The organism is Asticcacaulis sp. P2_C5, from assembly GCF_056404555.1.
In genome coordinates, this window is the sequence record NZ_JBFUDU010000001.1 from 519,044 (window position 1) to 632,087 (window position 113,044).

Below are 113,044 nucleotides of genomic sequence, written 5' to 3' on the forward strand. Positions count from 1 at the left end.
ATGCTGAGGAATATTTCTTCGAGGGTCAGGCGCTCGACGGCTGTCACCGTCAGGCCGGCCTGGGTAAAGCGGGCGGGCAGGGAGTCGTCGTAATGGCTGACGGTTACCGTCCACAATTGACCGCTTGTTTGGACGTCTTTGATATTGGGCAGGTTGGGCAGGGGGACGTTGTGCGTATTGGTCAGGCGCAGGCGCCGCCAGCCGTCGAGAAAGTCTTCCTTGTTCAGGGAGTCCACCACACGGCCGCCATAGACGAAGGTGATGTAGTCGGAGATCTGTTCGACATCGAGCGTGTTGTGCGACGAAAACAGGATGGATCGCGTTTCGTCCTGCAGCGAATTCATCATTTCATCGAGCACTTCGCGGCGTACTGCCGGGTCCAGCCCCGTCGTCGGCTCGTCGAACACCAGCAGGGCAGGACGGCGTGCCAGGGCCAGCAGCAGGGTCGCCTTGACCCTCTGGCCGTGCGACAGGCCCTTGACCTTCTGGTCCTTGTTGAGGTCGAAGCTGCGTAGCAGAACCCTGGCGTAGTCGTCGTCCCACGAGTCGAAGATCGCCTTGATAAAGTCCATGTGGAAAGCAATGGTTTCGCTCTCGTACAGCCGCATATCTTCGGCGACGAAGCCGATATGGCGCTTGGCGGCGATCTGGTCGTGCGGCATGACGTGCCCCAGGACCTTGACCGAGCCGCTGTCGGGGCCGATCAGGCCCATCACCATGCGCATGATGGTCGATTTCCCGGCGCCGTTGGGCCCGACCAGGCCCATGACGGTGCCCTGTTCGAACGACAGGTCGACGTTCTGCAAGGCGAAATGCTTGTAGCGCTTGCTGATGCCTTCGCACTCGATTGCCAGAGGCAGGTCCATCTTGTTGTTCCCCTATTCCCTGTGCTGCCTGATCAGGCGCACGATTTCTTCGTCCGGCACGGCAAGCGCGTCGGCCAGCTTTCCGGCCTGCTCCAGGTGATGGAGCAGTTCCTTTCTTTGGATCGTCTTCAGGTCGAGCGTGCCGTTGACCCGGCTGCCCTTGCCCTGTTGCGTGACGATGATGCCGTCGCGCTCCAGTTCGAGATAGGCGCGCTTGACGGTGATGAGGCTGATCTTGATCTCGGTCGCCAACTCCCGGATCGACGGCAAAGGGGTATTGGCCGGCCAATCTCCCACCGCGATCCGCTGCTTAATCTGCTCCATGATCTGTTGATACATGGGGCTCTTGTCGGTTTGCGAGAATACAAAACCACTCTTCATATACACAGTATATACAGTTGAGATTCGTAAGCAAGCCTCCGGCGGAGAAAATCCTGTCGGAGATATGTTCGATTTCGGTCTATTTGAGATTGGTGTCGCTACGGGAATATGCCGATATGTCGTCGAGCCGGAACAAACAACGGGCGGCGACAGATGCCGCCACCCGTTGTCTATTGGACCGATGCCGCTCTCACCCGGTATCAAGACCGAGTGTAAAGCGCGCAGCGCATGGCCGCCAGTTTCGGAAACTACTCACCCGTCGCGTGGACCAATTTGGCCTTCCCGCCGCCCCTGATGATGGCGTCGACATGCTTTTGGCCGGCGGCTTCTGCCGACGCCTCGTCGGGATAGCTTCCGGTATAGACGTCGTCTCTCATGACGACCCACAGCTTCAGCCGCTTCTTGACCTCATATTGGATGGCCTGCCGGACGTTGGGCGACGATACGTCTGGGTTTTCGGGTTCGGGCGGGACGAGGTTCATATTGAGAGCTTTCTAGAGCAAACCGATAAAGTGGACGCCACTTTTCGGTTAAATTGCGCGACATATTGAAACACTTCGCTGTGCGAGCCGTTTTGCCTGCGAAGTTGTGGCGAAGTTGCTGGTCCTGGACACGTCGCGTGGAAATATGCCTAATCCGTCGATAACGGGTTTGGCGAGGGCGACGAAAACGATCTGCTTTATCGCTTCTAGCACGGAATGCCGCATAACCCTCGCAGGCATGCGTATTTATATTTTATGTTCGTGGCAGCACCAACGCGTTCACGCGCCGTCTGGGGCTTGATATTTATAGAATGAATTGATTTAATTGAAAAAACCTTGGTGGTTGGAGGCGGGATCGAACCGCCGACCTGTGGGTTATGAATCCACCGCTCTAACCATCTGAGCTACCCAACCGAACCAGGTCGTGCCGACCGCGGAAATGCTCACGCCGTCAGAGGGAAGGGCCTATAGCCAATAAGGCCCACCGGTTCAAGTCTCTTGTGACGGATTTTACACGTGAACGCCGGATCGCCGGTTTTACAAGGCTTTCACCTTGGCAACATCAAGGCGTGGCAGGTCGAGCGCGGCTTCGAAGCGGCCGACGGCGCTGTCCCAGACAAATTCCGACCAGAAACGCGCGTGGGCGGCAAGGCCCATGCCCCGCCGCAGGGCATCGTCGCCGAGCAGGCGGTCGAGCGCCGCGGTCACGCCAGCCAGGTCTTCGCCATCGACCACCAGACCCGTCCGGCCATCCAGCACGGCGTCGCCGGTGCCGCCATCGTGCCCGGCCAGGGACGGTACGCCAAAGGCCGCGGCTTCGAGAAAGACCAGGCCGAAGCCTTCGACGGAATCGCCTTCGCGGCGGTTGGGCAGAACGAACAGGGCGGCGTGGCGCAGCAGGTCGGCCTTGGCCGCGTCGCTGATATAGCCATGAAAGCGGACGCGATCGGCGACGCCCAGCTTGCTGGTCAGCCCGACCAACCGTCCCTTGTCGGCACCCTTGCCCACGATGTCGAGCGACAGGTGGGGGTGGGCGGACTTCAGTTGCGCCAGCGCGCGGATGACCTGGTCAACGCCCTTGCGTGGTTCCAGGCGGGCGATACACAGCAGCGGAGCATTGTTAGCTGAGGGCAGGGGGGGGGCGGCGGATGCGGCGCCGGCCGGGGCTGCAATGCCCGGCAGCAGCAGCTGGACCGCGCCGTCGCGGGCAAAAGGTCGCGCCAGGTCGGCGGTGAAGTTGGAATTGGCGGCGACGACGTCGGCCTTGGCCAGGCTACGCCGGATGCGCTCCGCCTTGGCGCGATTGCCGGACAGATATTCGTTGCCGTGGGCCAGGCACATGACGCGCACGCCGCGCAGGCCTTCCGCCGGCAGGATTTCCAGGCTTTTCCAGGTGTCGGCGATGACCGCCGTGACGCCGCCCTGTTCGATACGGCGCAACAGGGCCGACGCGCCCTGCCATTGCCGCCACAGGCGCAGGCCGCCGAAGCGGTTGATCGCATAGGTGCGCGTGGCGTCGAAAGTCCTGGCGGCGTTGCGGCTGGTCTGGCGGCAATAGACTTCGACCGCGTGGCCGTGGGCGGCGAGGCTGTCGGCCAGGTCGGTGACGTAACGCTGTGTACCGCCGACATCCGGCAGGAAATTCTGGGTGATGAACAAAATCATCTCCCTAAGCACACCCTATGTGGCATCATATTCCCCGGAAGGCGGTCCTGTCGCTTTGTCAGGCGTCGGCATAATTTAGGAGCCTTTCGGCCAAATTGAAACACGCTGCCGGAAAAATTCAGTTCGCGGTAGAAGTTTGCAGAAAATGCGGGCTATAGTGCGTTCCAGTGCCGGATTGTAGCGTTGCAGGGGTAAATTTTGTCTGATCTGATCGATGAACTGGATGCCCGCATCCTTGACCTGATCCAGGAGGACGCGTCTTTGTCGGTCGCCGACTTGGCCGAGCGCGTTGGGCTGTCGCCGTCACCGTGCTGGCGGCGGATCAAGCGCCTCGAAGACCTGGGTGTCATCCGCAAACGCGTCACCGTTCTGGATCCCGACAAGCTGGGCCTTGGGTTCGAGGTCTATGTTTCGGTCAAGCTGAGCCTGCCGTCGCGCGCCAATCTCGAGGCCTTCGAGGCCCGGCTGGAAGACTGGCCTGAGGTCGTGGCCTGCGCCACCGTGACGGGCCACGAAGACTATATGCTGCGCGTCATGACCAGCGACATGCACGCCTATGACGATTTTCTGCGTGACAAGCTGCTGGCTTCGGATCTTGTATCGGGCGTCGAAAGCCGGATTATCATGCGTACCGTGCGCCAGACCACGGCCGTGCCGATCCGGCTGGCCCTGAAAGACAAGGACGACGCCAAGGGCGAAGCGCCCCGGTTGGTTGGCAAGGCTTAGGACGAGGGATGACGATGAGAGGGATGCGAATTGCCAACCTGGTAGGGGCGGGCCTCATATGGCTGGGCGCGACCAGCGCCCTGGCACAGGAGGTCGATCCCAATTCCGAACTGGGACAGTTTCGCACCCTGCGGTCGGCCGGGATGAGTGCGCTGGATGCCAATGACTTGCCGGGCGCGGCCGCCAACCTGGCCAAGGCGGGCGCCATACTGCCCGACTCGCCGTCGATCCTGTTGTTGCGGGTTCAGGTCGCCACGCAGCAGAAGCGCAAGGCCGAAGCGCGCACGGTGATGGCCGACTACCTGGCGCGCGGCTATGTCGTCGACCTGGCGCGCAATCCCGATTTCAATGCCATCTGGGACGGTGATCTTGAAAACGCATTGCAGGAAAACGAAAGTCCGGTCGGCGACATGCATGTGGCGGCGACCCTTCCGGGCTTCACCCTCACCGACGCCATCACCTTTGCCCCGGGCAGCGAGCAACTGTTCCTGAGCAGTATCCGCAACGGCAAGATCACCGCCCTGTCGGCCACGGGGCCGCGCGATGTCATCACCTTCCGGCCCGGCGTTGCCGCCTACGGCCTGGGACTGCACGACGGTAAGCTATGGGCGACGACCGCGGCGACGCGGCAGACCAAGGGCTATGACCCGAAGCTGAACATCACCTCGAAGATTACGCAAATCGATCCGGCCAACGGCCAGATTGTAGGGACCTTTACCGACCGGCCCGACCGCAGTTTCGGCCACCTGATGGCCGGGCGCGACGACCTGTATGTCGTCGATACGGCGCATGGCGAAATCCTGCGGCTCAATGGCTATCAGGGCACGCTGCAGGTGCTGATACCCGAAGGCTACATGGATTCGCCGACCGCCCTGGTCGAGAACGAAGACGCCACTGTGCTGATTGTCGCCGACTTTATTTCCGGCCTGTACCGTGTCGATCTGACGGCTGGCGCCATGCAGCGCCTGTTGCCGCCGGCGGGAGGCTCGACGCTCGGCTATTCGACCGTGGCGCGCCATGGCCATGACCTGATCGCCATCCAGAACGGCTTCCAGCCCAACCGTATCGTGCGGCTGCACATGTCAGACGACTGGAGCGAGATCCTGTCGGTCGAGACCATTCTGCGTTCGGGGAAACTGCTGTCGCAGCCGACCCAGGGCCTGGTCAGCGAAGATCACTTCATCTTCGTCGCCAACAGCCAGTGGGCCAATATGGACGACCATGGCAATCCCATCAAGCCGGAGCCAGATTCGGCGATCGTGGGGGCGCTAAAGCTGCAGCCGTAATACGCTTTCACACAGACGTTACGCCGTTGAGGCTTGCTTTTCATAGTTTGCGATTTATTCTCATTTGCAAATTGTGGAGTGATCTCATGTTGCTGTTGAGTCTTGGATCCGGGGTGTTGGTCACCCTGCTGCAAAGCGGTCACCGCGATATGTCGGGGCCAGATCTGTCTTGGTTGCTGTTCGGGCCGGATATGCCTGAGCCAGAGCCGCAGGAGCCGATAAAAAGCTCAACATCTCAATGAGCTAATTGGTTAACAAAATCTTATTGTCGCCTTGCCGCGATTATGGCAAAGCTGGCACCGGCCTTGCGTGGGAAGCGCGCAGGCGCACCGTTAATGTTTCGTTTACGGACATTCGGGCGCGAAAGGCAAAAAAAGGTGACGGTTTTGGTGGGTTTCGGACGGATTTTGGTGGGCGTTGGCGCCGTTGTGGCGTGGCTTGGCGGCAGTCTTGCGACGGCCTCGACCCTGACGCCCGATCTCAATCCGTCCCATTCCGGTAACGCAGTCCAACTGCGCGATGGCGACTTTGATGGTGACGGGCGTATCGACGCCTTGCAACTGATTACCGAGGACGATACCGGCCGCGTCGCCGTGCATGTCCGCCTCAATACGACAGCCGGTCCACGCGATATCCGCGTTACCAGCCTGGACGTGGCGGCCAATGCGCCGCTGAACCTTCAGGTGGTCAAGGCCGGCGACTATCGCAGCGACTGCGGCGACTATGCGACCTCGTGCGAAGACCATGTCACGGCGGCGCATGACAGCCTTGTCTTCGCCCTCGACGGGGGCGTCAGTATCCTGGTCCACTGGCAGGCAGATCATTTTGAACAGGACTTCGTCCGCAGCGATGAAGCCATGATGACCCAGGCCCTGGCCAAGTCCCTGGCCGGGCTTTTGGCGGCCAATCCGTAATTTAGCTATAGCCAAAACGCGCAGGCTGAATATGATAGGCGCAGGCAACGGAAATATCCGTGCCTGGCGTTAAAGTCATTTGCCATCAAGGCGAAGACAAAAAAATCAAAAACTTAAGTATATGAGTACCAACTGACATGGGGCGTTCCGCAGACTATACAAGGCAAACCTGCGCCATAGCGGCGACTCTCGACATTGTCGGCGAGCCTTGGACTATGCTTATTATCCGCGATGCACTACGTGGTATCGCGCGATTCGAACAATGGCAGGAATCGTTGGGCATGGCGCGCAATGTGCTGGCCGCACGGCTGAAACACCTCGTTGCGACGGGCATTTTCGAGGCCCGGGTCTATTGCGAACGGCCGCGGCGCTGCGAATATGTCCTGACCGAAAAAGGCTATGAATTGCGGCCGCTGATCCTGCATATGATGGATTGGGGTACGCGCCATGTTTACAGCGCGAACGAGCCCAACACGACCCTGATCCATAGCTGCGGTCACGAACTGAAGCCGGTCGTCCATTGCGCGCACTGCGCCGCCGAGATGCAGCGCGGTGACACAACGATGCGACTGAACCCGCAGGCGCCGTCGATTGGCGAGTTGAATGAAGCCCTGGAAGCGGCGGATTAAACAGCCGCCTGCGCTCAAGAAGCGATAGCGTTAGCGCAATGAAAAAAGCGCGGCGGGCCTATACCGCCGCGCGGGTGGACGCTATAAAGCCGCCGCCGAGCACGCGGCCGGAATCGTCAGCGTCATAGAGCACGCAGGCCTGGCCCGGGGCCACGCCTTCTTCGGCATCATCGAACTCGACTTCAATCGCATTGCCGCGGGTGACCAGGCGCGCTGCGACCGGCGGCCGCGTCGAACGGACGCGCGCCAGGACGGGCTTGCTGCAGCGGGCGGCGTCGGCGACGTCGGGCTCCGAACCCAGCCAGTTGGTTTCCTTCAGCGTCAGGGCACGTGTCAGCAGAGCCTCACGCGGGCCGACCAGGACTTCCTTGGCCTCCGGATCGATCTTGACCACGAAAAGAGGCTCGCCCACCGCGACATTGAGGCCGCGGCGCTGGCCGATCGTATAGCCGGTGATGCCATCATGAGTGCCCAGGGCGCGGCCGTCGATATGGCGGATAACGCCCTTTTCGCGGCCCTGCGGGCGCAGGCGATCGATCAGGTTGGTATATTTGCCCTCAGGAACGAAACAGATGTCCTGGCTGTCCGGCTTGTGGGCGATCTTCAGGCCCAATTGGACGGCGATGTCGCGTACCTGGGGCTTGGGAATGCCGGCTAGCGGAAAGCGCAGGTAGTCGAGCTGGTCGCGCGTCGTGGCGAACAGGAAATAGCTCTGGTCGCGCGAGGCATCCGCTGCGCGACGCAGGGAGACAACACCGCCGTCATCCGAGCGCTCGACATAGTGGCCCGTCGCCATAGCCTCGGCGCCGAGGTCGCGGGCGACCTGCAACAGGTCGTGGAACTTGACGCTTTGGTTGCAGCGGATGCACGGCACCGGCGTTTCGCCGCGCAGGTACGAATCGGCGAATTCTTCAATGACCTGGTCGCGGAAGCGGCTTTCGTAATCGAGGACGTAATGGTTGATGCCGATCTTTTCGGCCGCCATGCGGGCGTCGTGAATGTCCTGCCCGGCGCAGCAGGCGCCGGCCTTCTTCAGGGCCGCGCCGTGATCGTAAAGCTGCAACGTGACGCCTATGACCTCATAGCCGGCGGCGTGGAGCAGGGCAGCGACCACGGTCGAATCCACACCACCCGACATGGCGGCGACGATGCGCGCACCGGCGGCCAAGCCGACGCTGGCCCGCGTCGCGGCAATGGCGGCGGCCAGGTCGGCGGATTCGATCAGAGGGATGGGGCAGGCGTCCATGCGCGGTAGATAAGGGAAAAGCCGAGAAATTGCTAGGGAGTACCGAGGAGATAGCCGCTCAGGTCGCCGGCTGGCATTTCACGTCATTGAGGCACTGGACCATGATCTGGATTGAGAGATCGGGAGTCTAAGCACAAGGGCGCATTCGGTGGAAAGGAATTATGCGCCGTGGGCCATCACCTAACGACGTTGCGGCGATTTTGCCGATTGTCTTCTTTAGGCGGGAAACGTAGAAATAGCGTGTAGGCGGCATTTGCCGGAGTTTTTAAGACTGAATTTGGGGGGTATCATGACGACCATATTAGAGACCGGCGTTACGTCGGTTGTGTCCACGGGCTACACGGCCCCGATGCAGAACACCATCACGATCCTGAAGGACGGCAGCTATATAACCGCCTGGTGGGATGGATGGACCTTGTATGGCCGTTTGTTTGACGCCGCCGGCAATCCCGTCGCCGACACCTTCACCCTGGAAGCGACCTATCCGAATCCGCCGATCGCGCCGGCCCTGGCCGCCATGACCGATGGTGGATTTGTCCTGACCTGGACCTCCTACAATCGCGACAGCGACAACCTGCCCAGCATCTACAGCCAGCGCTTCGACGCCCATGGGGTCAAGGTGGGTGGAGAGACCGAGGTCAACAGCTTTCTGCCGGCGGAACAGTCCAATCCCAGCATCTGCGCCCTGGCCGACGGCCGTTATGTCATCACCTGGATGACCTATCTGGAAGAAGGCCCGGGCAATTTTGTCGGCGTTTACAGCCAGATGTTCGACGCGTCAGGCGCGACCATCGGCGGCGAAGTCCATGTCAATACCTACACCAAGGACGACCAGTTTTACCCCAAGATCGCAGCACTTGCGTCGGGCGGCTATGTCATCGCCTGGTCCAGCTACATGCAGGACGGGTCCTATATGGGCGTCTACGGTCAGCGTTATGACGCGTCCGGACACCCCGCCGGAAGCGAGTTCCATATCGGCACTTTGACCCAGTGGGACCAGTATGTCAGCAATGTCACCGGGCTAAAGGACGGCGGCTACGTCATCTCGTGGGCCAGCGACGACGGCGTGTATAGCGCTGGCAACGACGACAACTTCCTGCAGCGCTATGACGCCAACGGCGTTCCGGTTGGCGACGAGATTCTGGTCAAGGCCGGCAAGGTTACGTATGGCACGACCGTTCGCGGCCTGAATGACGGTGGCTTCGTGGCGGTGTGGGGCGAATATCATCCCGGTATGCTGTATAATGCCGATGACGACTATGTCGATGTCTTCGCCCAGCGCTTTGATTCGACAGGCGCGCGGATCGGCGGCGAATTGCTGGTGGGAACGGCCCTCAAGACCAGTTCGGCCTGGCGCGACGTGGCAGCGCGTGACGACGGCGGCTTTGTCGTGTCGTGGACAGCGGGCGGAGAGATATTCCAGGCGGTCTATGCGGCCTCGGACGGCAGCGACGGCCAAAATCACCTTATCTATGGCACAGGCGATAGTGACGTCATGACCGGGGTATCCGGTATCGATGCCATCTATGGCGGGGCCGGAAACGACCAGATATCGGCCAATGGCACTGTGACGGTCGACGACCATGTGACCGGCGACAGCCTGTACGGTGAAGGTGGCAACGACACCCTGTCGGGAGATATTGGCGACAATGTGGAAAACGGCGGAGCGGGTGATGACCTGCTGTACGGACGCACCGGCGACGGCAGCAGCTACTGGACGACCGGGGCCGGCGCGGACACGCTGAGCGGCGGGGACGGCAATGACGGTATTCTGGGCGGCGGCACGGCCGACGACCTGGCGAGCCTGAACGGCGACAATGGCGACGACATTATCAGCACCGGTGCCTATAGCGACGCCGATGGTGGCGCAGGCGACGACCTGCTACAGATCGATTTTTACGACTACGCCCAGGACAATGGACACGGCATTACGCTGGATGTCTCCGCGGTGCTGGACGGGACCACAGTTTACGTCATGCCCGGCGGCGGCTCGGTCCAGGGCTTCGAAAGGTTCGACATCACCGGCACGAACTTTGACGATCAACTGACCGACGGTAATGGTGACGGTAAATTGTACGGCAAGGACGGCGGCGATCTTTTGAACGGCCTGGGCGGCAATGACTATCTCGATGGCGGGGCAGGCATCGACACCATGACCGGCGACCTGGGCGACGATACCTACATCGTCGACAATGCCGCCGATGTCGTCACGGAAGGTCCGGGTGGCGGCAGCGACACTGTGCTGGCCAGCGTCTCCTATGTGCTGGGAAAGACCTATATCGAGGTCCTGACCCTGACCGGCACCGCCGATCTTAATGCCAAGGGCAATTCCATCGACAATGCCCTGAATGGCAATGACGGCAATAACCGGCTGGATGGCAATCTGGGCGCCGATACCCTGACCGGCGGGCTGGGCAATGACACCTTTGTCGTCGATAATGCCGGCGATGTGGTTGTCGAAGCCGTCGGCGAGGGGACCGACACGGTCCAGACCAGTCTTGCCCTGACCCTGGCCGCCAATGTCGAAAACCTGCTGCTGAGCGGCACCGCGGCGCTGAGCGGCACAGGCAATGGGGCTGCCAATGGCTTGACCGGCAATAGCGGCAACAACTGGCTTTCCGGCCTGGGCGGAGACGATGTACTGACCGGAGGGTTGGGCCTCGATACCCTGGTAGGTGGACTGGGCAATGACACCTACGTTGTCGACAATGCCGGCGATGTGGTGACGGAACTGAATGGCCAGGGAACGGATACGGTCTTGTCGTCAGTATCGTGGACGCTCGGCAATGCGTCGTCGATCGAGGTCCTGACCCTGACCGGGCCTCAGCATATCAACGCCACGGGCAACGCATTTGCCAACGTGCTTAATGGGAACAGCGGAAACAACAGGCTGAACGGCGGTTCGGGCGCCGATACCCTGTCGGGCGGTGGCGGACATGATCTCTATATCGTCGAAAACATCGGCGATGTCGTGATCGAAGGCCTGAACGCCGGCACCGATACGGTGCAGTCCGGGGTCTCGTTCGTGTTGGGTGACAATGTCGAGAACCTGACCCTGGCCGGAAACGGCGCCATCAATGGTACAGGTAACGCCCTGGCCAACACCATCTACGGCAATGCAGGCAATAATCTCCTGGCCGGTGGCGGCGGGGCGGACAAGATTTACGGTCGTGGCGGCAACGACACCTATATCGTCGATAATACCGCCATGGGGATTTCGGAACTGCTTGGCAGCGTCGATGCCGGCGGCGTCGACGAGGTTCGGGCGTCGGTTTCTCATTCGCTGAAGGATTATTTCGAAAACCTGGTTCTGACCGGCAGCGCCAATATCAACGGCGTCGGTAATGGGCTCGCCAACAGCATTGCTGGCAACTCCGGCAACAACCTGCTGACCGGCGGTGGCGGCAACGACACCCTGCTGGGCGGATTGGGCGCGGATCAGTTCGTTTTCGGCGCCGGATCGGGCGTTGATATCGTCAGCGATTTTTCGGCGGCGCAGAACGACCGGATCAATGTCCATGGCCTGGCCCACGGCGTGATCAATGGCGCCGGCATCACCCTCAGTCAGATGGGCGGCGACACGGTGATCGACCTGGGCGGCGGCAATATGGTGACGGTCGTCGGCGCACTGAAGGCCGACGTGCAAAGCCATATGGTCTGGTAGGCGACCGGCCTTACTTCAGCAGGTTCAGCAGGCTGGAGGATTGCAGGTTGGCCAGGACCTGGGCCGAGGCCTGGACCGCCACCTGCGCCTGCTGCAGTTCGGTATAGGCCTTGGCCATGTCGGCGTCCGTCCGGTCGTCGACCAGTCCCTGCAACGATTCCGACTGTTTCTGGAGCGCCGCCTGGCTGTTGTCGACGCGCTTCTGCAACGTGCCATTCAGCGAGGTCTGCTCCACCAACTTGTCGTAGGCCTTGCCGAATTCCTGCGACTTGGTGGTCAGGAAGGTCTTTTGCGCCTCGGTCAATTCGTCGCCGAACGGCCCCGTCAGAGGGTCGTCATTATAGGCCTTGATGTCCTTGAAGGTCTGCATCAGTTGCTTGCCCAGGTCGCTGGCCAGCATGCCGGTCTGCAGGTTGGTGCTGGGGTCGATGCGCGACGACTTTTTGACCGTACCGTTGACGAAGACGTCGTCGACCGTGGTTGCTGCGGCCAGTTCGGTCAGGGTGTTGGCGGTCATCGGCGCCGTGCCGTCATTGCCGCCGCCGAACAGGTACTGGCCGTTATGCTCGAAGTTCAGGCCCTGAAGCGCTGCCGAAAAATTGCCCTGTAACGACTCCATAAGAGCGTTACCCGTATTGTTGGCCAGCGAATTCATGATCGAATCCTTGGCGTCCGTCGCCGCCTGGCTGACCGTCGTCAGGGCCAGGTCCTGGCTGTTCAGTCGTTCGGTCACCGACTTGTTGACGTCGATGTAGCTGTTGGTGCGCGCCAGGGCCGATTGATACGACGCAATGATCTCGGACGAACGGCCGTAGCCCATCAGATCGGTGGCGATCTTCTGGGTCGAGACCTGATTATTGGCCTTCAGTTGACGCTCCTGGGCCGTGCTGAGATTGTGCAAGGCGTTGGACCAGGTGGAAGCGGTGGAGATGCGCATGATCGTGTCTCCGTTAAATCATGTTGAGAAGGACGTCGTACATGTCCTTGGCGGCCGAGATCAGGCGGCCGGCCGCGCTGTATCCCTGTTGATAGGTGGTGAGATTGACCAGTTCCTCGTCGAGATTGACGCCTTCGTAGGAACTGCGCCGCGTCTGGGCTTCGGCCAGCAGGGACGAGGAGCTCTCCATATTGGTCTTGGCATTGGCCGCGATATTGCCGACCTGGCCGGCGAGATCCGAGCCGTAGCGTTCCAGGGTCGAGGTGCCGCCGGTATTGTAGCCGGCCTTGGCGAAGACCGTCGCTTTAGAGCCTATATCGGCCATGGCCAGGCCGTTGGAACCGTCCGCCGCGACCAGGGCGCCCTTGCCGCCGGTCGTGTTCAGATTGACCCGGGCCAGGGCCATGGTGTTGGGCGCCTGATAGATGCTGTCGCGGATCTTGAGACCGCCGGCGATATTGGACGCGGCGCCGGCTATGCCGAAGAACTGGCTCATCGAAGCGCCGGTGCCCAGGCGGGCCGTGCTGTCGGACTTGACGGCCAGGGTGTTGGCCGGGGTGCCGAAGCCCTGGAAGCTGAGCTGGCCGTTAGTGTCGAGCGAGAAGGTGCCGTAGCGGCCGACACCGGTCGTGGTGTTGTTCAGCGAATTGACCAGGTCGGTCATGGTCTGGCCGGCGGCGGGTGTGAAGTCGACACTGGCCACAGCGGCGCCATTGGGTGATTTCAGCGCGAAGCTGATCGTGCCGCTGGCATAGCCGCTGTCGGACGACGGGCCCAGACCAGTCTTGTAGGTCGTGGGCACGGCGGAATCGACGATGTCGTTGAGGCCGAAATAGTGCGAGAAGCCCTGGCCCTGCTTGGTCGCGCCGCCGGTCGCGGGATCGACCACGGCCACGCCGTTATTGCCGCCGCTGCCGCTGGCCGTCAGGCTGAGCTTGCCATTGGTAAAGTCGACCGTGGCGGAACCGCCGAAGGCCGAGGTCAGGTCGCTGGCGAAGGTGTTGGCCGAAAAGCTGCCGGTCGATGCGCCGCCATCCAGCGACCAGGTGCCGGCGGTAAAGTCGACCAGCATCTTGTGCGTGATATTGCCCGAAGCGTCGAGCGTGACCAGGTTGGTCTGGCCGGTAAAGCCGGTGGCGGCTTCGCCCTCGGTCAGGCTGAGCGTCTTGCCGGTCAGGGACGCCGGCGCAGGGACGGCCGTACCCTGGTTGTGGGCGGCGTTCAGCTGTTCGGCATATTGCGTCATATACTGGTTGAGCTGGTCGTTGACCGCGACCGAGGACTTGTCGCGAACATCGAGCAGGCCCTTGATCTCGCCCGAGGCAATATTGTCTGCCAGGTCACGCTTTTCGCCGTTGATGCCGGTGACGATGATGGCGCCGAAATTGGTCGTCGAGGTGACGCCGGCGGTCGGCTGGTAGTCGAGCGTGGCATACTTGTCGCCGGCCAGGTACAGGCCGGTGCCGGTGCGTACCGTGACGCCGCCGTGCTCGTTCTGGGTGACATTGACGTCCATCAGCTTGGCCAGGTCGTCGATATATTTCGCCTGGGTCGTCTGGGCGCCGGTGGCGTCGTCGCCGGCCACCGTGGCGGCCGAAATGCTGGCGTTCAGGTCGCTGATGTTCTTGAGCAGGTCGTTGACCGACTTGATGTCCGAACTGATGCGCGAATCGGCGTCACCGCGGATGGTCTGGATGCGGGCGGAGATGCGCGCGCCTTCCGAGAGGAAGCTCGACAGGTTGCTCAGGGTCTGCTGGCGGGCGGCGCCGGAACTGGGGTCTTCCGCGGCTGTGGCCATGGTCGACAGGGTGGTGGCCGCCTGGTTGAACAGGTTATTGGTGTCGGTAATGTCGCCGAACTGCGACTGGATCTGGTCGAGCAGGTCGAAGGTCGTGCTGGCGCTGGACGCGCTGGCCTGGGCCTTCAAGGCTGCGGCCTGGAGATATCTGTCCGCCGCCAGGGTAACCTGGCCGGTGGTCACGCCCATGCCCTTGCCGCCGATGGTCAGGGACGTCTGGTGCGAGACCTTGCGAATATAGCCTGGCGTGTTGACATTGGAGATGTTGTCGGACGTGACGCGCAGTTGCTCCTGCGCCGTCATCAGGCCCGACACGCCGATGTTCATGATCGAGTTCAGAGACATGCGATAATCTCCGTGAGGCCGCGAGCGGACGGCATTTTGCTCGTCCGCTTAGGCAAGGGCTGCATGGTACCCGGCGAAATTTGCCGGGTAGCCGCACTGGCCGAATTTAAATTACCTATAGTTTTCATAGGGATGAACTTTTCCTTGGGCGGGGAGGCCCGTTGCTGACAGATTAGGTCGCAAGTCGCGTGCCAAGGTGTTAACGCGGGTCGAAACAGAGCGGAGAGAGCGGTATGCCAGACTTCAAAAACAAGCCGGAGATTGCAGAAAAGCGCCGGGCGTTTCGGGCGCTGCATGAGCGCGGCTGTTTCCTGCTGCCCAATCCGTGGGATGCCGGCAGCGCCGTGCGGCTGGAAAGGATGGGCTTCAAGGCCCTGGCCAGCACCAGTGCCGGCTTTGCTGCGACCCTGGGGCGCACGGACTATCAGGTGACGCGCGATGAGGTGCTGGACCATCTGCGCGTCCTGGTCGATGCGACCGGACTGCCGGTCAATGCCGATTTCGAGAACGGATTTGCTGATGCGCCGGAGGATGTGGCGGCGAATGTACGGCTGGCCATCGATACCGGCATCGCCGGTTTGTCGATCGAGGATCGTGGCCGGGCCGGGCTGTATGATGAGGCGCTGGCGGTTGAGCGGATCGTGGCGGCGCGGGCGGCTATCAAAGAGTCGGGCGAGGACGTGATTCTGGTCGCGCGGGCAGAGGCCTGGCTGGTCGGGACGGCGGAGCCTGGGGCCGTCGTCGACCGTCTGGTGAAATTTGCCCAGGCCGGGGCGGATTGCGTCTATGCGCCCGGCGTGACCGAGATGGCCACGATCTCCGCCATGGTGAAGGCGGTGGCGCCGGTGCCGGTCAATATACTGCTGTTCGGGCCGCAGATGAACGCGCCGGCCCTGGCCGAGGTGGGGGTGCGGCGGGTCAGTGTCGGCAGTTCCCTGGCGGGGGCAGCGTGGCGTGGATTCGAGGTGGCGGCGCAGCAGTTTCTCGACACGGGCGCCCTGCCATAAGGCAATTTCGCCGGTCCGCGCTAGGCAAAAATGTCCGTGACCGGCAAATCCCGCCATGGTTAATGCTTATTTAAAATCCATAAAATCAATAACTTAAATCTGGCCTCCGGCTTGCAAAGGAGAGGGCGACCTTACTCCAGCGCAAAATGCGTGACCTTCAAGCTGATCGCCCGTCATGGGCCGGCTTCACCCATTTTTTGCCCGAGTTCCATGTCCGACGCTCTGTCCCTGTTGACCCAATTGTTCGGTCCGCCCGCCAAGGCTGGTAACGGGACGATTGCGGCCTCTGCGAAGGCGGACGATGTGGCGTCGCTGTTTGCCAACCTGGTCGCCAAGTTGACGACGACACCGGCTGCCGTCGCGCCGGGGGTGGCTGCCGAGATCAAGACTGCGCCTGTCAAGGCCACGCCGGCTGGGGAAAACGCCGCTACGGTGTCGTTTGTCAATATGACGGCGACTGCGCCGGAAGCGGCTGTCGTTCCTACGGCCGAAACCAAGGTTTTGGTTGGTCCCGAAATGGTTGCGCCTGTGAAGGTCGCTCCGACGCCTGAAACCAAGGTCGTTGTCGGTCCCGAGATGGTTGCGCCCGCGCCGGTCGATCAGAAACCTGAGGCCAAGGTTGTCGTTGGCCCTGAGATCGTTGCGCCTGTGACGGTCGTTCAGTCGCCTGAGCTTAAGGTTGTTGTTGGTCCTGGGATCGTAGCACCTGTGGAGGTCGCTCCGACGCCTGAAACCAAGGTCGTTGTTGGTCCTGAGATCGTTGCGCCTGCGCCAGGCGTTCAGAAACCTGAGGCCAAGGTCGTTGTAGGTCCCGAGATGGTCGCGCCTGTGAAGGTCGCTCCGACGCCTGAAGCCAAGGTTGTCGTTGGTCCTGAGATCGTTGCGCCTGCGCCAGTCGTTCAGAAACCTGAGGCCAAGGTCGTTGTCGGTCCCGAGATTGTCGCGCCTGTGACTGTGGTTCAGACCCCTGAAGCCAAGGTTGTTGTAGGTCCCGAGATGGTCGCGCCAATGACTGTCGCGCCAACGCCTGAAGCCAAGGACGTTGTTGGTCCTAAAATCGTTGCGCCTGTGTCGGTCGCTCCAGCACCTGAGACCAAGATCGTTGTCGGTCCCGAGATGGTTGCGCCTGTGACTGTGGTTCCAACGCCTGAAGCCAAGGTCGTCGTTGGTCCGGAGATTGTTGCGCCTGTGACTGTGGTTCCAACGCCTGAAGCCAAGGTCGTCGTTGGTCCGGAGATTGTTGCGCCTGCGCCGGCAGTTCAGAAACCTGAGGCCAAGGTCGTTGTCGGCCCCGAGATGGTCGCGCCTGTGTCGGTCGCTTCGACGCCTGAAGCCAAGATCGTTGTTGGCCCTGAGATTGTCGCGCCGGTGGCTGTGGCTCCGACGCCTGAAGCCAAGGACGTTGTTGGTCCTGAGATTGTCGCGCCTGTGACTGTGGTTCCGACGCCTGAAGCCAAGGACGTTGTTGGTCCTGAGATTGTCGCGCCTGTGACTGTGGTTCCGACGCCTGAAGCCAAGGACGTTGTTGGTCCTGAAATCGTTGCGCCTGTGTCGGTCGCTCCAGCACCTGAGACCAAGATCGTTGTCGGTCCCGAGATGGTTGCGCCTGTGACTGTGGTTCCAACGCCTGAAGCCAAGGTCGTCGTTGGTCCGGAGATTGTTGCGCCTGCGCCGGCAGTTCAGAAACCTGAGGCCAAGGTCGTTGTCGGTCCTGAGATGGTCGCGCCCGCGCCGGTCGTTCAGACGCCAGAAGCCAAGGTCGTTGTTGGACCCGAGATCGTCGCGCCTGTGTCGGTTGTGCCGACGCCTGAGACCAAGGTCGTTGTTGGTCCTGAGATCGTTGCACCTGTGAAGGTCGCTCCGACGACTGAGACCAAGGTCGTTGTTGGCCCTGAGATTGTGGCACCTGCGCCGGTCGTCCCGACACCTGAAGCCAAGGTTGTTGTTGGCCCTGAGATCGTGGCGCCCACGCCGGTCGTTCAGACACCTGCGGTCAAGGTTGTTGTTGGCCCCGAGATGGTCGCGCCTGTGAAGGTCGCTCCGACGCCTGAAATCAAGGTTGTTGTTGGTCCTGAGATCGTCGCGCCGGTGTCGATCGCTCCAGCGCCTGAAGCCAAGGTCGTCGTTGGTCCGGAGATCGTTGCGCCAGTGGCCGTGGCTCCGACGCCTGAAGTCAAGGTTGTTGTTGGTCCCGAGATTGTGGCACCGGCGCCGGTCGTTCAGTCGCCTGAGCCTAAGGTCGTTGTCGGTCCCGAGATGGTCGCACCTGTGACTGTTGCGCCAACGCCTGAAGCCAAGGTTGTCGTCGGTCCTGAAATTGTCGCATCTGTGGCTGTGACGTCTGAGCCCAGCGCCGACATGCCTGTGATTGATGCCGACCGCGTAAGCCCCTCAGGCTCGCCGCCGGGCACCGACCTTCGGCCACCTTCTCCCCTCATGAGGGGAGAAGCGAATGATCCGCTACCCGTGGAGACTGTCGCCGAGGAAGTGTCAGCACCGGTTCTGCCCGAGTTTGAGACGACTGCGGTTGTCACTAAAACTGCAGGTAAGGCAGAGCCTTCCAAGCCTGTGACTAAGGCCGCTGGGTCCGAAAAGACCGAAGCCGAGCCCAATCACGTTGAAGCGGTGGCTGCCGATAATAACGCCTTGCCGGCTTTGGCAGTCGCCGCCGCCATCGCGCCGCGCAGCGACACATCCGTCAACACGCCGGCTGCGGCGGAGGCACCAGCCCCGCCAGCAACACCAACACCAGCGCTGGCGCCGGTCGTTCGTGAGGCCATGGCGCCTGTAGTGGCATCCGAAACGCCGAAAACACCGGACGCGCCGGCACGGGCAAAATCTGCCGCTGTCAAGACGCCGGCTGTTTCAGGCTTTTCGTTCAAGCCAAACTTTAATGTCACCCCGGCAACAACAACCGCGCCCACACCTGCCGAGGCGCCAGTTGCAAAAGTCGAAGCCGCGGCACCTGCCATCAACCCGGCGGCTGAAGCGCCCGTCGCCGCCGTGCCAGCAACGGCGGCGGTTGTCGCGGAGGCTCCGGCCCCGGTCACCACCCAGCCACCGATCGTGACGGCTGAGGCGGCACCGGCGGCAACCCCGGTTATTCCGGCTTCGACCCTGTCGCAGAGCGCCGTCGACACCATGACGACGCTTAGCGTGCAGATCCAGAAGCGTCTCGGTGACGGCAGCACAAAGTTCCAGATCGAACTTAAGCCCGCCGATCTCGGCCGGGTCGATGTCGCCCTGACCATCACCGCCGAAGGCAAGGTCAGCGCCCATCTCGACTTCGATACACCGATCACGGCGACCAATTTCGCGGCCCACGAAAGCGAACTGCGCCAGCACCTCGCCGCGGCGGGTCTGAAGATCGACGGCGATGGCCTGACCTTCTCATCGCGCCAAACCGAGAACAACGGCACCGGCAACCAGGGCGCCAGCGATTCCCCGTTCGGCCAGCAGGCGGATCAACAGCCTGGACAACAGCCACGCGCTACGCCCAACCACGCTGCCCGCGCACTCAGAGCTGCCGAGGCCGCCGCGACCCAGGCCGAACTCGAGGCCGCTCTCAATACTTTCAACCAACGTCCGGCCGGCTCGCGCCTGGCCCTCGATCTCACCGTTTAGGAATTCAGCCATGGTTACCGGCGTTACCGACACGACCACGATACAGACGACCGCGCAGAAAGACGCCAAGTCCCTGACGTCGAACTACACGACCTTTCTCAGCCTGCTGACGGCGCAGATCAAGAACCAGGACCCGCTGTCGCCCATGGATACGACGCAGTGGACCAACCAACTGGTCCAGTATTCATCGGTCGAGCAGCAGCTCAAGGCCAACGGTTTTCTCGAAAAGCTGGCCAATGCGGCTGATGCCGGCGGCGGCATGGATGCGGCGGTCAGCTATATCGGCAAGACCGTCAGCGCGGCGACCACCACGGCCACCTTCGCCAATGGCGAGGCGGCCTGGGACTACACCCTGGGCGGCGACGCCAGTGACGTTACCGTCAGCGTCCTCGATTCCAAGGGCAATACGGTGTGGAGCGGCCCCGGTCCCGACAAGACCAAGGGCACCCACACGGTCATCTGGGACGGCGAGACCAGTACGGGCTCCAAGGTCACCAGCGGCGACTACACCATGAAGATTACCGCCAGCAATGCCGGCGGCGACGTTGCCAGCCGCGTTCAGCTGACCGGCGTCGCCAATGCTGCCGAGATGCGCGACGGCTCCGTCGTGCTGAAGGTCGGCGGCACCTACGTCCCCTTAAGTTCGATCACCAAGATTTCCGCCTGATACCCAAACCTCTCACCTTCTCATCCTTCGCTTTCTGACTTTCACGGAGTTCTCTCATGTCTATCAATCGCGCTATGCAATCCGGTGTTACCGCCCTGTCCGCCAATGCGGCGGCCCTGGCCAACATCTCCAACAACATCGCCAACTCGAACACCACGGGCTTCAAGCGCGTGATGACCAACTTCACCAACCTGGTCACCGGTAATACGACGGTTTCGACCTATGCCTCCAACGGCGTCACGGCTTCGGTGCAGCAAAGCCTGACCAACCGCGGCGAGCTGAATTCGTCGAACGCCGGCTATAGCCTGGGCCTCGATGGCCAGGGTTTCTTTGTCACCTCGCCGTCGTCCGATACGGTCACCGCCGGCAGCGACATGCTGTTTACGCGTGACGGATCGTTCAGCACCGATACCAAGGGCTATCTGAAGAACGCCGCCGGCCTTTACCTGATGGGCTGGCCCGCCGATTCCAGCGGCAATATCGACACCAATGCGACCGACATCACCAAGCTGGCGCCGATCAATGTGTCGAATATCACGAACAAGGCGGAAGCGACGACCGCGGCAAATTTCACCGCCAATATCGACTCGAATACGCCCATATCGACAGCCGCCGCTGATTCCCTGCTGACCCCGCCAGGCCCGAGCGCCTATTCGCCGACGACCCAGGCCGGCGCCATGTCGGCCTACGACGCCACGACCAATATGGGCACCAAGCCGGACTCGACCATCTCGATGACCGTGTCGGATTCTCTCGGCCAGCAGCATACCGTGACGGTATCGTTGCTGAAGATTGGCGTTGACACCACGGCCGGGTCGCCAACCCTTGGCAAGACAAAGTGGTCCTATGAAATCTCGTCCCCCGATGTCGATACCGGCGCATCCCCCGATTTGCATCAACTGCAGACAGGCAACCTGTTCTTTGACTCGAACGGTAACCTCGACATGGTGAATTCGACCCCAAACACTACGGGCACGTTCGATCCTACCTTCACCGTAGGCGCGTCGAGCGGCACCCCGGCTGTTGGTGCAGCGACCTGGAACAGCTCGTTTGGTGCCGCTGCTCAGGATATTGATCTTGGCTTCGGCAGCACCGGCACCAGCACTCTGACTCAGCTTGCAGGCGATTCGACCACCACCGCCATGAGCGTCAATGGTACCGAGTTCGGCGCCCTGACCAAGGTTTCCATCGACAAGGACGGCATGGTCAACGCCATCTACAACAATGGCGATGTCCGCAAGCTGGGCCAGGTCGCCGTGGCGACCTTTATCAATGCCAATGGCCTGACGCCAGTCACCGGCAACGCTTTCGCCGTCTCAAGCGCTTCGGGCGGCTTCTCCCTGAAGCAGCCGGGTGAGGGCGGGGCTGGCTCGCTGTCGCCTGATTCGCTGGAAGCTTCGACCGTCGACCTGGGCGAGGAATTCACCAGCCTGATCACCACCCAGCGCGCCTATTCGGCGGCGTCGAAGATCATCACGACAGCCGACGACATGCTGCAGGAACTGCTGCAAATCAAGCGGTAAACCTTAAGTAAATAAACAGACTTAACGGGCGTTAACTCTTGAAGCTGGCATATTGCCAACCTTAATAAAGTATTATCTCCGGATATCTGCGTTCTTTAGTACAAAATTTACTAAGGCGATTAAGCGGATATTATGACAGGCCGGGTATAGTCACTTTTAATGGTGATGGTAACAAAGGCAAAATGCCATGCTTCAAGAACAACGCCGCGACAGCAAGGGCGAAAAATACGTGATTGGTCCAACCGGGGCAAAGCTGACCCTCAATGATCTGCCGCCACCCGGCACAGAGCGATGGGTCATACGCCGCAAGGCCGAAGTGGTGGCTGCCGTACGCGGCGGGCTACTAACCTTCGATGATGCCTGCGTGCGCTATAACATTACCTCGGAAGAGTTTCTGGGGTGGCAAAAGGCCATCGAAAATCATGGCATGGCCGGCCTGCGCACAACGCGTATCCAGCAATACCGTTAAGATTTGCGTCTTCCTCGGTCTGCCGTGTTGGCGGACCGGAAGGCTGCGAAACGCTGTAACGGCAGCAAGATTGCCCCGTGGCATGGCTTCGTGCCGGGGGCTTGATATATTAACGGCCTGGTCCGTTGACGTCCTGTTTCGGCGGGCCCGGTATGACCGGGTCCGTCGCAGGCGTTTAAGCGCTGTTGAAAAAACGCCGATATTCTCGGCACTTACTTTCCGCGTTGAATTCAAAAAATCACTTCACGGACGTGTGAAATTAAGCCGGCATTAACTCACCACTGGGAAATTACTGCCTAGTGAGCCGGGCACGCCGTAAAAGTGCCCTGCGCGATGGTGACAGGGTGGTTACGACGTGGAGTCCTTCTTTAACGGCTTGCAAAAATTCGGCATCAGCCGTTTGGTGGCGATCCTGGGTGCTGCGGCCGGTGTGGCGGCGGTGATTCTGGCCATCGTGCTGAACATCAGCGCCCAGCCGCAAGCCCTGCTCTATTCCAATCTCGATCTGAAGGAAGCGGCCTCGGTCACCCAGGCGCTGGATCAGGCCAGTATCAAGTATGAAGCCAAGGGCGACGGCTCGACCATCATGGTCAATCGTGACGAGGTCGCCAAGGCACGGATGATGATCGCCTCCAAGGGGCTGGTGACCAGTGGTTCGGTGGGCTACGAAATCTTCGACAATGCGCCGGCCCTGGGCCAGACTGAAGCCGTACAGAATATCAACAACCAGCGTGCCCTCGAAGGCGAACTGGCCCGGACCATGCGCACCCTGCGCGGCATCAGTTCGGCGCGCGTCCACCTGGTCATGCCGCGCCGTGAACTGTTCGAGGACGCGGCCAACCATCCGACCGCATCGGTGGTCGTCGGCCTGTCGGCCGGGCCGCTGGACGGTGACTCGGTCGCCGCCATCCGCAATCTGGTGGCCAGCGCCGTGCCCAATCTGAAGACCGACGACGTCACCGTGATCGACGATCGCAACCATCTTCTGGCCGCCGGCGGCCAGGAAGACAGTGCTCTGAACGGCGCCGGTGCGGCGCGCAAGTCCGAGGTCGAGGAAAATCTGAAGAAGCGCGTCATGGACATCGTCGAAGGCGTGGTCGGGCCGGGTGCTGCCCGCGTCATGGTCACGGCTGATATCGATCAGACGTCGACGACCAAGGAACAGGTCGAATATAATCCCGACGGCCAGGTCGTGCGTTCGACCAGCACCAATTCGGGCACGGAAAACACCACCGATCCGAACTCCGCCGGCCAGACCACGGCCAGCGCCAATATCCCCGGCACCCAACAGGCGCCGACCCTGTCGACCACCGGCAATACCAGCCAGCAGGATTCGGAAGTCACCAACTACGAAATTTCGACGACCAAGACGACCTCGGTCACCGGTCCCGGCGAAATCAAAAAACTGGCTGTGGCCGTTGTGGTCGACGGCGTCGAAACGCCATCCAAGGACGGCAAGGCGCCCCCGGCCTATGCGCCGCGTTCCGCCGACGACATGCAGCGCATACAGGAACTGATCCAGGCGGCCGTCGGTTATGACGCCACGCGCGGTGACCAGATCAAGGTGACCAATATCCGCTTCAGCCATGGCGATTTCGCCGGCGGCACCGACGCCAAGGCGCCGATGTTCGATTTCGACAAGAACGACATCATGCGCGCCGCCGAAGTCGCCGTGCTGTTTGTCGTGGCCCTGCTGACCATATTCCTGGTGGCGCGTCCGCTGCTCAAATTCATCAACGGCGGCGCCACCAGCTATCTGGCAGGTGCCAATGGCGGCATGGCTGGTCAGCCTGCCATGGCGGGGCTGCCCGGCCAGGCGATGCCGTCGATCAACCATCAGATCGCCGACAACATCGCCGCCACCGGCCTGGTTCCCTCGGTCGAGCAGGAACAGCGCATCGACATGGCGCGCATCGAAGGCCAGGTAAAGGCGTCTTCCGTCAAGAAGGTATCGGATTTCGTCGACCGCCACCCCGAGGAGTCGGTCTCGATCCTGCGCTCCTGGCTGCATGATAGTTAGTGGCCATGGCAAGAAAAAATCTGATTGATGATGCAAAGCGGTTGAGCGGGGTCGAAAAGGCCGCCGTCGTGCTTTTGGCGTTGGGCGAGGATCACGTCTCGCTGTGGCAGTCGCTGGACGAAGAAGAAATCAAGGAAATATCCCAGGCAATGTCGAGCCTGGGCACGGTGTCGGCCAATGTGGTCGAGGAACTTCTGGTCGAATTTGTCGCCGGCCTGTCGTCGTCGGGCACCATCATGGGCAGTTTCGAACAGACCCAGCGCCTGCTGGGTTCGTTCCTGCCGCCCGAAAAAGTCGAAGCCCTGATGGAAGAAATCCGTGGTCCGGCCGGCCGGACCATGTGGGACAAGCTGGGCAACGTCAACGAAGCCGTCCTGGCCAACTACCTGAAGAACGAATATCCGCAGACGGTCGCCGTCGTGCTGTCGAAGATCAAGGCGGATCACGCGGCACGCGTGCTGTCGTCCCTGCCTGAGGATTTTGCCCTGGAGTGCGTCCAGCGCATGCTGCGCATGGAGCCGGTGCAGCGTGAAATCCTAGATAAGATCGAGCAGACCCTGCGCGTCGAGTTCATGTCCAACCTGGCGCGGACCAGCAAGCGTGACAGCCACGAACTGATGGCCGAAATCTTCAACAATTTCGACCGCCAGACCGAAAGCCGGTTTGTTGCCGCCCTGGAAGAACGCAACCGCGAGTCGGCCGAGCGCATCCGGGCCCTGATGTTCGTCTTCGAGGATCTGTCGAAGCTGGATCCGGGCGGGGTGCAGACCCTGTTGCGCGCGGTCGAAAAGGATCAGCTTGCCCTGGCGCTCAAGGGCTCGTCGGACAGCCTGCGCGATATGTTTATGTCCAACATGTCCGAACGCGCCGCCAAGATCATGCGCGACGATATGGAGTCGATGGGACCTGTGCGGTTGAAGGACGTCGATGCGGCGCAGATGGCCATGGTCCAGGTCGCCAAGGACCTCGCTGCCAAGGGCGAAATCATGCTTGCCGGACAGGGAGGCGATGATGAACTTATATACTAAGGGCGTTCAGCTCGCCTTCGCTCGCTTGGCGCCACGCGGGCTGCGCGCCTCAACGGCGCTAGTCGCTTCGCTCCTGGGTTTGTATTTTTCAGGGGGGCGTTATGTCCGCTGAGCATCCGGTTCACAAGAAGTTCGAGTTCGGCACCGTGTTTGGTGACGGCGGACGCGTGCTGGCGCAACAGGCGCCGCGCGAAAAGAAGTTCTTCACCCCCGAAGAGGTCGAGGCCGTGCGCGCCAAGGCCTATGCCGACGGCGAGGCCTCGGCTCTGGCGCGTGCCCAGATGGCTCAGGGCGCGGCGGTCCAGGGTCTGGCCGACGCCGCCCGCCAGGGGCTGGGCCACATTACCGAGTCCATTCAGTCCTATCGCGGCGCCGTCGTGCAACTGGCCCTGATCTGTGCCCAGAAGATCGCCGCCGAGGCGTTGGAACGCTTTCCGCAAGCACCGGTCACGGCTGCCCTGGAGGCGCTAGGCCAGGAGATCGAAACGGCGACGCGCCTGGTCCTGTACGCCAAGGACCCGTCCGAGGAACTGAAGGCGGCCGCCATGGAAGCCGCCACCTATGCCGGCTATGGCGGGCAGATTCAGTTCCGCGATCGGCCCAGTTCGCCCAAGGGCGCCTTCGAGATCGTGTGGAACGAGGGGCGCGCTGAATTCAATCCGCAACAGGTCTTCGATGCGCTCGAAGCGGCGCTTAACGAAACGCTCGAGGCCGAAGTATTTCATCAGTCGAGGGCCGAACATGGCCATTAGTAACATCAAGGAGGCCACACAATGGCCGATCTAGGTCTGGAAGATTTCACCGATACGGGTCCCGGCGGCGGGCCAGAGGACGAAGGCGAAAAGGCGGCGGCCGATCTAGCGCCCGTTTTCGATGTGCCGGTCAATATCTCGGCGGTACTGGGCAAGTCCTACATGTCGGTGTCGCAATTGCTGAAACTGGGGCAGGGCAGTGTGCTGGAACTGGACCGCAAGGTCGGCGAGGCCATCGATATCTATGTCAACAACCGCCTGGTCGCACGCGGTGAAGTGGTCGTTGTCGACGATCGCCTGGGCGTGACCATGACGGAAATCATCAAATCCGAAGATAATACCGGGAACTGAAGCCATGAGACTTTTAGTCGTTGGAAAACTGAGCGGCCAGCTCTCCGTCGCGGTGAAGATGGCCATGGATACGGGCGCCAAGGTCGCCCATGTCGACACCCCGACCCAGGCCACGGACGCACTGCGGCGCGGCCAGGGCGCCGACCTGTTGATGGTCGATTACGAACTCGACATCAGGTCGCTGATCGAGGCGAACGAGCGCGAGCATATCTTCGTCACGGTCATAGCCTGCGGCGTCAATCCTGATCCGCGCAAGGCGGCGTTTGCCATATCGGCCGGCGCCAAGGAATTCATTCCCCTGCCGCCGGATGCCGAATTGATCGCCGCCGTCCTGGCCGCCGTGTCGGACGATTCACGGCCTCTGGTCACCAAGGATCCGGCCATGCAGGCGGTGATCAAGCTGGCCGACCAGGTGGCCAATTCGGACGCCTCGATCCTGATCACCGGCGAAAGCGGCGTCGGCAAAGAAGTCATGGCGCGCTACGTCCATGAAAAATCGCGCCGCGCATCGAGGCCGTTCATCTCGGTCAACTGCGCGGCCATTCCGGACAACCTGCTCGAATCGGAACTGTTCGGCCATGAGAAGGGCGCCTTTACCGGCGCCATGGCGCGGCGCATCGGCAAGTTCGAAGAGGCTGACGGCGGCACGTTGCTGCTGGACGAAATCTCGGAAATGGATGCCCGTCTGCAGGCCAAGCTGCTGCGCGCCCTGCAAGAGCGGGTGATCGATCGCGTCGGCGGCGCCAAGCCGGTGCCGGTCAATATCCGCGTGCTGGCGACCTCCAACCGCAACTTGACCGCCGCGGTGAAGGACGGCAGCTTCCGCGAGGACCTGCTGTACCGCCTGAACGTTATCAACCTGGCCCTGCCGCCGCTGCGTGAGCGCCCGGCCGATATCGTCGCCCTGTCGGACTTCTTCGCCAAGAAATACAGCGAGGCCAATGCCATTCCGCTGAAGCCGATTGCGCTGGAAGCGCGTCGCCGTCTGCAGGCCCATCCTTGGCCGGGCAATGTGCGCGAACTGGAAAACGCCATGCATCGCGCCGTGCTGTTGTCGGGCGGCCCGGAGATCGATGCCGAAGCCATCCGCCTGCCGGACGGCCAGCCGCTCAATCCGGTGGCGCCCATCGGTGCGGACTATATCGGTCGGGTGTCCCTGGCTGCCGAACACGCGGCGCGGACCTTTGTCGGTTCGACAGTCGCCGAGGTCGAGCAAAAGCTGATCCTCGACACGCTGAGCCACTGCTTCGGCAACCGGACCCATGCCGCCAACATCCTCGGCATCTCGATCCGTACGCTACGCAACAAGCTGAACGAATATTCGGCCGCAGGGATTGCCGTTCCGGCGCCACAGTCCGGCGCGAGCGCCGCGTAGGTTATTCGTCGCTCACCAGCACGTCCATCGGCGTGCCCAGCGCCTTGGCCAGACGTTTCAACGTCGCGGCGGTGCCGACGCGCGTCTTGCCTTCGATGGCCGAGATTTCGGGTTGCGCGACGCCTGACGCCTCGGCCAACGCCGTCTGGGTCAAGCCACGGTATTCGCGAATGACGCGGACAGGAGATTCGCCGCTGCGGATACGTCGCCACTGGTCCATCGGCATAGCGATGTGTTCGCCGCGTTCCTTGGCCGCTATGTGCTCATCATAGGCGCGAGCTGCCCAAGCTTCTTCGGCAGCCTCTTCGGCAGCTTCGGCATATTGGCTGAGAAATGCGTACTCATTGATCGGAACGAGAACAAAGGTTTCGTCCTTGACTGTAATTTGCTGGTGCAAGATTTCCATAGTCACTACCTCCTACTCATAAATTTCGCGGCGATGACCGATATTGATGATATCGATAACGACGAAATCCTCTGTGAAAACCACGCGGTAATCACCTATTCGAAGACGAAGCCAGGGCTGGCCTTTAAGAGCCTTTATGTCGCCGTGGCCGGTTAAGGCATAGCGCTCGATACCGCTTTCGATACGCTCCTGAATCTGGTTAGGTAGAGCTTCGAAAGCGCGCTCGGCAATTTTCGAATAAACGATCGTCTTCATAACCGTGATATAACAAATTGCTATAGTCATAGCAATACGCAATGGCGATTTGCGATTAATACTTCCACCAACATGCAGGCCGGTTGAAAACTTAACACCCTGTTTACCCTCAATAGGGTAAATTTTGCCTAGCTTAATGCACCCGTGCGCGGTGCCATGTTCAGTGTACGGGAGGCCAGGTTTGGCTAGCGCTGCCGCCATGCCGGCGTTCAAGTTTGCTGAAATTGGTGGCTGGCTGAAGCGCGGCGAGGTCATCATGGCCATCGGCGTGATCTCGATCATCGTGATCCTGATCGTGCCTATGCCGCCGTTCGTGCTCGACATCCTGCTGTCGCTGTCGATCACCTCGGCCATTCTGATCCTTATGACCGGCCTGTTTATCAAGAAGCCGCTGGAATTCAGCTCGTTTCCGACCGTGCTGCTGGTCACCACACTGTTCCGTCTGGCGCTCAACATCACCTCGATGCGTATCATCCTGACCCACGGCCAGGAGGGCGAGGAGGCCGCCGGGGCGGTGATCAAGGCCTTCGGCATGATGATGACCCAGGGCAATTTCATCATCGGCGGCATTCTTTTCGCCATCCTGGTCCTGGTCAATTTCGTCGTCATCACCAAGGGTTCCGGCCGGATCGCCGAAGTGGCGGCGCGCTTCACCCTCGATTCCATGCCGGGCAAGCAGATGGCGATCGACGCCGACCTGTCGTCGGGCATGATCGATTCCGACGAGGCCAAGCGCCGGCGCAAGGAGGTCGAACTCGAATCCGGTTTCTTCGGCGCCATGGACGGTGCGTCGAAGTTCGTGCGCGGCGATGCCGTGGCCGGTATTGTCATCACCCTGGTCAATATCGTCGGCGGCATCCTGATCGGTATCTTCAGCCACGGCATGGATCCGGGCGAAGCCACCCAGACCTATGTATTGCTGACCATCGGTGACGGCCTGGTCACCCAGATTCCGGCCCTGATCATCTCGATCGCCGCCGGTTTCCTGGTCTCGAAGGCGGGCGTCGACGGCTCGGCCGACAAGGCCCTGGTCGTGCAGTTGGCACGTAATCCCGTCGCCTTGGGTATGGTGTCGGCGGCGTCGGGCGTCCTTGGCCTGGTGCCCGGCATGCCGATCTTCTTCTTCGGCGCTATCGCCCTGGCAACCGGCGCTCTGGCCTGGAAGGTGGGGCGGACACCGCCGCCACCAACCCAGACCGACATCGACGACCAGATGATGCGTAACCTGCCGCCCGAGGATGAACCGATTTCAGCCTCCCTGGCCATTGATGACGTCAAGATCGAACTGGGTTTGGGGCTATTGGGGCTGATCAACGATCTCGACGGACGCAAGCTGACTGACCAGATCAAGGCCCTGCGCCGCACCCTGGCCCAGGAGTTCGGCTTCATCATGCCAAGCGTGCGCATCCTCGACAATATGCGCCTGAACAACCAGGGCTATTGCGTGCGCATCAAGGAGATGGAAGCCGGCGCCGGCGAGGTGCGTATCGGCGCCTTGATGGCCATGGACCCGAGCGGGCGACAGGTCGAACTGCCGGGCGAGCATATGAAGGAACCGGCCTTCGGTCTGCCGGCGACGTGGATCGACAACGCCCTGCGTGAGGAAGCAACCTTCCTGGGTTACACCATTGTCGATCCGGCGACGGTGATCACGACCCACCTGACCGAGATCCTCAAGGACAATATGGCCGACCTGCTGTCCTATTCCGAGTTGGGCAAGCTGCTGCGCGACATCCCGGGCGACGACAAGAAGCTGGTCGACGATCTGATTCCGACCGTGGTATCGGCGGCGACCGTCCAACGCGTGCTGCAGGCCCTGCTCAAGGAGCGCGTCAGTATCCGCGATCTGCCGGCCATTCTGGAGGCCCTGGGCGAGGCCGCCGCGCATACCAAGTCGATCACCCAGATGGTCGAGCATGTCCGTTCGCGCCTGGCGCGGCAGTTGTGCTGGCAGAACCGTTCGGACGACGGCTCGTTACCGATTGTCACCCTGTCGCACGACTGGGAAAATGCCTTTTCGAGTTCCCTGGTCGGCCAGGGCGAGGATCGTCAACTGACCATGGCGCCGTCGCATCTGCAGGAATTTATCCGCAGTGTGCGCGACGTCTTCGAGCGCGTGTCGATGAACGGGGAAGTGGCGGTATTGCTGACCTCGCCGCTGATCCGGCCGTTCGTCCGCTCGATCATCGAACGCTTCCGCGCCAATACGGTGGTGATGAGCCAGAATGAAATCCATCCCAAGGTGCGGCTGAAGACAGTCGGTCAGGTGTAGGCCGCGCCATGACCAACCTCACCGCCGCTGCTTTTATCGCCGCCCTGCAGCCCCTGCGCGATGCGGAAGAGGCCCGCAAATATCTGCGCTATTTCAAGACGGGGCCCGGTGATTACGCAGAGGGTGACCGCTTTATGGGCGTGCGCATGGGCCAGGTCTTCGATCTGGCCAAGCGTTTCATCGACATGCCGGCGGACGAGATCGAAAACCTGCTGGATGGCGACTTTCACGAGATCAAGGCCGGCGGCATGTCGATCATGGACAAGCAGGCGCGGCGCAACAAGACGGCGGAAGCCCAGCGCAAGATACTGTATGACCTTTACCTGCGCCGGCACGACGCCATCAATAACTGGGACCTTGTCGATGTCGCGGCGCCGTTCGTTATCGGCCGCTACCTGGCGGACAAGCCGCGCGACATCCTGTATCATCTGGCCGGTTCGGACAGCCTGTGGGAACGCCGCACCGCCATTGTCGCCACCCAGTACTTCCTGCGTCAGAAACAGGTGGATGACGCCTTCGCCCTGGCGGAACGTCTGCTGCACGATCCGCACGACCTGATCCATAAGGCGGTCGGCGGCGTGCTGCGCTGGGCCGGCCAGTTCGATGGTCCCCGCCTTGAACAGTTCCTCGAAATCCATGCCGCCGTCATGCCGCGCACTGTGCTGCGCTATGCTATCGAACATTTTCCGCCGCAGATGCGATCGCGGTACATGGCGATGAAGAGCGCGTGACCCAACAGATTCAACCTTTTCGCCCGGCCTATTCGACATCTTAAATTGCCAATTAATAGATATTATGTTATCCCTTGATGACAAAATATCTCTTTAATAGATAATATATTGGCCCTTAATCTCTATTCCTCCCAGGACGTGCTGCGTGCCACACGCGAGGGTTTCCGACGCCTTCGCCTGAGACAGGGTTGGACGCAGGAAGCCTTGTCCGAACGCGCAGGCGTCAGCCTGGGCTCGCTCAAGCGTTTCGAAAGAACGGGTATGGTTGCCTATGATGGACTTCTTCGCCTGGCCTTGGCCCTGGGCTGTCTCGACCGGTTTTATGACCTGGCAGCCGGCTTGGCGGACACCGCCGCGCCTCGCTCGCTCGATGATTTGCTGACAGCGCAACCCGAACGGAAACGTGGGCGGCGTAAATGACGTTCACACCAACCTCCCTCCTTAAGGTATTTCTGGACGATGCCATCGGTCGCCGTCCCGTCGGCCGATTGGCCCTGCGCGACCGTCGCGTGTGGTTTGAATACGATCCGGATTTTCTCGCCTCGGATGTCGAATTGTCACCCTTCCGGCTGGCCAGGACTCCGGGCGTGCAGGCGGCTGATTTCACACCCTTTGAAGGCCTCTTCGGCCTGTTCAATGACAGCCTGCCCGATGGCTGGGGGCGCCTGTTACTCGATCGAAGAATGCGGACTCTGGGCGTCAACCATCTCGCCTTGACGCCGCTTGATCGATTGGCCTGCGTCGGTAGGGGCGGCATGGGTGCCTTGTCCTATGAGCCCGATCTGAACGAAGCCGGCGATGTACCGACCGTCGTCGAACTGGACAGGCTGGCGCATGAAGCCGATCAGGTCATGGCCGGCGAGGCTGAAACCGTCATCGATTCGCTCTTGGCGCTGAACGGCGCCTCCCAGGGTGCCCGGCCCAAGATTGTTGCGGCCGTCAGCGCCGACCACGCGCGCATATCGAGTCACATGTTCGAAGGCGCCGCCCCGTGGTTGATCAAGTTCACAGCTCGGGGCGATCCCGAGGACGCAGGCGCCGTTGAATATGCCTATAGCCTGATGGCGCGCGTCGCCGGCCTCGACATGCCGCCGACCCATCTGTTTCGCACCGCCGGTGGTGCCTATTTCGGCACGCAGCGCTTCGATCGCAACGGCGACCAACGAATCCACATGCATTCTCTCTGTGGTCTGATCCATGCCGATCACCGTGTGCCGAGCCTGGACTATGATATGATTTTGCGCGTCACAGGGGCGCTCACCCGCAACCGAACCGAGATCGAGCGGGCCTTCACCCTGGCCTGCTTCAACGTCCTGGCCCACAATCGCGATGACCACAGCAAGAACTTCGCCTTCCTGATGAACGCGGATGGGCAGTGGCGCCTGTCTCCGGTCTATGACCTGACCTTTTCAGCCGGGCCGGCCGGGGAACAGAGCACAACGGTCATGGGAGAGGGCCGAAATCCCGGGCTCGCCAGTCTCCGGCTTTTGGCGGCAGAACATGGCCTGAAATCGGCGACCGATATCATCGATCGCGTCGTAAGCGCAACGCGTCAATGGCCGCGCCTGGCTGACGAGGCTGGCGTCACCAACAGTAGCAAGACATTGATCGCGCAACATCTGACACTGTAGAACCCTTAGAACCGCTTGACATTTCCATGACATAGCGCCTTTTAGGTTATAACAAAGAGTCGATTTTCGCGCGTCAGGCTAGCCATATGAAAAGCATTATCAGACAGGTGTTCGGCACCACCCGGCCTCGGGATATCTGGATGGATTTGCTAACCTTCGACCGGCTGGTGTCCAAGCCGATTGTCCATATCGTCTACTGGTGTGGACTGGGTCTTCTGATCATTGCCGCCTGCGCCACCCTGGGCGTGGCCGTCGGTTCCGGTCTCAAGGACGGCACCGTGATGGGCTGGGTCCTATCCCTGCCGTTGCTGATCATCGGCTGGTTGTCGATCCTGATCACCATCCTGCTATGGCGAGCGTGCTGCGAATTCTTTATGGCGGTGATGAGCATCGCCGAGGACCTGCGTGTCCTGCGCCAATATCAGGAAAAACTTGATGCGCCCGCCGCCGGTTCAGGACCCTCTGTCATCAAGCCGGTCACGCCGCCCCAGGCCAATGCTGAATTCGACGTGCCGACGCCTGACACGATCGAGGACGTGCGTCCCGCAGCCGAAAAACAGCCCGGTGAGCGCGACATACTGGAAGACCCTTTCTTCCGTCCGCGCTTCGAACGGCGCGATATTTAACGAACTATATCCGTAAATGTCCGCGCCAGGGGTTTCGGCCGACCCATGGTGTCGAACAGTGCCGGCTCGTCAGGCAACAGGCCCTTGCGTTCCTTCGGCGAATTCAGCCAGGAATCCGGATCGCGCAGCGCCCATAGGGTCAGGCCGTAGCGCTGGGCTGCCGGGATGTCATTATAGGCGCGGATAAGAGCTTCGAAGACGCGCATCTGGTCGAGTCGTGGCTGGACCAGATTGGTCGGGCGGTCTTCGCGCAAGGAAATATCGAGCTCGGAAATATGCACCTTCAGGCCCAACGAGGCGATGTCGCGAATGGCCGCGGTCAGGGCCTGGGGGGGCAGGTCGGCGGAGATATGGGTCTGGGTGCCGATGCCGTGCAGCGGGGCGCCGGATTTCAGCAGGCTTTCGCACAGCTTGAGAAACCGGATGCGTTTGGCCGGTGTCAGTTCGAGATTGTAGTCGTTGAGGAAAAGCGTCGCCTGCGGATCGGCCTGTTGGGCAGCTGTCAGGGCCAGGCCGATATAGTCGTCGCCCAGCACGGTTTGCCACAGGCAGGGGCGCAGGCCGCGTCCGTCGTTCCAGATCGGCTCGTTGACCACGTCCCAGCCGCCGATCACGCCCTTATAGCGGCCCATCACGCTCTGGATATAGCCGACATAGGCGTTAAGGAAAGCGTCGGGCTTTGCCGCCAATTTCCGGAAATAGGCGCCGTCCTGAGCGTACCAGATCAGGGTGTGGCCGTGGACCGCCATGCCGTTGCGGCGCGCGAAATCGACCATGCGATCGGCGCGATCAAACTGCAGGGTCCCGTTTTCCTGCAGCACATATTCCATCTTCATTTCCCATTCGGGCGTCAGACGGGAAAATTGCGCAGCGGCGAGCTGGGTCCAGGCGGGATCGCTGAGTTGCGATGCCTTGACGGCGACTCCGAGGGGATAGGGCGAAACGGATTTGAGCGGCGAAATATCACCAAAAGCGGCAGACTTTTGCGCAGCACGGGCCATTCCCGCGAAGCCAAGGGCAGCGGCGCCCGCAAGGAGGGCGCGCCGGCGCATCAGGCGGGGCGCTTCATCCGCAGGGCGGCTTCGTCCATGGCGGCGTTTTCGGCGCGCTTGAAGTCGGCAGCTTTGCGCAGCTTGGTCACTTCGGCGACGTGTTCGAACTTCTTGAGGTCTTCGAACGCCATGCCGAGCTGGTCGCGCACACCGTCTTCTTCGCGGACAATCAGGTCCAGGTCGGTGGCGAGCGTATCACGGCGCATTTTGAAACCGCGCTTATAGGCGCCGAAATGGTGCGACATGGTGGCGTCGGCGGACGACCTGACGGCTTCGAGTTCGTATTCGGCATCCAGCGTCGCGATCTTCATTTCGAGATGGGTGCGGCGGGTGACGACCTCAGCCAGGCGTTTTTGCAGAGTTTCCACTTCGAAGGTCGACAGGCGGATAAGGGATTTGGCCCACTTCGGCATAGGGATATCTCCTGCGATCTTTTATGCGGGGAACCGCTGGGCTTGTTCGCAAAAATTATCAAGCCCGGGACAAAATTTCCGCCAAAAGAGTAAAGGACTCGTCAAGAGGCGTGTATTCCTCCTTGCCCTGACGAAGAAATTCTTCGACCGCCGGATTAAGCTCGATCGCGCGGTCGACATCGGGATCGGCGCCGGTGCGATAGGCGCCGATGCGGATCAATTCCTCCATGTTGGTGTAGGACGACAGGACCTTGCGCGCCTGGCGCACAACTTCGCGTTCCGGGATGGTCTGGCAGTCGGGCATGGTCCGGCTGATCGATTTCAGCACGTCGATCGCCGGGAAACGGCCACGCTCGGCGATATTGCGGCTCATCACGATATGGCCATCGAGAATCCCGCGTACTGCGTCGGCTATCGGTTCGTTATGATCGTCGCCGTCGACCAGGACGGTGAACAGGGCGGTGATCGGCCCGCCCTGGGTGCCGTCGGGCAGGACGGGACCTGGACCGGCGCGTTCCAGCAGCTTGGGCAGTTCGGCAAAGCAGGTCGGCGTATAGCCCTTGGTCGTCGGCGGTTCACCGGTAGCCAGGCCGATCTCGCGCTGGGCCATGGCGAAACGAGTAACCGAGTCCATCAGGCACAGAACTTCAAGCCCCTGGTCGCGGAGAAATTCCGACAGGGCCATCGTCATATAGGCGGCCTGGCGTCGTTTCAGGGCGGGTTCGTCCGAGGTGGCGACGACGACGATGGCGCGCTTCAGGCCTTCGGGTCCGAGCGTTTCTTCGATGAATTCGCGCACTTCCCGACCGCGTTCGCCGATCAGGCCGACAACGACAGCGTCGCAGGTGGCTTCGCGCGCCAGCATGGACAGCAGGACCGACTTGCCGACACCGGAGCCGGCAAAGACGCCCAGGCGCTGGCCGCGGCAGCAGGTGGTGAAGACGTCCATGGCGCGAACGCCCAGGTTCAGCCGCTCGCCGACGCGGGCGCGGGTATGGGCGGAGGGCGGCGCGGCCTTGAGCAGATAGCCTTCCGGACCCTGGGGCAGGGGGCCGTGGCCGTCGATGGCATTGCCGAAACTGTCGACGATCCGTCCCAGCCAGGCCGTGGTCGGATGCACCTTGGCGCCTTCGGACGAGATGCGGATCTCGGCGCCTGGCGTGACGCCTTCGACCGGACCGAAGGGCATCATCAGGGCGCGGTCTTCACGGAAACCGACGACCTCGACGGGCAAGGGGTCTTCGTGGCGCCGGATGATTTCACAGCGCGCGCCGACCTGCATGTAGCTGAGGCCGCCCTTGGCCTCGATCAGCAGACCATTGACGACGGCGACACGACCGTAGACGCGCATGGGTTCAATGGTGTTGGCGGTCTGGATAAGGCTTTGCATGGTTCATCCTTGCCAGAAACATGGTTAATAGGGGTTAACGGGCGCGCTTGTGGCCCGCAAAATCTCGCTCTCGACGTCAGGTCCCGGTCATGCCAGACTAAGGCAAACGGCATGGGAGGCGGCGGCCACATATCATGACACACAGCAAACCCGATATCCTGACCCTGGCCGGCATGGCCGCCCTGGTCTTTGTCTTCACCACCCTGATGCATGAGGGACTGGGCCATGGCGGCGCCTGTGTCGCCATTGGTGCGCAACCCGTCGCCTGGGGCGCCTACTATTTCGATTGCGATACCCAGGCCGGACCGGCGTGGAAGTGGCAGGCGGTGGCAGCCGCCGGCAGTACGGTCAATCTGATCCTGTGTGTCCTGTCCTACGCCGCATTAAAGGCCGCCCTGGCCAAGGGTGCGCGGAACACGTTCACTCTGTTCCTGTGGCTGATGTTCGTGCTGGATGGCTTTACCTGGGCGGGATATTTCCTCTTTTCCGGGATTGGTGGAATCGGCGACTGGGGTACGGGAACTCACGCCGTCCTGGACGGCGTGCCCAATGCCATGGTGTGGCGCGGCGTCATGGCGGTCGCCGGCGGGTTACTGTATTTCCTGATTGGACGGGCCGGCGGGCGACTGCTGGGCCAAATCACCGGTGGCGATAAGCCGGCCGGACGGCGCATCGCCACGACCTTTTACCTGGCTGGCGGCACGGTGTCGGTGCTGGTTGGGCTGCTTAATCCGATCGGCCTGTTTATCGTGCTGGCGTCTGCCGCGGCGTCGAGTTTCGGTGGCGCATCCGGCCTTATGTGGCTGCCGGGCTTTATCAAGGCCGAAGCGAGCGCTGCCTATAGCGTAAAGCGCAACTGGCTTTGGATCATCGCCGGTGTGGCGGCGACCGTGGCCTACGCCTTGATCCTGGGACCGACGGTTACATTGTGATTCCTTCGGGATTTACGAAGCAATCTCACCGGCCTAACCTCCCGGCATGCAAGACGATTTTGCCCGCGAATTCGAAGACCTGTTCCGCGCCACCTACAGCCGGGCGGTGCGGCGAATTCGTGACAAACGTGACCGGCTGACCCCCGAGACGGTGGCGCTGCTCGACCATATGGCGGCGGGCGGTCCGATGACGGCAGGCGAACTGGCCCGGCACATCGACCGCGCGCCGTCGACTCTCAGCGAGATGCTGGCGCCGATCGAAGCGAAGGGCCTGATTGCACGCGACAAGGACCCTGCCGATGCACGCCGCAGCCTCATCTGGCTGACCGATGCCGGTCAGGTGGGGCTGGCCGAGGCACGCAACGTATTGGACGCCGATATTCTGAGCGCGGCGGCAGGGCGAATGTCGCCGCAGGACCGCGCGGATCTGTTGCGGCTGTTCGCCCAACTGGTTTCGCACCTGAGAGGAGGTAGAGATGAGCCATAATTGTGAAAGCTGTGGCATGCCAATCGAGAGTGGTCGCTATTGCCAGTACTGCGTCGACGAAACCGGTCAGCTTCAGGATTTTGCAACGCGGTTCGAGCGCATGGTGCAATGGCAGGAGCGGCGCGGCTCGCCGCGCGCCCAGGCAGAGACGGAAACTATTGCCTACATGGCAAGCATGCCGGCCTGGCGTGATCATCCCCAGCTTCTGGCTGAGGTCCTGGCGCGGCGGTAGTTTGTCACCTATAACCCTCGGGTAGCTCGCCGGAGGGGATGGATGCGCGCCTATTATTCTGCCGATCGTGCCAGGTTCTTCAGCGATTCGATCGATGAAATTCTGGGGCAACTGACGCGCTGGCACCATTTCGACCTCGGCATCGACCAGAAGGGCGCGTGGCTGCAACAAATCCGGATACTTCGAAACGCGCTCGAAGATCTCCCCGACTTTACCGTCTGGTTCGAATTCGCCATTCCGCGCATGGGCAAGCGCGCCGATGTCGTGCTGGCCGTGGGCGATTGCATCTTCGTCATCGAATTCAAGGTCGGTAGCGACCAATTTGATCGCCATGCCATCGAACAGGTCGAGGACTATGCTCTGGACCTGAAGAATTTTCACGAAGGCAGTCATCACCTGTCGATCGTGCCGGTCCTGCTGCCGACCCTGGCGACGGAGTCGCGGGACGTGCAACTGGAACTGGCCTTTGGTCAGGTTGAACAACCGCTGCTGCTTGCGGTCAAGGATCTGGGAAGCGTGGTCCGGATGGTCAGCGCGGCCCATAAGACCGGCATGGACGCGCAAGCCTGGGCGGCCAGCCGCTATCGTCCCACACCGACGATTATTCAGGCCGCCTGTACCTTGTTTGCGCGCCATACGGTCGATGACATTATCCGGAACGATGCCGGTGACCTGAATATGGGGCGTACCCAGACCGCTGTGACGGAGGTGATCAGCCGTTCCAGGACACGCGGTGAAAAATCGGTCTGTTTCATTACCGGCGTGCCGGGCGCCGGCAAGACCCTGGCCGGACTTCATGTCGCAACTTCACGAAGTGATATGGCGACGACCGATCACGCGACATTTCTGTCGGGCAATGGTCCGCTTGTTGATGTCCTGAGAGAGGCGCTGGCCCGCGATCAGCATGACCCGCGCAAGGGCACCAAGGCCAATGTCCAGCGCAAGGTGAATGCCTTTATTCAGAACATCCATGCCTTTCGCGATAACTATGCGACGAACGACGATACGCCCTCCGACCACATCGTCATTTTTGATGAGGCCCAACGCGCCTGGACCCGGGCCCAGGCCTCGAGCTTTATGCAGCGCAAACGCAATGTGCCGGGCTTCGACATGTCGGAACCCGAGTTTCTGCTGAACGTCATGGACCGGCATCAAGACTGGTGCACGGTCATCTGCCTGGTCGGCGGCGGCCAGGAGATCAATACCGGAGAGGCCGGGCTGTCGGAATGGATGGTCGCCATACAGGACCGTTTTCCACATTGGCGGGTCTATGCCTCGGACCAGATCGTGCAAGCGGACTATAATCTGAACCGCAATGCACAGGCCTTTATCACCCGGGAGCAGGTGAGCCTGAGGCCCGAACTGCATCTGGGCGTGTCGATGCGCTCGTTTCGCGCCGAGACCCTGTCGGACTTTATCGCGCATCTGCTGAATGGCGCCGCCATGGCGGCGCGGCGGGCGGTGGTGCAACTGGAACAGTACCCGTTAAGACTAACGCGCGACCTTGACGTAGCGCGAGCCTGGCTCAGGGCGACCGCGCGGGGCACGGAGCGGTACGGACTGGTGGCGTCCTCGGGCGCCATGCGGCTGCGCCCGGAAGGTCTGCACATAAAGGCAGGAATAGATCCGCCCAACTGGTTCCTGAACGATCGCAGCGATGTCCGGTCGTCCTTCTATCTCGAAGACGTAGCCAGCGAGTTCGATGTCCAGGGGCTGGAACTCGACTATACGGGCGTGTGCTGGGACGCCGACTGGCGCTTCGACGGTGAAGACTGGCAGGCGTGGAATTTCAAGGGGACAAAATGGCAGTCGGTGAGGGACAGCCTGCGCAAGCTGTATCTGAAGAACGCCTATCGGGTGATCCTGACCCGGGCGCGTCAGGGGCTGGTGGTCTTCGTGCCGAAGGGCGACGCAGGGGATGCGACGCGGCCACCGGAGTTTTACGACGGGACGTATGCCTATTTGCTGGCGTGCGGGTTTGCGCCTTTGGATAAAATGTGATGCGAGGAGAGGTTAGATGAGCAACGATCATATTGAGAGCGGTCAAGACCGCCGTGTGCAGGAGGACCGTCTCGACACCGTGTTGCGCGAGGCCGAAAACAGCGGGGTCAGCGATCGCACGCTTCTGGATATAATGGCCGATGTCAAACGCAGGTTAAGGGCTGATGGGCGTGTATAGACTGTCGAAGTCGGCCGAACATATTTAAGGCAGTAAGAAACCCCACCACCACATCTCGTCAAAGCTCCGCTACGCTACGCATTTCCTCGTGCGGTCCCCCTCCCCACGCTTCGCGCAGGGAGATATAAGAGAGTTCGCGCTTTTTTTATATCTCCCTGCGCGAAGCCCTTGCGTAGCGTGGGGAGGGGGACCGCACGAGCGCGAAATTGGCGATAGCCAATGAGACGTGAGATGTGGTGGTGGGGTTTCTTGCTGCCTTAATGAGCCCTATACACCAGCTTGCCTTTATAGAAGGTCATCAGGCAGGTCATGTCCTTCAGGTCGGCGGTGGCGACCGTGTAGGGGTTGCGGTCCCAGATGGCGATGTCGGCCCATTTGCCCACTTCCAGCGAGCCGGTTTCCTGCTCCAGGAACAACTGGCGGGCGTTCCAGATCGTGTAGCTTCTCAGCGCCGTGTGGATATCGACCGCTTCGGCCGTGCCGAAGGGCTGCTTGCCGTAGATTCCATTGAGCGGCTGGCGCGCCACCGACGCCCACAGGCCGTAGCGCGCGGCCAGCGGCGTAACCGGATAGTCCGAACCGCCACCAAAGACGATATCATCGCGGCGATAGGTGGCCAAAGGCATCACGTGCTGCGAGCGCGCCGCGCCGAAGGCCGCGGGCAGGGCATCGCCCAGCCACCACAGGAACGGCGCCTGGATTTCGGGATAGCCGGAATCGAAGCGCTTTTCGAGCTCAGCCATGACTGCCAGGGCATGGTCGCTGGGGTGATGGGCGTGGATCAGGCTGAGGCGAAGGCCGTGCCGCGGCGTGGCCTCCAGAGCTTCTGCATAGGCATCGGCCGCCAGGTCTATAGCCTGGTCACCGATGACGTGCGTGCCGATGGAAATGTCCTCGGCGACGAACAGGCGGACCATATTGCGGAAGGTGCCGGGCTCGACCGTCGGATAGCCATGGCCGGTCGGGGCAGGATGGGCGGCATCGGCCGGATAGTCGTCGTTCATCCACGCGGTGCGCGCCATGGCGCTGCCGTCGAGCAGGATCTTGACGCCGCATACCCTGAGGTCGTGGCCGGCGATGGCGGCAGCATCCAGGCGGGCGTGCTTGACCGTGGCGACGACATTCTGTGCGCTGACCATGTCGGCGCCGGCGTAGAAGAGGACGCAGGCATGAAGGCTCAATCCGCCGTCGCGCGCCAGGCCGGCATAGGCATCCCAGTCGGCGGGCAGCAGCCACGGATCCTTGACGCCGGTCATGCCCTCGGCGTGCATCTCGTCCATGACATGCAGCAGGGCGGCACGCCTGTGCGCCGGGCTTTCCGGCGGCAGCCTGCTGACGACCAGCTGCATGGCGGCTTCCTTGAGAATGCCGGTAGGTTTGCCCGATGCGTCGCGATCGATGGTGCCGGCTATGGGGTCGGGTGTGGCCGCGTCGATCCCGGCCAGGGCAAGCGCCGCGCTGTTGGCAATACTGTAATGGTGCGTCGTGTTCATCAGCCACAGCGGATGACCGGCCGATGCGGCGTCCAGCTCGGTCAGGAAGGGCGCGCGATGTTCGGCCAGGGCGCCTTCGTTCCAGCCGGCCCCCTGCAGCCATTCGCCGGGCGCCAGCCGGGCGGCCTGGCCGCGGACGCCTGCCAGCAGGTCAGAGATGCTGGCCGTGTGGCTGAGCTCGAGATAGAAAAGTTCCTTCAGTCCGCCTTCGAGAATGTGAGCGTGGCTGTCGATCAGGCCCGGCGTCGCCGTATGGCCGGCCAGGTCAACGACCTGGGTGTTGTGGCCGATATACGGGCGGATGGTCGCGTCGCTGCCGACCGCAACGATCCGGCCGTCGCGGATGGCCACGGCCTGGGCCTGGCTGTCCTGATCGTCGACAGTGAGGATAATGCCGTGCATCAGGACCAGATCGGCCGCCGGCTGACGCGCCTGGACGGGCGAGGCCAGCAACAAAACCAGTCCGAAACCTATCAGAATGCGCCGCATCGCCAATCCCCTGGCCCGATCGCGGGCGCAGCGGAAGCTATGTCAGGCGATGACGCGCTGCAACAGCGATTCCGTCGCCTGGATCAGTTGTTCGGCGGAGAAGGGCTTGGGGAGTTGGACATCGGCGCCGACGACGCGGGCGGCGAGCAGCGACTTGTCAATCGTCATCCGATCGTCAAGGCCGCCCGACATGGCGATGATCTTGACGTGCGGCCAGGTGGCGCGGATGTGTTTGATACCGGCGATACCGCCCATGCCTGGCATGAAGATTTCGGTCAGGACGATGTCGACTTCACCCATCCGGACATTTTTCAACGCATCCTCGACCATCTTGGCCTCGCTGACGCGGTAGCCCTTGTCGCTGAGGGCGTCGATGGCCAGATGGCGGACAGCGCGGCAATCGTCGATGACCGCAATATGGACGCGGCGCGCGACGACGGGCTTGAAGACCTGCGCTAAGCCCAGCAGCTTGCGGAACTGGGCGTCGTCGAGCGTGTCGTTCACGGTGAAATTGGCGCCGGCCTGAAGGGCTGCCAACAGGGCTGAGTCGCCGTCGTGGAAGCGGTCGCCGGTGATCATGGCGGCAATAGGCATGGCCGGCGCCAGCTTGCGCAAGGTGGGCAGGTGGGCGAGGGCGGATTCGCCGCGCAGGGTGAGATCGATCAGCATCAGCTGAAACGGTTCGACATTCAGCAGTTTGCAGGCCGATAGGATGTCATGACAGATAACCACGCGCCAATGGGCGTCGGTGATCAATTGCCCAATCCGGTCAGCTTCCAGCTTGTCGTCTTCGACGATCAGAGCCGTGCCCTGCATAGGCCTGCACTCCTCTGCGACTTGTCCCATTAACTTGAAAAAGTAACGCGAAAGTCCAGACTAACAGACAGGCCTTTACCGGATATGAATTGCGTAACCGCGTTCGGGCTTTCCCAAAAAGTTGAACGGCGTCAAGGCGAAAGCGGTGGTATTATGGTTCGGCTGGGCCAAGGTGACTTGGAATGGGGCTGCGGACGCAACCGGAGACTATCCATGTCCATGACACGAGATGCAGGCCATCAGGCGCTCGACTTCAATATCGGCCGTATCCTGCAAATGTACCTGACCGGCGACCTGAGCGCCGAGGTCACCCACAACAACCTGACGCGGTTTTTCAACGGTGCCCCGGAATGGCGCGGTGATATCGATACATGGTTGATGCGCCGTCTCGAGGATATGCGCGACGGTCATGATGCCAATGTCGTGCGTCGCGATATAGTACGCGTCGCCGCGGCGGCGGAGCGCCATGACGCACATTTGCTCGACATGCTGCAGCCCGGCCATGAAAAAGCGCATTAGGTTGCGCGTCTGATTCAAACCTGCCCAGTTCCTCCCGAAAGTGAGTCAGATTTCACACAACAGTGTGATTCAAAAGACTCTATGGTCAGAAAGATCGACAATTTCCTGTGAATAAAGAGTCTCGTTGACTCGGGACTCTTGCCCCCGATTCGCAAATCACCGTACGCGAATGTGTCATCTTTCGGACGGAATTATTAAGCTTAACCAATCTTAAGGGATTTGCTGATTAGCATACGTCCTACGGGCGGATGCATGGGCTTCCGCAATCCTGTCTAGCCACCAAGCCGGGAGGGGCTTAAATGCGCGTACTACTAATTGAAGACGATAGCGCCACGGCGCAAAGCATCGAGTTGATGCTTAAGTCGGAAGGTTTTAACGTCTATACGACCGATCTGGGCGAAGAAGGCGTTGATCTGGGTAAGATCTACGACTACGACCTGATCCTTCTTGACCTCTCCCTGCCCGACATGTCCGGCCTGGAAGTCCTGCGTCAGCTCCGCGTCGGCAAGGTCAACACACCGGTCATGATTTTGTCGGGTACCGCCGAAATCGAAACCAAGGTCAAGACGCTCGGCGGCGGCGCCGACGACTATATGACCAAGCCCTTCCATAAGGACGAACTGATCGCGCGTATCCACGCTGTTGTCCGTCGCTCCAAGGGCCACGCCCAATCCGTTATCCGTACCGGTGACATCGTCGTCAACCTCGACGCCAAGACTGTCGAAGTTTCCGGCAACCGCGTTCACCTGACCGGCAAGGAATACGAAATGCTGGAGCTGCTGTCGCTCCGCAAGGGCACGACCCTGACCAAGGAAATGTTCCTCAACCACCTGTATGGCGGTATGGACGAGCCTGAACTGAAGATCATCGACGTGTTTATCTGCAAGCTGCGCAAGAAGCTGGCCGTGGCCGCCGATGGCAACCACTATATCGAAACCGTCTGGGGCCGCGGCTATGTCCTTCGCGACCCGCACGATCAATCGGGTACGGTTGCCGCCTAACGCGTCCGACGCCTGAATATCAAGAAGCCCGCCATCCTCTCGTGGCGGGCTTTTTGTTGTCTGCCTGTTTCATCTTATGCGGTTGGCGAGCGACGTCAATCGGACAGTCCTCCACCGTAGCCCGCAGGGCGTTACGGGGGAGGTGGCGCGGCTTGTCCGCGACGGAGGGGCTTCATGCTCACTTTCGAGTAAATACGATCCGGACAAATGACATGGAATTTGGCTTGATCTGGTGAAGTGCCCCCTCCGTCGCCGAAAAGCGGCGACACCTCCCCCGTACGTTCCGCTTCGCTGCACTACAGGGGAGGACTGAAAGTAGCCGATGTTCCTTAGTGCCTGTACGTTCTACATTTTTGACATTTAAGTCGAAATTAACCGGATTTCTCAATCGGACACTAAATTCTTGCTGATAACCTTGTTCTGGTAAGACGAAGCAATACGCTTCGCCGTGGTTAGGGGCAGTAAGAGTATGACGACGCCGGCTTTTCGGACGTTCAACGTCCTGTTTTTGTGTACGCATAATTCCGCCCGGTCGATCCTGGCCGAGGCCCTGCTGAACCGGCTGGGTGCCGGACGCTTCGAAGCCTGGTCCGCTGGCTATGATCCGGTCCCGGCAATCAGCCCCTACGCCCTGGCGCTGCTTCACAAGATCAATTACAACCCAGGCCGCCTGGCGACCAAGCCGGTCACCGCCGTGATGGGCAAGCACGATCCGGCATTCGATTTTATCATTCGCCTTTCGCCCGATCGCCGCGGCAGTCCGCGCAACCCGCAATTCAAGGGAGATCCGGTCATTGTCGACTGGCACCTGCCCGATCCATGCGACGTAATCGGGTCATCGGCCACCATCGCGGCCGCCTATGCCGATGTATTCAGCGTCCTGGCCGGGCGGATCGATGTCCTGGCAAACCTGCCCGTCGCCCATCTGGAAAGCGCGACCATCGGTGTTCGCCTGGAGCGGATGGGGGAGGAGCATTTGCGGCTGGCGTCATAAAACCGCTCAGTCGCCGCGAGGCTCCTCGCACGAACTCGGGCGCGCACTTGCGCTTGCCAGGTCGGAGGTGACCTGGAGGAGACGTCTCCCCCACAAACGTTTGCAAAACCAGAGCGTGTCCGGCAAGCCGCCGGGCGCGCTGTTTTGTTACCGCCTGCGGCAATATAATGGGGATATTCGCGCGATATTTGGCTGCTGCGCCTTTAAGTTTCCATAGTTTTGTAATAGTAGAAAATGACAATTATGAGTTAGTTCCGGTAAGGTCGAATTATGACGAGCGATGACGCGGTGGTGAATCTGTTTGCTCTGGCCCATCCGGGGCGCCTCAACGTATTTCGCACCATCGTCAAGGCCGGCCCGGACGGCATGGCCGCCGGCAAAATCGCTGAAAGCAACGGCATTCCCGCCAATACGGCCTCGACCCATCTCAGCATCCTGACCGGTGCCGGCCTGCTGAACGCCTACCGCGATGGCCGGTCGATAATATATCGCGCCAATTTTACGCATTTTTCCGAATTGATCGGATTCATGCTGGAAGACTGCACCGAAAACCACCCGGATGCGTCAACCTCCCTGCGCGATTATTTCAAAAGTCACCCGGCAACTGAGGCGCCGGCCCGCGCTGCTAAAGCCAAGTAGAAACAATTTGGCCTATACAGCCTGCGGTGTAGCGACCAAGCGGTCTCTGACAGTGGGCAGTTCACTATCATCGATCGCCTGATAAACCGGAAAATTGCCGTCTCAGGGCCGCAATTCTGCTGTAATCGGGCTAATATTTATGAGTCTCTGATATATTTCGCGACCAATACGCGGTCTTTGTTTGCCGTAAAAGCTGTGCGCTGTCACATTTATACCCATACGTAATGACATTCTCTTCAACCTGCTTGGGGCTGATCAAACAGCCACCTATAAGCATACAAAGGAGACTGTTATGAAAGCGACTTCTGCTTACAAGATTACGGGTATTCTTGCGGCCCTCACACTTGCCACAGCGTTCGGCGCGAACGCACAGGATGCCCAGACAACCGAACCGGCTGCACCGCCTGTTGTCGCTCCGGTGACACCGGCGACTCCGACAACCCCCGATACATCGACGACTCCGCCGGAGACCGTTCCCAATACGGCGACAACGCCTGATACGGGTGCCACGCCGCAGCCTGAAGCGCCGGCCGTCGCCGACGCCACGCCGGAAACGACCATCCTGGCACCCAAGGATTTCATGCAGCAGGCCTTCCTGGCCAACGAGTTTGGTATCGCTGCCGGCCAGCTCGCTCTGCAACAGGCTGAAAGCGCCGACACCAAGGACGCTGCGCAGCAGGTGCTCAATGACGGCCTGAAGGTCCGCACCGACATGGTCGCGGCGATCCAGGGCTCGAGCGCGGATATGCACTTCGACCAGGCCTGGACAGACGAGTACAAGCAAAAGCTGGCCGATCTGCAAGCCAAGAAAGGCGCTGAGTTCGACAGCCAGTATCTGGCGACCCAGGGCGAGATCACCAACCACTCGACCGACCTGTACAGCCAGTTCGCCAGCACAGCTCCGGACGACTCGGTGAAGACCTTTGCCGCCAATACCCTGCCGACCCTGCAGGCCGAGGGCGACAAGCTGGAATCCGTCTCGATGGGCGGCCAGTAAATCTGAATCTATTCCAAGCTGCGAATGACGTGACTTATCGCAGCTTGGCAAGGGCGACCGCCCGCCGCGCACGTTTGCGCGAGCCATGCGGCGTTTGAGCTAAAAAATGCAATGGCCCCCGGTTCGACGCCGGGGGTTTTTTTGTTACCTGTTGACCATGGCCAGGCTGACCGCATTGTAGCGCGGCCCGGCGAAACCGGTTTCGCGAATGACGTCTTCGACATCGGCCAGGTCGCCGGCCGACAGATTGACGTTTGCCGCACCCATATTTTCTTTCAGACGATCGAGATGGCGCGTGCCGGGAATGGGCACGATCCACGGCTTTTGCGCCAGCAGCCAGGCGAGGGCCAGTTGTGCCGGCGTAATGCCCTTCGATGCCGCGATCTCTTTCAGGGAATCGACGGCGCGTGCGTTCGTCACCTTGTTGTCACCGGTAAAGCGCGGCTGACTGGCGCGGAAGTCGCTATCGGGCAGGTCGCCGAGTGCGCCGGTAAGAAAGCCGCGGCCGAGCGGCGAGTAGGGCACGAACCCGATGCCTAGCTCTTCGAGGATCGGCAGGATTTCTGCCTCCGGGTCGCGCGTCCACAGCGAATATTCGCTTTGCAGCGCAGTGACCGGATATTCGGCGTGGGCCCGGCGGATCGTGTCGGCGCCGGCTTCGCTGAGGCCGAGGTGGCGCACCTTGCCTTCACGGATCAGATCGCCGACCGTGCCGGCAACGTCTTCGATGGGCACGTCGGGATCGACACGGTGCTGATACAGAAGGTCGATGACATCGGTCTTCAGCCGTTTCAGCGAGGCGTCGACGACCTCGCGGATGTGGACGGGGCGGCTGTCGGTACCGGTCAGTGAACCGGCCGGCGCGCCGATTTTAAAGCCGAACTTGGTCGCAATCACCACCTTTTTGCGGACGGGCTTCAGCGCCTCGCCGAGCAGTTCCTCGTTGGTAAAGGGGCCGTACACTTCAGCGGTGTCGAAAAAGGTCAAGCCAAGGTCGACTGCGTCGCGCAGTAGCGCAAGGCATTGGGCGCGATCAGACGGACCATAGGCCCAACTCATACCCATACAGCCAAGACCGAGGGCGGACACTTCAAGTCCGCTATTACCGAGTTTGCGCTTTATCATGAGGCGTCCTCCCACAGGCGAAAACGCCTATGTGGGTGCACACGACCAACTGCGAAAGAGCATATATCGAATTTCCAACGCCAAAATGACCATTCTCATTTGGAGTTGGCAAGGGCGCCAAAATACGTCACTTGGCCGCCGCGCACGTTTGAGCGAGCCCAGCGGCGCTTGAGCTCAAGAAAAAGCCTAAGCGAATTTGCTACGCAAATTGGCTTAGGCAGCGCCGGCCCGAAGCGGGCGGGACTGCGTCATCGACTGGTTCTTGATATAGAGGCCACGCAGACCGGGCATCGGCTTGAAGACGTCGGTAATGCCCAACACCGTTTCGGCGGCGCCGAGCAACAGGTAACCGTCGTCGGGAAGCAGGGTGGCGATCTGTTCCAGGACCTTCTTCTTGGTCTCGAGGTCGAAATAGATCAGCACATTACGGCAATAGATGACGTCCTGGCGGCCGATCAGGCGCAGGTCTTCGAGCAGGTTAAGCTTCTTGAAGCGCACCGACTGACGGATCTTGGGCGAGATGCGCCACATTTCGTCGATCTTTTCGAAATGCTTGACCATCATCTGGATCGGCAGGCCGCGCTGGACCTCGAACTGGGTATAGAGACCGGCCTGGGCCTTTTCCAGGCAACGGTCGGAAATGTCGGTGGCCAGGATGTCGAGATTGACGCGCGGATACATCATCCGCATGTCTTCCATCAGCATGGCCAGCGAATAGGGCTCCTGGCCCGTCGAGCAGGCGGCGCACCAGATCTTGACGTCGCCATTGATGCGCCCGCGCGCCAGGGCCGGCAGGATGTCGCTGCGGAATTGGTCGAACGGCAGCTTGTCGCGGAAGAAGAAGGTTTCGTTCGTCGTCATCGCGTCGGTGACGGTCGTCATCAGCTTCTCGTCGCGCTTGGTGCGCAGGGCGGTCAGCAGGGCCGAGACATTGCCGAAGCCTTCCCGACGGGCGACGGGCGCCAGGCGGGATTCGATCAGATAGGTCTTGTCGGAGCCGAGGATCAGACCCGAGCGCGCTTTGAGCGTGGCGGCCAGGTGATCGATATCGTCGGGTGTCATGGTCTTTCCCCTCGGGCGAAGGCTCTGCAAGCCTGGGCGAGGCCGTCTATCGGCCGGATGATTTCTGCAAGGCCGGCTTCGGCAATGGCGCCAGGCATACCCCAGACAACGCTGGAGGCTTCGTCCTGGACCATAACCGTGGCATTGACGTTGGTGAGTGAAGCGGCGCCGTCGCGGCCGTCGTGGCCCATGCCGGTCAGCACGACGGCGAGCGCATGGTTGCCATAGACTTCGGCGGCGGATTTGAACAAGGGATCGACGGCGGGACGGCACCAGTTGACCTGGGGCGTCTGGTCGAGGCGCAGGGTGGGTAACCCTAACGGGCCCCGCACCGTCATGTGAAAATCGCCGGGCGCAATATAGATGTGGCGCGATTCGATGTTCATGCCGTCGGTCGCTTCCACAACCTTCTGCGGCAGGGCCTTGTCGAGGTGTTCGGCCAGGATCGTGGTGAAGGTCGCCGGCATGTGCTGGACGATCAGGATCGGCTGCTTCCAGTCAGGGCCCAGGGCCAGCAGGAAGTTGCGCAGGGCCGGCGGACCGCCGGTCGAGGCGCCGATGAACAGGGCGTCGATGCGCTTGGGACCGGGGCGGGGGCGCAACTGGACAACGGGCGCCGCCGGTCGGACAATCGGTTGCATCGGCGCGGAGGGCGATGCGGCGGGTGTAGACGGGACGTAGGATGTTGAAGGCGCCGGCGTTCCGGTATTGGATGGCGCATAGGGAGCCGGTGCCGGTGCGGCGCTGCCGCTATGCATTTGCGCCGCAGATGGTGGAATCGGCCATTGCCGGGTCCGTCCGCACAGGGCGCGAATCTTGGTCAGTAGTTCGGTGCGGAAGCCGTCGGCGCCGCCGATACGGCTGGAATCGGGCTTGGGGATATAGTCGGCAGCACCCAGTTCCAGGGCGCGCAGGGTGACATTGGCGCCGCGTGTCGTCAGGGTCGACGCCATCAGGACCTTCAGGCCCGGCTTGGCGGCGATCAGTTTCGGCAGGGCCTCGAGCCCGCCCATATTGGGCATTTCGATGTCGAGGATCAGGACATCCGGCTGGATTTCCTTGACCTTTTCAATACCCTTGGCGCCATCTATGGCCAAACCGGCCAGCACCATGTCCGGCTCTTGCTCAAGCCAACGCGAGATCAGCCCCCGCACGACCGCCGAGTCGTCGACGATCATGATTTTCAGGGGCCGCAGACTAGCGGCTGGATTCGGATTTAAGGCCATTTACAAACTGGACGCAAAGGGATGAAAAAAAGCGTTTAGATCAGGCCGACTTCGGAGAACTTGGCCTCGAGAATTTCGCCGTCGAACGGCTTCATGATATATTCGGATGCGCCTTCGGTCAGGGCTTCCGTGATGTGCGCCAGATCGTTTTCAGTGGTACAGAAGACCACGACCGGATCCTTGCCGCCGGCTTCCTTGCGCAACTGACGCAGGAAGGTGATGCCGTCCATGACGGGCATGTTCCAGTCAAGCAGGATCGCCGCCGGCATCTTGTCCTTGCAGGCATTCAGCGCTTCGAGACCGTCATTGGCCTCGACGACTTCGAACTGCAGGTTTTCGAGAATGCGACGGGCCACCTTGCGAATAACGCGGCTGTCATCGACGACGAGGCAGGTTTTCATCCGGAAGACTTCCTATGGGTAAGCGTTACGCAGCCTTCAGGTGGGCGGCGTCTAATAGCGTGTGTGGATCCAACACTATCAGAAGTTCCTTTTCCAATTGATAAACGCCGACGATTATTTCGGCCCAGCGTGGCGGAAGATTACCAGGTGCTGCGTGGAACTTTTCGTCGTCGAGTTTCAGGACTTCATCGACCGAATCGATGACCAGACCGTACGAGTCGCCATGAACCTCCAGGCCGATGGCCAGGGGCTCGGGACTGCCTTCCGGGCGCGGCGGCAGACCTAGGCGGCGACGGGCGCAAACGGCGGTGACGATGCGGCCGCGCAGGTTCAGCACGCCGGCGATTTCCGACCGCGACAGCGGTACCGGCGTCAGGCCGCGGGGATGGAAGACATCGTGGACGCGGGCGGCATCGACGCCGAACAGCTGACCGCCGACGCGGAGGGTGACGTAATCGCGCAGGCTCATGCCACGGCCCTTTCACTGGAAACAGTACCCGCAGGCTGGCGCTGATGTTCGGCCAGGCCGCGCAGATGATAGTAGTCGACATCGAGGATTTCGCAGGCCTTGCCTGCCACGACCGCGGTGCCGCGGACGCCCGGCCGGTCGGCCGACAGTTCGATCTGCAGACGGTCCTCGACGACATCGACGATTTCGTCGACCGCCAGGCCCATGGCGTAGCCCTCGCCGGTGAAGACCAGCAGGGGCTGGATGCCTTCCTGCTTGATATCGAATCCGCCGCCGACATTCAGTATGGGCATCAGCTTGCCGCGATATTGCAAGGCAGCCCGGCCTTCCATGCGTTCGATCTGCGACGCCTCGACGTGTTCGAGACGCGTGATATGGGCGAGTTCGACCGCCTTGGGCGCGCCGCCGCCGGCCTTGAATAGCAGCATGGCGCAGCGCTGGCTGGTGCCGCTATCGGCGCTGTCTTCGGTTTCTTCGCTCTGCTTGTCTTCCAGCATGTTGCCGGCGCGTTCCGACAGGGCGTTGGGGTCGAGAATCAGGACAACCGAGCCGTCGCCCAGGATGGTGGCGCCCGAGAAGACATCGACCGCGCGCAGGATGGTGGCCAGCGGCTTGACGACGATTTCCTCGGTGTCCAGGACGTCATTGACCACCAGGCCGTAGCGGCGTTCGCCGACCTGGATGACCATGACGAAGGTCGGGTCTTCGTTCTTGGCTTCTTCGAGTTGCAGCGTCGGGCCCAGCTGGACCAGCGGCAGCAGCTTGTCGCGCAGGCGCAGGACCAGGGCCTGTTCGATACGCTCGATCTTGTGTTCGGCGGTGGCGCCGGTCCGGACCAGCTCCATGACCGAGGTCTGCGGCACGGCGAATTTCTGCTTGCCGGCGCCGACGATCAGGGCCGAGACAATGGCCAGGGTCAGCGGGATCTTGATGGTGAAGGTCGTGCCCTGGCCCGGAACCGAGGTCAGGTCGATCTGGCCGCCGATCTGCTCGATATTGGTGCGGACAACGTCCATGCCGACGCCGCGGCCGGACAGGTTGGTGACCTTGGCCGCTGTCGAGAAACCGGGGGCGAAGATATAGCGGTGGACCTGCTGGTCGCTGAGGCTTTCGACCTCGGTGCGGGTGACCAGGCCTTTTTCGATAAGCTTTTCGCGGATGCGCCCCGTGTTCAGGCCGCGGCCGTTGTCGGCGATGCGAATGACGATGTAGCCGCCTTCATGGAAGGCTGCCAGCTTGATCGTGCCGGTGGCGGGCTTGCCGAGATCGATCCGTTCCTGGGTCGGTTCCAGGCCGTGGTCGGCCGAGTTGCGCACCATGTGGGTCAGCGGGTCGCGAATCAGTTCCAGGACCTGACGGTCCAGTTCGGTGCCTTCACCGTCCATGACCAGGTCGATCTTCTTGCCCAGTTCGTAGGACAGGTCGCGAACGAGGCGGGGCAGCTTCTTCCACGCCGCGCCGATCGGCTGCATGCGGGTCTTCATGACGCTGTCCTGCAATTCGCCGGTCAGGGTCGACAGGCGTTGCAGCGGCGTGGCGAAGGCGGAATCTTCACGCGTGCGGCTGATCTGCAGGAGCTGGTTGCGCGTCAGCACCATTTCCGAGACCAGGGTCATCAGGCCTTCGAGCACATCGACGGAAACCCGGATCGACTGCGTGGTGGCGATACCCATGGCGTCTTCACCGCCCAGGCCGGCCAGGGGCTCAGGTGCGGCGGCGGCCTTCGCCGGCTCGGGCGCTTTGGCGGCGACGGGCTCGGGCGCCTTGACCGGCTCGGGCGCGGCCACGACAGCCGGTTCCGGCTCGTTCATCCAGTCGGGGGCTTCGGCGGCCAGGAAGGCGGCTTCCAGTTCGGCTTCGGAGACTTCGCCGGGACGCAGGTTACGTTCCGGTTCTTTTGAAATGACCTGCGGCAGTTCGACAGCCTCGACCTCGGCGCCAAACGCGCGGACGGGCACTTCGACGGCCTGGACGGCGGAGAGGTCGACCTGCTGGCCCTCGGCCATGGCTTCGAGCTGTTCGATCAGGTCGTGATCGTCGCCGTCGGGTTCGTTGCCGGTCGCTTCCAGGCCGGCCAGAATCACCTTGATGCGGTCGATGGAGTGCAGGACCAGGGTGACGGCAATCGGCGTGACGTCGAGCTTGCCGTCACGAAAACGGCCCAGCAGGGTTTCTCCGGCATGGGCGACAGCTTCGAGGCGTGACAGCCCCAGGAAGCCGCAGGTACCCTTGACGGTGTGGACCAGGCGGAAAATATTATCGAGTGTCTTACGCTCGTTCGGGTTGGCTTCGAACCGCACAAGTTCGGAATCGACGACCTCAAGGCTTTCAGCTGTCTCGGTCAAAAACTCGGCAATTAAATCGTCCACGGCGTTCCCCGTTTGCAAAACCGAGCCGCCGGCGATACGCGCAGGCGGACTCATTCTCGGGGCATTGTGGGGATGTTTGGTTAAGGGATGGTTCGCAAAATCTTTATAAAGTCTGAATTCTACAATTTTTGCGGAAGTGTCGGCGTAAGCCGCCGAATGGTCAGGCGATGACCTATATGAGTCCATCGCCGAAGACTGCGGTCCAGGCGTTTAGCAGGGCCGCGCTGTCTTCTTCGGTTGTGATTGTGGTGCGCCGAGCGCCAGCGCTGCCCCCTCAAGCGCCAGGGCTGCGTCGCTCCACGGTTTCACGAGGTAAACGTCGTCTTCGTTGTCACTAGCATAGGCGTCGTCGCCGTCGCACGCTCTGGCAATGCGGAAAACCAGATCATGGATAACCTCTAGTCCGCCATAGACCGGCGAGCCTTCCTCTATGCCCAGTAGGAACAAAACGCCGTCCGGGCTGTCATCGTCACTGTTGAATATCTTGCCTCGAGTCGCTGCCCAACGGCGAAATTCGCGGTCATAGGCCGCGGAAGCGTCGTCATGACGGCTAGTCAGTCGCTTCATCTAAAGTCGAGGGGGCTGCATTGCCCGAACTGAAAAGTGACCCCTCCGGCCCTCCGGGCCACCTCCCCATCTTCGATAGGGAGGAGGGAGGCAAGGCATGCCGAAATCCAACTTGACACCCTCCTCCCTGTTGCGACGCAATGGGGAGGTGGCCCGGAGGGCCGGAGGGGTCATTTGCGACAGAATGGGTCAAGTTCTTTCTTCGCAGTTCCATCACGATGGTTGAGAAGGCAGTGAAGTAGGTCACATTTTAGAAGAAGCATCAGACTAGCCGTCAACCGTTCGGCTTCTGAACGCGACGAGGTCGACTCCCGTTCCAGCGACGATCACGCTTGCTTCTGTTGTGTTGACAACGATGTATGGAGGCCCGCCGTTTTGGACACGGACAATCTGGCCTGGCCGCGCGTGGCGCATAGAGGTGTCGTCGCAGTCAGCGACATAGACAAGCCCGGTGCGGCCATCCGTGGGACGAAGGAAAGACAAGAGGCGTCCGAGCGCGGGTAGGGGCATGTGTTTATGGATTTCCGGCCGGTTCGCTGAGGAGCGTCGTCAATGCGAGAATGGGGCCGTACTTTGGATGATCGACCTCGGTAAATCCGCGACTGCGAAGGAATCTCTGAAGTCGAGTATTGGGACGAGCGCAGGTCAGGGCATGCACATTCCAATGTATCGCGGTATAGCCCCGGTCGGCGGCGTAGTGTTCCACGGCTTTCCACAGTACGAGCAGCACGCCTTCCCCGCCGCCGTCGACATGGACCAGGTTTACGGCCAATTCACGGCCGTAACGATTGAACTCGGCTAGGACATGGGCGGTGCCGATGTGGAAGGCGAGCGGACGTCCAAAACGCAGCAGCGCATCCTGCTCGTCATTGCTGAGCGACTTCAGGTCTTTCAGGGATAGGCCTTCGATGTCCATGAGCGCATGAATAAAGGCTTGGACGCGCGGTGTCCATGAGGCCATCGCCGTCGACTGTCAGGTGATATTGCCGCGGATCGCCGCCAAGGCAGGGACCAACAGGCTTTGCCAGACGCGATAACCCGCGTTGTTCAGGTGGACGCCGTCCGGAAACAGGTCCGGACGGGCGCGATTGTCACCGTTGACGAAGGCTGGATAGAGGTCGAGCCAGCTGTAGCCGGCGCTCAGAGACTTAACGGTATCGCACAGAGCCCGGTTAACCGGCTGGACCACGGCGCTATTGATATTGGCGTCCCCCGTCGGCAGGACCGAATTTACCAGGATATGGGCATTGGGCCGCAGGGCGTGCAGCCGGGAGATAACCGCCAACTGACCCTGGCCGATCGAAGCGACGGCGGTCGAGCGTGGGTCCCACAGGTGATTGGTACCGATCATCAGGCTGATGATATCGGGCTGGACCGCCGGATCGTCGAGCTGGCCATAACCTCCGCGGCTGCGGTCCAACAGGCGGAACAGGACGTCTTCCGTGCGATCGCCGGCAATGCCGAGGTTCAGGGCATAGGTGTCGCTGCCCGGCCGACCGAACAGGTCGTCATACTCAGCTTCGTTCTGCCACCATTGGGTAATCGAATCCCCGACCAGGACAAGTCTGATCCTGTCGGGTTCCACGCCGTTCATCAGGCCGGCAGGTAAATATCGAAGAACAGGGCGTCGATCTCGCTGCGGAAATCGAGGGTACCCTTGGCTTCCTTGACCGTGGCATACAGCCAGTGCGGCTGGATCCACTGGCCGTTCAGTCCATCACCCAGCGCCAGGCCCTTCAGGCCTTCGATGGCTTCCGGCTTCAGGCGGGCGCGGGGGCCGCGCGATTCGGAGGTCAGGCGAATGCCGTCTTCGCTGAATTGCGCTTCGATACGCGCCGTGCCGCCGGTGGGCAGCGCATTGCCGGCGATCAGGCCGAGATTGAGCAGGGCGCGTGCAGCGGCCTTGGGGAAGATCTGCTTGTCATCGACGGCAAAATCCAGCTGCGCGCGCATGGTCGAAAAGACGTCGCCCAGAATCTTCTTCAACTGCCATCCGGCAAAGGCTTCGGCCGAGTTGGACGCACCGAACGCCACGCGGGCGAAATGGACCAGGGTGACCATCTTCTTGGCGGAGGCGGCGATCAGGTTCAGCGCTTCCTGGCGCATGTCCTGGGCGGATGGATCGTCGAGCAGGTCGAGGCCCGACATGATCGCGCCGGCCGGACTGATAAAGTCGTGACACAGCTTGGCGACCATCTGGGTGGCGAGGTCGTGCGGGTTGGTAGCGGGGAGTTTCGGCTCGACGGCCTCGGGTTCACTGACTTCGGATACTACCGCGGATTCAGGCGCGCTGTCGCCGATGGCGGTCGTGACATCGGCGCCGATCATCGTATCAGGTTTCGGCCCGTCGGTCGCCGCCGAGGCTGATACTGTGCCGAGCGAGGTCGTGTAATCGTCCATGGAGCCAGATCCGTCTGCTTTGGAGTTTAGATTTACTCACAACAAATGTGAGGTGATTTGCCTTAACTGCAAAGCCAAGACGCTATAAGATGTTTAAATAAGTTCTTAACGAGGCATTAAAAATCGCACAGGCGTTGCCTCGCTGGTTCAAGCGTCACCCCAACATTCCCTGAAATTTCCGGAGACCCGACATGGCTGCCGACAATCCTCAAACCAACGCGACCGCCGCGCGCTTCTCCCGTGCCGGCCGTGGCAAGATCTTCGATTCGATCCTCGACACCATGGGCGACACACCGCTGATTCGCCTGCCGCGCCTTTCGGCCGCCTATGGCGCCAAGGCGACCGTCCTGGCCAAGCTCGAATTCTTCAACCCGATGGCCTCGGTCAAGGACCGCATCGGTATTTCCATGGTCGAATACCTGGAAGGCAAGGGCCTGCTGCAGGCAGGCGGCACCATTATCGAGCCGACCTCTGGCAATACCGGCATCGCCCTGGCCTTTGTCGCCGCCGCCAAGGGCTACAAGCTGATCCTGGTCATGCCGGAATCGATGTCGATCGAACGCCGCAAGATGCTGGTCCTGCTGGGCGCCAAGCTGGAACTGACACCGGCTGAAAAGGGCATGCGCGGCGCCGTCAACCGCGCCCAGGAACTGCTCGCCGAAACGCCGGGCGCCGTCATGCCGCAGCAGTTCGAGAACGAAGCCAATCCCTTCATTCACCGCATTACCACGGGTCCGGAAATCTGGAACGATACCAACGGCGCCGTCGATATCGTCGTGTCCGGAGTCGGCACCGGTGGCTCGATCACCGGCATCGGCCAGGTGCTGAAGGAAAAGAAGGCGTCGGTGAAGATGATCGCCATCGAACCCGAAGCCTCGCCCATCCTGTCGGGTGGCGAGCCCGGTCCGCACAAGATCCAGGGCATCGGCGCCGGCTTCGTGCCGGGTATCCTCGATCGCAGCATCATCGACGGCGTCGAGACGGTGTCGAATGACGCGGCCTTTGCCATGGCGCGTAAATCGGCTCAGATTGAAGGGCTGCCGGTCGGCATCTCCTCAGGGGCGGCGCTGGAAGTCGCGTTCCGCCTGGCGGCGCGCGATGAAAACGCCGGCAAGACCATCGTGGCCATCATCCCGAGCTTCGCGGAAAGGTACCTCTCAACTGCCCTCTTCGACGGGCTTTAACATCCGTGTCCATGGTCGATTAGTGCGTCGGCATCGCTGGCAGGTACTTAGGTGTACCTGCTGGCGCTCGCCTCCTGCTACTCGACTCATGGCCCCGGCGTTAAAGCGCATCTGTTGTTAAAGAGCAGGCGGCGCTTGCCGGCTATTATTCGACTCAAAACTCTTGCTTGCAACGCGACGGCACAAAGAGACGTAAGAGAAGAAAGCGTCGCCGTGATCCGTTTTTAGTCTCCCTGCGTATATCTGCGCAAAACAACTCAGGGAGACTGACATGACCAATATAGAAACCGCGCAAGCCATGTACGAAGCGTTCGGTCGGGGCGATGTGCCGGGCATCATGGCCCACATGGCCGACGATATCGCCTTCGATGACTGGACCGGTAACAGCGCCGTCGACAATGGCAATCTCGACTATATGACGCCGCGCACCGGCAAGACGGGCGCTGCAGCCTTTTTCGAAGCCCTGCAGGGTGTCGAATTTCTCGACTTTCGCGTCATCAACCTGATGGCCGGCGGAAATCAGGTGGCCGCGACCGTTGCCCTGGAAACGCGTGTAAAGAAGACAGGCAAGGGGGTTCGCGACGACATGATTCACCTGTGGACCTTTGATGCGCAGGGCCGGGCGACCCGTTTCCTGCATTATCTCGATACCGCCAAGCACATCGCGGCGAACACCTGAATTTTCAGATGCTTAGGGCTTACACAAAAGATTAACGGATGATGGTCATCATGGCCGCATGTCGAGTTCTGCCCTGCCGTCACGCCCTGAGGCCGACCCCTATGTTCCGGGCGGCACATCGTCCGTCTCCGATCCATCCGGTTCGGACGGTATCGGCGTTGACGGCATGGGTGGTGACGCCCAGCCAAAGTTCCAGGCCCGCCATGTCCTGATGCGCCGCCTGGCCGATGTGGTCTGCCTGCCGGAAAGCCGAATCAATGCCTTCGAACGCGCCGTCACCGCCGACCTTCTGGTCGAGATGCTGCGCGAATCCGATATCGAAGACCGGGTACGGGTCGCCAAACGGCTGAGTATACTCGCCGAGGTGCCCAATTCACTGGTCCGCCTGCTGATCATCGACGACATCGAAGTCGCCAAGCCGCTGATCGAGACCTGCGATGCACTCAATGACGGCGACCTGTTCTTCTGCGCGCGCCACGGCAAGACGGCACATCGCCTGTTGCTGGCGGCGCGCAAGAATCTGTCAGGTATTGTCTCCGAAGCCCTGATCAATACCGAAAGCATGACGGTCATAGAAACCGTCCTGCGCAATCTGCGTGCCCCCCTGTCGCAGACGGCGATCGAATCGGTCGTGGCCATGAGCCAGAACGAAACCTCACTGATCCCTCTGATCATGAAGCGGCCCGAACTGCGGCCCTCCTCGGCCTATATCCTGTTCTGGTGGGCGGAATCGGATATCCGCCGTCAGATCCTCAGCCGCTTCGGTGTCAATCGCGAAGTCATGCAGGACATGGCGGCCGACGTTTTCGCCATGGCCGCCGCCGAAAAGTGGCAGGACGCCATGTCGCGCAAGGCCCTGCAGTTCATCGAGCGCCGCCAGCGTAACCGCGAAGCTCTGAAAAAGAGCCCCTACAAGTCCCTGGAAGCCGCCATAGCCGAGGCGGCTCAGCAAGGCATGACACGCAAGATGGCCGAGGAAATCGCCTATCTGTCGGGTATCAAACCCTCGACCGGCGCCAAGCTGCTGCGCGATCGTGGCGGTGAGGGGCTGGCTGTGCTGTGCAAGGCGACCGGTCTGACGAAACGCGCCTTGCGAGCCCTGTGGAAAGCCCTGCGACGGCCGATGCGCGGACCGGACGGCCTGACGCACCCCCATCTCGCCGAAGTCCTGATCACCTACGACCTGCTGGCCGTCGATCGCGCCCAGACCGTATTGCGCTACTGGAACTGGTCGCTTTCGTCCGCCCTGACCCATGTCATGCTGCGTGCCCTGTCGAGCGGGGAAGAAATGACCCTGGAAGGCTTGAGTGTCCCGCAGCGTGCAGCGATGCTGGCTTTCGCACAAGATTTAAAGTCCTGATTGCGCACAATTCGCCTTTGGCAAGTAATTCAGCAACGTCTCATTGACGGTACTGCGTTTTTTTTAACTTTTGGACTTGAATAATTGTTGTGCCTGAATTAGGTAAAGCGCATTGTTTTTATGGGATAGTGTAATGGAAAACAAAACCGATACCTTGGACATGACGGCGGATATCGTTTCCGCCTTTGTCGGTAATAATTCAGTTCCGGCCAGTGAACTGCCGTCGCTGATTCAAAGCGTATTTGCGGCATTGAACTCTATATCGAACGGTGAGGAAACCAAGGTCGAAGCACCTAAGGAGCCGGCTGTTTCGGTCAAGAAGTCTATTTCCAGCGACTTTATTGTCTGCCTGGAAGACGGCCGCAAGTTCAAGTCGTTGAAGCGCCACCTGCGCACCAAGTACGGCATGAGCCCGGAAGACTATCGCGCCAAGTGGAACCTGCCGAAGGACTATCCGATGGTCGCGCCGAACTACGCCAAGGCCCGCTCGGACCTGGCGAAGCAGATGGGCCTGGGCCAGGGTGGCCGTCAGGTTCCGCGCAAGACCCGCGGCAAGGCATAAGCCTTTCTGTACTGCGATATTTGAAGGCCCCGCGTGTTTATCGCGGGGCCTTTTTCGTGCCTTACGCGGGTTTCTTGCCTTGCGCGGGGTGCGGAATCCGGAGCGCAATCCGATAAACGGGGCCGCCCATGCGGTGGTTGCCACCGCATGGGCGGCCCCGTTTTCGGTTAAATTGCGCGACAAAACAAAAAGCTAGAGCGAAATGACGATTCTGCTTACGTCGTTTCGCTCTAGCAGAAAAATGGTGATACATTTCGCAAAACGCGGGAGGAATAAGGCCGCGTTAACCCTTTTTCGCTTGCCAAGGATTCACCAGTTAAGAGAAGGTGAATTCGGGTGATTCGCGCGTGCGCCAGCCTGTTTTATTGTCATAATGCAAGTGTTCACGCGTTGTTCTCATTTTGCGGACACGTCCGTATCGAGTTTTTAGTTAACAGGGGCGCATGTTCTTTTACTGATGGCTGGTTTAGCTTCCGAAATGTTGGCGGGTCTGCGCTCCCATGAGGATATCTTTCGCTACTGGAAGAGTCTGCGTAAACGCGGCAAGTTGCCATCGCGCGCCGACCTCGACCCGGCCGCCATCAAACGCCGTCTGCCGACAATTAGCCTGATCGATGTTCTGGATGGCCAGCCGCATAATCTTGCCTCGGCCTTCCGTCAGCGCCTGGCCGGGACCGAACTGTTTGCCGCCTATGGCGAGGAAATCACCGGCCGGACTCTGGATCACATCTATACCGAACCCGAGGCCCTGTACTGGGCGGAAAACCTGACCTTCGTGGTCGAGCAGAAAAAGCCCAATGTCGGCCTGCATTCCATGGCCTGGCGCGGCGCCCGGGGGCTGAGCCTGTTCTGGTTGCGCCTGCCCCTGGCCAGCGACGGCGTCAATGTCGACATGATCCTGGGGCACGACGCGCTGATCGGCAAGCTCGATATGTCGCATGCGTCCGGGATTAAAGCGGCCTCCTGAAGAACGGGCCGAAGTCTCTAAGGTTTTTTACACAGATGTCACCGATGTCACAGATGATTTCAGGTTATCCTGACCAGATTTGACATGATTGGCGCTTCGCGCCGATTATAGAAGTTTGGAATACTCTGGCAGTCGAATACCCGGAAATCATCTGTGACATCGGTGACATCTGTGTAAAATAAGACGGCCGGTACCACAAAAGCCATCGTTGCCGAAAAATCCTAAACTACTGCTTTTTTCAAACGTTCGACCATCGATATCAGGCCGTTGGTTCGCTGTGATGACAGGGCTTCGTCAAGGCCCAACTGATGCAGGGTGTCGCGGATGGAAAAATTCTGGATCTCGCCATAGGGCAGGCCGTCGAGCAGGCGCACCAGGATGGCGATCAGGCCCTTGACGATGAAGGCGTCCGACTCGCCGCGAAACCGCAGGATGCCGGCAGGCGCCGGATCCACGACCAGCCAGACCTGCGAGGCGCAGCCCAGGACACGCGTCGCGTCGCTGCGCTCCTCGGCCTTCAGCGGCGGCATATCCTTGCCCAGGTCGATGATGTAGCGGTAACGCTCTTCCCAGTCGTCGAACAGTTCGAACTCTTCGAGCAGGGTATTCAGACGGTTTTGAAAATCAGCGGACATGGCGGGCTTATAGGCCGAACCCATCATCAAGCTCAAGCCGGTTTCAGATCAGGCGGGCCCGGGTACTTGAGACCGACTGCCCCATGATCGACGTGCAAGCCTGCAGAATTCTGTCGCCGGCATTTTCATTGAAGTCGTCCAGATAGTGAGAACTGTCCTTCAGGGCCTTCTCAACACCAAATTCCTTGATCAGAAGCGTTGGATCAAAGAACTGAACACCGGTCATTTCAAACGCGACCTCGTTGAGCGCTTCTCGTATGAGGGCACGCTGACGGATAGCGCCGGTAGCAAAAGGTTCGATTTCAACGAAATGGCCAACAAGCAGAGTCGGCTTGCCAATTTCCAGGATAATCTGGGAAACAGCGTCCTTAAATTCTTCCTTGGTATAGTTCAGAAACTGGCCCTTTTCGATGATATCGGAAAGTATTGGGTCCAGGTTTCTTATTTTTTCCAGAAGGGCAGGCTCGGGAATTTTGTTTTTGAACGCCGCAAGGTGAGGATCTTCGGTAATACCGATACTCTTTAACCTGCCGCTCAACCTGTTTATTTGCAGATACCAGTCGGAATACCGGATGTATCGCATCGCGGAAAGTTCCAGCACCAGAACGTCAATATCGGAAAACCGGCTGTCGACCAGGTCCTCGTCACCCGCCAGCTCATCCGGCTCTTCCAGGCTTAACAGCTCAGGGAAATCAACGGGATAATCAACTTTGCGGCGAAGAATTGAGAGAGATTGCAAAATTTCATGGGGCGTATGCATAAAGCCAAACGCCTTGTCTGCCTTTCGATCCAGCCGGCCTGCACGCTCAGCGACCTGAATGGGCTTATGCACTCTGCACGTACCGATGACGCCGATCTTAGGCTTAGGCAAATTTCTACTCATTTTCCAATTCCGAATACCATCGGAGCATAGTCCACGTATCCGCCGTCAGCAAGAATGAACTGCCGCGTCAGATTTTACGCGCCCGCTACCTCCGTCGCGCGACCTCGCTTTTTCGTCTTGCCCTTGGAAGGTGGCGGTACATCGTTTACCGCGCCCAACAGCTCCGTCAAACGCCGCAAGCGCGTCTCCTCTCCCGCGTTCGCAGGCTCCAGTCCTTTCAGCAGGTCCCGTGCCTCCTGCGGACGCCGTTGCAGGACATACAGATCAGCCAGTTCGAGTAGCGCAAGATTGGTCGGCCCGCGGTCCATTGAGATGAGGAAATAGCGAATCGCCGTCTCGGGATCGCCCCTGTCGCGGAAGAAGCGCGCACCCAGCAGATAGGCCTGTGACTTACGAACCGGCACATGTGTGGTGATGCTGCTGAGGATCGACACCACGATTTCCGGGTTGCCGGTACTCAAGGCCGCCCTGTAGATCGCATCCCACAGACCTACCGCCTTGACCCGCTTGCCACCGAGCAGTTCGACCTTCTTCAGCGCTTCGGAAACGCGGTCCAGGGCGAGCAGGGCTTCGCACTCCAGCGCGATGATCGCAATATCGCCCGACTCCTGGTGGAGGCATGTGACGTCCAGCGCGGCTGCCGCATTTCCGGAATCGAGCAGAAAACGCGCGTGTTCGACGGCAAAAGCCACCGAGCTTTCCGACCAGACGCCATGTTCGCTGAAGAAACCGGCCGCGCTATTTCCACCGCGCGCGCGCGCCGACTGCGCCTTGACGATGGCGACAGCTTCGCCGCCGGCGGCGATCGACTCCCTGTCATCGTCCGGCGCCGAGCCGACAAACGCGTCGACCATCCGCCCGACATTGATCCGGACGATGGCGTCCGAGACATGGATCAAATCATCCAGCCAGGCCTTCTTCCGGTCACTCATCGTGACGGATTCGTAGCTCGGATAATAGCAAACGAAAGGAAACCGGGCGACGACCGCTTCGGCGGCCGTGCGCAGGGCAGATTTGGAATAGCAGTTTGCCACCATCACGTCCTCAGGCCGCTGCGTTACCTGCAACGGCACCGGTGACACGGTGAGAATGACCTGCAGATCCTCCCGGCCCCTCTCTTTCAGCAACACAAGCGTGTCCGCCAGGAACTTGTATATCTCTTCATACGACAGGACGTGCAGTTCGTAGCGATCCGGAAAGGCCTTCAGCGTCGAAGGGCGCGGGCTGACGTTCAGATGGTAGCCGCTGACCTTGTCGAACCACACTTCGGCAAGACCGAGGGTCATGATAACGACCCGGCATTTCAGCGCCGACGCATAGGACGCGGTAATGGCTGCACGTCGCGACAGAACGACATCCCTGGGTTCAGGCCTCAGGCTGGGCGACACATGCTGGTCGGCAAACTTGCCGGGCATGACCTCGATAATATGATGGTCCGGTTCAAACTCTTGTGCGCCGAAGGCCCAGGCAAATTCGTTGTAGATCGATGGCGTGCCGTAGTTGTTGATGATGCCCACTTCACGGTTGGCGAATTCCGGTTGGGAGAATACGCCACGTGCCGGCATTTCGAAACCGCGCCGCGCCAGTTCCGTTTCGACATTGCGCGCGAAACACGAACCCACGGTGAAGATCGCTTCGCCCGGCTGCAGCGTAAAGGGCACCTTGAAGCTCGGCAAGGCAATGGGTTCAACCCTGTTAGGGCTGCCGCGATCGCCCCATTCGCCGTTCGGATTATTCTTTCTGTTTTCGACGGCCTGCGCGGCTGGAATGCGTATGAGTGGCATATCAAAAACCTCTTCCTAGAGCGCAATCCGATAAACGGGGCCGCCCGTGCGGTGGATGCCACCGCACGGGCGGCCCCGTTTTCGTTTAAATTGCGCGACAAAACAAAAAGTAGCGCAGCCAGGATATTACGCCAGGCCGTGAACATCCAACAGTAGCGCAACCGCGGCCTTCTTGCCAAAACGATTGATCACAAATTCCGGAGCAAGCGCGACAGCGGTTTCCCGCCACTGTTTATCGCTGACAGCGCGAAGGACATGTTCGGCGTAAACGGAGGCCGGCGCGTCTGCCGGTACCAGCAGGCTCGTAACGCCTTCCTGCATCGTATCCCGCGCGCCGCCGACATCCGACGAGACCGTTGGCACAGCGAAATGCTGCGCCTCGATAAGAACGTTCGGCAAGCCTTCGCGTTCCGACGTCAGCAGCAACACATCCATGATGCGGTACCAATTGGCGACATCCGCTACCGCGCCAGGCATATGAAGCCGGTCGCTGAAGCCGTGCGTCTCGGCGTATTGCCGGACTCTGGCGCCATATTCGGCATGGTCGCCGGCCATGATGAAATGCGCGTCCGGCCGTTGCTCAAGCACGAGACGCGCGATCTCGACCCACAGCATAGGTCGCTTGACCCCGACGATTCTGAACACGCCGCCGATGACCGGGGCGTCGTGCGGAATCTTCAGGTTGTCGCGCAGGTCCAGGTCCGACTGGATATTGGCGTCCAGGCTGTCGAAATCCATCGCATTGTGGACGATGCGGAAGCGCGCACGATCCTCCCATTGCGTCCATTCGATATCGGATTCCATACCGGCGCCGGAATTATTGACCATGGTCACGTTCGAATGCGCGAACAGCCGGCGATAGGTGTGACGCATCGGACGATTGGCGTTTTCTTCCTGTAGCCGGTTCAGGCCCCAGGTCCCGCGCGCCAGTGAACCTCTGTGCAGCAGGAACCGCGGAACGCCGGCCAGCAAACACGCGATCCCGGCGATAAACAGATCCTGGCGCAGCTGCACGGCCGCCGGCTTATATTTGAGGAGCAGCGCCGTAACCCTGACGAGCTCTTCCCGCATCGACGGCGACAGCAGTTCAATAGCGTCCCGTAGCCGCGTCCGACCGTGGAGTTGCGGCAGGGCCTTGTCGATATCCATACGTTCCGACCAGGCTTCGCCGTAAACGCACAGTTCGACCGGCAGAGCCTTGACGTCCGGCAGGAAAAAGCCGTTGCGGCCCGTTACCGAGCGCACGGCCATGGTTTGCTTCTTGATGCGGCTGTCTTCGGACATGGCCTGAAGAATGTTGACAGCCTGGCGCTCACTGCCCCCCTGGGCAAGCGTGCTGGAAACCGTCAGCACGTGGCCGGGCTCCGGCTCGTAGCCGAGCGGCTTCGCGGTGGCTTCATCAACGATGATATCCAGCAGGCATTCCGGAAAATGTTCAGCCTCGCAGAAGGCTTCCACGCGTTCCAGCGTTGCCATCCGACGGCCGTAGTGCGCGTCGAAGTCCTTGGCGGTACGCTTTCCAAGCGCGCGCCTGGCGTCGCCAAACTGCTGGAATCTCAAATGCAGCAGGGCGCGTTCGGCGGCGAGATCCAGTTGCAGCGCCGACAGGTCCGTCGGACAGGCCTCGGCAAGCGCCAGCCGGCGATGCGCCTCGATATCATCGATGGCGCACGACAGGAGCATCGCATCGCACCAATGTGCCAGCGCATTGCCGGGTTCCGCGGCTCCGAATATCGCGTGCTCCGACGTGAAATGGCTATAGGTCTTAGCCTCTAGCTGGCTGGAGACAATGAGGCGGGCGGCCTTGATGAAGGCGTGCTGGCCATCGATGTCCAAAGCTCCCAGCGGGGCGAACGCCTTCAGCGTCTCATAGCCGGTCACGGCAAGTTGTTGCACCCGCCCGAGCGCGTAAAGCGTCGTCAGCGTGCCGAACTGTGCCGCGCGGGGGTCGGCAACTTCCGACCAGATGTCCAGGGCGTCTTCCTCGAAGCCGTGTTCGAGTAGCAGCGTGCTCGCGCTGCGTGCCGCGGACAGGCCTCCGGCCTGTGCCGCGCTGATGCAGAATTCCTTGACGGCATCCAAAGCGCCGGCTTTCTGCGCCACCTTGGCAGCCTCAAGCCAGTGCGATGCTGACAACTGGTCGCTTGCCAGCGACCAGTAGATGTCGATCGCCAGGTCACTGCGGAACAGCGACACGTAATGCTGGGCAAGCGAATGCGCCAGATGCGGGGCCTGCTGGATGATGGAGGTGAGCTCTTCGGGCACGGCATTACCCGGAAGCTTGTGCAGTTCGGCGGACAGAAAATCGGCAAACGCAGCTTCAATCTGTGCCCGGACGCCGTAATCGCCGTTGTAGCGCAGCAATTGCAGAATGCCGTCGAGCTTTTCATGCGGCGAACGGGCACGCCTCAGCGCGTCGAGTGCACCGGCGATTTCCTTCCAGTCGGAGGAAGCCTTGTCCGTTGCAGCCTGCCCGCCTGTTCCCGGACCCGCTTGTTCATACTTCGCCGTTCCGTCACGGCGAAGCGCGGCGGCGCGCCGGATTATTGGCGCCTCGGTCACAGTATGGGGGGATTGCGCTTCATCGGCGCCGTTGCCGGTGTGGGTCGCCATAGCGTTGCCGCGCATACCGCGGCGAGGCCTGGTCGGGGTCCCCACCGTCTCAGGGGCCACGTCTGAAAGCGAAATGCTCTCTCCGTCAGCGCCATGCCCATAGGCCGTTCCCCTGCCGGGCCGCACGCCGCGCCGGCGACTGCCCTCGGTCCCTTGCGCCTCGGCGGCCATTTCCGATAGCGGATTGTAGTCACCGATGGCGCCTTGCCCGTACGCCATCGCCCGGTCTATGCGCACGGCACGGCGGCGGCGGCTTGTGGTCGAATCCTGCGAAGGCAGTTCGCCTGTTTCGACCGATGGATCCCAGGCTTCGGCGGTTTGCCCGATCTCGGTCGCGGCATCGCGTTGCAAACCCCGACGACGCCGGATCGCCTGTATCTCGGGAGACATATCGCCCACCGTGACACCAGAGAGGCCGACGGAGGCCATGGGAGCTGCGACGGTTCGCGCTTCCGACCAGTGCGAAATCGTGTCTCTGACCCTTAACAATAAAGGTGTTGCGCCCACCGCCGCCTCGATCCGCGCAAGACTGTCCGCTTCCCGTGAGCCCGATTCCGCATCCAGTGTCTGGGCGATCCGATTGAGTTCCGCGTTGGCGGCGTCATCGAGCAGACCCGAGACATCCGCATTGGCGTCAAGACTGCGGGCCAACATGCCCAGGCGTAACGCCTCGTCCGCCCGCCCGACCTTGAGCCAGCTTCCGCCCAATCTGAGACAGGTGTCGACTGATTCAGGCGCCCATGCCTCGACCTGGCGCAGCATGGGCGCAGCCACTTCGCCTTCGTCGTGTTCGATGCTGTTTTCCGCCAGGGTCATAAGCACGCGTGTCGACGATGCAACGCCCGCAGGGTGCAGGCTGGCCCATTGGAACAGGTCCGCCAATGCGTCGCACGCCCACAGTGCGGTAGCGACCTTCGACCAGTTCTCCTTGGTCGGCGTCCGGCCCATGAGCACGCGCAAATACCTGCCAAGATAGGCGTCGCGTTCCATCGCCCTCAGGTTACGGAAAAGGCGACGGTTTTCGTTGATCTTCAGGTCTGTCAGTTTGCGCACGCGGCGCAGAACAGAGATGGCCTGTGACCGTTCGCCCACGATTTGCAACGGAATTTCCAGGCGGCGCAGGGCCGCAATAGCATCGGCTTTCGTTGGCGCGGCCGCAAGGGCCTTCCTGAAGGCGTCTATGGCGACGCGCCAGTCGCGCTGGTCGGCCGCAGTACTGCCCAGCTCCATGAAACGCGTGAAGTCGGATGTCTGCCGCTCTTCGGCCGCAATCCTGGCGGCTTCCAGGGCGGCGCTTAAATCCTTCACCCTTTGCAGAGTCTCGGGCTCTGTGATGTCGATCTCGAAAATGCGCCGCAGGATAATCCCGGCAGCCTCAAGTTCGCCGCGCTCGAGCGAATTTGAGGCGTAATCCAGCAGCGCACGACTGGATTTAGCGGCGCCCTGCGGGTTAAGGGGCGCCCAGGCGAAAAGATCGTCCCATTGTTCCGCCGCCCAAAAAAAGATTGCGACCTTCGCCCAATTCTGCTTGGTCGACTCGATGCGGCGAAGATAACCCACGTAACGCTCGATAAGGCGCGCCTTGCCGATCTGCTGGGTGTGCACGACGAGGCGACGATATTCAGCCGGCTTCAGGCCCTCGCGTTTACGCAGGACACGCAACGCCAACACCATGCCGTCCTTGTCACGGCGCTGGGAAAATGTCGCAATGGCCTCGCGCAGGACGCGGGCAGCCTCGGCCGGCGAAGCTGCCCCGTCCAGTGCGGCGCCACAAAGGCGGCGCAAGTCCCGCATGGGGGACGGCGTTGCAGTTTGGTCCAGATTTACGATTAACTCGTTCACGTCTCAAGCTTTGCGACGGCAGCCCTTATCTTTGGAATGCCCTCATCGTTGGGATCGCGTTTCTCGGCTTCTTTCAAGGCATCGCGCGCCCTGTCCGGCTGCTTCAAGCCGACGTAGCAACGGGCCAGACCCAGCCAGGGCGTGATATCTTCCGCTTCGGCGGCTAGCCGCGTCCAAACGGGGATGCAGTCCGCGTACCGTTTCAACTTCATGGCCGATTTGGCATAAAGCGTGGCGGCGTTGATGTTGTCAGGCAGAATGGGGAGGGCGATGTCGCCGTCACGGACAACCTCTTCATACTGCTGGTTCTTGTAGGCGTTACGCATGGAAACAAAGAGGTATTTTCCAGCCTGTGCCAACCGCCGCTGGGCGTCCGCATACTGTTCTGCATCCTCCGGTATCAAGCGGAGAAGCTGCACAGCCTCGATATTGCGTTGTTCCAGGACGAGATCGCGAGCGGCATGCACTAAACGCGACAGCAGCTTATGATAGGTGCGCGCCGGGTATTTGGACTCAGGGAACCGCGTCAAGGCTTCTTTGGCGGCGTTCACAGCCCTGCCAGGGTCATTCGCCAACTCGGCAATCCGCGAAAGCGTCAGCAGCGACTCCACATCGGCTTCGACCGACACCACTTCCTGCCACAGGTGCATCGCCTCGGCATACTTGCCCTCTTTCTCGGCAATGGTCGCGAGCAGCCGGGTCGTACGTCCGGGCAAGACCTTCATCGCGAACAGGGCCCCGGCGATCTGCCGTGCCGGCCTGAACTCACCGGACGTCGCTTTTGCGGTTGCCATGTCATAGGCACGCTGCAGACTACGACTCATGCCCGAAGAGATGACCACGTCGTCAGGAACGAGAAGACTGGCAGCAGCATAACATCTGTACGCCTCCAGGGGCTGGCCACTCCGCTCGTGGTGAACACCATCGCGGACGAGTGCATCGGAAAGCGCGTGGCCATCCTCGGAAAGCGGCTCATCGGGGGCGTGAAGCGCCGACATGAGAGACGCTGCATGCGCCAGGGCGCCAAGTTTCAGAAAATTGGCAAGTTCCTGCTCGAGGAACTCACGGCTTTCCGGGACCAGCTCCAGGTACAGATCACGACCTTCGGCGATAACGCCGACCGTCGATGAAAGTCGGGCTGCCAGCAGAAGAGCCTCTGACTCCTCCTGTCCCAACTGCCGCAGTCGCTGCTCAAGGGTGACCAGGGCAACATAGTCTTCGACAGCGGACAGGGCAGTCACCAGTTCGCCCATGACATCGAGGGCGTTCGGCTGCAGATTCAGGACGGCCTGCCAGGCGCTTGCCGCTTCCGGCCACTCGCCACGCCGTGTATGCGCCGCCGCCAGGGCTCGCAAGGCTTCATTATGCTGCGGTGTGCTTGCCAGCACCCGGCGGGCGCCGGTCACGACATCCTGCCAGCGCTCAAGCCGAACCGCCAGCCGGGTCTGCCACAGCGCGACATCGCTCGACATCGGGTCCATACCGGCGGCGTCGCTCAGCAACTGATCGCACGTCTTGTAATCGCGAGCGCTGTACGCCCGGCTCGCCAGCCGCAGAGCTTCGTCTACTGTGCCAGCCTCATTGAGGGTGTCTGCCATTTCGGCTACGCCTTGCACACGTTGGGCGCATCGCCAAACCCAGCGCGCGCGACGGCATTACGGGTATCCACGACAAGACCGACATTCTTGACGATCAGGCCGTAATCCACGCCGTCATGGTCGGTGCCGATAAGAGCGGCGTCGAAACCATTCAATACGCTGGGCACAAGCTCGATCGAGCGACGTCCGGCCAAGGCCGCATGCTCGCGCGTCATAGGCACGACGGGCACAAACGGGTCGTAGAATTCGACGGTTGCGCCGCGGGCTTCAAGAAGCTCGATCAGACGGAAGCCTGGGCTTTCGCGGATGTCATCGACATTCTTTTTATAGGCCAGGCCGACCAGCAAAATCTTGGCGCCGTTCACACTCTTGGAGAAACGATCACTCAACTGATCGACGAGCCGCGCCACGACGACGGCCGGCATTGAGGTGTTGATTTCGCCGGCAAGTTCAATGAAGCGCGTCGGAATGTCGTGCTCACGCGCTTTCCAGGTCAGGTAGAAGGGGTCGATCGGGATGCAGTGGCCGCCCAGGCCGGGACCCGGGTAAAACGCCATATAGCCGAAGGGCTTGCTCTTGGCCGCCTCGATGACTTCCCAGATATCGATACCCAGGGCCGTGTAGATTTGCTTGAGTTCGTTCACCAGGGCGATGTTCACAGACCTGAAGATGTTTTCTGTGATTTTGACCGCTTCGGCGGTATCCAGCGAAGATACGGGAACGACCTGGGTGACGAATTGCTCGTACAGCGCCGTCGCAATCGCCAGCGCGCCGGCATCGTCTGCGCCCACAACCTTGGGTATGGAGGTTGTTCCAAACAGCGGATTGCCGGGATCTTCACGTTCGGGGCTGAACGCCACGAAGAAGTCGGTACCGCACTTCAGACCGCTTTTTTCCAGGATCGGAATCATCAGTTCGCGAGACGTCCCGGGATAGGTTGTCGACTCGAGAATAACTAGCTGCCCGACCCGAAGGAACGGTGCAATACTTTCCGCCGTCTGAACAACACAGGAAAGATCGGGCTCGCGATTCTTGGTGAGGGGCGTCGGAACGCAGATCAATAAGGCATCGACTTCGCCAACACGGCTAAAGTCCGTCGTTGCGTCAAACGTGCCCTGTACCATGCGGTCGGAAAAAATTTCTGCGGGCAGGTGCTTGATATAGGTCTGGCCCTGCCGCAGCATTTCGGGCTTGGCGGAGTCTACATCGAACCCGACAACCTTGAAACCGGCGTCGTTCAGGGCGCGCGCGAGCGGAAGCCCCACATAGCCCAATCCAATGACGCCAACAGAAGCTTCGCGGGAGAGAATACGTGCCACCTGGGCAGCCGCAAGCTCGGGCTTAGCCCTGATTTTTTCTTCTAACATTGAATTCCTCGCCTAAAATTTTGTGTAGAATTAATGCATTCCTAGCTTGGCGCAGGAAAATTGACAAGGCCCTTTCACTTTTTTGTCGCGGCCGTCGCAGGAAAATGCGATGGAGCTTCGCGACCATAAAAGAGGCAGGGAATGACATATATTATCACTGGAGCGGCGGGTTTTATCGGATTCAACACCGCGACGCGCCTGCTGGATCGCGGCGAAACCGTGATCGGACTCGATAATCTCAACAGCTATTACGACCGGAATCTGAAGCTGAGCCGCCTTGCTCTGCTGACGGAAAGACCCGGCTTCACCTTCCATGAGATCGAGCTCGCCAACCTCGACGAAATCCGCACCGCGCTGGCCGGGACCAAGCCGCGCAAAGTCATCCACCTGGCCGCACAGGCAGGCGTACGGTATTCGCTTGAAAATCCGCATGCCTACATACAATCGAATGTCGTTGCACAGGTAAATATCCTCGAATACTTCAGGTATTGCGATTCCTTCGAGGGCATGAGCTACGCCTCGTCGAGTTCCGTCTATGGAGGGAATACGGAGTTACCGTTTTCCGAGAAACAGACGGTGGACACGCCCATTTCGCTCTATGCCGCCACCAAGAAGTCCGATGAGCTGATCGGTCACGTCTACTCTCACCTGTTCCAGATGAAGCTGACCGGTCTGCGGTTTTTCACGGTCTACGGTCCGTGGGGCCGCCCCGACATGGCCATGTGGTTGTTTACCAAGGCCATCCTGGCCGGCGAACCGATCAATGTCTTCAACTATGGCAAGATGCGGCGTGATTTCACCTATATCGACGATATCGTCAGCGGCGTTGTCGCGGTGACGGACAGCCCGGCGGAATCGATCGACGGCAAGGCGCCGCACCGCGTCTACAACATCGGCAACAACAACCCGGAAGACCTGCTGTACATGATCGGCCTCATCGAGAAGGAACTGGGCCGGACCGCGGAGAAAGTCCTGCTGCCGATGCAGCCGGGTGACGTGCCTGCAACCTATGCTGACATTTCGGCGATCCAGAACGACCACGGTTTTGCGCCCACCACCCAGATTGAAGTCGGTATTCCCCGCTTTATCGAGTGGTATCGGCGTTATCACAAGCTTTAGTCATGTCCGAAGCGGATCCTGACTGGCTGGATGTCGGTGGTGCCGGCCAGGGACTGGACAAGCTGGCTGCGCGTCTTGCACTGACGCAAAAAAAGGTTCTGGACCTGCCGGCGGCACCTACGGCCGCCGCACTTCCCGTCGAAGACCTGGTAAGGTCGGCCGTCGGCGCAAACAGCGGAGCGATCCGTGCCGTCACGGTGGTTCACCAACTGCACAAGGTGGCGCCCGCTACGGCAGCCGACATAACGCGGGTGGCTGTGGAGATGGCGCGCGACGTGGTGGTGGTGTTGCAGCCGAACTACGACGCGAACAGCTACCTTTTTGGCCATGGCCTGAAGTGGTTCACCGCGGAATGGTCTAAAAACACCAACCTGATGACGTCCTTCGACCTGTGGCGCATGTTCAAGGCGTCGGTTACAGGCCGGGCGACCCTGGCCGTGCTCGGCCGCAAAAAGGTGGCCAATTCTTCGCACCCGTCGATTGTCTCGCTCAGCGCGCCGAAAAACATCAGCAGCCAGGAGCTCCATCTGCATACGGACAAGCCGTCCGTGCAATTCGACGGCAAGGTCTATGAAGAGCTCCTGGGCATTGTCATCAAGCACCGCCCGACAACGCGCAATACCCTGTCCTGGCGTGAGGTCGCGGATATGCTGGGCCAATGGGAGGTCATAAGGGTTGAAGAGACCGAACCGGCAGCGCAATACGCGCCGGCCCTGCCTGCCCGAACGGGTGAAGCGGCGGACAAGCGCAAGTACCTATTTGTGTGCGGTGTGCCGCGCTCGGGAACGACGGCGTTGACGCGGCTTCTGAACGGCCACCCCCTTGTCGGACTAGGCATCGAACGGTTCCGGCTGCAGTGGCTTGCCGGCAAGATGTCACCCGAACTGTTCGAACGTCAGCGCTTTTTCGCCTACCAGCCCGATGACGGCGCTCCGGATGTCTTCGCGAAATACGCGAAGGACTACGATGAGCTGGACAGGAAATGGGACGATCTGACCGTTTTTGGTGACAAGGTGCCGCGATATTACGCCAGTCCGCCCTGGTCCGCCTTTCCGTCAGCGCAACTCGTCTTCATTGCGCGCGGTCCGGGGGCCGTGGCAGCGTCCTGGGCGCGCCGCGCCAGGGACAAGAGCGACGTCAGCTGGGCGGAAACGAACGACTTCAATCCCGCCATCCAGGAATGGAACACCGGCATGCGCACGGCGCGCCGTCTGGCCTATAGCCATCCCGGCCGGTTCATCATTGTTTCCTATGATGATATTTTCTCGGATGATATGGCCGCGTTCAGCGGCCTGCTGCGTCAGATCGGCTTGCTGCCATCCAAGGCCCTGATCGCGTTTCACAGCGAACTGGTAAAAGACCGGCCCCGATTTAACCCTGCCCACACGCCCGAAGAGCTTGAGATGCTTAAACAGGCCGACATGTCGACCTATGAGGAACTGCTCGAAATCGCCCGCGACCAGGCAATGGCAAGGTGAAGAATTCGTCTGGAGGGCGGCTTCGGCTAACGCGAGTTATTCCAAACCGCGATGACGATGGCTCATCGCGGTTGGCAAGGGCGCCAGAAAACGCTCTTTGGCCGCCCGAGCTTATGCGAGGAGCCATCGGGGCCGCCCGTGCGGCGGCGTTTGAGCTGAAAGAAACTAATACCAACCTGAACCTTATGCGTCGGTATCGCTGTAGGTTGGTATTAGGCCGGCTTCAGGCGCAGGACGGCCTTGAGGCCCTCGCCTGGACGGGTAATGACGCGGAAGGCGCCGCCCATGGCCTGGCAGTTCAGCTTGACGATGGCCCAGCCGAGGCCGGCGCCCTCGCGGGTGCGGTTGTGCAAGGTCGTGCCCTGCTCGAAGGGTAGCATCAGTCGCTCGATATCGGCAGGGTCGGGTGCGTTGCCGCGGTTGAACACGCTGACATCGACGACTCCGCCGTTGCTGCGGGCGTCGAGTTCGACCACGCCGCCATTCTCCGTGAAATCGATGGCGTTGTGCAGCAACTGGTCGAGGCAGGACGCCATGCCGCGCGGATCGAACATGGCGTACAGATCTTCGTCACGCAGCCTCACGTCAATACCTATGCCGCGCGCCTGGGCAACAGGACGCATCTTGCCGGCTGCCTCCTCGAGAAAGGGCAGGATGGGCTCGGCAGCCGGTTTCAGATCGCCGCCGCTTTCCAGGCGGACGATCTCGATAAAACCGTTGAACAGGTTGAGCAGCTTCGAGCCGCTGTCATTGATGATATTGGCGTATTCGACATATTGCGGCGAACCGAGCGGCCCGTACAACTCCTGGCGCAGGATTTCCGAAAAGCCGATAATGCTGTTGAGCGGCGTACGCAGTTCATGGCTGACCATACGCAGGAACGACTTCTTGGCCACGTCCTTATCAGGACTGCGGCGCGGGTCCAGGTTCCAGTTGGGATACTCGGTCTGTCCCGCTGCCGGCTCGTGCGTCACCGGACCCGTGGGCGCCTGGGCCAGTGCCTGGGAGTTAGGCAGGGAAAGGGACATGATACGCAACCCGGGCTAAAAGGATCGAGGCTTTGCGCCAAATCCCATTATTACACAGGGATATTAACCTCGCGTTACGGTGCTGGATGTCATGCTGTCCAAGTCCCTATCTTCGCTTGCGGCGCGATAAGCTTCGTATTTTCCCCGCGCCGGTTTAAGATCGTCCGGTTTTGGGCCCGGTCGCGGGTCGTTGAGAGAACACGCGTGTCGTTCAAGGCCTATTTTCAGGATGCGTCCTCCCCGGCTGCCGGTGCGGAGACAGGCTTGCGGCTCAGTGTCATTGTCTGGCACCTCGGCTGGTCGGCCGTCATGTTGCTGGGCCTCGTCGGCCTGATGCTGTTCGTCCCGGCGTCGCCTTTTGTCGCCGGCGCCTTTGTCGCCATGACGGTGCCTGGCGCCTGCGCGGCCATCCTGCTCAGCCGCGACACCTCCGCCTGGCGCCAGGGCCTGATCTGGATATGGAGCCTGTGCGCCGTCGTGGCCACCAGCCTGACCGGCGGTATAGCGGGCCCGGTCGCCATCTGGACCCTGACTCCGGTTGTCGCCGCGGTGGTGCTGAACCAGAGGCGGCTGATCTCGCTGGGCGCCACCCACGCCATTGTGGTCGGACTGATCGGCTCCATGATCAGCCTGTGGCAGGGCGTGCGCCTGCCCCAGGGCCAGGAAAGTTTCTGGCTGTCGCTGATTTCGGTGTTTTCGGTGGTCGGCGGATTGAGCGTCGGCTTGCTGCCGGCCCTGCGCGCGCGGGTCGAACGCGCCCACGATGCCGAGGATGCCCGCGCTCGCCTTCTGAAGATGCTGACCGAACAGCCGCATCTGGTGCTGTGCCTGGACACCGCCGGAAAGGTGGTGTCCGCCTATGGCGAGGCGCCGCCGGGCCTGGATCTGAATTCACTGATGAGCCTCGGCCTCAGCGCCTCGGCGCATGCCCCCGACCGTCCGCAGGTCAGGGCCGCGCTGGAAGCCGCCATTGCCAGCGGACGCGCCGAGATCGGCTTTACGCCCCACGGCGCCATGGATCACTTCGTTCGCCTCAGCCTGCGCAAGAGTCCGGACGACCGTCTCTATGGCGTGCTGAGCGATGCGTCTCTGCCCCATGCCCGCGAGGCGGCTTTGGAAGCGGCGCGCGCCGAGGCCGAAGCGCTGAACGCCGGCAAGACCAAGTTCCTGGCCAGTATGAGCCACGAACTGCGCACGCCGCTCAATGCGGTGATCGGCTTCTCGGACATCATGCGCCAAAAGCTGTTCGGCGACCTGTCGCCGAAATATACCGAATATGCCCAGCTGATCTGGGAGTCGGGCCAGCACGTGCTCGACATGATCAATGACGTGCTCGATATGTCGAAGATCGAGGCGCAGAAATACGAACTGAGCCTGGAAAGCTTCGACCTGCGCGAGCCGGTGTCGGCGGCGCTGCGGCTGATCCGGGCGGCGGCGCACGACAAGGCGATCGAAATTGCCAGCCACATGCCGGCGGGTCCGCTCAATGTCACGGCCGACAAGCGCGCCATCAAGCAGATATGTCTCAACCTGTTGTCCAATGCGGTCAAGTTCACGCCGCGCGGGGGCGAGGTCTCGCTGACCCTGCAACAGGCGGGCGATGAGGTCGAAATCATCATCCGTGACACCGGCATCGGAATTGCGCCCGACGATCTCAGCCGGATCGGCCAGCCTTACGAGCAATCGGGCACGGCCGAGCAGAAGGCCATGGGCACGGGGCTGGGCCTGTCCCTGGTCAAGGCCATGGCGCACCTGCACGGCGGCCAGATGATTCTGACCAGCCAATTGGGCGAGGGGACGACGGTGACGGTCCGCCTGCCGTCCGGCCAGGCCGCGGCCGGCGAAGCGACGGTCTCCGCGGCGGACGCTTCTCACACAGCAACAAAGACTCAGGTCAATCCACTGGAAGACTATACCTACACACCGGAAACCCTGACCGGGTTCAGCGATTTCGTCATTCGCCCGCCGAAGAGTTAGGCTTTACCCCTCCGGCTCGCGGGCTCGCCACCTCCCCATCTTCGCTTCGCTTGATAGGGAGGAGGGAGGTTTAACCTGTAACCCCTCCTCCCTGTTGCGAAGCTCTTGCGTAGCAATGGGGAGGTGGCTCGCGAAGCGAGACGGAGGGGCAATTCTGCCTTAAATCTTACCGCCATACGGCGACGGCAGGCCGATATAGGTCAGGCCGGTGATGAAGTCGCCGACCTCGAAGCGCAGGTAGCGCGGGCCGTCCTCGCTTTCGAACACCACAATAACGTCTTCGCGCGGATCGAGGCGGGCCATGGCGGAAAAGGCGCGCGTCGGAAAGTCGAAGCGCAGGGCGTCGACCGGCCCTTGCTCGCCGACATAGTCGCCGGTCAGGCTGTAGCCGGCGCTGTTCGTCGTCACCTGCGGGCTGAGCAGGGCATTGGCGTCGCCGGTGTCCTGGGCCGTGAAGCTGACAAATCCGGTTTCCGACACGCCCTGCGGCATGGTCTGGCTGAGGGCGTAGGGCGCCGGATTGATCAGTCCGATCACATTGACGGATGGATCGCGGACCAGCAGACGGGCACTGTAGGGATGGGCGCCGTCGGCAAAGGCAGCCATGACCGAAAAGCTGTTGTGCGCCAGGGTTCCGTAAAGGCCCAGCGCCGCATCCGTGCCGGCGACGTTCTGATACTGCACCAGGCGCCATTCGGTCTTGTCACCGAAGGCACGGCTGGCGCGCCAGGCTGTGCGCTGCGACGGCAGGTACAGGCTTGTCTGGGCCAGGAAACCGCGGAAGCCGCTGCGTGCCAGTTGCGCTTCGCTGGCGATTTCGGGCGCCTGGCAGCTGGCATTGGCCGCCGCTGTGCGCGCACGGGCCAGCCAGGGGCTGATCTGCGCCATGGTGTAACCGTTGCGCAGGGCGCTGTTGCGTGCCTGGATATAGCCGGCCTTCAGCGCACTGGCGGTTGCGGCGTCAAGCAGGTGGCAGCGCGCATCGGCCTGGGCCAGGAAGTAACGTTTGACGGCGATGGCGCCGATATCCTCGGCCGCCATGGCGACGGGGGCCGCGGCAATCGTCACAGCGGCGGCCAGGGTCAGCCAGCGAAAGGGGCTCATCATTGCGCTTTTCGGTTTGAGAACGGTATATGTCCATCCCACATTCGCACATTACGGTTTAAGAGCCGTCGAGGAACAGGGTTAAGCGCATGTTACTGTCGGCAGATTTCTGGGTGAGCGCGCTGGTCCGTCGCGTCGAACAGGCCGGCAGCTTCGCCTATATCGCGCGCAAGGGCGATGCGCGTTACGGTTCGGTGCTGGTCAAGGTGGTCAATCTGCGCACACGCGACACCTATGTGCTGCGTGAAGCGCAAAAGGGCGACGCAACCGTGTGGATGAAACCGACGGCCAGCTTGACCGAGAGCGATCTCGACGCCTATATCGCGCGCCAGGTCGGCTATGATCCCGACATCTGGGTGGTCGAGATCGAGGATGTCGAGGGACGGCATTTTCTTACTGAACCCGTTGATTTATAGTAAATTTCAACGTTAACCTTTTTCCTAAACCGGATGGCAAAGCCTTTGCGTTAGTGTGGCGTTCATAACCACCTAGTAGCGAGGCGTAAGTTTGTATTTCCTGTTGAACGATCTGGTCCTGGATATCGAACCCACGCGCATGATGCATCCGCTCGATGCCGAACGCTTCGAGTCGCTGAGTCTCGACTACATCGCGCAACTGGGTAAGGAAATGTTCGCGGAAGACGCCATGGCGCACCGCAAGAACTCGGAGCGCGCGCGCCGCCTGGCCTATCTGATCCATCTCAAAATGCCGCGCATCAATGCCGCCCAGTTCTTCGTCATGTCCGCCAATGGCCAGCCGGAGAGTGTCGACGCTGCCTTCAAATCGCTCAACGAAATGGCGATGGGAATGATGTACGAACAGCAGATGCGCGGCCAGCTCGACTCCAACAAGGTCGATCACGCTGTCTGGCACCGCATGGCGGCCTGATCGTATAAAGTTCGACCGACAGCGGTCACGCAACTGTGCGGATCGAAATGGCTGATCCCGGCCATCCGTGCGTTATTAAGGCCGGAAGATGTGGTGCGACGTGCTATAATAAGCCACTATTCGTGACTTGACCTTGACGTAAACGTCATATTTAGTGCGACCATGACCCTGTTTCCGCAACACTACCCGACTCCGTGGGCCCGCCACGCCGATATGATCGTTCATATCGTTGGCTTAGCCCTGGCGCTTTTTGGCGGCGGTGTCGCCCTGGGCCTGGCCGTCAGCCACGGCCTGTTGGGCAAGGTTGCTGCGGTCACCGTCTATGCCCTGGGCTTCATCGCCATGCTGGCCTTTTCCATGGCCTATAATTTCGCCAAGCCGAGTTGGCAGCCGTTTCTGCGCCGGCTCGATCACGCCGGCATCTTCCTGATGATCGCTGCCAGCTATACGCCCTTTACAACCCAGGCCCTGACGGGTGGCTGGGCCCTGTGGATGAGCGTGACGGTGTGGACCCTGGCCGGCCTCGGTATCCTGGGCAAGCTGTTCCTGCCCGGCCTGGGCAAGGTCTTCTGGGTCATTCTCTATCTGGTCCTGGGCTGGCTGGTCGTCATCGCCATCCGGCCGATGGTCCGCGAAGTGCCACTGCCTGCCATGATTCTGCTGGCCGCCGGCGGTATCGTCTACAGCGTCGGCGCCGTCTTCTACATGATGAAGCGCTTGAAGTTCCGTCGCGCCATCTGGCACGGCCATGTCCTGACCGGCGCCACCTTGCACTATGTCGCCGTTCTGGTCGGTGTTGTGCTGGTCGGTAGTCACTGATCTAAAATCGGCAACAACCAGTCGCGGAATGCAGACACTGCCGGATGGCCGTCCAGTTCGCTGCGATAGGCCAGGCTGTAGGTCTGTCCGCCCGGCGCCTCCGTTTGCTGTATTTCGACCAGCCGTCCGTCGGCGACATCCTGCGCCATCAGCCGGCGTCGCGTCCATACCACGCCCAGACCGTCACGCGCCGCCGCCAGGGCCAGGGCCGCGTCGTTGAATTCGATTCCTTCCGCAACGGGTAGCCGTCCACGCCCAATGCGCTGAGGCCACGGCGTGCCGCTGTGGCGCAGACGCTCGCTTGTTGGCCAGGCCTGCGGGTCCGTACCGTATCGCGCCAGCCAGTCGGGGGTGGCCGCGGCGACATGGTTTTCCTCCGGAGAGCGGTGACAGGTCAGACCGGCCGGATCGAACAGGCCGTAGCGCACGGCGACGACCGGCAAGACCGGCGGCAGACTCATGATCTGGTACTGGGTCAGCAGCGACAGACGGATATGCGGATAGCGCGCCCGGAAATCACCGAGATTGGGTAATAGCAGGCTGACGGCGATCGAGGGTAGGGTGAAGACGTGCAGGCTTTGTGCGACGGCCGTTCCGCCAGGCAGGGTGAGGGCATCGTGCAGCGCCTGAAGCGGCTCTGCCAGACTGGTCCGCAACGCCTTGCCGGCCTCGGTCAGGACGATATGCGGCCCGTTGCGCACGAACAAGGCCTCACCGCACCAATGTTCCAGGGTCTGGATATGGCGGCTGATGGCGCCCGGCGTGACATGGCGCTCGGTCGCGGCGCGGCTGAAGGCGCCCAGACGCGCGGCAGCTTCGAAAGCTTGCAGTACGGGCAAGGGCGGCAGGGTTTTCATATTGCATAAAACTCACGATTATACTGTCATATTATCGATTTAAATTGCACATAGCGCAATATAGATTGGCGGCCATGACCAACGAAATCGACATCATGCAACGCGCCGACACGGCCGCCACGACCTATATAGCCGGCGTCGAAAGCCGGCGCGTAACGCCTTCGCCGCATAGCCTGGCCCTGCTGGCGGATTTCGACGAGCCCCTGCCGCAATCCGGCTGCGACGCGACTGAGGTTATCGACCTGCTGCATCGCGCCGGATCGCCCAATACGGTGGTGTCGAACGGCCCCAACTATTACGGCTTTGTCCTGGGCGCCGCCCTGCCAGTGGCGGCTGCCGCCGATCGCCTGGCGCTCGCCTGGGATCAGTGTGCCTCATCACCGGATTCGTCGCCGATCGCCGATGTGCTGGAAAAGACGGCGGCGCGCTGGTTGCTCGATATCCTCGACCTGCCGCGCGACAGCGCGGTTGGCTTCGGTACAAGTGCCACAGCCTGCGCCATGACCTGCCTGACGGCGGCCCGACGCGAACTGCTGCGCCGCAAGGGCTGGGACTTCGATGCAGACGGACTGGACGGCGCGCCGAGCGTTCGTATCGTCATGCCGCAGATGGCGCATATCACCATGAAAAAGGCGGCCCGCGTCTTGGGCTTTGGCATGAATCGCGTCGTCTTCGCGCCATGCGACGACCATGGCCGCGTCGACCCGGCGCAACTGCCGCCACTCGACGACATGACGATCCTCTGTCTGCAGGCCGGCGAGGTCAATACCGGCGAGTTCGACCGTTTCGCGGATATTGTGCCCTTGGCCAATAAAGCCGGGGCCTGGGTGCATGTCGATGGCGCCTTCGGCCTGTGGGCGCGGGCGGGCTCCGATCGCCAACTGACCGACGGGATAGAGGACGCGGACAGTTGGACGACCGACGGCCACAAGTGGCTCAATACGCCCTATGACGGCGCCATGGCCATCTGCCGCCACCCGCACGCCCTGGCCGAGGCGATGAATTCCGACGCCGCCTATTCGCACGCCGCCTGGGACGCGCAGAAAAACCTGACGCTGGAGTTTTCCCGCCGGGCGCGCGGCATCGCCATCTGGGCGGCGCTGAAAGGGCTTGGCCGCGACGGCGTGCGCGAAATGGTCGACCGCCACTGCCGGCTGGCGCGCCGGGTCGCCGACGGCCTGCGTGAGACCGGTTTGGAGGTGCTGAATCGCGTCGTACTCAACCAGGTCCTGGCACGGGCAGGCAGCGATGAAGCAACGGCTACTCTCATGTACGCCGTTCAGGAGTCGGGCGAAGCGTGGTTCGGTCCGGCCGTATGGGAGGGGCGCCCGGCCTTCCGCATCAGCCTGTCGTCGTGGCGGACGCAGGACCATCACGTCGAGGCGCTGATTGCCTTGATTAGGCGGGTTAAACTTTGACTTTTGCGGCGTGAGGCCTTATCGCCACGGCCATGAGCCATACCCCCGAAACCGAAGCCAGGCGCCGCCGCACCTTCGCCATCATCTCCCACCCCGATGCCGGTAAGACGACCCTGACCGAGCACCTGCTGCTTGCAGGCGGGTCGATCCGTGCCGCCGGCCAGGTCCGGGCGCGCGGTGAAAACCGCCGCACGCGCTCGGACTGGATGAAGATCGAACGCGAACGCGGCATTTCGGTCTCGTCCTCGGTCATGACCTTCGAGCACGACGGACGGATGTTCAACCTGCTCGATACGCCGGGCCACGAGGACTTTTCGGAAGACACCTACCGCACCCTGACCGCCGCCGACGCCGCCGTCATGGTGCTTGACGCCGCCAAGGGCATCGAGCCCCAGACCTTGAAACTGTTCGAGGTCTGTCGCCTGCGCGATATCCCGATCATCACCTTCATCAACAAGATGGATCGCGAGGCCGAGGATCCCCTGGCCCTGCTCGACGAGGTGGCGTCTAAGCTGCAGCTCGACCCGTCGCCGCTTTACTGGCCGGCCGGCTCCGGCGGACGCTTCAAGGGCATGGTCGACCTGACCAGCGGCGCGTTCCTCGCCTATGTCAAGAAGCAGCCGGGCGCCGAGGTCGACGAAGGCCATCCCGACGCCATGACGATCGATGCGGCCCTGGCCGGTGGTTATCTCGACGCGGCCGAACGCGCCGAACTGGACGACACGGCCGAACTGGTCGCCGGCGGCTTCAAGCCGTTCGACGTCGCAGCCTTCCTGGAAGGCCATATGACGCCCGTCCTGTTCGGCTCGGCCCTGCGCCATTTCGGCGTCGATCAGTTGCTGAAGGCCCTGGCCGAGTTCGCTCCGGCACCGAAGTTCGTCAAGGCCGAGAAGGCCGGCGCCGATACCCAGGTCGATCCCGGCGATCGCGAAGTCACCGGCTTCGTCTTCAAGGTCCAGGCCAATATGGACCCCAATCACCGCGACCGCATCGCCATGCTGAAACTGTGCTCGGGCAGGTTCGAGCGCGGCATGAAGCTGAAGGTTCAGAACACCGGCAAGCAATTGTCGGTCAATGCGCCGATCATGTTCTTTGCCTCGGATCGCGAACTGGCCGAGGAAGCCTTCGGCGGTGATGTCATCGGCATCCCCAATCACGGTGTCCTGCGGGTGGGTGACAGCCTGTCGGAAAGCGGCGTCATTCGTTTCCAGGGCCTGCCCAACTTCGCGCCGGAAATCCTGCAGCGCGTTCGCGTCAAGGACCCGCTGAAGGCCAAGCACCTGAAGAAGGCATTGGAATCTCTTGCCGAGGAGGGCGTGACCCAGTTGTTCCGTCCGGCCATCGGTTCGGACTTTATCGTCGGCGCCGTCGGCCAGCTTCAGTTGGAAGTCATGGCCGACCGCCTGGCCAATGAATATGGACTGGAGTGCGTGTTCGAACCGTCGCCGTTCCAGGAAGCGCGTTGGTTGGGCGGTGACGCGGCCAAGATCGAGGATTTCGCCGGCAAGTATCGCTCGGCCATGGGCACGGACCTGGACGAGGCGCCGGTCTTTCTGGGCAAATCCGCCTGGGAGATCAACTATGTCGCCGAGCGCTTCCCGGATGTGGCGTTCCAGCGGACGAAGGAACGGGGATAGCAAGTAAGGGAGAGAACCACAGATTGCGCAGATTACGCAGATTTTTATCGGTGTTATTTATTATGTGAGATTGGCGATTATCCGCGTGTCTGTGAGATAGGGCTATCGAACATGGTTCGGGGTGGCTCCCAAAACCGCCTCTTCCCGTTTACGGGGAGAGGCCGGCGCGAAGCGCCGGGTGAGGGGCATTCCACTATAAACGCCGCGATTCGGACAGTTGTCGATTAATGCCGCATAAATACTACAGAACTATTCTTCGCATCTTTCTATCTGCTATAACTTACATTGCTAAGGTGACGCGGAACAGCTTGCTTGTGGCGAGCAGGGTGAGGGGTGTTCTGAAGACTGTTTTACTGTAGAATTCGACCATTTTGCTCCTCACCCGGCGCTTCGCGCCGGCCTCTCCCCGTAAAGTGACGGGAAGAGGCGGTTTCATGCAAGATTTTTGGGGAACGGAGTTGGAGACAACAGCACAAAAAAGGCTCAGCGGTGACGAACCGCTGAGCCAGTTTGCAGAGACGGCTGCACCTAAGGGAAGGATCAGCCGTAAAGTCGTACCAGGCCCCGCACGATCATTATACCCAGGACCAGCCACGACAGTACGAACACACTGAAACGCACGATAACGATATTGACGGTCGCCTGGATCAGCGAATGGATATAGCGCAGGGCGACATAGGCCCAGGCCAGGATAGTAGACAGCGTATCCGCCTGGCCCAGCAGCACCAGGGCGATGACCACCGCATAGAAGACGGTCGGCGCTTCGGCGAGGTGGTTGTAGTTGTCGGCGACATTGCGCGCCCAGGCCGGCAGGGACTCCCGCGCACCGGGTTTGGCCATGGCTCTCGCGCTGATCTTCATACGGATCATGGCCGGGATGCGCGTCGCATACAGCGCATTGATCATAATCAGATGCAGCAGGCCAAGCGCCAGGACGGCGCCCAGCATGGAGGACGCGGGCGCCACCGCCTAAGCCTTGGCGCGGACGTTACAGCGCGCCAGATCGTCGGCCGACAACGCCTTGCCGCGATAGGTAAAGCTCGATACCGCGCCGATTTCCGAAACCACGCGCTGGCACGAGCGCACGACCGGCATGTCATCGACCCAGGCGGCGTGACAGCTTGTGTCGCTGCACGCCCATTCCGACCCGTCGATAATATATCGGGCGCTTGCCGCCGGCGCCTTGAGGACGAGGTCGGCGGATTCGACGTCGGGTTGACGTGCGGCGCCGAAAGAAGGAACCATCATTACGGCCAGAGCCGCGGTTATGATAAAGGATTTGCGAAACGTCATGTCAGCCTCCCGGAATAGTACTGGATATTTGTACCGTTTCGCATAATATAAAAACGAGTCAAGGATTTTATGCGTAATGGTACAAAAAGAAGAATTGAAAGCGGGTCCAGGCACGAAGACGCGGGGTCGGCCGCGCGCTTTCGATCCGCAAACCGCCCTGCATGCCATGCGCGAGGTCTTTTGGCACAAGGGCTATGCCGCGACGTCGCTGGATGATCTGTGCGCGGCGGCGGGTATGAACCGGCCCAGCCTGTACAATGCCTTCGGTGAAAAGGCCCAGGTATTCAAGGCCGTGCTCGACGACTATGTCGCCGAGGTCAAACCGATGTACGAGCAGGCGTTTCGCGCCCCGGTGCCCTATCGTGAGGCGCTGTTGAAGGTCTATGAGACGGCCTTCACCATCTATTTGGTCCATACGCGCGGCCTCGGTTGCTTCATGATCGGCGCTGCCCTGACAGACAGCATGCGCGACGACGAGGTTGCCGCGATGATTCTGGCAAGGTTGCGCGAGATGGACCGCGGTTTCCTTAAGCTGAGCCATATTGCCCAGGGCCGTGGCCAACTGCGCGACGGTGTGACACCCGAGGCCGCCGCCATCCTGTGCGCCTCGATCCACAACGCCATCTCGGTGCGCATGCGGGCCGGTGAAACCGTCGACGACCTGCGTTGCTACGTCCAGCAGGCGATCACCATCATCTGTGCTTAATCATCCGGTTTGGCCTTGGACCAAACCGGATCACAAAGAAAAGCAAATCCGGAGGGCTGGGCCGCCCCAACTGACGGATTTTCTTTATTGGCCTCCGTGAAAAGTACACTGAGGCCTGAGGCCGAACGGAAGTGTGGCTAACAGATTGCAAATGTCCTGTCGAATGTGAGCGAAGCGTATCGTCCTGATACGTTTTTCGCCTCACACGGTGGACAGGCGATGTTTGAATTCGGGCGCGAACTGCGACGTATCTTCCGCAACCAGGGGCGGGTCGAGACCGACCCGAGCCTGTATGAACTGCTGAATCTCAAACTGCTCATCACCCAGGGCCGCAATCTCGATATCGAGGGCGGGCGAATCTCGACCAAGAACCGCTTCGCCCCCTATATCGAATCCGCCCAGATCTGGCGCGAATACGCCCGCCGTACCGGTGATCCCATCGCCATGCGCCGCGCCGCCGCCGCTGCCGAAAGCGCCGGCAAGGAAGCCAAGACCGCCAACGAAGCCGCCATGGCCGTTCTGGAACAGGCCCAAACCTGCATCCTGGGCACCGACCTGTTCGAAACCCGCGAATTGCTGTCGTCCGCCGAAGACCTGCTGGCCGGCGGCCGGGCAGCGATCCAGGACGATGACGCCCTGCGCGCCCGTTTCAACCGCGTGGAAGCCCAGTTGGCCGCCCGGCTGGCGGTCAAACAAGGTATCGGTGGCGACCTGGAACTGGCCCTTCTGGCCATGTCTCACATCGACCGCGCGGTGGAACGCGCCGACCAGCGCGTGCGCCAGACCGGGACCGCCGCCGACAAGATTGAAGCCGCCCATGCGCGCTTCGAGCGCGGCGACCTGCTGATGGTGGTCGGTCTCGACCGTTGCGACTCGTCTCTGTTGACGGCTGTGATCAAGGATTTCGAAGCCCTGCTGGCGCGTCTCGATCCGGCCTATGAGCCGGTGACCTATGCCCGTGTGCTGCTGCGTCTGGCCCTGGCCCATATCTGGAAGGGCGAGATCGAAGGTAAGCCCGAGATCATCAGTGAAGGCATCTCGCTATTGAGCGCCGACGACGAACCGGTCGATTACGAGCATTCGCCGCTCGACTGGGTCGAACACAAGCAGGCCCTGGCGCTGGGGCTGCAGACCCTGGCCGAACTGACGCTGAACGACGATATCTATGCCAAGGCGATGCAGGTTTACGACCTGGCGCTGAAGCGGCCGCTGCAAAAGGGCCTGGCCCTGCGCGCCGAGCTGGTCAATAACCGCGCCGCCTGCCTGGCCCGCCATGCCGAGGTCCAGGGCGATCTGAAGACGCTGGAAGCCGCGGAGACGGCGTTCAAGTCGGAGGTACGCGGCGTCAAGCCGCAGGAAGATCCGGTTACCTGGGCGATCTTGCAGACCAACCTGGCTCGGCTTTATGTTGCGCGCGGCGATATCACCGGCTTCATGCTGGAACGCGCCGAAGCCGCCTATGCCCTTGAAGCCGCGCTGGAAATTTTCGCCGAACATGGTTTGAAGACGCTGTCGGCGACGGCGCAGAGCCAGCTCGACCGGGTTCGCGAGGCGCAGTAGATTGACCCCTCCGTCGGCTTCGCCGCCACCTCCCCATGCTTCGCACAGGGAGGAGGGGGGACCATTTGTCTTGCCAATGACGCCACCCTCCTCCCTGTGCGAAGCATGGGGAGGTGGCGGCGAAGCCGACGGAGGGGTAGGCGATCGAAACAAATACGTTACCGGTCTTGCCTTTTGGTAGCGCTAACCTAAGCTCTCTTCCAACGATAAAATGGGAGAGGATGCCATGCGTCACCAATGGAACCGCCGCCACGTGCTGGGCGGAATGACGGCCGCTGCCGGACTGGCGTTTTCGGCCAGAGCGGAGTCCCTCGGTAAATCGACTATCCCTTCCGCGCCGTTTATCGAGGTCGAGACGGCTTCGGGCAAGGTCCGCGGCGGCCACGCACGCGGCGCCCTGGCCTTCAAGGGCATCCCCTATGGCGGCTCGGTCAGCGGGACAGGGCGGTTCAAGGCCGCGCCGCCGGTTACGCCGTGGACGGGCGTGTTTGACGCCACGCATCTGGGGCCGCCGACTTTGCAGACGCCGGGCTCGACCTATGGCGAACAGGAACCGGCCTATAGCGAAGACTGCCTGGTGCTCAATGTCTGGACGCCCGCCGCGGACAGTAACAAGCGGCCGGTGATGCTCTATATCCACGGCGGCGGTTATTCGACGGGATCGGGCGGCTCGACCTCCCAGGACGGCGGTAAGCTGGCGGCGACCTACGACGTCGTCGTGGTGTCGTGTAACCATCGTCTGGGGTTGTTGGGGTTCCTGTATCTTGGCGACAAACTGGGTGAAGACTACAGCGGCAATCAGGGCATGCAGGATATCGCCATGTCGCTGGCCTGGATACGCGACAATATCGAACGTTTCGGCGGCGATCCTGGCAATGTCATGGTGTTCGGTGAATCGGGCGGTGGCGGCAAGGTCGGTACCCTGCTGGGCATGCCGTCGGCCAAGGGCCTTTATCACAAGGCCGGGATCTCCAGCGGCGCAGCCATGCACCGGATGTCGAAAGCCGTGGCCGCGGAGACGACCGAGCGCCTGTTGCGGGCATTGGATATCAGCGACGCACGCAAGCTGTTCGACATTCCCGCCCAGACCCTGCTTGAGCTGCAATGGGCCGGCGACAAGGGGCAGGGCGCCTTGAGCCTGGCAACCCGGGGCTGGGCCGACGCGCCTGACAATGGTCGCCGCAAGCCGGGCTTTGCCGAGGCCCTGATGGCCGGTCATTTCGGCCCGGTGGTCGATGGACACGTCCTGCCGGCCGATCCGTTCGCCGACGGCGCGGTCACGCCCCTGGCCGCCGATATTCCACTGATGATCGGCAGCAACAAGGAAGAGGCCAGGTTCTTTTACATGGGCCAGCCGGAGATGTTTGCGCTCGACATGGCTGGACTGGAAAGCCGGGTGCGTGCGGACTATGGCGACTGGGCCGGCCGCCTTCTCGCCACCTATCGCGCAAACCGTCGGGACGCGTCGCCCTCGGACCTCTATATCGCCATCACTACGGCGCGCGTCTTCGGCAACGACACCGCCACCCTCGCCGGCCTGAAATCGGCACAACCGGCACCTGTCTATGCCTATCGCTGGGACTACAATTCCAACCGGCCGATTGCCAATACGACGGCGACACTGGGCTCCGGCCATGCCACGGATATCGGGCCGACCTTCGACAATAGCGACCTCGGCGGGCTGCACGGTGATGGGCCGGGCGTTGCGGCGGCCTCCGCCAACCTCAGCGCCCTGTGGACCAGTTTTGCCCGGACCGGCAAGCCATCGGCGCCGGGCGCGCCCGATTGGCCGCGTTACGACATAGCGCGACGGGCCACCGTGCTGGTCGATACGACCTGCCGCATCGTCGACGATCCGGATGCCGCCGAACGCAAGCTTTGGCAGTCGCTGGAAGCATAATCCACATTGCCTCTTGATGCGTCGCGGTAGCATCTAGTACCGCACTGCAACAGGAGCGCGCCATGCCCGACAGCCAGTCCCCCCAAAGCCTCGCCGCACGTCGCGTCTATGACGTCGACCATCTGGTCTTGACGCCCGACGACATCGATCTCGGCGCCTCGCCATTGCACGGTCATCTCAATGCCGAGACCTATGTGCTGGGCGCCTTCAATCCCGGTCTGACACGGTTGGGCAGCGGTAATTTGCTGATGATGGTCCGCGTCGCCGAAGCGCTCAAAACGCCGATCTTCGACGGCCATGTCCACGCCATCCGCTGGGATGCCGGCCGTTACGTCCTCGATCCGTGGCCGCTCGACCTGGTCGACACCGCCGATCCGCGCGCTTTCAAGCTGCGCAGCGGCGGCTGGCGCGTCATCGCGCTTACCTCCCTGTCGTGGTTGCTGCCGGTCGAGCTGTCGCCGGACGGCATGGAAGTCGTCGCTTTCCACTATGACAAGGCGGTGGTCCCGCAAGGGACATGGCAGTGCTATGGCATTGAGGATCCGCGCATCAGCCGGGTTGGCGATCTTTACCTGATGACCACCTGTTCGGTCAGCCCCGAGCGCCATTCGACGACCCTGTACAGTTCGTCGAACGGTCTCGACTGGCGCTTCGAAGACATCGTCCTCGACCATCAGAACAAGGACATGCTGATCTTCGAGGGCATGGTCAATGACGAATACTGGGCCCAGACGCGGCCCCTGGGCGATCTCTATTTCGCCTACCCGCCGGGAAGCGAATGGCGCGCCGGCCCGTCGATCAATCTGGCGACCTCGAAGGACATGTTGTACTGGAAGCCGCACCTGTCACCTGGCATCCGGCCGCATTCCGGCACGGTGGCGACGGCGCGCATGGGCGGCGGGACACCGCCGATACTAACGGACCAAGGCTGGCTGACCCTGTGGCACGGTGTCGAGCCCAAGGAGATTGTCGGTATCTATCGGACCTATTGGTCATTGCTGGATGCGCATGACCCTACCCGGGTCTTGCGCAGCGATCATGTGCCGCTTCTGGAAGCCAATCCCGACCTGACACGGCCGATCGAGCATCAGATGTATCTGCGCGATGTCGTGTTCACGACCGGGATCGTCGACGGCGGCGACCACTATATCGTGGCGTCCGGCGAAGCCGACCTGGCCTGCCGCATCACCCACATCCCCAAATCGGTGTTCAGCTTCTAATAATTAGGCGGCGTGGCCTTCCGCCCGGCGCAGGCGCCAGAAGCGGATGGTGCGCAGGGCCGTGTCGCGCGGCAGGTCGTTGTACAGCTTGCCATATTCCGCCGCCCGGCCCATGGCGTTTTCCGAGTCCGACAGCATGATCATGACGCAGGTCAGGAACAGTGCCTTGTCGAGATCGGCCGCCTTGCAGGCGATGGCCAGGGCGTCGACTTCGCGCTTTTCGATCAGGTTGCGTGCGGTCAGGAAATCGATATCCGCCATCTGGGCCAGGGCGCAGTAGAAATAGGTCTGGTTCGGATCGCGCATATATTTGGCCAGCAGCGACGGCGTTAGGCGCTCGTTCTTGCGCAGGGCTTCGACATCGGCATAGATTTTTTCGTAATCTTCCGGGAAGTCGCCATAGGCGATGGCGATCCGGTTGCGGCCCTTGCTCAACGCCAGTTCGACGGCGGCAGGGTCCAGCTTGGCGTTCTCGGCCATGATACGTTCGCGCAGGCGCGTCTCGACGACGAAATACATATCGTTCATCAGGTCGGGCGGCAGGTCGGGGCGGTTGACCACGACCTCGTGCAGCGCAGGATTGGACTGCGCCCGGGTGACCACCTCTTCCGACGAGGCCCGCGACAGGCGCGCGCCGTCATTGCTCAGCAGGGCGTGCAGGGTGGTGTCGTCGCCACGCTTGACGATGACGCCGGAGACGCTTTCCGGAACCTGTTCGCGTTTCGAGACGGCGCGCAGGTGGTCCTGGCCCTTGGTCGAGACGACGTGCATCAGGTCGGTTTCGCTCAGCGCCTTGGACCGGGTCAGGATGGGCTCGGCGACCTCGATATCATCGACCGCCAGCTTGCGCAGCAAGCCCAGCGGCGCGTTGCGCGCGCCGGCTATGGTCTGGGCGATTTCGGCGCGGACGATGGTTTCCATATCCGTGGTGAGCTGAGTCATGACGGAATCGTACAGTTCCATTTCCGTCCCGCCAACATTGTCGGGCTGGGTCATGAAAATGTCAGTCACGTTGCGCAAAAGTTCCCGGCGCTTGGCGCTCGACGGCTCCTTGGCCAGTTCGATCAGTTCGACGAGGGAAGAGGTCGGAGTGCGGGACATGAAGCTACCTTAGGGGGTTGCCGGTTAGGGCCTGGAGGTCTTTAAGGCTGGGAGGTTTGGCCGTCATCGCTGCCGGACTCTTGGGTGGCGGTTTTGTCGTCATCATCATTGCTTTCGACGGCGTCGAAATGGGTTTCCAGCAGGGCGCCAGTCGCGTCGTGATCGACCTGTATGGGATCGGGATGCAGTCCGTATTGGCGGTGCAGGCTGTAGCGGCGCGGTTCCTGCGACACGGTGTCGGTAATCTGTTCGCCCGGAATGAAGACGTGGTCGGTTTCCTGCGAGGCCAGTGATGTCGTAGCTTGAGGCGCAACGGGGGCCGCACCTCCGGCTGGGCTGGCGGCGTCCTGGGGCGGGGTTGCCGCTTCCGCAGCAGCCTGCTGGGCCTGAAGAGCACGGGCGGCGGCTATGCGCGCGGCGTATTTACTGGTCGCCGGGACCTGGTAGCTGCTGCCGGCCGCGGGCGGCGGGGCGTCTTCGTCTTCCGGATCGGAGGCCGGAATCGGCGGCATGACTATGGGCTTGGGCTGCGGCACCGACTGCGGAACGGCGACGGACGCCATGGGCACAGGCGCCGCCACAGGCTGCTGCGCTAAAGGCTGTTGCAATATGGGTTGGCGCGGCAGGGGCGCGACACTGGCCTGGCGAGGTTGCGGCACAGGCTGCGGAGCTTGCTGTTGCGGCGCCGACCGCGTCGACTGCTTGGCGGGCCAGTTCAGGGTATGGTTATAAGGGTCGCCGACCTGGCCGTAGGGCGAGGCTGGAACATTGTATGCCTGCGGGGACGGCTGCTGCGCCTGAGGTTTGTTCTGCCAGTTCAAATAGGGACCTGCCGTATTGGCATGGCTGAGCACGGGCGCTGCGAACAGCGCCGTAAAGGTCAGCAGGGCAATACGGGACACCGGTATGGGCATGACGGTCTTCGGGCGGTCTTCGGGTTACAACCGAAAAAAGCCTATGCGACCGAGTTTAATTAAAGCCTAATTTAGACAAGGATTCTCAACCAGCGAGAGCGGCGCGGCGGTCCTCGAGTTCCAGCCACTCGGTTTCGCCGCCGTCGAGGTCGGAACGCAACGATTCCAGGCGCTTCATGGTGGCGTCGAACGCCTTGGGGTCGCGGGAATAGAGCGTGGGGTCTTCGAGCACCTTTTCCAGTTTAGCGATATCGGCCTGCCATTGCGGCATCAGCTTTTCGAGGTCTTCGAGGCGTTTCTGATCCTTGTAGGACAGCTTCTTGGGCGCGGTCTTGCCGGCGGCCTGGACGGCTTTTGAACTGCCTTTGGTCGGCGCCGGGGCGAAAAAGTCGGGGTTTTGACGCAGGAAATCCTGCCAGCCGCCGGGGGTTTCGGCAGCCCGGCCCGAACCATCAAGCGCCAGAGTCGAGGTCGCCAGGCGGTCGATGAAATCGCGATCGTGGGAGACCAGGATCAGGGTGCCGTCATAGTCGGCCAGCATGTCTTCGAGCAGGTCGAGCGTGTCCATGTCGAGATCGTTGGTCGGTTCGTCGAGCACCAGCAGATTGGTCGCCTTGGCCAAAGCGCGGGCCAGTTGCAGGCGATTGCGCTCGCCGCCTGACAGGGTCTTGACCGGTTGGCGCAACTGCTTTTCGCGGAACAGGAAGTCCTTGGCATAGGCGGCAACGTGGCGCGGTTCGCCGCGCACCATGATCGAATCCGAGCCGGAATTGGCCAGGACATCCCACAGGGTCTCCTCGCCCTTCAGCGCGTCGCGGCCCTGGTCGAGATAGGCGACGTCGAGATTGGTGCCGAGCTTGATCTCGCCCGAGTCGGCCGGCAATTGGCCGATCAACAGCTTGACCAGGGTCGACTTGCCGGCGCCGTTGGGGCCGACAATGGCCAGGCGATCACCGCGGATGATGCGGGTCGAGAAATCCTTCAGCAGAACCTTGTCGCCATAGGCCTTGGAGACGTGCTTCAACTGGGCGACCAGCTTGCCCGAGGTGCCGCCGGAATCGATGGCCATTTCCATCGGCTTGTCCATCTGCTTCATGCGCTCGGCATGGTCCTGGCGCATGGCGTTGAGGCGGGCGGCGCGGCCTTCGTTGCGCGTCCGCTGGGCGGTGATCGAACGGTAGAAGGTATAGGTTTCGCGCTCGATCGCCTTTTCGAGGCGGCGCAGGGATTCGGCGGTGTCGGCCTCGATGCGCGCCTGCCATTCATCGAAAGCGGCATAGCCCTTGTCGAGGCGCAGGACGCGGCGTTCATACAGCCAGTAGCAGCGTTGAGTGATGCGTTCGAGGAAGGTGCGATCATGGCTGACGGTCAGGACGGCGCCGCGGAACGACTTCAGCCGGTCTTCCAGGGTCTGAATGGCAAAGATGTCGAGGTGGTTGGTCGGTTCGTCGAGAAAGATGAGGTCGGGATCTTCGGCAAAGGCGCGGGCCAGGGCGGCGCGGCGCTTTTCCCCGCCCGACATGGAGTCGGTCGGGCCCTTCGGATCGACGCCGAAGGCGGCCAGTTCGGCCTCGGCGGTGTAGTGTTCGGCGCCGCCGGCGCAGACCCAGTCGAGGATGGTGTGGCCGGTGGGTTCGGGTTCCTGCAGCACGAAAGAGAAGCGCACACCCTGGTTGACGATGCGTTCGCCGCTGTCGGCTTCGATCAGCCCGGCCATCATGCGCATCAGGGTCGACTTGCCGGCGCCGTTGCGGCCAACCAGGCAGGCGCGAACGCCGCGATCCAGCGCGATATCGACGCCATCAAACAGCGGCGTCATACCGTCCATAAGGCGGACGTCTTTCAGGGCGAGCAGGGGGGCTTTGGCGTTCATGGCCGGGATGTAGAGGGCCCGGCCGGGTTTTTCAAAGGGTTTTTGGCTTTTGTGGTGATTTTACGGATGGAGCGCCTTGCGCGTTTCCTGTGGCAAGCGGGCTATGACGCTGAGATAGGCAGCGGCGGTCCGATCTGGATGGCGACGATGTTGTTCCCAGCCCTGCAGGGTGGTCAGCGGTATGCCATAAGCCTGTGAAAACTCCGACTGCGACATGTCGAGGCTCTCGCGGATCGCTTTCACGTCCGGTACCTGAAGGACGGTTGTGCGAACCGTGCTGGCATCCCCTCTCGCGTAGGCAACGGCTTCCCCAAGGCTTTCGATCAGATCTTTTTCAAATTGTGACATGCCCTCATTTTCCGTTCAATTGCGATAGGTCTGTTTCAAGGCCGCCACCAGGGCCTTGACGATCTTCTTACCTTCCGGAGACAGATCGGCCTGTACGGCCTTGGCATAGACCATCAGAAGATAAAGTGGCGCTTCGGTATTATAATAGAAATAGATCACCCGGACGCCGCCACGCTTGCCGCTGCCCTGACGCCCCCACCTGACCTTTCGAACGCCGCCTGTCTCCGGTATCAAGTCGCCGGATTCAGGGTTGTCGGCGATGTAGTCGACAAAGTCGGAGTGCTCTTCTTCTGTCCAGACGTTTTCGGCCTGGCGAATAAAAAGCTGAGTTTCAGCGACCGTCACAGGTCTTATTTTCATGCTTCACACTACGTCATTGACTGAGTTGTTGTCAAGGAGGGATGCGTCAATGACTTATAGGAAAACCTGATCGTGGCGTCACTGTAAGATTACCCTCACGCCGGCGACTATCTCCTGCAGACGCGAACCCGGTGGTCCGCGCAGTTTTCAGGAAATTTTCCATGTCCAAACACCTATTGCCGATCTTGCTGGCTCTGCCGATAGCGGGCGTCATGATCGGGTTCGCGCTCTGGCAGCGCTTTGTCGGGCCTGTCGACGTCCCGCAGTGGGGCCTTTTCGTTGCCGCGGCCGTCATTTGCGTGGCGCCGGTTGTGATGCGGCTTGCCGGACACGTGAAGCGGCGTGTGTAATCGCAGGCTTTTTTCAGTCGTGCGGTTGATTTTGCCGGGGGACGCGTGGATATAGCCACGATGACACAGACGCCCTCCGGCAAACCCTTCTGGGAAACCAAGACCCTCGCACAGATGAATGCTCAGGAATGGGAAAGCCTGTGTGATGGCTGCGGCCTGTGTTGCCTGGTTCGCTTCGAGGACGAGGAGACGCTGGAGGTCATTCCGACGCGCGTGCATTGCAAGCTGTTCAATTCCGAGACCTGCCGCTGTTCGGACTATGCCAACCGCAAGAAATATGTGCCTGACTGCATCAAGCTGAAGCCCGGCAATATCGAAGAGTTGCTGTGGATGCCACCGTCGTGCGCCTATCGCCGGCTGCATGAAGGCAAGCCCCTGCCGCGCTGGCATCATCTGATCACCGGGGACCGTGAAAGCGTGCATCGCGCCGGCGTGTCGATACGTGGCCAGACGATCAATGAAAACACCCTGGCCGACCCGGAAGACGCGCTGGACTATGCGGCCTGGGACCTGAACGAGGACCGCTCGGACTGGGATGAATTCGAGGATTGAGCCCTGGTTGCGACGGATAAGGGGCTTCCGGCGCGTTGATGTTGTCAGCCGATAATAAAAACACTTCAGGGAGAACCAACATGACGACGCGGCGGGATGTGATGGCGGGCGCGGTGGCGTTGGGAATGATACCGGTGTCATTGGCGAACGCGGTTGAGACAGTGAAGCGCGGTCAGGTGCTCGACACCATGAAGCGGGCCACGGAATATATGGTCGACACGGTGGCGGTACACGGCGGCTATGTCTGGTCGTATCTGCCCGACATGTCCCGGCGTTGGGGCGAAATGGAAGCCTTTCCGTCTATGGTGTGGGTCCAGCCGCCGGGCACCGGAACCATGGGACATGTGTTTCTCGACGCCTATCACGCGACAGGCGACCAGTACTATTATGAATGCGCGCAGAAGTGCGCCGAAGCCCTGATCGCCGGGCAGTTGGCGAGCGGCGGTTGGCATTATTTCATCGATTTCGGCGGCATCGAGTCGACCAAACGCTGGTACGACACCATCGGCCGCAACGCCTGGCGGCTTGAGGAATTTCAACATTATTGGGGCAATGCCACCTTTGATGACGCCGGGACGTCGGAGGCCATGCAGTTTCTGCTGCGGCTGTATGTCGAGAAGAAGGACGAACGCTACAGGCCGGCGCTGGACAAGGCGATCGACTTCGTTCTGGAGAGCCAGTATCCGATCGGTGGCTGGCCGCAGCGCTTTCCGCATACGGACGACTATATCGATCACGGCAAGCCCGACTACACCTCGTTTATCACCTTCAATGACGACGTCGCCGGTGAGAATATCCGCTTCCTGATCATGGTGTGGCAGGCCCTGGGTGACAAAAGGGTGCTGGATGCCATCACCCGCGCCATGTCGGTCTTCCTGGTCACCCAGCAGGGCCAGCCGCAGCCGGGATGGGCGCTGCAATATACCCTCGACCTGAAGCCATCGGGGGCGCGGACCTATGAGCCGACGGCCCTGGCGACGCATACGACGGTGGCCAATATCCGGCAGCTGATGAACTTTTACCGGCTGACCGGCGAGAGCAAGTATCTGAGCCGCATACCGGAGGCTATTACCTGGCTGGAAGGTCTGCGCCTGCCCGACGCCGACGGCAAGACCAACCGCTATCCGACCTTCGTTGAGCTGGGGTCGAACCGGGCGCTGTATGTTCATCGTCGCGGATCGAACGTGGTCAATGGCGAATACTATGCCGATGGCGATCCTGAGCATACGGTCGGCCACTACAGTTCGGTGCGTATCCTCGATCTGGCGGCCTTGCGGGCAGAGTTCGAGGCCTTGCGGGCGATCTCCCCTGACGAGGTTAGTGCCGGGTCGCCGTTGACGATCGCCAAACCGCTGGATCGCTATTTCCTGACCGAGATGGGCAAGGTGTCGGACCTGAACACGCCGGACGGCAGGCAGGGTGTGCAGTCGGTGGTCAAGAGCCTGAACCGCGACGGCTATTGGCCGACGCCGCTCAAGGCGACCAGTCATCCGTACAGCGGAGACGGATCGGCCGAGGTCCAGCCCGGCGATTTCCGTTCGACGCGGGTCGGGGATATGACCGATACCTCGCCCTATATCGCCGGTGCGCCGGTGATAGGGATTTCAACCGGCAGCTACATCGAGAATATGGAGACTCTGATCGGCGCCCTGGGGGAGGGGTGACTTTACAGTCCGCAGGCCCGCGCTCAGGCCAGCGGGGTATCGCGCATGATCGCATAGCGGGCCAACAGGTGTTCGAACGTCACCACATGGATGGGCTTGGGCAAATAGTCGTCCATACCGGCTGCCAGGCATTTCTCGCGATCGCCGGCCATGCCGAAAGCCGTCATGGCAATGATCGGCAGACGCCGCGCGCCGCGCTCGCTTTCCTGATGGCGGATTCGTCGCGTCGCTTCGAACCCGTCCATGCCGTCCATTTGGACATCCATCAGTACCAGATCGAAGGCCTGGTGCGCCAGTAGGCTCAGGGCCTCGGCGCCATTGCCCACCGCCTCGGCGGTGTAGCCAAGATTTTCGAGCAATGCCGTGGCGACCAGGATGTTGGCGGCATTGTCTTCCACGACAAGAACCCGTCCCATACCCCGTGTCTCGCCTGGCGGTTCGTCCACCACGCTCTTTACGATTTCCGTCAGGGAGCCCAATTGCAGGGGCAGGCTGACGGTAAAGACCGACCCTTCGCCCGGCAGACTGGTCACGGTCAGCGTCCCGCCCATCCGCTCGGTCAGGCTGCGGGCAATAGGCAGGCCCAGGCCCGTCCCGCCGTATCGACGTGTCGTCGAACTGTCCGCCTGGACGAATTTTTCGAAGACCTGTTCCAGTTGGTCGGCAGCAATACCGATGCCCGTATCCATGACCTGGATATCCAGCCATACACGATCGTCGTCGGGCCGTTGTGCCGTCACGATGGTTACACCGCCCGACGCCGTAAACTTTACCGCATTACTGACCAGGTTGAGTAGTATCTGTGAGATGCGCTGCGGGTCGCCTGAGAGAACGGAGTCGTTAGCACCGTCGTGGCGGCTGTCGAGCGAAATGCCCTTTGCCGTGGCATGGCCCGACAGCATCGCAACGACGCGCGCGACGACATCGCTCACCCGGAAAGGCACGGCTTCAAGCTCGATCTTGTTGTCCTCGATCTTGCTGATGTCGAGCAGGTCGTTGACCAGAGCCAGCAAAGAGTCGGCGCTTTGCTGCAGGGTGGTAACGTATTTTACCTGCCGGGGGTCGAGCTTTGTGCGGCCGAGAATTGTCGCCAGGCCGATGATGGCATTCATCGGGGTGCGAATCTCGTGGCTCATATTGGCGAGGAATTCGGACTTGGCGTTATTGGCCTTTTCGGCCTTCTCCAGCGCTTCTTTCAGCTTGTGCTCGGCGTCGCTGATGCGTAGCAAGGAGCGTACAGTGGCGACCAGTTCGAGCGCGTCGATCGGTGTCGTCAGATAGCCGTCGGCGCCCGATTCCAGTCCCTGGGCACGGTCACGACCCTCGATGAACAGGGCCGAGGTCATCAGGACCGGAATGGCGGCGAAGTCGGGATGGGCTTTCAGGCGAACGCACATGTCGAAGCCGGTACCGTCCGGCAGATTGACGTCCAATATGACCAGATCGACCGGTTGGCGCATCAGGCCCGCCATGCCGTCCTTCAGGGTCTTGGCCTGAATCGTCTGGTAGCCCGCCTTGGCCAGAAGGCGCGAAAAGGCGTAGCGGTTGCTTTCGGTATCGTCGATAATCAGAATGGTTTCAGACATGGCTGTGTGTCCTTAGCCGTGCTTCGATTGTGGTAAAGATCTCGGCGACGCGGCGGATACGGTCGGCATGCGACAGGGACTTCGACAGGACCGCTTCCGCGCTTTCGAGCAGGCGTTCGGTTTCGTGTGACGAGAGTTCCATGCTGCTGTTGATAATGACCGGGATGGCGCGCGTTTCCTCGGCCTGCTTCAGGTCTTCGAGGACGGCCTGGCCGGTCATGTCCGGCAGGCCAAGGTCCAGGAATATGGCGATCGGTTGCATGGCCCTCGCCATGCGCAGACCGTCGATACCGCTGCCGGCTTCGATGACCGCATTGGCATGGCGTTCAATGACACGACGCAGGACGTAGCGATCGGACGCCCGGTCGTCGATGACCAAAACCCGATCGTGGCGGGTACCGGATGTCATCGTGCGCGGGGCGGGAACCTCGAGTTCCTCCGGACCGTGATAGCGGCGCGGCAGTATCAGCGTAAAGGCTGAGCCATGGTCCAGGGTGCTTTCGACCATGACGCGACCGCCCAGCATGTCGGCCAGCTTGCGTGACAGCGGCAGGCCGAGGCCCGTGCCCTTGATACGGATCTGGTGATCGCCCTCGATCTGGGTAAAGTCGTCGAAGATGCGGTCCTGGTCGTCGGCGGCGATGCCTATACCCGTATCGCGGACGGCGAATTCGATCCAGTCATCGTCGATGGCGCGCGCCGAAACGCGAATTTCGCCCTCCAGAGTGTATTTCAGGGCGTTGGAAATGAAGTTGCGCAGGATCTGCGACACCTTGCCCTCGTCGCTGATCACGGCGGTTTCCATGCCGGCGTCCTCGAAGACCAGGTCGACCGGGTGGTTGGGCTGGACCAGGGGTTTAAGCATGCCGCGCAGGACGCGAAACATTTCGTCGACCTCGAAACGGCGCGGCCGGATGACGACCTTGCCGGCCTCGACCTTGGCCAGGTCGAGCACGTCATTGACCATGTTCGACAGTTCGCGCGCGCTGCCCCGAATAAAGCCGATCTGCTTTTCCTGTTCGTCGGTAAGGTCGCCATCGAGGCGGTCGAGCAGGATGCTGGAAATACTGATGATCGAGTTGAGCGGCGTGCGCAGTTCATGGGTAATGGTCGCCAGGAACTCGGTCTTCAGTTCCGAGGTGCGTTTCTGGTAATCGGCGCGTTGTTCCAGTTCGCTGGACAGGGCGACGACACCGCGATTGGTTTCTTCCAATTCGAGATTGAGCTGGGTCAGGCGCAACTGCTGGCGCTGGACTTCGTCGAGGGCGGCGAGCAGTTCCTGGTTCTGGCGCTGGATTTCCTCGAAGGGATTTTGCGGGTCCTCGGTGGCCAGCGCCTCGGCGATGGTGTTGCCCAGTGCCGGCGTAACATGGGGAGCGCGCTTGGGCAGGTCGTAACTCAGCTCGATGCGGGTACCTGAAGAATCGGAGTCGATCGTAAAACCGTCGACAAGGCGCCGGGCGCCGGCCAGTCCGATTCCCATGCCGGTCTTTGAGACATAGTGTCCGGCCAGGATATCGTCGAGTTTGGCAATGCCCCGCCCCTTGTCGATGACACGGACGATCAGCTTGCCCGGTGTTCCCTCCGTCAGTGAAAATTCGACCCGCCCACCCGGTGTGTATTGGAAGACGTTGCGCACCAGTTCCGACAGGGCGGTCGCCAGGCGCACCTGGTCCTGGGGCGGAAAGTTCAGGACCTGGGCGATCTGGCGGGCGCGGCGGCGCGCCAGCACGACGTCCTGTTCGTAGCGAATTTCGACCTTGAGCAGGTTCAGGTTCATGCCGGTTGCCTCCGGATGACCACGACGGTCGCGTCGTCACGACCGCGCTGGAAATGCTTGTACATCATCGCGGCGATGACACTGGCCGAACGCGTCGCCAGCCCCGGAAAATCGTCGAGTTTCCAGTGTGTGGTCAGGCCATCGGAGTGCAGGATGACCAGGTCGTTCGGACCGCAATCATAGCTGAATTCCTTCACCTTCTGAATCTGGTGGCCGACAATGCCGTTCATCGACACAATGCCCTTTGGTTTGGACGTGGCGATAACATAGCCGGCAATATTGCCGACGCCGGCACAGGTCAGACTGTTGCGGCTATTGTCGAGGCGAGCCGTGAGGACGGCGGCGCCGCGGGTGGAACGCAGGGCGCCATGTATAAATTCCAGCATGGCGCCCGGATTAAGATCAATCCTTTGGGCAAAGGATTGCAATGCGAGATCGGTGGCTGCTGCGGCGATCGGACCGTGACCCAGTCCGTCGCTGACCACGACATCAAGACCTGTCGCCGACGCGTGTATCGCCCAACCGTCACCGCATAATTGCTCGCCCGCCACCGGCAGGCAAATCGCGCCGATATCATAACCGGCGACAGGCACTACCGGTGCGTGAGCGGACTGAACATGACCCCAAAGCGCCGTGACCAGGACTGTGCCCTTGCCGCGCAGCGAGTAGACGTCAAGCGTTGCGGCCAGGCGTTTTATGGCGCCAAGGCCGGTTCCCGGGCTGCCGGCCGTCGAGTAGCCGTCTTCCATGCAACGATGGACATCCATGCCCGGACCATTGTCGATCGACATGATTTCGAGTCCGCGAAGCTTATCTGACTGAAGGACGCGCAGGATCAGGGTGCCACCCGCAGCATGTTTGACAAGGTTGCCGGCCAGTTCGGTGGCGACGATGCCGACGCGCCCGGCGGCGGTTTCGTTGAAGGCCAGATCCTTGGCGGCCTGAACGGCCTGGCGTCGGGCATCGCCGACGTCGTGGACTTCGCGAATGGGAAGGGCCAGCGACTGGCGGGCAAGATTTATTTCCATCGCGCGATCATGACGCGCGTGCCTTGCCCCGGAGCCGTGGTGATTTCAAATTCGTTGCTGAGGCGTTTGGCGCCGCTAAGGCCAAGGCCCATGCCGGTCCCGGACGTCCAGCCATCGGTCATGGCCTGTTCGAGGTCGGGAATACCCGGCCCCTGGTCCTCAAAGACGAGGCGGACGCCTTTGCGCAGGCCGTCCTGAAGGCTTTCGATCCGTGCCGTTCCACCGCCGCCGTAGATGAGGGCGTTGCGCGCCAGTTCGCTGGTCGCGGTGACCAGCTTGGTGACATCGACAAGGCCCAGTCCAGCCTCGCCGGCCACCGCACGCGCACGCTGGCGCACCAAGACGACGTCGGCTTCGGCACGGATTGGCATGACTTCAGAGGTCTTGACGAGCATGACCGCTGCTCTCTGCAGCACCGCTGATCGGAGACGCAATTGCGCCACGAAGCAACTGCATGCCCTTTTCCACGTCCAGCGCCGTCCGGACGCCGGGCAGGGTCAGGCCCAGTTCGACGAGCGTAATGGCAACCGCGGGCTGCATGCCGACGATCACGGTCTGGGCGTCGAGGACGCGGGACATGGACGAGATGTTGGAAATCATCCGGCCGATGAAGGAATCGACGATTTCCAGGGCGGAAATGTCGATCAGGACGCCCGTAGCCCCCGTCTGGGCGATTCGGTTGGTCAGGTCGTCCTGAAGCGTCATGGCCAGGCGATCGTGCATGTCGACCTGGATGGTCACCAGCAGGAAATCGGCCATACGCAGGATGGGTATACGTTCCATGGACGGACTTTATGCCTGCGCCTTGCGGACGATCGCCATGCCCTTGCGTTCGAGGGCGACGGCGAAAGCCGAAGACAGGGTGGCCTTGGTCGTGACATTGCCGAGTTCGACACCGAGATGGACGATGGTCTGGGCAATCTGGGGGCGGATACCGCTGATCAGGCAGTCGGCGCCCATCAGACGGGCTGCGGTCACGGTCTTCAGCAGATGTTGGGCGACCAGGGTATCCACGGTCGGTACACCCGTAATGTCGATGATGGCGACGGTCGAACCGGTCTCCACGATACGCTGCAGCAACGATTCCATCACCACCTGGGTGCGGGCGCTGTCGAGCGTGCCGATCAGGGGCAGGGCGAGAATGCCATCGGCCAGGCTTACGACGGGGGTCGACAGCTCGAGCATGTCTTCCTGCTGGCGGGCGATAATGCCTTCGCGGACCTTGAGATAGACGTCCGTCGTGTACAGGCCCAGCCGGTCGAGAATGGCCGTCGCTTCCCAGACAGCGGCGGCCAGGGTCTTGGCGTCGCTGCCGTAGGCCCGGCCGAGCGCCATGAACAGGGGCTTTTTGAACGAGAAGACGAAGGTGGCGGTCTCCGACGACGTGAAGCCTTGTTCGCCGCGGCTGCCTGAAACCTCTGTCAGGAAACGCATGACGGCGTCCCATTCGGGCGTGCGCAGATCGGCGGTGTTGCCGTCACGAATCGCGGAAAGAAACAGGTTCAGAAAGGTATTGCACTGCTCGCGCAGATCGGCCTCGCGGATGGCGCCGTGACGACTGGAGGCACCATGTTGTTCTTTGACCCAGTCATCAAGTATGTCTTGTTTGTTGTCCTGGGTTGCCTGGTATAAGGCCATAGTCCCCGCCTTGTCGCCTGTCATAGTTTGTCCTTGTGCGGATATGCCCCGGCCCGTGTCGAACATGGGATCGCTCCGCTCGCCCCCGGGGGCGCAAGGCAGACTTGCTCGTCTTTTCATGCAGAGGTCAAGGGCGGTGAAAGTCGGGTGCGAAAAACCGCATCGGATATTTACACGTTAATATCGCACCGCGACCTGCAACTGCGAAAAGTGTATCGCTGGGAATGTAAAAAGGCCAATGCAACGGGAGCGCGGCGCTGCGGCGTTTAACTCTGTGGGCCCGGGGGCAAACCGGAGGACGTCCATGAAGAAACTGTCTCTGCTAATCCTGGCCGCTTTGGGTGCGGTGTCAATCTCGGCCTGCGCCTATGACGACTACGGCTATGGCGATCACGGCCACAATAACCGTCACCACGACAATGGCCGGCATCACCACGACCGCGACCACGGAGACCATCACCGCGACCATCACTAACGAGAAGCGCTCCGGTTACGGGACGGAGCGCTTGACGGTGTCAAGCGATGGTCAGGAGGCGGTCAGGACGATGTTCCGGCCGGTCATGGCGGAACAGGCCGCGGCAAACGGGCGCAGGTAGGAGGCCGCCTGGGCGCCGATAAGGTTCTGGCAATCCGTGGCCAGGGCTAAGCCCTGCGCCGGGGACGCGCCGTCCAGGCGCACGCACAAGGCGCTCATGGCTGAGACATCGGGATTATAACCGTTGCGCAGGACTTCCTTATGGCGGGCGTCGCCGTTGCGATAGCCGGACGACTGCGTCACAGGGGCTTGCGCGGCTGCAAGACAGTTGCGCTGAGTGGCGACGGGCGAGACTTGGCGGGCCTCCAGCGCCGGCGCGCCGCCGAACAGCAGGGACAGGGCGGTTACAATGGCGAACAGGGCGGGTTTCATAAGCAGTCTCGTAAGTCGAAGCCAGGGATAGGTGGTCATGGCGAGAGGCTGCAAGAAGCAGGCCAGCTTGCCTCTTGAATCGATTACGCGTAGGACACACTTCTTACCCAAAATAGTTTGTGGCTAAAGAGGTTTATTGCAGCGTGGCAGGTGATCCCTATCAAGAATTGGGCGTTAAGCGTGACTCCAGCGACGCTGAGATTCAGAAGGCGTTTCGCAAGCTGGCCAAGGAACTGCATCCCGATACCAATGTCGGCAACAAGCCCTCCGAAGAACGCTTCAAACGCATAACGGCCGCCTATGACTTCCTCAAGGACGCCGACAAGCGCAAGCGCTTCGACCGTGGCGAGATCGACGCCGACGGGCGCGAAATCTATCGCGGCTTTAATGGTGGTGCCGGGGGCACGTCTAGCGGTGCGGGCGGTAGCGGCCGCTTCGAAGGCATGGATATCGACGATATCATGGAGATGTTCGGTGGCGGCGCCGGTGCTGGCCGGCGCGCCGGCGGAGGCGGCTTCGGTGGATTCGGCGGCGGTTTCGGCCAAGGGGCGCCCGCCAAGGGCAGCGACCTGAAGATCAAGCTGGATATCGACCTGCTCGACACCATTGTTGGTAACACGCGCCGGGTCATGTTCTCGGATGGGCGCACTGTCGACGTTGTGATCAAAAAGGGCGCCAAGGATGGCCAGACCCTGCGCCTGAAAGGGCAGGGTTCCCCGTCGCCATCGGGCCGCGGGCCGCATGGCGACGCCCTGGTCGAGCTGCACCTCAAGCCGCACCCGGTGTTTCGCACCGATGGCAACGACCTGCATATGGATCTGTTCGTCTCCCTGCCCGACGCCCTGCTGGGCGGCAAGGTCCAGGCGCCGACCCCGGACGGACCGGTCACGGTCAATCTGGCCAAGGGGTCGAATTCCGGCGCCGTGCTGCGCCTGAAGGGCCGCGGCGCCTTTGACGCCAAGGACGAATCGCGTGGTGACCTGTTTGCCCATGTCGTGCTGGCCATGCCGGACAAGGGATTGGAGGGCATGCCCGAGTCATTGCGGACCGAGTTCGTGACCCTTATGGAACGCTGGCGGGCCAATGCCGAATACACGCCCAGCATGCCGATGCGCGGCCGAAAATAGGCTTAAATTCCAAGCGCGATGACGAGACGTATCACCGGTGAACAAAAAGGCCGCTGCGCGATTGGCGCGAAAAAATCCTGCTGCGCTGCATTATTTGCTGAACTGACGAAGCTGTTCAGCTAAGGTTCAGGTCCGTAAACTTATAACGGTTGTATGAAACAGCTCCGGACCCTCGTCTGTACTGCCCTGATCGCCCTCTGCATGGGTGGCGAAGCCCATGCGGCTATGTGGTTTCAGGCCAAGGGCGCGGTCGCCCACGACCAGCGCTTTCGCAACCAGGGCAATTCCGGCGGTGATCGCGATTCCGGCCAGGGGCGCAACAATGGTGGTGACCGTCAGCAATGGAACGGCGGCGGTGGCTGGGACGAGGATCGCGGCGACAATCGTGCGGCGCGCGCCAAGGCGGCCGTCAGCGGCAAGGGACGGGTGCTTGACGTCGGTCAGGAAAGCGGTTCAGTCTTCTGGGTGGTGGTGTCGACCGATCATGGTCGTGTGACCTATCTGGTCAATGCCGATACCGGACGAATTGTTGGAGAACGATAGGTGCGCATCCTTCTGGCGGAAGACGATCCCGATCTCTCGCGGCAACTGAAGGCGTCTTTGAACGATGCCGGCTATGTCGTCGATCACGCGCCCGATGGCGAGGAAGCCCACTTCCTGGGCGACACCGAACCCTATGATTGCGTCATCCTCGACCTGGGCCTGCCCAAGATCGACGGCGTGTCGGTGCTGGAACGCTGGCGTCGTGAAGGCAAGTCGACGCCGGTGCTGATCCTGACAGCGCGCGGGGCGTGGAGCGACAAGGTGGCTGGCTTCGACGCCGGCGCCGACGACTACCTGACCAAGCCCTTTCATACCGAAGAACTGCTGGCACGCTTGCGCGCCCTGGTCCGGCGCGCCGCCGGCCATGCCCAGCCCCTGCTGGTTTGCGGCGGTCTGCGCCTCGATCCGCGTGCGGCGCGGGCGTCGGTCAGCGGTGAGCCGCTGCGCCTGACCTCGCTGGAATATCGCCTGCTGCACTATCTGATGATGCACCAGAACCGCGTCATCTCGCGCACCGAACTGGTCGAACACCTCTATGACCAGGACTTCGACCGTGATTCGAACACCATCGAAGTCTTTATGGGACGCCTGCGCAAGAAGATCGGCAATGACCGTATCGAGACCGTGCGCGGTCTGGGCTACCGGCTGAAGCCCCTGCATGACGAGGTCACCGAGTTGTGACGTCTGCGGGGGATCCGGCCGCCTCAGGTTCCGAAACTCAGGTGGATGATGCGGCGGTACCCGTCATGCGTGGACCGGCCGATGGCCTGCGACGGATCTGGCGCGGTGTGACGCGCAATTCCCTGGTCGTGCGGCTGATCCGCCTGGCCTCGATCTGGTTCATCTTCGCGCTCGTGGTCACCGGAATCAGCCTGACGGCCTATTTCCGCCAGGTAACCCTGCATCGTTTCGACGCCGGCGTTGGCCAGATGGCCGACAATCTCTTTTCGCTGGTCAACATCGATGCTGACGGTGTCGACACCAGCCGCTTTGTCGATGCGAGCGCCGAAATCTACCATTCCGGTCACTATTGGCAGGTCGCGCAAATCGATGACGCCGCCCATGTCCAGCGCGCCAAGACATCACGCTCCTTGTGGGACAGCAAGCTGGCCCTGCCGCCGGCCGTTCTGGCCCAGGCGAAGGCCAAGATAGGCAAGCCAGTGTATTTCGACGGCGTCGGGCCCGAGCGTGAACCGCTGCGCGTCGCCGTCATCTATTCGACTATAGATTCGCACGCCGTTGTCTTCATGGCCGGCGACGACGCACGTCCGGTCGAAAAGGACGTACGAACTTTCGGCCTGCTGACCGCGGCGGCGCTGCTGCTGCTGGCCCTGGGTTCGTTGGCCGCCATCTTCGTCCAGGTGCGGATCGGGCTTCGCCCGCTGTTCGACCTGACCGACGAAATCGCCGGGGTGCAAAGCGGCCAGCAATTGCGCCTGACCAAGACCTATCCCGACGAGATAGCGCCGGTGGCGCGGCAGTTGAACGGCTTTCTCGACTACGCCCAGGAGGTGGTGGAACGCCAGCGCATGCACGTCGGCAACCTGGCCCACGCCCTGAAGACGCCCCTGTCGGTCCTTCTGGCCACGGCAGGCGACGCGGAGGGGACGCTGCCCGAGACCGTGCGCAAACAAATCGAGACCATGCGCGCCCAGGTCGACCACCATTTGCGGCGGGCCCGGGCGGCGGCGCGGTCATCGGCCATGGGCGAACGCACGCCGGTTGAACCGGTGCTCGACGAACTGGCCGTCATGCTGGAGCAGGTCTTCCAGGACAAGGGGGTCATCATCGACTGGCGGGCGCCGGACGAACTGGCCTTTCGCGGCGAGCGCCAGGACCTGCAGGAAATCGCCGGCAACCTGCTGGAAAACGCCTGTATCTGGTGCAAGCGCAAGGTGCGCATCCTGGCTGAATTCGAGGTGGCGTCGCAGACCCTGACCATCGATATCGAGGATGATGGACCTGGGTTGGACGAAGCGCGTTTCGCCGAGGTGCTGAAGCGCGGGGCACGGCTGGACGAGAGCGTGCCGGGGTCGGGACTGGGCCTGTCGATCGTCGACGAACTGGTCCGGGCCTATGGCGGACAGCTGCAGTTCGAACGTTCGCTGCTGGGCGGACTGAAGGTCCGTGTCACCCTGCCCGGTAATATGGGCGCGTAATATCTTGCGCCGGTGATCGCCGGGCCTTTTTGCCTTGTGCCGCCTATCCATTTCACAAAACAACGCAAGTGGTGTCCAACTACCCGTCAGAGAATATTAACCAGACTTGGCCTAGAATTTCCATGGGTTGACGGGCGATTTGCGTACGGGATTTCACGAACTAAACATGGGTGTCATTGCCGACAAGCGCCTGAATCTCCTGCGTGGCCTGCTCAAGGCACTGCCGCAGACGAGCCTGCGCTCGCTCGAACTGGCTTTGGGGCTGACCAAGGACGAAGCCCTGATGCAGGTCCGTGACCTGGTCGGTGTCGAAATGGAATTCCGTTACACCAAGGAAGCCGTTTTCGCGCCCTATCTGCCGATGTTCGCGAGCCGAAATGACGGCCTGGCCGGCATTGAATTTCCGACATGGTGTCTAGACCATGTCTGGAGCGCGCTCGAGAAGCACGAACCGGAACTCTATATGCAGTCGCGCTACGCCCTGCGCGGCCTGCGCGGCGATGACCCGACGCCGGTCATCTTCTTCCGCCTGGTAACGGCCGCCGCCCTGATCTGCCGCGAACACCCCGACTATGTCTTGCCGGCCAAGGCCAGCCAGGCCGATCGCGACGTGGTGGAGGCCTTCTCGCGTTATCTCGACCTGCATCGTATTGCCCGCCATGCCCTGTCCAAGCTGCCCGACTTCATGGGCCGGCTCGATGCCGAACGCGCCACGGCCCTGCGGCTGATGTTCAAGGACGCCTGCGCCATCGATCCCGAAGGCGGCTATCGGTTGATGGAGATCCTGTTCGCCAATCTGGACGAGGGGCCGCATATCATCAAGTTTGTTGCCACCGTGTGCGACCGGGCCAATGAACGCTTCCTGGCTTCGTCGGAACTGGCGGTATTCGGTGAGCGTATCCTGAATGCCATCGAGGTGCGACTGAAGGATCTGAAGGCCTTTATGGGGACGCGTGGCCGGGTCTGTGAGGATCTCGGCCAGGCGGGGACTCGCGTGGCCGCGAGCCTGGCCTTGATCCATTCGTTCGAGAACTATATCGACCTGGTGCGTGACGGCCCGTGGGGCAAGCGTATCGCCGACGGGCACAAGCTGATCGCCGAATTGGTCGAGGGACAGTTGAAGGGCGCCGAACGCGTCCTGGATGACGCCTTGCCGCTGAAATCCGAGCGCGTCTATGGTCGCGTGCGCAAGGAAACACCGCAACTGGATCGCTTCCCCAAGCCCGAGGCGGTAACACGCGCCAACCAGACCCTGGCCTTTGTCAGACAGGTCCGCAATACGGCAACATCGGGCGGATTCGCCTCCCTGCACTCCAAGACGGCCCAGGCGCTGGAAGCGTCGCTCGACAGCTATTTCGAGGAGCTGTTGAGCATCGCCAATGGCGAAGAGGCCTTCGATGCCGATGTCGTGATGAATTTCTTCGAACTGGTCACCGACCTGATGCATGCCCTGTGCGGCGAAGAAAAAGCCGTAGTCGCCCGCCGTCGCATCGCGTCGTCGGACCTGATGAAGCCCCGAAAGGCGCCCGACGCCGGGCAACAGGCGACCGGGTGACCGGTCCTTCGACGTAGCGGTCAAAAAGCCGCAGCAATTTGTTTTTCGTTTTCGCGGCGAATGGGATATGGAGGCGCCATGCTGCTTCTCACCCTCGTTTGCGCCCTGATAAGCGCCGCGGCCGTTGCCACGGTGGTGCTGTGGCATAGCCTTGTCCCGGTCCACGCCGGGCTGGCGCACGAGAAGGCGCTGTATGCCAATTTTATCGCCGATCTTGACCGCCGGCTTGCCGCCGGTGAAATCGATGCCGGCCAGGCCCAGGAAGAAAAGGTCGAGGCCGGACGCGCCCTGTTGAAGGCCCAGGCGCAGGTCGCGGAGGATCGGATCAAGCCCGTCTATGGCTTGATCGTCGTGACCGTGGCGGTGGCCTTGAGTTTCGGCTTTTACCTTTGGATCGGTCATCCCGAAATGAAGGACCGGCCTTTCAAGACCAGGCTCCAGCAATGGACGCATATAGCCAGGGAAGACCCCGAGTCGGTGCCACCAGAGGTGATGGCCGTGGTGCTGCGCCAGGGCGAGGACGATCCTGACAAGGCGCGCAACCCGGACTATTGGGCATTTCTCGGGCGGATCGATATGATCGCCGGCAACAGCTATGCCGGCATGAAGGACTACAAGACCGCCCTGGCCCTGGCGCCGCAAAGCTTCACCGCCTGGTCGGAACTAGGCGAGGCAATCACCCTGGTGGCCGGCGGAAATATCAGTCCCGAGGCGCAAAAGGCGTTCGATGAGGCACTGAAACGCGACCCGGCGGATGCGCGGGCGCATGTCTATCTGGCGCGCGGCGACGTGGCGGCCGGCCGGTTCGATCAGGCGCGTAAGCATTTCCGCACCGCCCTGGATCATATGGCGGTCGACAATCCGTCGCGCCCCGATATCGAAAAAGAGCTGGCCAGTGTCGGAACGGCGCAAAGCGCGGCCGTGACGGCCAATCAACAGATCGGTGGCATGGTGGCGGCGCTGGCGGCGCAACTAAAGGCCGATCCGGACAATGCCGACGGCTGGGCACGGCTTTTGCGCTCGTATGACGTACTGGGCGATGTCGCGGCGCACGACAAGGCGGTGGCCGATATGCAGGCTCACTACAAGGGTCGGCCCGAAGTGGCTGCCGCGATCGTCGCCAAGTCGCGAGCCGCTGTCGGCCGGGAGGGCGGCGCATGACCCAGTTCTTTACTTCATTTTGGCCGAAATCGGTGAAGGCGCGGCGCCGGCTGACCATCTTCCTGCTTGTGGCGCCTGTCCTGGCTGCCGCAGTGGGCTTAAGCCTGTATGCCCTGCGCGGCTCGGTGGTCTATTTTTACACCCCCGCCCAGATGCTGGAAGCTCACGTCAAGCCCGGCCAGACCGTCCGGCTGGGCGGGCTGGTCAAGCCTGGAACCGTCGTGCGGGCCGCCGACGGCACCGTGGCCTTTACGGTCCAGGACAAGCTGAAAGAGATTGCGGTGACCTATAAGGGCGATCTGCCCGACCTGTTCCGCGAAGGGCAGGGCGTCGTGTGTGAAGGCGAGGTCACGGGCGTGACATCCCTGCGCGCTGTCCAGGTCCTGGCGAAGCATGATGAGACCTATATGCCGAAGAATGTTCAGGACGCCTTGAAAAAACAGGGCGAGTGGCGACCAGAAGCCGGCATGTCGGGATCGGCTGAACCGAAGAGGCCGTTTGGGACATGATTGTAATGACGATTGATTTTATCTCTTACGAAATGCCCCGCGCACCCACTTCGAATGGCTTATCACCCTCCTCCCTGTGCGGAGCATGGGGAGGTGGCGGCGAAGCCGACGGAGGGGTCACCTCATCAACCTGTCGACTTTTCAGCCGTTGGGACATGCCCAACACACATGTTCATACAGCTGTGACTGAACATCTGATGGGGTTTGATCTTCAGAAATTACCCCTCCGTCGGCTTCGCCGCCACCTCCCCATCATCGCTTCGCTCGACAGGGAGGAGGGAGAAGACCTTGACGCTCCCTGTTGTCGGGCTATGCATTCGAGAAATGTATAAACATGATGGCTGAACTTGGGAATTTTTGCCTGATCCTGGCCTTCATGCTGAGCATCGCCCAGGCCGGCGTCGTAATCGCCGGGCAGATCAAGCGCCTGAGGGGGCTGGAACGCTACAGTGAAGGCCTGTCGCTGGCGGCTGCCTTAAGCAT

At 61.3% G+C, this 113,044-nt stretch carries 106 protein-coding genes and 1 tRNA gene (2 of these 107 cut by a window edge); 59 read left to right on the forward strand and 48 right to left on the reverse strand.

The features are described 5' to 3' along the window. The 5 genes from AC1DXO_RS02085 to AC1DXO_RS02105 all read right to left on the reverse strand — a co-directional run. Positions 1–866: the 5' portion of an ABC transporter ATP-binding protein gene (locus tag AC1DXO_RS02085; RefSeq protein ID WP_476976426.1), read on the reverse strand. Its footprint begins 46 nt before the window's first position; only the first 866 of its 912 coding nucleotides appear in the window; its start codon is at positions 864–866; the stop codon falls past the left edge of the window. Positions 867–878: 12 nt separating this feature from the next. Continuing rightward, positions 879–1,205, reverse strand: a complete 327-nt coding sequence (locus tag AC1DXO_RS02090) for a GntR family transcriptional regulator (protein ID WP_476976427.1) — start codon at positions 1,203–1,205, stop codon at positions 879–881. 290 nt (positions 1,206–1,495) lie between these two features. After that, positions 1,496–1,729 carry a hypothetical protein gene (locus tag AC1DXO_RS02095; protein ID WP_476976428.1) on the reverse strand — a complete coding sequence of 78 codons (234 nt, stop codon included), beginning with the start codon at positions 1,727–1,729 and terminating at the stop codon, positions 1,496–1,498. A gap of 337 nt (positions 1,730–2,066) precedes the next feature. Then, positions 2,067–2,143: transfer RNA gene (locus AC1DXO_RS02100), tRNA-Met, on the reverse strand. Between the two features lie 123 nt (positions 2,144–2,266). Further along, positions 2,267–3,388, reverse strand: coding sequence for a glycosyltransferase family 4 protein (locus tag AC1DXO_RS02105; RefSeq protein WP_476976429.1), 1,122 nt, complete (start codon positions 3,386–3,388; stop codon positions 2,267–2,269). A 204-nt stretch (positions 3,389–3,592) separates the two neighbouring features. On the opposite strand from AC1DXO_RS02105, the gene AC1DXO_RS02110 reads away from it, so the two are divergent. From AC1DXO_RS02110 to AC1DXO_RS02125, 4 genes are all read left to right on the forward strand, one after another. Beyond that, the gene (locus tag AC1DXO_RS02110; protein ID WP_476976430.1) at positions 3,593–4,120 is read left to right on the forward strand and encodes an Lrp/AsnC family transcriptional regulator; all 528 of its coding nucleotides are present in this window, start codon (positions 3,593–3,595) and stop codon (positions 4,118–4,120) included. 8 nt (positions 4,121–4,128) lie between these two features. Beyond that, on the forward strand, positions 4,129–5,406 hold the full coding sequence (locus tag AC1DXO_RS02115) for a YncE family protein (protein ID WP_476976431.1): 1,278 nt from the start codon (positions 4,129–4,131) through the stop codon (positions 5,404–5,406). A 377-nt stretch (positions 5,407–5,783) separates the two neighbouring features. Then, positions 5,784–6,320, forward strand: a complete 537-nt coding sequence (locus AC1DXO_RS02120) for a hypothetical protein (RefSeq protein WP_476976432.1) — start codon at positions 5,784–5,786, stop codon at positions 6,318–6,320. A gap of 137 nt (positions 6,321–6,457) precedes the next feature. After that, positions 6,458–6,949 (forward strand): winged helix-turn-helix transcriptional regulator, encoded by a 492-nt coding sequence (locus AC1DXO_RS02125; RefSeq protein WP_476976433.1) that lies wholly within the window; start codon positions 6,458–6,460, stop codon positions 6,947–6,949. 58 nt (positions 6,950–7,007) lie between these two features. Here AC1DXO_RS02125 and mnmA read toward each other — a convergent pair whose 3' ends face one another. Beyond that, positions 7,008–8,195 (reverse strand): tRNA 2-thiouridine(34) synthase MnmA, encoded by a 1,188-nt coding sequence (gene mnmA / locus AC1DXO_RS02130; protein WP_476976434.1) that lies wholly within the window; start codon positions 8,193–8,195, stop codon positions 7,008–7,010. A 289-nt stretch (positions 8,196–8,484) separates the two neighbouring features. Here mnmA and AC1DXO_RS02135 point away from each other — a divergent pair, with 289 nt between their 5' ends. Beyond that, positions 8,485–11,859: a hypothetical protein gene (locus tag AC1DXO_RS02135; protein WP_476976435.1), complete on the forward strand. Its 3,375-nt coding sequence runs from the start codon at positions 8,485–8,487 to the stop codon at positions 11,857–11,859. Between the two features lie 10 nt (positions 11,860–11,869). Here the strand turns inward: AC1DXO_RS02135 and AC1DXO_RS02140 are convergent, their stop codons facing one another. Then, complete coding sequence (locus AC1DXO_RS02140) at positions 11,870–12,796, reverse strand: flagellin (RefSeq protein ID WP_476976436.1); 927 nt, start codon at positions 12,794–12,796, stop codon at positions 11,870–11,872. 13 nt (positions 12,797–12,809) lie between these two features. Continuing rightward, positions 12,810–14,939, reverse strand: a complete 2,130-nt coding sequence (gene flgK, locus AC1DXO_RS02145) for a flagellar hook-associated protein FlgK (protein WP_476976437.1) — start codon at positions 14,937–14,939, stop codon at positions 12,810–12,812. A 233-nt stretch (positions 14,940–15,172) separates the two neighbouring features. On the opposite strand from flgK, the gene AC1DXO_RS02150 reads away from it, so the two are divergent. From AC1DXO_RS02150 to flbD, 10 genes are all read left to right on the forward strand, one after another. Beyond that, positions 15,173–15,946 (forward strand): isocitrate lyase/PEP mutase family protein, encoded by a 774-nt coding sequence (locus AC1DXO_RS02150; RefSeq protein ID WP_476976438.1) that lies wholly within the window; start codon positions 15,173–15,175, stop codon positions 15,944–15,946. 210 nt (positions 15,947–16,156) lie between these two features. Beyond that, positions 16,157–19,570, forward strand: a complete 3,414-nt coding sequence (locus AC1DXO_RS02155) for a flagellar hook-length control protein FliK (protein ID WP_476976439.1) — start codon at positions 16,157–16,159, stop codon at positions 19,568–19,570. 10 nt (positions 19,571–19,580) lie between these two features. Continuing rightward, positions 19,581–20,237 carry a flagellar hook assembly protein FlgD gene (locus tag AC1DXO_RS02160; protein ID WP_476976440.1) on the forward strand — a complete coding sequence of 219 codons (657 nt, stop codon included), beginning with the start codon at positions 19,581–19,583 and terminating at the stop codon, positions 20,235–20,237. A 56-nt stretch (positions 20,238–20,293) separates the two neighbouring features. Continuing rightward, on the forward strand, positions 20,294–21,760 hold the full coding sequence (locus tag AC1DXO_RS02165; RefSeq protein ID WP_476976441.1) for a flagellar hook protein FlgE: 1,467 nt from the start codon (positions 20,294–20,296) through the stop codon (positions 21,758–21,760). A gap of 187 nt (positions 21,761–21,947) precedes the next feature. Further along, positions 21,948–22,229: a CtrA inhibitor SciP gene (gene sciP, locus AC1DXO_RS02170; protein ID WP_476976442.1), complete on the forward strand. Its 282-nt coding sequence runs from the start codon at positions 21,948–21,950 to the stop codon at positions 22,227–22,229. A gap of 355 nt (positions 22,230–22,584) precedes the next feature. Then, on the forward strand, positions 22,585–24,249 hold the full coding sequence (gene fliF, locus AC1DXO_RS02175; protein ID WP_476976443.1) for a flagellar basal-body MS-ring/collar protein FliF: 1,665 nt from the start codon (positions 22,585–22,587) through the stop codon (positions 24,247–24,249). A gap of 5 nt (positions 24,250–24,254) precedes the next feature. Beyond that, complete coding sequence (gene fliG, locus AC1DXO_RS02180) at positions 24,255–25,277, forward strand: flagellar motor switch protein FliG (RefSeq protein WP_476976444.1); 1,023 nt, start codon at positions 24,255–24,257, stop codon at positions 25,275–25,277. A gap of 101 nt (positions 25,278–25,378) precedes the next feature. Then, a complete protein-coding gene (locus AC1DXO_RS02185; protein WP_476976445.1) occupies positions 25,379–26,029 on the forward strand; it encodes a FliH/SctL family protein in 651 nt (216 codons plus the stop codon). A gap of 21 nt (positions 26,030–26,050) precedes the next feature. Further along, the gene (gene fliN, locus AC1DXO_RS02190; RefSeq protein WP_476976446.1) at positions 26,051–26,380 is read left to right on the forward strand and encodes a flagellar motor switch protein FliN; all 330 of its coding nucleotides are present in this window, start codon (positions 26,051–26,053) and stop codon (positions 26,378–26,380) included. Between the two features lie 4 nt (positions 26,381–26,384). After that, positions 26,385–27,755 (forward strand): sigma-54-dependent transcriptional regulator FlbD, encoded by a 1,371-nt coding sequence (flbD, locus tag AC1DXO_RS02195; RefSeq protein WP_476976447.1) that lies wholly within the window; start codon positions 26,385–26,387, stop codon positions 27,753–27,755. 1 nt (position 27,756) lies between these two features. Here the strand turns inward: flbD and AC1DXO_RS02200 are convergent, their stop codons facing one another. Both AC1DXO_RS02200 and AC1DXO_RS02205 read right to left on the reverse strand, forming a co-directional pair. Continuing rightward, positions 27,757–28,161 (reverse strand): helix-turn-helix domain-containing protein, encoded by a 405-nt coding sequence (locus tag AC1DXO_RS02200; protein ID WP_476976448.1) that lies wholly within the window; start codon positions 28,159–28,161, stop codon positions 27,757–27,759. A 12-nt stretch (positions 28,162–28,173) separates the two neighbouring features. After that, on the reverse strand, positions 28,174–28,617 hold the full coding sequence (locus AC1DXO_RS02205) for a type II toxin-antitoxin system RelE family toxin (protein ID WP_476976449.1): 444 nt from the start codon (positions 28,615–28,617) through the stop codon (positions 28,174–28,176). Here AC1DXO_RS02205 and flhA point away from each other — a divergent pair. From flhA to AC1DXO_RS02230, 5 genes are all read left to right on the forward strand, one after another. Further along, positions 28,553–30,688, forward strand: a complete 2,136-nt coding sequence (gene flhA, locus AC1DXO_RS02210; protein WP_476976450.1) for a flagellar biosynthesis protein FlhA — start codon at positions 28,553–28,555, stop codon at positions 30,686–30,688. The genes AC1DXO_RS02205 and flhA overlap by 65 nt on opposite strands. 8 nt (positions 30,689–30,696) lie before the next feature. Continuing rightward, positions 30,697–31,419: a DNA alkylation repair protein gene (locus AC1DXO_RS02215; RefSeq protein WP_476976451.1), complete on the forward strand. Its 723-nt coding sequence runs from the start codon at positions 30,697–30,699 to the stop codon at positions 31,417–31,419. A 138-nt stretch (positions 31,420–31,557) separates the two neighbouring features. After that, positions 31,558–31,839: a helix-turn-helix domain-containing protein gene (locus AC1DXO_RS02220; protein ID WP_476976729.1), complete on the forward strand. Its 282-nt coding sequence runs from the start codon at positions 31,558–31,560 to the stop codon at positions 31,837–31,839. Then, positions 31,836–33,050 carry a type II toxin-antitoxin system HipA family toxin gene (locus AC1DXO_RS02225; protein ID WP_476976452.1) on the forward strand — a complete coding sequence of 405 codons (1,215 nt, stop codon included), beginning with the start codon at positions 31,836–31,838 and terminating at the stop codon, positions 33,048–33,050. The genes AC1DXO_RS02220 and AC1DXO_RS02225 overlap by 4 nt, the downstream gene beginning before the upstream one ends. A gap of 140 nt (positions 33,051–33,190) precedes the next feature. After that, positions 33,191–33,676, forward strand: coding sequence for a DUF4282 domain-containing protein (locus AC1DXO_RS02230; RefSeq protein ID WP_476976453.1), 486 nt, complete (start codon positions 33,191–33,193; stop codon positions 33,674–33,676). Here the strand turns inward: AC1DXO_RS02230 and AC1DXO_RS02235 are convergent. The 3 genes from AC1DXO_RS02235 to fliI are packed head-to-tail and all read right to left on the reverse strand — an operon-like array spanning position 33,673 to position 36,531. Then, positions 33,673–34,677, reverse strand: a complete 1,005-nt coding sequence (locus AC1DXO_RS02235; protein WP_476976454.1) for an endo-1,4-beta-xylanase — start codon at positions 34,675–34,677, stop codon at positions 33,673–33,675. The genes AC1DXO_RS02230 and AC1DXO_RS02235 overlap by 4 nt on opposite strands. A 50-nt stretch (positions 34,678–34,727) precedes the next feature. Next, a complete protein-coding gene (locus AC1DXO_RS02240) occupies positions 34,728–35,141 on the reverse strand; it encodes a flagellar export protein FliJ (protein WP_476976455.1) in 414 nt (137 codons plus the stop codon). Positions 35,142–35,199: 58 nt separating this feature from the next. Further along, positions 35,200–36,531: a flagellar protein export ATPase FliI gene (fliI, locus tag AC1DXO_RS02245; RefSeq protein WP_476976456.1), complete on the reverse strand. Its 1,332-nt coding sequence runs from the start codon at positions 36,529–36,531 to the stop codon at positions 35,200–35,202. A 134-nt stretch (positions 36,532–36,665) separates the two neighbouring features. On the opposite strand from fliI, the gene AC1DXO_RS02250 reads away from it, so the two are divergent. The 5 genes from AC1DXO_RS02250 to AC1DXO_RS02270 are packed head-to-tail and all read left to right on the forward strand — an operon-like array spanning position 36,666 to position 40,361. Continuing rightward, positions 36,666–37,463, forward strand: coding sequence for a hypothetical protein (locus AC1DXO_RS02250; RefSeq protein ID WP_476976457.1), 798 nt, complete (start codon positions 36,666–36,668; stop codon positions 37,461–37,463). A gap of 46 nt (positions 37,464–37,509) precedes the next feature. Continuing rightward, positions 37,510–37,950 (forward strand): MarR family winged helix-turn-helix transcriptional regulator, encoded by a 441-nt coding sequence (locus AC1DXO_RS02255; protein WP_476976458.1) that lies wholly within the window; start codon positions 37,510–37,512, stop codon positions 37,948–37,950. Further along, positions 37,940–38,182, forward strand: coding sequence for a zinc ribbon domain-containing protein (locus AC1DXO_RS02260; RefSeq protein WP_476976459.1), 243 nt, complete (start codon positions 37,940–37,942; stop codon positions 38,180–38,182). Before AC1DXO_RS02255 ends, AC1DXO_RS02260 begins: the two co-directional genes overlap by 11 nt. Positions 38,183–38,224: 42 nt before the next feature. Further along, positions 38,225–40,183, forward strand: coding sequence for a DUF2075 domain-containing protein (locus tag AC1DXO_RS02265; RefSeq protein WP_476976460.1), 1,959 nt, complete (start codon positions 38,225–38,227; stop codon positions 40,181–40,183). A 16-nt stretch (positions 40,184–40,199) separates the two neighbouring features. Then, a complete protein-coding gene (locus tag AC1DXO_RS02270) occupies positions 40,200–40,361 on the forward strand; it encodes a hypothetical protein (protein WP_476976461.1) in 162 nt (53 codons plus the stop codon). 257 nt (positions 40,362–40,618) lie between these two features. Here the strand turns inward: AC1DXO_RS02270 and AC1DXO_RS02275 are convergent, their stop codons facing one another. Together AC1DXO_RS02275 and AC1DXO_RS02280 are read right to left on the reverse strand one after the other, a co-directional pair. Further along, entirely contained in the window at positions 40,619–42,343 is a 1,725-nt protein-coding gene (locus AC1DXO_RS02275; RefSeq protein WP_476976462.1) for an amidohydrolase, read from the reverse strand. A gap of 42 nt (positions 42,344–42,385) precedes the next feature. Continuing rightward, entirely contained in the window at positions 42,386–43,159 is a 774-nt protein-coding gene (locus AC1DXO_RS02280) for a response regulator (RefSeq protein ID WP_476976463.1), read from the reverse strand. A gap of 213 nt (positions 43,160–43,372) precedes the next feature. On the opposite strand from AC1DXO_RS02280, the gene AC1DXO_RS02285 reads away from it, so the two are divergent. From AC1DXO_RS02285 to AC1DXO_RS02305, 5 genes are all read left to right on the forward strand, one after another. Continuing rightward, the gene (locus AC1DXO_RS02285) at positions 43,373–43,678 is read left to right on the forward strand and encodes a hypothetical protein (protein WP_476976464.1); all 306 of its coding nucleotides are present in this window, start codon (positions 43,373–43,375) and stop codon (positions 43,676–43,678) included. 299 nt (positions 43,679–43,977) lie between these two features. Beyond that, on the forward strand, positions 43,978–44,679 hold the full coding sequence (ctrA, locus tag AC1DXO_RS02290; protein ID WP_209715822.1) for a response regulator transcription factor CtrA: 702 nt from the start codon (positions 43,978–43,980) through the stop codon (positions 44,677–44,679). A gap of 469 nt (positions 44,680–45,148) precedes the next feature. Continuing rightward, entirely contained in the window at positions 45,149–45,673 is a 525-nt protein-coding gene (locus AC1DXO_RS02295) for an arsenate reductase/protein-tyrosine-phosphatase family protein (RefSeq protein ID WP_476976465.1), read from the forward strand. Positions 45,674–45,943: 270 nt separating this feature from the next. After that, positions 45,944–46,312, forward strand: a complete 369-nt coding sequence (locus AC1DXO_RS02300) for an ArsR/SmtB family transcription factor (RefSeq protein WP_476976466.1) — start codon at positions 45,944–45,946, stop codon at positions 46,310–46,312. Between the two features lie 292 nt (positions 46,313–46,604). Further along, on the forward strand, positions 46,605–47,309 hold the full coding sequence (locus AC1DXO_RS02305; protein WP_476976467.1) for a DUF4142 domain-containing protein: 705 nt from the start codon (positions 46,605–46,607) through the stop codon (positions 47,307–47,309). A 144-nt stretch (positions 47,310–47,453) separates the two neighbouring features. Here the strand turns inward: AC1DXO_RS02305 and AC1DXO_RS02310 are convergent, their stop codons facing one another. From AC1DXO_RS02310 to chpT, 10 genes are all read right to left on the reverse strand, one after another. Then, on the reverse strand, positions 47,454–48,434 hold the full coding sequence (locus AC1DXO_RS02310; protein ID WP_476976468.1) for an aldo/keto reductase: 981 nt from the start codon (positions 48,432–48,434) through the stop codon (positions 47,454–47,456). 213 nt (positions 48,435–48,647) lie between these two features. Then, the gene (locus AC1DXO_RS02315) at positions 48,648–49,496 is read right to left on the reverse strand and encodes a CheR family methyltransferase (RefSeq protein ID WP_476976469.1); all 849 of its coding nucleotides are present in this window, start codon (positions 49,494–49,496) and stop codon (positions 48,648–48,650) included. Continuing rightward, on the reverse strand, positions 49,493–50,674 hold the full coding sequence (locus AC1DXO_RS02320; protein WP_476976470.1) for a protein-glutamate methylesterase/protein-glutamine glutaminase: 1,182 nt from the start codon (positions 50,672–50,674) through the stop codon (positions 49,493–49,495). The genes AC1DXO_RS02315 and AC1DXO_RS02320 overlap by 4 nt, the downstream gene beginning before the upstream one ends. Before the next feature lie 83 nt (positions 50,675–50,757). Beyond that, the gene (locus tag AC1DXO_RS02325; protein ID WP_476976471.1) at positions 50,758–51,123 is read right to left on the reverse strand and encodes a response regulator; all 366 of its coding nucleotides are present in this window, start codon (positions 51,121–51,123) and stop codon (positions 50,758–50,760) included. Positions 51,124–51,148: 25 nt separating this feature from the next. Then, complete coding sequence (locus AC1DXO_RS02330) at positions 51,149–51,592, reverse strand: chemotaxis protein CheW (protein ID WP_023456500.1); 444 nt, start codon at positions 51,590–51,592, stop codon at positions 51,149–51,151. Then, the gene (locus AC1DXO_RS02335; protein WP_476976472.1) at positions 51,589–53,961 is read right to left on the reverse strand and encodes a chemotaxis protein CheW; all 2,373 of its coding nucleotides are present in this window, start codon (positions 53,959–53,961) and stop codon (positions 51,589–51,591) included. The genes AC1DXO_RS02330 and AC1DXO_RS02335 overlap by 4 nt, the downstream gene beginning before the upstream one ends. 210 nt (positions 53,962–54,171) lie before the next feature. Continuing rightward, complete coding sequence (locus AC1DXO_RS02340) at positions 54,172–54,528, reverse strand: hypothetical protein (protein WP_476976473.1); 357 nt, start codon at positions 54,526–54,528, stop codon at positions 54,172–54,174. Positions 54,529–55,042: 514 nt separating this feature from the next. Next, positions 55,043–55,489, reverse strand: a complete 447-nt coding sequence (locus tag AC1DXO_RS02345; RefSeq protein WP_476976474.1) for an N-acetyltransferase — start codon at positions 55,487–55,489, stop codon at positions 55,043–55,045. 12 nt (positions 55,490–55,501) lie between these two features. Further along, on the reverse strand, positions 55,502–56,122 hold the full coding sequence (locus AC1DXO_RS02350) for a GDSL-type esterase/lipase family protein (protein ID WP_476976475.1): 621 nt from the start codon (positions 56,120–56,122) through the stop codon (positions 55,502–55,504). Further along, positions 56,122–56,928, reverse strand: a complete 807-nt coding sequence (gene chpT / locus AC1DXO_RS02355; RefSeq protein ID WP_476976476.1) for a histidine phosphotransferase ChpT — start codon at positions 56,926–56,928, stop codon at positions 56,122–56,124. The genes AC1DXO_RS02350 and chpT overlap by 1 nt, the downstream gene beginning before the upstream one ends. 191 nt (positions 56,929–57,119) lie before the next feature. Here chpT and cysK point away from each other — a divergent pair, with 191 nt between their 5' ends. From cysK to mopJ, 5 genes are all read left to right on the forward strand, one after another. Continuing rightward, positions 57,120–58,112: a cysteine synthase A gene (cysK, locus tag AC1DXO_RS02360; protein ID WP_476976477.1), complete on the forward strand. Its 993-nt coding sequence runs from the start codon at positions 57,120–57,122 to the stop codon at positions 58,110–58,112. Positions 58,113–58,383: 271 nt separating this feature from the next. Beyond that, entirely contained in the window at positions 58,384–58,791 is a 408-nt protein-coding gene (locus tag AC1DXO_RS02365) for a nuclear transport factor 2 family protein (protein ID WP_476976478.1), read from the forward strand. 166 nt (positions 58,792–58,957) lie between these two features. After that, entirely contained in the window at positions 58,958–60,151 is a 1,194-nt protein-coding gene (locus tag AC1DXO_RS02370) for a DUF2336 domain-containing protein (protein WP_476976730.1), read from the forward strand. Positions 60,152–60,284: 133 nt separating this feature from the next. Beyond that, the gene (locus tag AC1DXO_RS02375; RefSeq protein ID WP_476976479.1) at positions 60,285–60,713 is read left to right on the forward strand and encodes a Ros/MucR family transcriptional regulator; all 429 of its coding nucleotides are present in this window, start codon (positions 60,285–60,287) and stop codon (positions 60,711–60,713) included. Between the two features lie 457 nt (positions 60,714–61,170). Then, a complete protein-coding gene (gene mopJ / locus AC1DXO_RS02380) occupies positions 61,171–61,680 on the forward strand; it encodes a motility/cell cycle regulatory protein MopJ (protein WP_476976480.1) in 510 nt (169 codons plus the stop codon). Between the two features lie 221 nt (positions 61,681–61,901). Here the strand turns inward: mopJ and AC1DXO_RS02385 are convergent, their stop codons facing one another. From AC1DXO_RS02385 to AC1DXO_RS02410, 6 genes are all read right to left on the reverse strand, one after another. Further along, positions 61,902–62,315, reverse strand: coding sequence for a SufE family protein (locus tag AC1DXO_RS02385; RefSeq protein ID WP_476976481.1), 414 nt, complete (start codon positions 62,313–62,315; stop codon positions 61,902–61,904). A gap of 43 nt (positions 62,316–62,358) precedes the next feature. Further along, positions 62,359–63,198, reverse strand: coding sequence for a hypothetical protein (locus AC1DXO_RS02390; protein ID WP_476976482.1), 840 nt, complete (start codon positions 63,196–63,198; stop codon positions 62,359–62,361). A 74-nt stretch (positions 63,199–63,272) separates the two neighbouring features. Next, positions 63,273–64,982 carry a GSCFA domain-containing protein gene (locus AC1DXO_RS02395; protein ID WP_476976483.1) on the reverse strand — a complete coding sequence of 570 codons (1,710 nt, stop codon included), beginning with the start codon at positions 64,980–64,982 and terminating at the stop codon, positions 63,273–63,275. A 126-nt stretch (positions 64,983–65,108) separates the two neighbouring features. Beyond that, positions 65,109–69,269, reverse strand: a complete 4,161-nt coding sequence (locus AC1DXO_RS02400; protein ID WP_476976484.1) for a glycosyltransferase — start codon at positions 69,267–69,269, stop codon at positions 65,109–65,111. Between the two features lie 164 nt (positions 69,270–69,433). Further along, positions 69,434–71,035 carry a tetratricopeptide repeat protein gene (locus AC1DXO_RS02405; protein WP_476976485.1) on the reverse strand — a complete coding sequence of 534 codons (1,602 nt, stop codon included), beginning with the start codon at positions 71,033–71,035 and terminating at the stop codon, positions 69,434–69,436. A 5-nt stretch (positions 71,036–71,040) separates the two neighbouring features. After that, positions 71,041–72,402, reverse strand: a complete 1,362-nt coding sequence (locus tag AC1DXO_RS02410) for a nucleotide sugar dehydrogenase (RefSeq protein ID WP_476976486.1) — start codon at positions 72,400–72,402, stop codon at positions 71,041–71,043. Positions 72,403–72,543: 141 nt separating this feature from the next. Between AC1DXO_RS02410 and AC1DXO_RS02415 the strand changes: the two genes are divergently transcribed. Then, positions 72,544–73,521, forward strand: a complete 978-nt coding sequence (locus AC1DXO_RS02415; protein ID WP_476976487.1) for an NAD-dependent epimerase/dehydratase family protein — start codon at positions 72,544–72,546, stop codon at positions 73,519–73,521. 2 nt (positions 73,522–73,523) lie between these two features. After that, on the forward strand, positions 73,524–74,999 hold the full coding sequence (locus AC1DXO_RS02420; protein WP_476976488.1) for a sulfotransferase family protein: 1,476 nt from the start codon (positions 73,524–73,526) through the stop codon (positions 74,997–74,999). Positions 75,000–75,211: 212 nt separating this feature from the next. On the opposite strand, the gene AC1DXO_RS02425 is transcribed toward AC1DXO_RS02420, so the two are convergent. After that, entirely contained in the window at positions 75,212–76,027 is an 816-nt protein-coding gene (locus AC1DXO_RS02425; protein WP_476976489.1) for a sensor histidine kinase, read from the reverse strand. A 204-nt stretch (positions 76,028–76,231) separates the two neighbouring features. On the opposite strand from AC1DXO_RS02425, the gene AC1DXO_RS02430 reads away from it, so the two are divergent. Continuing rightward, entirely contained in the window at positions 76,232–78,004 is a 1,773-nt protein-coding gene (locus AC1DXO_RS02430; protein WP_476976490.1) for a sensor histidine kinase, read from the forward strand. A 159-nt stretch (positions 78,005–78,163) separates the two neighbouring features. Here the strand turns inward: AC1DXO_RS02430 and AC1DXO_RS02435 are convergent, their stop codons facing one another. Further along, a complete protein-coding gene (locus AC1DXO_RS02435) occupies positions 78,164–79,111 on the reverse strand; it encodes a hypothetical protein (RefSeq protein ID WP_476976491.1) in 948 nt (315 codons plus the stop codon). A gap of 86 nt (positions 79,112–79,197) precedes the next feature. Between AC1DXO_RS02435 and AC1DXO_RS02440 the strand changes: the two genes are divergently transcribed. The 3 genes from AC1DXO_RS02440 (at position 79,198) to trhA (ending at position 80,815) form a co-directional block, all read left to right on the forward strand. Then, on the forward strand, positions 79,198–79,524 hold the full coding sequence (locus AC1DXO_RS02440; RefSeq protein ID WP_476976492.1) for a DUF1491 family protein: 327 nt from the start codon (positions 79,198–79,200) through the stop codon (positions 79,522–79,524). A gap of 91 nt (positions 79,525–79,615) precedes the next feature. Next, positions 79,616–79,996: a hypothetical protein gene (locus AC1DXO_RS02445; RefSeq protein ID WP_476976493.1), complete on the forward strand. Its 381-nt coding sequence runs from the start codon at positions 79,616–79,618 to the stop codon at positions 79,994–79,996. A gap of 162 nt (positions 79,997–80,158) precedes the next feature. After that, positions 80,159–80,815, forward strand: coding sequence for a PAQR family membrane homeostasis protein TrhA (trhA, locus tag AC1DXO_RS02450; RefSeq protein WP_476976494.1), 657 nt, complete (start codon positions 80,159–80,161; stop codon positions 80,813–80,815). Here trhA and AC1DXO_RS02455 read toward each other — a convergent pair. After that, positions 80,809–81,672, reverse strand: coding sequence for a LysR substrate-binding domain-containing protein (locus tag AC1DXO_RS02455; RefSeq protein ID WP_476976495.1), 864 nt, complete (start codon positions 81,670–81,672; stop codon positions 80,809–80,811). The two genes, trhA and AC1DXO_RS02455, sit on opposite strands and share 7 nt — an antisense overlap. A 74-nt stretch (positions 81,673–81,746) precedes the next feature. Here AC1DXO_RS02455 and AC1DXO_RS02460 point away from each other — a divergent pair, with 74 nt between their 5' ends. Further along, positions 81,747–83,090: a pyridoxal phosphate-dependent decarboxylase family protein gene (locus tag AC1DXO_RS02460; RefSeq protein ID WP_476976496.1), complete on the forward strand. Its 1,344-nt coding sequence runs from the start codon at positions 81,747–81,749 to the stop codon at positions 83,088–83,090. A 32-nt stretch (positions 83,091–83,122) separates the two neighbouring features. After that, positions 83,123–84,727 carry a peptide chain release factor 3 gene (locus AC1DXO_RS02465; RefSeq protein ID WP_476976497.1) on the forward strand — a complete coding sequence of 535 codons (1,605 nt, stop codon included), beginning with the start codon at positions 83,123–83,125 and terminating at the stop codon, positions 84,725–84,727. A gap of 540 nt (positions 84,728–85,267) precedes the next feature. Here the strand turns inward: AC1DXO_RS02465 and AC1DXO_RS02470 are convergent. Together AC1DXO_RS02470 and AC1DXO_RS02475 are read right to left on the reverse strand one after the other, a co-directional pair. Beyond that, a complete protein-coding gene (locus AC1DXO_RS02470) occupies positions 85,268–85,693 on the reverse strand; it encodes an MAPEG family protein (RefSeq protein ID WP_476976498.1) in 426 nt (141 codons plus the stop codon). Positions 85,694–85,696: 3 nt separating this feature from the next. After that, complete coding sequence (locus AC1DXO_RS02475) at positions 85,697–86,020, reverse strand: DUF8200 family protein (protein WP_476976499.1); 324 nt, start codon at positions 86,018–86,020, stop codon at positions 85,697–85,699. Between the two features lie 76 nt (positions 86,021–86,096). Here AC1DXO_RS02475 and AC1DXO_RS02480 point away from each other — a divergent pair, with 76 nt between their 5' ends. The 4 genes from AC1DXO_RS02480 (at position 86,097) to AC1DXO_RS02495 (ending at position 91,406) form a co-directional block, all read left to right on the forward strand. Continuing rightward, positions 86,097–86,726 (forward strand): TetR/AcrR family transcriptional regulator, encoded by a 630-nt coding sequence (locus AC1DXO_RS02480; protein WP_476976500.1) that lies wholly within the window; start codon positions 86,097–86,099, stop codon positions 86,724–86,726. A 219-nt stretch (positions 86,727–86,945) separates the two neighbouring features. Next, complete coding sequence (locus tag AC1DXO_RS02485) at positions 86,946–88,286, forward strand: hypothetical protein (protein ID WP_476976501.1); 1,341 nt, start codon at positions 86,946–86,948, stop codon at positions 88,284–88,286. Between the two features lie 226 nt (positions 88,287–88,512). Next, positions 88,513–90,186: a carboxylesterase/lipase family protein gene (locus AC1DXO_RS02490; RefSeq protein ID WP_476976502.1), complete on the forward strand. Its 1,674-nt coding sequence runs from the start codon at positions 88,513–88,515 to the stop codon at positions 90,184–90,186. Between the two features lie 62 nt (positions 90,187–90,248). Further along, the gene (locus tag AC1DXO_RS02495) at positions 90,249–91,406 is read left to right on the forward strand and encodes a glycoside hydrolase family 130 protein (protein WP_476976503.1); all 1,158 of its coding nucleotides are present in this window, start codon (positions 90,249–90,251) and stop codon (positions 91,404–91,406) included. A 3-nt stretch (positions 91,407–91,409) separates the two neighbouring features. On the opposite strand, the gene AC1DXO_RS02500 is transcribed toward AC1DXO_RS02495, so the two are convergent. The 5 genes from AC1DXO_RS02500 to AC1DXO_RS02520 form a co-directional block, all read right to left on the reverse strand. Continuing rightward, entirely contained in the window at positions 91,410–92,507 is a 1,098-nt protein-coding gene (locus tag AC1DXO_RS02500; RefSeq protein ID WP_476976504.1) for a DUF2336 domain-containing protein, read from the reverse strand. Positions 92,508–92,548: 41 nt separating this feature from the next. Next, positions 92,549–93,421, reverse strand: coding sequence for a hypothetical protein (locus AC1DXO_RS02505; RefSeq protein ID WP_476976505.1), 873 nt, complete (start codon positions 93,419–93,421; stop codon positions 92,549–92,551). 85 nt (positions 93,422–93,506) lie between these two features. Further along, positions 93,507–95,294 (reverse strand): ATP-binding cassette domain-containing protein, encoded by a 1,788-nt coding sequence (locus AC1DXO_RS02510; protein WP_476976506.1) that lies wholly within the window; start codon positions 95,292–95,294, stop codon positions 93,507–93,509. A gap of 60 nt (positions 95,295–95,354) precedes the next feature. Next, positions 95,355–95,642, reverse strand: coding sequence for a NadS family protein (gene nadS, locus AC1DXO_RS02515; protein ID WP_476976507.1), 288 nt, complete (start codon positions 95,640–95,642; stop codon positions 95,355–95,357). Between the two features lie 15 nt (positions 95,643–95,657). Next, positions 95,658–96,002 (reverse strand): type II toxin-antitoxin system RelE/ParE family toxin, encoded by a 345-nt coding sequence (locus AC1DXO_RS02520; protein ID WP_476976508.1) that lies wholly within the window; start codon positions 96,000–96,002, stop codon positions 95,658–95,660. Positions 96,003–96,163: 161 nt separating this feature from the next. On the opposite strand from AC1DXO_RS02520, the gene AC1DXO_RS02525 reads away from it, so the two are divergent. The 3 genes from AC1DXO_RS02525 to AC1DXO_RS02535 all read left to right on the forward strand — a co-directional run bounded on the left by AC1DXO_RS02525 (position 96,164) and on the right by AC1DXO_RS02535 (position 98,568). Then, a complete protein-coding gene (locus AC1DXO_RS02525) occupies positions 96,164–96,352 on the forward strand; it encodes a hypothetical protein (RefSeq protein WP_476976509.1) in 189 nt (62 codons plus the stop codon). Positions 96,353–96,412: 60 nt separating this feature from the next. After that, complete coding sequence (locus AC1DXO_RS02530; RefSeq protein ID WP_476976510.1) at positions 96,413–96,904, forward strand: YcgN family cysteine cluster protein; 492 nt, start codon at positions 96,413–96,415, stop codon at positions 96,902–96,904. An 80-nt stretch (positions 96,905–96,984) separates the two neighbouring features. Beyond that, positions 96,985–98,568 carry a pectate lyase gene (locus AC1DXO_RS02535; protein ID WP_476976511.1) on the forward strand — a complete coding sequence of 528 codons (1,584 nt, stop codon included), beginning with the start codon at positions 96,985–96,987 and terminating at the stop codon, positions 98,566–98,568. Between the two features lie 23 nt (positions 98,569–98,591). Here the strand turns inward: AC1DXO_RS02535 and AC1DXO_RS02540 are convergent, their stop codons facing one another. From AC1DXO_RS02540 to AC1DXO_RS02565, 6 genes are read right to left on the reverse strand one after another with little or no spacing between them, the layout of a single operon-like run. Continuing rightward, complete coding sequence (locus AC1DXO_RS02540) at positions 98,592–100,154, reverse strand: response regulator (protein ID WP_476976512.1); 1,563 nt, start codon at positions 100,152–100,154, stop codon at positions 98,592–98,594. Next, the gene (locus tag AC1DXO_RS02545) at positions 100,147–101,934 is read right to left on the reverse strand and encodes an ATP-binding protein (protein WP_476976513.1); all 1,788 of its coding nucleotides are present in this window, start codon (positions 101,932–101,934) and stop codon (positions 100,147–100,149) included. The genes AC1DXO_RS02540 and AC1DXO_RS02545 overlap by 8 nt, the downstream gene beginning before the upstream one ends. Then, positions 101,931–102,962 carry a SpoIIE family protein phosphatase gene (locus AC1DXO_RS02550; RefSeq protein WP_476976514.1) on the reverse strand — a complete coding sequence of 344 codons (1,032 nt, stop codon included), beginning with the start codon at positions 102,960–102,962 and terminating at the stop codon, positions 101,931–101,933. The genes AC1DXO_RS02545 and AC1DXO_RS02550 overlap by 4 nt, the downstream gene beginning before the upstream one ends. After that, on the reverse strand, positions 102,953–103,357 hold the full coding sequence (locus AC1DXO_RS02555) for an anti-sigma regulatory factor (protein WP_476976515.1): 405 nt from the start codon (positions 103,355–103,357) through the stop codon (positions 102,953–102,955). Before AC1DXO_RS02555 ends, AC1DXO_RS02550 begins: the two co-directional genes overlap by 10 nt. Then, on the reverse strand, positions 103,338–103,745 hold the full coding sequence (locus AC1DXO_RS02560; RefSeq protein WP_476976516.1) for an STAS domain-containing protein: 408 nt from the start codon (positions 103,743–103,745) through the stop codon (positions 103,338–103,340). Before AC1DXO_RS02560 ends, AC1DXO_RS02555 begins: the two co-directional genes overlap by 20 nt. 9 nt (positions 103,746–103,754) lie before the next feature. Next, positions 103,755–104,600: an STAS domain-containing protein gene (locus tag AC1DXO_RS02565; protein WP_476976517.1), complete on the reverse strand. Its 846-nt coding sequence runs from the start codon at positions 104,598–104,600 to the stop codon at positions 103,755–103,757. A gap of 304 nt (positions 104,601–104,904) precedes the next feature. Here AC1DXO_RS02565 and AC1DXO_RS02570 point away from each other — a divergent pair, with 304 nt between their 5' ends. Next, on the forward strand, positions 104,905–105,075 hold the full coding sequence (locus AC1DXO_RS02570; protein WP_476976518.1) for a hypothetical protein: 171 nt from the start codon (positions 104,905–104,907) through the stop codon (positions 105,073–105,075). A 51-nt stretch (positions 105,076–105,126) separates the two neighbouring features. On the opposite strand, the gene AC1DXO_RS02575 is transcribed toward AC1DXO_RS02570, so the two are convergent. After that, positions 105,127–105,507, reverse strand: a complete 381-nt coding sequence (locus tag AC1DXO_RS02575; RefSeq protein WP_476976519.1) for a hypothetical protein — start codon at positions 105,505–105,507, stop codon at positions 105,127–105,129. 143 nt (positions 105,508–105,650) lie between these two features. On the opposite strand from AC1DXO_RS02575, the gene AC1DXO_RS02580 reads away from it, so the two are divergent. From AC1DXO_RS02580 to AC1DXO_RS02615, 8 genes are all read left to right on the forward strand, one after another. Continuing rightward, a complete protein-coding gene (locus AC1DXO_RS02580) occupies positions 105,651–106,634 on the forward strand; it encodes a DnaJ C-terminal domain-containing protein (protein WP_476976520.1) in 984 nt (327 codons plus the stop codon). A gap of 153 nt (positions 106,635–106,787) precedes the next feature. Then, a complete protein-coding gene (locus AC1DXO_RS02585; protein WP_476976521.1) occupies positions 106,788–107,177 on the forward strand; it encodes a PepSY domain-containing protein in 390 nt (129 codons plus the stop codon). Beyond that, positions 107,178–107,858, forward strand: a complete 681-nt coding sequence (locus AC1DXO_RS02590) for a response regulator transcription factor (RefSeq protein ID WP_476976522.1) — start codon at positions 107,178–107,180, stop codon at positions 107,856–107,858. Positions 107,859–107,923: 65 nt separating this feature from the next. Beyond that, the gene (locus AC1DXO_RS02595) at positions 107,924–109,336 is read left to right on the forward strand and encodes a sensor histidine kinase (RefSeq protein WP_476976731.1); all 1,413 of its coding nucleotides are present in this window, start codon (positions 107,924–107,926) and stop codon (positions 109,334–109,336) included. Positions 109,337–109,502: 166 nt separating this feature from the next. Further along, the gene (locus AC1DXO_RS02600; RefSeq protein WP_476976523.1) at positions 109,503–110,891 is read left to right on the forward strand and encodes a hypothetical protein; all 1,389 of its coding nucleotides are present in this window, start codon (positions 109,503–109,505) and stop codon (positions 110,889–110,891) included. 78 nt (positions 110,892–110,969) lie between these two features. Further along, a complete protein-coding gene (gene ccmI, locus AC1DXO_RS02605) occupies positions 110,970–112,052 on the forward strand; it encodes a c-type cytochrome biogenesis protein CcmI (protein WP_476976524.1) in 1,083 nt (360 codons plus the stop codon). Next, positions 112,049–112,561 (forward strand): cytochrome c maturation protein CcmE, encoded by a 513-nt coding sequence (gene ccmE, locus AC1DXO_RS02610; RefSeq protein ID WP_476976525.1) that lies wholly within the window; start codon positions 112,049–112,051, stop codon positions 112,559–112,561. The genes ccmI and ccmE overlap by 4 nt, the downstream gene beginning before the upstream one ends. A 334-nt stretch (positions 112,562–112,895) precedes the next feature. Then, positions 112,896–113,044: the beginning of a heme lyase CcmF/NrfE family subunit gene (locus AC1DXO_RS02615; RefSeq protein ID WP_476976526.1), read on the forward strand. The gene runs 1,828 nt beyond the window's last position; only the first 149 of its 1,977 coding nucleotides appear in the window; it begins with the start codon at positions 112,896–112,898; the stop codon falls past the right edge of the window.

What these genes read in the sequence shown, in the direction of transcription:
- AC1DXO_RS02090 (WP_476976427.1), bottom strand. Translation starts at nt 1,205, where the DNA reads ATGTATCAACAGATCATGGAGCAGATTAAGCAGCGGATCGCGGTGGGA.
- AC1DXO_RS02095 (WP_476976428.1), bottom strand. Translation starts at nt 1,729, where the DNA reads ATGAACCTCGTCCCGCCCGAACCCGAAAACCCAGACGTATCGTCGCCC.
- AC1DXO_RS02115 (WP_476976431.1), top strand. Translation starts at nt 4,129, where the DNA reads ATGACGATGAGAGGGATGCGAATTGCCAACCTGGTAGGGGCGGGCCTC.
- AC1DXO_RS02125 (WP_476976433.1), top strand. Translation starts at nt 6,458, where the DNA reads ATGGGGCGTTCCGCAGACTATACAAGGCAAACCTGCGCCATAGCGGCG.
- mnmA (WP_476976434.1), bottom strand. Translation starts at nt 8,195, where the DNA reads ATGGACGCCTGCCCCATCCCTCTGATCGAATCCGCCGACCTGGCCGCC.
- AC1DXO_RS02135 (WP_476976435.1), top strand. Translation starts at nt 8,485, where the DNA reads ATGACGACCATATTAGAGACCGGCGTTACGTCGGTTGTGTCCACGGGC.
- AC1DXO_RS02140 (WP_476976436.1), bottom strand. Translation starts at nt 12,796, where the DNA reads ATGCGCATCTCCACCGCTTCCACCTGGTCCAACGCCTTGCACAATCTC.
- flgK (WP_476976437.1), bottom strand. Translation starts at nt 14,939, where the DNA reads ATGTCTCTGAACTCGATCATGAACATCGGCGTGTCGGGCCTGATGACG.
- AC1DXO_RS02150 (WP_476976438.1), top strand. Translation starts at nt 15,173, where the DNA reads ATGCCAGACTTCAAAAACAAGCCGGAGATTGCAGAAAAGCGCCGGGCG.
- AC1DXO_RS02155 (WP_476976439.1), top strand. Translation starts at nt 16,157, where the DNA reads ATGTCCGACGCTCTGTCCCTGTTGACCCAATTGTTCGGTCCGCCCGCC.
- AC1DXO_RS02160 (WP_476976440.1), top strand. Translation starts at nt 19,581, where the DNA reads ATGGTTACCGGCGTTACCGACACGACCACGATACAGACGACCGCGCAG.
- AC1DXO_RS02165 (WP_476976441.1), top strand. Translation starts at nt 20,294, where the DNA reads ATGTCTATCAATCGCGCTATGCAATCCGGTGTTACCGCCCTGTCCGCC.
- sciP (WP_476976442.1), top strand. Translation starts at nt 21,948, where the DNA reads ATGCTTCAAGAACAACGCCGCGACAGCAAGGGCGAAAAATACGTGATT.
- fliG (WP_476976444.1), top strand. Translation starts at nt 24,255, where the DNA reads ATGGCAAGAAAAAATCTGATTGATGATGCAAAGCGGTTGAGCGGGGTC.
- AC1DXO_RS02185 (WP_476976445.1), top strand. Translation starts at nt 25,379, where the DNA reads ATGTCCGCTGAGCATCCGGTTCACAAGAAGTTCGAGTTCGGCACCGTG.
- fliN (WP_476976446.1), top strand. Translation starts at nt 26,051, where the DNA reads ATGGCCGATCTAGGTCTGGAAGATTTCACCGATACGGGTCCCGGCGGC.
- flbD (WP_476976447.1), top strand. Translation starts at nt 26,385, where the DNA reads ATGAGACTTTTAGTCGTTGGAAAACTGAGCGGCCAGCTCTCCGTCGCG.
- AC1DXO_RS02200 (WP_476976448.1), bottom strand. Translation starts at nt 28,161, where the DNA reads ATGGAAATCTTGCACCAGCAAATTACAGTCAAGGACGAAACCTTTGTT.
- flhA (WP_476976450.1), top strand. Translation starts at nt 28,553, where the DNA reads ATGCACCCGTGCGCGGTGCCATGTTCAGTGTACGGGAGGCCAGGTTTG.
- AC1DXO_RS02205 (WP_476976449.1), bottom strand. Translation starts at nt 28,617, where the DNA reads ATGGCGGCAGCGCTAGCCAAACCTGGCCTCCCGTACACTGAACATGGC.
- AC1DXO_RS02215 (WP_476976451.1), top strand. Translation starts at nt 30,697, where the DNA reads ATGACCAACCTCACCGCCGCTGCTTTTATCGCCGCCCTGCAGCCCCTG.
- AC1DXO_RS02225 (WP_476976452.1), top strand. Translation starts at nt 31,836, where the DNA reads ATGACGTTCACACCAACCTCCCTCCTTAAGGTATTTCTGGACGATGCC.
- AC1DXO_RS02230 (WP_476976453.1), top strand. Translation starts at nt 33,191, where the DNA reads ATGGATTTGCTAACCTTCGACCGGCTGGTGTCCAAGCCGATTGTCCAT.
- AC1DXO_RS02235 (WP_476976454.1), bottom strand. Translation starts at nt 34,677, where the DNA reads ATGGCCCGTGCTGCGCAAAAGTCTGCCGCTTTTGGTGATATTTCGCCG.
- AC1DXO_RS02240 (WP_476976455.1), bottom strand. Translation starts at nt 35,141, where the DNA reads ATGCCGAAGTGGGCCAAATCCCTTATCCGCCTGTCGACCTTCGAAGTG.
- fliI (WP_476976456.1), bottom strand. Translation starts at nt 36,531, where the DNA reads ATGCAAAGCCTTATCCAGACCGCCAACACCATTGAACCCATGCGCGTC.
- AC1DXO_RS02250 (WP_476976457.1), top strand. Translation starts at nt 36,666, where the DNA reads ATGACACACAGCAAACCCGATATCCTGACCCTGGCCGGCATGGCCGCC.
- AC1DXO_RS02255 (WP_476976458.1), top strand. Translation starts at nt 37,510, where the DNA reads ATGCAAGACGATTTTGCCCGCGAATTCGAAGACCTGTTCCGCGCCACC.
- AC1DXO_RS02260 (WP_476976459.1), top strand. Translation starts at nt 37,940, where the DNA reads ATGAGCCATAATTGTGAAAGCTGTGGCATGCCAATCGAGAGTGGTCGC.
- AC1DXO_RS02265 (WP_476976460.1), top strand. Translation starts at nt 38,225, where the DNA reads ATGCGCGCCTATTATTCTGCCGATCGTGCCAGGTTCTTCAGCGATTCG.
- AC1DXO_RS02270 (WP_476976461.1), top strand. Translation starts at nt 40,200, where the DNA reads ATGAGCAACGATCATATTGAGAGCGGTCAAGACCGCCGTGTGCAGGAG.
- AC1DXO_RS02275 (WP_476976462.1), bottom strand. Translation starts at nt 42,343, where the DNA reads ATGCGGCGCATTCTGATAGGTTTCGGACTGGTTTTGTTGCTGGCCTCG.
- AC1DXO_RS02280 (WP_476976463.1), bottom strand. Translation starts at nt 43,159, where the DNA reads ATGCAGGGCACGGCTCTGATCGTCGAAGACGACAAGCTGGAAGCTGAC.
- AC1DXO_RS02285 (WP_476976464.1), top strand. Translation starts at nt 43,373, where the DNA reads ATGTCCATGACACGAGATGCAGGCCATCAGGCGCTCGACTTCAATATC.
- ctrA (WP_209715822.1), top strand. Translation starts at nt 43,978, where the DNA reads ATGCGCGTACTACTAATTGAAGACGATAGCGCCACGGCGCAAAGCATC.
- AC1DXO_RS02295 (WP_476976465.1), top strand. Translation starts at nt 45,149, where the DNA reads ATGACGACGCCGGCTTTTCGGACGTTCAACGTCCTGTTTTTGTGTACG.
- AC1DXO_RS02300 (WP_476976466.1), top strand. Translation starts at nt 45,944, where the DNA reads ATGACGAGCGATGACGCGGTGGTGAATCTGTTTGCTCTGGCCCATCCG.
- AC1DXO_RS02305 (WP_476976467.1), top strand. Translation starts at nt 46,605, where the DNA reads ATGAAAGCGACTTCTGCTTACAAGATTACGGGTATTCTTGCGGCCCTC.
- AC1DXO_RS02310 (WP_476976468.1), bottom strand. Translation starts at nt 48,434, where the DNA reads ATGATAAAGCGCAAACTCGGTAATAGCGGACTTGAAGTGTCCGCCCTC.
- AC1DXO_RS02315 (WP_476976469.1), bottom strand. Translation starts at nt 49,496, where the DNA reads ATGACACCCGACGATATCGATCACCTGGCCGCCACGCTCAAAGCGCGC.
- AC1DXO_RS02320 (WP_476976470.1), bottom strand. Translation starts at nt 50,674, where the DNA reads ATGATCGTCGACGACTCGGCGGTCGTGCGGGGGCTGATCTCGCGTTGG.
- AC1DXO_RS02325 (WP_476976471.1), bottom strand. Translation starts at nt 51,123, where the DNA reads ATGAAAACCTGCCTCGTCGTCGATGACAGCCGCGTTATTCGCAAGGTG.
- AC1DXO_RS02330 (WP_023456500.1), bottom strand. Translation starts at nt 51,592, where the DNA reads ATGAGCCTGCGCGATTACGTCACCCTCCGCGTCGGCGGTCAGCTGTTC.
- AC1DXO_RS02340 (WP_476976473.1), bottom strand. Translation starts at nt 54,528, where the DNA reads ATGAAGCGACTGACTAGCCGTCATGACGACGCTTCCGCGGCCTATGAC.
- AC1DXO_RS02345 (WP_476976474.1), bottom strand. Translation starts at nt 55,489, where the DNA reads ATGGCCTCATGGACACCGCGCGTCCAAGCCTTTATTCATGCGCTCATG.
- AC1DXO_RS02350 (WP_476976475.1), bottom strand. Translation starts at nt 56,122, where the DNA reads ATGAACGGCGTGGAACCCGACAGGATCAGACTTGTCCTGGTCGGGGAT.
- chpT (WP_476976476.1), bottom strand. Translation starts at nt 56,928, where the DNA reads ATGGACGATTACACGACCTCGCTCGGCACAGTATCAGCCTCGGCGGCG.
- cysK (WP_476976477.1), top strand. Translation starts at nt 57,120, where the DNA reads ATGGCTGCCGACAATCCTCAAACCAACGCGACCGCCGCGCGCTTCTCC.
- AC1DXO_RS02365 (WP_476976478.1), top strand. Translation starts at nt 58,384, where the DNA reads ATGACCAATATAGAAACCGCGCAAGCCATGTACGAAGCGTTCGGTCGG.
- AC1DXO_RS02370 (WP_476976730.1), top strand. Translation starts at nt 58,958, where the DNA reads ATGGGTGGTGACGCCCAGCCAAAGTTCCAGGCCCGCCATGTCCTGATG.
- AC1DXO_RS02375 (WP_476976479.1), top strand. Translation starts at nt 60,285, where the DNA reads ATGGAAAACAAAACCGATACCTTGGACATGACGGCGGATATCGTTTCC.
- mopJ (WP_476976480.1), top strand. Translation starts at nt 61,171, where the DNA reads ATGGCTGGTTTAGCTTCCGAAATGTTGGCGGGTCTGCGCTCCCATGAG.
- AC1DXO_RS02385 (WP_476976481.1), bottom strand. Translation starts at nt 62,315, where the DNA reads ATGTCCGCTGATTTTCAAAACCGTCTGAATACCCTGCTCGAAGAGTTC.
- AC1DXO_RS02390 (WP_476976482.1), bottom strand. Translation starts at nt 63,198, where the DNA reads ATGAGTAGAAATTTGCCTAAGCCTAAGATCGGCGTCATCGGTACGTGC.
- AC1DXO_RS02395 (WP_476976483.1), bottom strand. Translation starts at nt 64,982, where the DNA reads ATGCCACTCATACGCATTCCAGCCGCGCAGGCCGTCGAAAACAGAAAG.
- AC1DXO_RS02400 (WP_476976484.1), bottom strand. Translation starts at nt 69,269, where the DNA reads ATGGTGTTGGCGTTGCGTGTCCTGCGTAAACGCGAGGGCCTGAAGCCG.
- AC1DXO_RS02405 (WP_476976485.1), bottom strand. Translation starts at nt 71,035, where the DNA reads ATGGCAGACACCCTCAATGAGGCTGGCACAGTAGACGAAGCTCTGCGG.
- AC1DXO_RS02410 (WP_476976486.1), bottom strand. Translation starts at nt 72,402, where the DNA reads ATGTTAGAAGAAAAAATCAGGGCTAAGCCCGAGCTTGCGGCTGCCCAG.
- AC1DXO_RS02415 (WP_476976487.1), top strand. Translation starts at nt 72,544, where the DNA reads ATGACATATATTATCACTGGAGCGGCGGGTTTTATCGGATTCAACACC.
- AC1DXO_RS02420 (WP_476976488.1), top strand. Translation starts at nt 73,524, where the DNA reads ATGTCCGAAGCGGATCCTGACTGGCTGGATGTCGGTGGTGCCGGCCAG.
- AC1DXO_RS02425 (WP_476976489.1), bottom strand. Translation starts at nt 76,027, where the DNA reads ATGTCCCTTTCCCTGCCTAACTCCCAGGCACTGGCCCAGGCGCCCACG.
- AC1DXO_RS02435 (WP_476976491.1), bottom strand. Translation starts at nt 79,111, where the DNA reads ATGATGAGCCCCTTTCGCTGGCTGACCCTGGCCGCCGCTGTGACGATT.
- AC1DXO_RS02440 (WP_476976492.1), top strand. Translation starts at nt 79,198, where the DNA reads ATGTTACTGTCGGCAGATTTCTGGGTGAGCGCGCTGGTCCGTCGCGTC.
- trhA (WP_476976494.1), top strand. Translation starts at nt 80,159, where the DNA reads ATGACCCTGTTTCCGCAACACTACCCGACTCCGTGGGCCCGCCACGCC.
- AC1DXO_RS02455 (WP_476976495.1), bottom strand. Translation starts at nt 81,672, where the DNA reads ATGAAAACCCTGCCGCCCTTGCCCGTACTGCAAGCTTTCGAAGCTGCC.
- AC1DXO_RS02460 (WP_476976496.1), top strand. Translation starts at nt 81,747, where the DNA reads ATGACCAACGAAATCGACATCATGCAACGCGCCGACACGGCCGCCACG.
- AC1DXO_RS02465 (WP_476976497.1), top strand. Translation starts at nt 83,123, where the DNA reads ATGAGCCATACCCCCGAAACCGAAGCCAGGCGCCGCCGCACCTTCGCC.
- AC1DXO_RS02475 (WP_476976499.1), bottom strand. Translation starts at nt 86,020, where the DNA reads ATGACGTTTCGCAAATCCTTTATCATAACCGCGGCTCTGGCCGTAATG.
- AC1DXO_RS02480 (WP_476976500.1), top strand. Translation starts at nt 86,097, where the DNA reads ATGGTACAAAAAGAAGAATTGAAAGCGGGTCCAGGCACGAAGACGCGG.
- AC1DXO_RS02485 (WP_476976501.1), top strand. Translation starts at nt 86,946, where the DNA reads ATGTTTGAATTCGGGCGCGAACTGCGACGTATCTTCCGCAACCAGGGG.
- AC1DXO_RS02490 (WP_476976502.1), top strand. Translation starts at nt 88,513, where the DNA reads ATGCGTCACCAATGGAACCGCCGCCACGTGCTGGGCGGAATGACGGCC.
- AC1DXO_RS02495 (WP_476976503.1), top strand. Translation starts at nt 90,249, where the DNA reads ATGCCCGACAGCCAGTCCCCCCAAAGCCTCGCCGCACGTCGCGTCTAT.
- AC1DXO_RS02500 (WP_476976504.1), bottom strand. Translation starts at nt 92,507, where the DNA reads ATGTCCCGCACTCCGACCTCTTCCCTCGTCGAACTGATCGAACTGGCC.
- AC1DXO_RS02505 (WP_476976505.1), bottom strand. Translation starts at nt 93,421, where the DNA reads ATGCCCATACCGGTGTCCCGTATTGCCCTGCTGACCTTTACGGCGCTG.
- AC1DXO_RS02510 (WP_476976506.1), bottom strand. Translation starts at nt 95,294, where the DNA reads ATGAACGCCAAAGCCCCCCTGCTCGCCCTGAAAGACGTCCGCCTTATG.
- nadS (WP_476976507.1), bottom strand. Translation starts at nt 95,642, where the DNA reads ATGTCACAATTTGAAAAAGATCTGATCGAAAGCCTTGGGGAAGCCGTT.
- AC1DXO_RS02520 (WP_476976508.1), bottom strand. Translation starts at nt 96,002, where the DNA reads ATGAAAATAAGACCTGTGACGGTCGCTGAAACTCAGCTTTTTATTCGC.
- AC1DXO_RS02525 (WP_476976509.1), top strand. Translation starts at nt 96,164, where the DNA reads ATGTCCAAACACCTATTGCCGATCTTGCTGGCTCTGCCGATAGCGGGC.
- AC1DXO_RS02530 (WP_476976510.1), top strand. Translation starts at nt 96,413, where the DNA reads ATGACACAGACGCCCTCCGGCAAACCCTTCTGGGAAACCAAGACCCTC.
- AC1DXO_RS02535 (WP_476976511.1), top strand. Translation starts at nt 96,985, where the DNA reads ATGACGACGCGGCGGGATGTGATGGCGGGCGCGGTGGCGTTGGGAATG.
- AC1DXO_RS02540 (WP_476976512.1), bottom strand. Translation starts at nt 100,154, where the DNA reads ATGTCTGAAACCATTCTGATTATCGACGATACCGAAAGCAACCGCTAC.
- AC1DXO_RS02545 (WP_476976513.1), bottom strand. Translation starts at nt 101,934, where the DNA reads ATGAACCTGAACCTGCTCAAGGTCGAAATTCGCTACGAACAGGACGTC.
- AC1DXO_RS02550 (WP_476976514.1), bottom strand. Translation starts at nt 102,962, where the DNA reads ATGGAAATAAATCTTGCCCGCCAGTCGCTGGCCCTTCCCATTCGCGAA.
- AC1DXO_RS02555 (WP_476976515.1), bottom strand. Translation starts at nt 103,357, where the DNA reads ATGCTCGTCAAGACCTCTGAAGTCATGCCAATCCGTGCCGAAGCCGAC.
- AC1DXO_RS02560 (WP_476976516.1), bottom strand. Translation starts at nt 103,745, where the DNA reads ATGGAACGTATACCCATCCTGCGTATGGCCGATTTCCTGCTGGTGACC.
- AC1DXO_RS02565 (WP_476976517.1), bottom strand. Translation starts at nt 104,600, where the DNA reads ATGGCCTTATACCAGGCAACCCAGGACAACAAACAAGACATACTTGAT.
- AC1DXO_RS02570 (WP_476976518.1), top strand. Translation starts at nt 104,905, where the DNA reads ATGAAGAAACTGTCTCTGCTAATCCTGGCCGCTTTGGGTGCGGTGTCA.
- AC1DXO_RS02575 (WP_476976519.1), bottom strand. Translation starts at nt 105,507, where the DNA reads ATGAAACCCGCCCTGTTCGCCATTGTAACCGCCCTGTCCCTGCTGTTC.
- AC1DXO_RS02585 (WP_476976521.1), top strand. Translation starts at nt 106,788, where the DNA reads ATGAAACAGCTCCGGACCCTCGTCTGTACTGCCCTGATCGCCCTCTGC.
- AC1DXO_RS02595 (WP_476976731.1), top strand. Translation starts at nt 107,924, where the DNA reads ATGCGTGGACCGGCCGATGGCCTGCGACGGATCTGGCGCGGTGTGACG.
- AC1DXO_RS02600 (WP_476976523.1), top strand. Translation starts at nt 109,503, where the DNA reads ATGGGTGTCATTGCCGACAAGCGCCTGAATCTCCTGCGTGGCCTGCTC.
- ccmI (WP_476976524.1), top strand. Translation starts at nt 110,970, where the DNA reads ATGCTGCTTCTCACCCTCGTTTGCGCCCTGATAAGCGCCGCGGCCGTT.
- ccmE (WP_476976525.1), top strand. Translation starts at nt 112,049, where the DNA reads ATGACCCAGTTCTTTACTTCATTTTGGCCGAAATCGGTGAAGGCGCGG.